Genomic DNA, 92,278 nt, shown 5'->3' on the forward strand with positions numbered 1-92,278 from the left:
GACGGGTACGAGTACCTGTTCTGGGTCGGTTGCGCCGGTGCGTATGAAGACCGCGCCAAGAAGACCACCAAGGCCGTCGCGGAACTGCTCGCGACCGCGGGGGTGAAGTTCATGGTGCTGGGTCAGGAAGAGACCTGCACCGGTGACTCGGCGCGGCGTGCGGGTAACGAGTTCTTGTTCCAGCAGTTGGCGATGCAGAACATCGCGGTCCTCGATGGGGTGTTCGAGGGTGTGGAGGCGTCGAAGAAGAAGATCGTCGTCACCTGTGCGCATTGCTTCAACGCTTTGAACAACGAGTACCCGCAGGTGGGTGGCTCCTACGAGGTGGTGCACCACACGCAGCTGCTGAACCGCCTGGTGCGCAGCAAGAATCTGGTGCCGGTGTCGCCGGTCGCGAAGAACGTCACCTATCACGACCCGTGCTATCTGGGTCGGCACAACAAGATCTACGACGCTCCGCGTGAGTTGATGGAAGCTTCCGGCTCGACGCTGGTCGAGATGCCGCGCCATGGTGAGCGTTCGATGTGCTGTGGTGCCGGTGGTGCGCGGATGTGGATGGAAGAGAATCTGGGCAAGCGCATCAACGTCGACCGGGTCGATGAGGCCCTGGATACGTTGCAGGGTGGGAACGAGCCGTCGTTGATCGCGACCGGTTGCCCGTTCTGCCGGGTCATGCTGACCGATGGTGTGACCGCTCGTAAGGACGGTGGCGAGGTCGGTCAGGGTGTCGAGGTCGTGGATGTCGCGCAGTTGATGCTGGACTCGATCACTCGGGTCGAGGGTTCTGTGCTGACGGAGAACCTGAAGGTGGTGCAGCAACCGAAGGTGCAGGAGCCGGAACCGGTTTCCGAGCCCGAGCCGGTCGCCGAGGCTGTGGTCGAAGAGGCTGCGGCCGAGCCCAAGGCTGCTCCGGCCGCGGGCAAGGGCCTGGGGATGAAGGGCGGGCTGAAAGCCCCCGGTGCGAAACCAGCTGTGGCGGCCCCTGCCAAGGGTCTCGCCATGAAGGGCATTGCGAAGAAGCCTGGTGCCAGGCCCGCTCCGGCTGATGCCTAGTCCACGTCGGCGGTGATTGCTCGCAGCCAATCATGTTCCAGCACGCCGAGTTCGGTGCGGGGCGGTTCGCCGTAGAACCATTCGCGGGCGATGCGGTGCCAGTTGCCGCCGGCGCGGAGCTTGCCGAGCAGGGCGAGGGTGCCGTATTCCACGCGGCGGGCGAAAGCGTGTTCGGCGGGGGCGTATTCGCGGCGCCAGTTCTCGAAGTAGCCGCGGCGCGGATCGACGAAGGCGAGGATGGAGGTGGCTGCCGCATCCTCGGCAATGCGGATATCGGCATCGGTGAGCAGCCAGCCGGAGACCTCGTGCACCAGCCGCAGGCACTGGTCCGCGGTGGCCGGTGAGTTCGGTTCCAGCACACCGTAATCGACGAACAGTTCTCGGAGCGCGGCGCCGCGATATTCGGCAGCTGCTCGGACGCAGTCGAGTTCGAAATCCACGGCGGTCTCGTCCATATGCTTGAAGAGGCCGAAATCCAGGAAGGCGACCTTGCCGTCGGGTGCGAGCAGGATATTGCCGGGGTGCGGATCGCCGGTGAAGCGGCGCTCCCGGATCATCGATCCCACATAGAAGCGCAGCAGGATCTCGCCCACCCGGTCACGCTCGGCGTCGGGCAGTGCCGCGATCTCCTCGAAGCGCAGCCCCTCCACGAGTTCGGTGACCAGCACGCGCGCGGTGCACAATTCGGTCTCGATCGCGGGGATACGAATGAACGGGTGGTCGCGGAACATTTCGGCCACGGTCCGATGATGTTCGGCCTCGGTGCGGTAGTTCGCCTCGTCCGCGAAATGGGTGGCCAGTTCCCGCACGAGCGCATGGCCCGCGACGGCCGGGGCGACGGTGCGCAGCATGCGCATGACCAGCGCGAGATTCTTGATATCGGCCCGGATCGCCACATCGATGCCCGGGTACTGCACCTTGACCGCGACCGCGCGCCCATCGGCGAGCCGGGCGCGGTAGACCTGCCCGATGGAGGCCGCGCCGATCGGCTGCCTGTCGAATTCGCTGAACACCGCATCGATCGGACGCCCGTAATCGGCCTCGATCACCTTGCGCATCTGCTCGAACGGGACCTGCGCGCTCTGGTCGTAGAGGGCGGCGAGTTTTCGCTGAAAGCGTTCGCGCTGCCGAGGCGGGAGGGACTCGATCCCGAAGGCCGCCAGCAGATCGAACATCGACAGCAGCTGCCCGGCCTTCATGGCCAGGCCCTTCATACTGCCCAGCACGGTGACTATGTCTTCGGCGGCATCGGCGAGTGCGCGTTCGGTCCGGGCGATATGTTCCGCATCGGAATCGCGGACCATCGACAGCGTCACGCCCGCGCCCCGGACAGCCTGTCCGGCAATGAGTTTGCCCAGCTGCGCGCCGCGCCGCGCCCTCGAGGTGGGGATTTCCTTCGCCATCAACGACCTCTTCTCAGCGACCCGCCGAGATTAGCAGACGAGGTCGTCGGCTAATCAGGAGTTCGCTTCCAGGCTCCGCAGACCGGGGGTGAGTACCGCCACCGCGGTATCGATATAGCGTCGCCGATCGGTTTCGCCGCCCCCCTGCAGCGTGCGCATGACCGGCGGAATCGTCAGCGCCAGCAGCATCCAGCCGACATCGCCGGTATTCACATCGTCGCGGATGACACCGGAATCGACTGCGCGGGAAAGGAATCGGTCGACGGTGGCGGCGAGTATGCCGCCCAGGCCCAGAATTCTGGTATTGAGTTCGTCGTCGATGCCGGGCAGTTCGAACAGCATGGCCTGCATGAGCGCCGGATCGGATTCGGCGATATGGCACATCCGCTCGACGGCCCCGGACCAGGTCCGGATCAGTTCGTCGACGGTGATCTCATGATCGAGCGCCGCGGGTTCGAAGACGTCCCCGGCGATTTCGGTGAGCAGCCGGTCGAGTCCGTAGTCGACGACATCGTCGAGAATCGCGCGCTTGCTGTCGAAGTAGCGGTAGAAGGTGCCGTAACCGATGCCCACCTCGGCGGCGATATCCGCGGTCGAGGCAGCTGCATAACCCTTGGTGGTGAATACCCGGTAGGCGGCCTCGATGAGCTCACGGCGTCGCCGCTCGGTGTTCTGTTCATCGCGCGGCCGGCCGGGCCCGCGGCCGCGCTTGGCTGGTTCGGTCATCCAGCACATCGTATGCGCCCGTCGGCGGGGGATGGCCGACCGCGTGCGCGCCGGATCAACTCTTGCGCTTCTGTCTGAGACGGTTTAGTTTGATGACGTATTCGTCCGCTAATTGAGTGCTGATCAACGAGGCATTCGTGGAAGCGGATGTTCATGACAAAGGAGTCGCTCATGACGCAACCGAAGCCGCCCGCGATGACGCGATGGGGATGCCGGTCATGACCGTGGCAGTGGTGACCGGCGCCGGCAGCGGGATCGGGCGGGCGACGACCCTGCGTTTCGCTGGTCGCGGTATGACGGTGATCGTCGCCGATATCGACGAACGCACCGGAAACGAGACCGTCGCGCTGGTGCGCAAGGCCGGTGGCCGGGCGGAGTTCCGCCGCCTCGACGTCGCCGACGCCGTCGCCTGGGAGGAGTTCGCCGCCTCGGTGCGCCGCGATCACGGTGTGCCGGATGTGGTGGTGAACAATGCCGGAATCCTGATCTCGGGCGGATTCCTGGAGCAGAGCGGCGACGACTGGCGGCGCATGATCGCGGTCAACATGATGGGCCCGCTGTGGGGTTCCCGAGTGTTCGTCCAGCAGATGGCCGAGGCGAATACCCGTGGCGCCATTGTGAATATCTGTTCCGTCGGAGCCTTTCTCCCCACCGCGCTGGCCCCCTCGTATGTGACCGCCAAGGCCGGAGCCTGGATGGGCACCCAGGCGCTGCGCGCCGAGTTCGCGGGCCGGGGTATCCGGGTGAGCGCGGTGTGCCCCGGTCTGATCGCCACCGAACTCTCGGCCAATGGCACCCGCGCCGGAGCGGATGCCCTGGCCGAGGCCGACTGGGGCTCGAAACTCGATCGGGCACAACAGCTCTTCGGCCGATCCCCGGACAAGGTCGCGAGTGCGATCGAGCGCGCGATCCGCTGGAATCTCGCGACCGTGCCGGTGGGAATCGAGGCCTGGGCCGGGTGGTATCTGTCCCGGCTCGCCCCCGGACTGCTGCGCGGGGTCACGGGTCTGGCGCGAATGCCTGTGGCGGAGAGAGCTGTTCAACTGTCGGGTCGAGTGCTGGGTGGTCAGCGATGAGAACGGCGATCGTGACCGGTGGCGGCGCGGGCATCGGACGTGAGACGGCCCGCCTGCTCGCGCGGACCGGTTACCGGGTGGTGGTGGCCGATATCGACGAGAGCGCCGCGCAGGCGGTGGCCGACGAGATCGCAGCCGCTGCGGGCAGTGCGCATTCCTATCGGCTGGATGTCGCGAACGAAGCGCAATGGGACACATGCGCCGAATGGGTGCGCAGCGAATTCGGCCCGGCGCATGTGCTGATCAACAATGCCGGAATCATGAATACCGGCGGATTCGTCGAAACGACCGTGGCACAGTGGCAGCGCACCGTCGACGTCGATCTGATGAGCGTCATCTACGGCTCCCGTGTCTTCGCCCGCCAGATGATCGACGCCGGAATCGAAGGCCATATCGTCAACCTCTCGTCCGCGGCGGCGTTCTTCCCCGCCAAGTACATTCCCGCGTATGCGGCGGCCAAGGCCGCGGTGCTGCTGGCCAGTCAGGCGCTGCGAGTGGAGTTGCGGCCCAAGGGAATCGGGGTCACGGCCATCTGCCCCGGCGCCATCCGGACCGACCTGATCGCCCATGGTGAGCGCGCGGGACTCGATGCCGACCGGCAGGCCGCCTGGCGTGCCGACGCCGGTCGGGTCCAGGGGCTGGCCTTCGCGGGCCCGGACAAGGTCGCGCGGGTCATCGAACGCGCGATCCACCGGAATCCGGCCGTGGTTCCGGTGAATCCGGAGGCGTGGATCGGATACGGAGCCTTCCGTCTCTCGCCCGGCCTGGTGCGCGCGGTCGGCAGCCTCGGATCCTTCGATCTCGCCGATCGGCTGCTGCCGGGCCTTCAGCCGCTGCTGAATCGAATCATGAAGTGAGACAACCATGAATGACACGGACAATCCGCAGTACGAGGTCGCCGTGGTGGGCGCGGGGCCGGGCGGCATCGCGGCCGGGGTGAAACTGCGCCGGGCCGGAATCGACGACTTCATCGTGCTCGAGCGCGCCGGCGAGGTCGGCGGCAGTTGGCACGAGAATCACTATCCCGGTCTGGGCGTGGACGTTCCGGCACTGGCCTACCAGTACTCGTTCGCCCGCAAGGCGACCTGGAGCCGGGTGTTCCCGCTCGGCCCGGAGGTCAAGGAGTACCACGTCGAGGTCGCGCACCGGTTCGGTGTGCACGAGCGGGTGCGCTTCGGCGCCGAGGTCGAGCGCGAGGAGTGGGACGACGAAACAGGCTGGTGGAGATTACATCTGGCCGACGGCACCACGGTGACGGCGCGCTTCGTCATCAGCGCGGTCGGCGCGTTCGTTCGCCCGAAGGCCGATGTCGGCATCGCCGGTGCGGCCTCGTTCAAGGGCAAGGTACTGCGGCCCAGCGATTGGGACCACGGGTACGACCTGTCCGGCAAGCGGGTCGGCATTATCGGCACCGGCGCCAGTGCGGTACAGATCATTCCGTCCATTGCGCCGGACGTGGGGGAGTTGACCGTCTTCCAGCGCACACCGGTGTGGTCGCTGCCCAAGCCCGACTTCCGGATTCCCGCTGCGCTGCAACGGGTTCTGGCCGTCCCCGGCCTTCAGCGGGTGGTGCACGGCGGCGCGCTGGTCGTGGTCGATCTGGTACTGCGCGCCATCGTCGGCATGCCCGGCACCGTGGTGCATCCGGTCATGAATCGTTTCGACGCGAGTTGCCAGGCGCTGTATCGCCGCTACCTGGCGCGGGTGATCGACGATTCGGCGACCCGGGACGCGCTCACGCCGCACTTCGGCGTGCTCGCCAAGCGCCCGACGCTCTCGAACGGCTATCTGCGCGCCTACAACCGGGACAATGTCACGCTGGTGACCACGCCCATCGAGAAGATCACCCCCACCGGCGTCCGCACCGGCGACCGGACGCTGCACCGTTTCGACGCGCTCATCCTGGCGACGGGTTACGAGGTGTTCTCCGATCCGGAGACCTACCGTCCGGGAACGGTGCTGGGCCGCGCGGGATTCGATCTGGCGAAGTTCTACAACGAACAGGGCCTGCAGGCGTATCAGAGCGTGTCGGTGCCCGGTCTGCCGAACCGCTGGACCCTGGTCGGCCCGTACTCGTGGACCGGATCGGGATGGCATGCCTTCGTGGAGATGACCGCCGATCACGCGGTGCGCGCCATTACCGAGACCCGCCGGCGCGGTGCGCCGTGGTGCGAGGTCCGGGCGGAGGCCGCCGCGGCCTACCACCGCCAGGTGCATCGTCGTGGCGCGGCACTGCGCTACTACCTGGCCGACCTCAACGGTCATGTCCCGACGTACTACCGCAATTCCCAGGGCGACAGCACCTATGTCCGCCCGTCCGGCTTCTTCGAGGCGAGCCGGGGCAATCGCCGCTTCCCGCTCGACGACTACCGATACGGGAACAGAACAAAGGCCAGGGTCCTATGAGCTCCACCCTCACACCGTCCTATGACGTGCTGGTCATCGGCGCGGGATTCGGCGGTCTCGGCACCGGGACCGCGCTGCGCCGTGCGGGTATCGAGAACTTCCTGATCATCGACAAGTGGGATCGGGTCGGCGGCACCTGGAATGCGAATACCTATCCGGGAGTCGCCGTCGATGTTCCCTCGCCGATCTACAACTTCTCCTTCCAGCAGCGCTCGAACTGGTCGCGATTCTTCGCCCCCGGCACCGAGATTCAGCGTTATGCCGAGGAGGTGGCCGATCGTCAGGGCCTGCGCGGCAAACTGCGACTCGGGTGCGGCGCGACCGAGGCGCGCTTCGACGAGGCCGCCGATCTGTGGCGGGTGCGCACCACCGACGGCGCCGAGCTCACCGCTCGATTCCTGGTGAGCGCCGTCGGAGCGCTCGAACAGCCGAAGCCGCCCGCCATTGCCGATATCGACGCCTACACCGGCACGCTGATGCATACCGCGCGCTGGGATCATTCCCAGGACTACCGGGGCAAACGAGTTGCCGTCATCGGCACCGGAGCCACTGCCCTGCAGGTGATTCCGAAGCTGGCCGAACTGGCGGCGCAGCTGACCGTATTCCAGCGCACCGCCATCTGGGTCGCGCCCAAACCGGACTTCCCGATGGGCACGGCGGGCAATCGGATGCTCGACTTCCCACCGGCTCAGCAGGCAGTCCGGCTGATCGGCAATGTCGCGGTCAATGCGTTTCTGGGCCTGGGTTTGGCGCTGTCGGACTATCCGCGTCTGACCTCGGCGGTACTGGGCACCGGCGAGGCATTCCTGAAGGCGTACCTGTTCACCCAGATTCGTGATCGCACCCTGCGGCGAGCGCTCACCCCCACCTATCGCCTCGGGTGCAAACGGCCGTCGATATCCAACGCCTACTTCCGGACCTACACCCGCCCCAACGTGGACTTGGTCACCACACCGATCGAGCGGTTCACCCCCGGCGGCATCGTCACCGAGGACGGCGAACACCGCGAGTTCGACATGGTGGTGACCGCCACCGGCTTCCAGGTCATGGACAAGGGCGCGACACCGCCGTATCCCGTATACGGCTGCGGCGGAATCGAATTGGGCGAGTTCTGGGATACGAACAAGTACCAGGCGTACGAGGGCGTATCGGTGCCGGCCTTCCCCAATATGTTCCACATCTTCGGCCCCTACGGTTATGCGCCGGGTTCGGTGATCCCGCTCATCGAGGCGACCGCGGCGCACAGCGCCCGGGCGATCGGCGAGGCACGGCGGCGGGGAGCCACCCGCGTGCAGATCCGCCAGGAACCGCACGACGAGTACTTCGCCCGCATGTACGCCCGCAACCGGAACACTTACCTGTTCAAGCAGGGCTGTGCCGACTCTCGCACGTATTACATCAACTATCAGGGCGACGGTCCGGCCTTCCGCGCCACCACCCAGGCCGGAATGTACTGGAGCAACCGGCATTTCCCGCTCGATCACTACCGGTACACCACCTCGCGAACCGCTGTGTCCGAACCCGGCGGCGAAGCACAGCCCGTGGGCGCTTCGCGGGCGCCGATCACCCACACCTGACCCGGAGACCATCATGACCATCACCTCATTCCTGCATACGCAGCACACCGCATCGACACCGGTGGACGACTCCGTGTTCAACAGCGCCGCTTTGGTTTTCACCATCGAGGGCACCTTCGACGCACCGGTACAAGCCGTCTGGACCGCCATTGACGACGACCGCGCCTGGAGCTGGCTGCCGTTCCCCGGTGTCGGGGTGCAGTACGACTCGCCTGCGCGTGGTGTCGGCGTGGTGCGTGAAATGGGCTCGGTGTTCGCGCCGTGGCGTTTCCTCTGGGTCGAACGCGAACACTTCTGGCGGTACGAACCCAACCAGCGCATCACCTTCGGTGTGGTGAGCGGCAATTGGATGCAGTACCTGCTGGTGCGCCAGTACGCCGAGGACAAGACCTTCGCCGACCTCGGTGACGGCCGGACGAAGGTGGTGTGGACCGTCGCGGTCACGCCGCGCCTGCCCCTGCGTTTCTCCACCTGGTTCCCGTCGGTATGGCGGACCGCCTACCGGTTCGGCGGCGTGGGGCCCTTTTTCCGCCGTCGGGTCGCCGCCGTCGCACGCCGGCATCAGACCGAGGAAGGTGTCAAATGACCCGAAGCAATGGACACACCGCCGAATTCACCGGCACCACCGAATCGCCGCAGTACGAGGTCGTGGTGATCGGCGCCGGAATCGGCGGCATCTGCGCGGGAGTGAAACTCCAGGAGATCGGGATCGGCGACTTCCTCATTCTCGACCGCGTGGGCGGGCTCGGCGGCACCTGGTACAGCCACAGCTATCCCGATGCCGGCTGCGATATCCCCAGCACCACCTACCAGTTCTCCTTCGCCCGCAAACCCGACTGGGATCGGCTCTTCGCCAAACGCGATCAGATCCTGGAGTATTTGGAGCAGGTCGCCGCCGAGTACGACCTGCCGCGCCGAATGCGCTTCCACACCAGCATCATTCGCGAGGAATGGGATGAGGATCAAGCTCTGTGGCGGCTGCACGTGGACTCCGGTGAGGTGATCACCGCCCGCTTCGTGATCAGCGCCGTCGGCGCGTACATCAATCCGAAGACGCGGCCAAACATTCCCGGACTCGACTCCTATACCGGGGTTTCCATGCATCCGGCCCACTGGAATCACGAGTACGACTTCACCGGTAAGCGGGTCGGCATCATCGGCGTGGGCGCCAGCACGATGCAGATCGCGCCGAAACTCGCCGCTCAGGTCGCGCGTTTGGATATCTATCAGCGGACCCCGCAGGTGTACCTGCCGAAGCCGGATTTCGTCTTGCGCCCGTGGATGCAGCGGCTGCTCGCCCTGCCCGGTGGCTCCGCCATTGCCAACGGACTGGCGCAGGCGGTGGTCGATTCGCTGCTGCGCTTCGCGATCTACACGCCGGCGCCGGTATGGAAAGCCGGTGCTCGCGCAGTGGACTTCCTGGGCCGTCACGCGTACTCGGGCTGGGTGCGATACAAGGTGAAGGACAAGAAGACCCGAGAGGTGCTGCGCCCGGGCTTCGGAATCGTGTGCATCCGAGGTGGTGCCGGCGGTGATTATCTGCCCACGCTCAATCGTGAGAACGTCGATCTGATCACCACGGGGATCGCGGAGATCACGCCGAACGGAATCCGCGCCGCAGACGGTACCGAGCGGGACATCGATGCGTTGATCGTGGCGACCGGGTACGAGGTGTTCTCTGATCCGGAGAGCTACAAGCCCGGAACCGTCATCGGCCGTGACGGTTTCGACCTCGGCGTCTTCTACAACACCGAGGAGCTCAAGGCGTACTACAGCACCTCGGTCGCCGGTATTCCGAACCGCTTCCTCATGATCGGCCCGTACTCCTGGACGGGCACCGCGTTCCACTATTTCGTCGAGAATTCCATGCGCCACATCGCCGCGGTCATCGACGAGACCCGCCGCCGTGGCGCGGTCACCGTGGAGGTGCGGCCGGAGGCGCAGGAGCGGTTCCATCAGGGGGTGATCCGCAGCGGACGAAATCTGTCCTACTACTTGGAAACTCGATGCGAGGGCTCCAATACCTACTTCGTGAATTCGCAGGGCAAATCGCCCTATATCCGCCCCTGGTCGCTGGTGAAGACCTATCGCAAGGCCACCCGCTTCGATCGCGAGGATTACCGGTACGGCCGGCGGGTCGAGGTCGATGTCCCCACTGCTGCCTCCTCCGCCGAACTGGCGCGAGGCTGAGCCCGTACAGGCCAGGCCGAGGCGCCGAAGATGATTCATAGCATTGGTGCGAATCGGCGCTCGCATCGAATGTGTAGAGCGAATCATCCGGATGTATAGAAGTATGTTCATCCTTATTGTGAGAGTTCCGCAGTTTCTTCACACTCACTCCTGAGGCGGCAGTGGCCGCGCCGAGAGCTCGAGACGACGTCAGGAGTGCGTGTGAAGATCGGAATCCCGCGTGAAGTGAAGAACCACGAATACCGGGTCGCGTGTACACCGGCGGGTGTGCACGAGCTGGTCGCCCGGGGTCATGAGGTCTATATCGAGGCCGGTGCCGGTGCCGGATCCAGCTTCGAGGACGGCGCCTACGGCTACGCGGGCGGGCGGGTGCTCGATTCCGCCGACGAGATCTGGGGGACTGCGGATCTGGTGCTCAAGGTGAAAGAGCCGGTGGCCGAGGACTATTCGCGGATGCGGGCGGGCCAGACGCTGTTCACCTATCTGCACCTGGCCGCGTCCAAGGAATGCACCGATGCGCTGCTGACCTCCGGCATCACCTCCCTCGCGTACGAAACCGTCACTGCCGGTGACGGTTCGCTGCCGCTGCTCGCTCCGATGAGTGAGGTCGCCGGCCGATTGGCTCCGCAGGCGGGTGCGTACCACCTCATGCGCAGCGGTGGCGGCCGCGGTGTGCTCATGGGCGGTGTGCCCGGCGTGCGTCCCGCGAAGGTCGTGGTGCTCGGCGCGGGTGTGTCCGGCCGCAATGCCATTGCCGTCGCTCACGGTATGCACGCCGACGTCACCGTGCTCGATCTGAATATCGCCCGCATCCGGGAAATCGACGACCTGTACCGCGGGGCGGTGCGCACCGTCATGTCCAATCGCCTGGAGGTGGAGAACCTGGTGCGCGAGGCGGACCTGGTGATCGGCGCGGTGCTGGTGCCGGGCGCCAAGGCCCCGACATTGGTCTCCAATGCGCTTGTGGCGCAGATGAAACCGGGCTCCGTGCTGGTCGATATCGCTATCGACCAGGGTGGCTGCTTCGAGGATTCACATCCCACCACCCATGCCGACCCGACCTACCGGGTGCACGATTCGCTGTTCTACTGCGTGGCGAATATGCCCGGAGCCGTGCCCCACACTTCGACCGTCGCGCTCACCAATGCCACACTGCCCTACGCGATTGCGCTGGCCGACAAGGGCTGGCGCGGTGCGGTGGCCGCCAATGCGGGCCTGGCAGCTGGGTTGAGCACGCATGCCGGGGCATTGCTGTCGGAATCGGTCGCGGCAGCGCACGGCTACCTGGTCGACACCCTTGCGGCCTAGTCTCGAAAAGGGCAGTGCCGCAGAGGGTTAGCGAACCGCCCGGTCAGGAAGCGACTCCGCCCGGCTGGACGTGCTCGAAGATCAGAATGGTCTGGGTGGACGCGACCGCCGGGTGCGCACTGAGGTGCTCCAGCACGAATCGGCGCAGCTCACCGGAATCCGCGGTGGCAACGTGGATCAGATAGTCGTCCACCCCGGCCACGAAGTAGACGTTCTCCACCTCCGGCAGCGCCGCCATCTGCTCACCGAATTCGGCCAGGTGGCCGCGCGCCCCGGAATGCACCCGCACCGCGATGATGGCCTGCAGATCGCGGCCCAGGGCGGCCGGATCGATATCGGCGTGGAACCCGCGAATCACACCCGACTCGACGAGTGCGCGCACCCGCCCGAGGCAGGTCGAGGGCGCGATCCCCGCGCGGGCGGCGAGCGCGTTATTGGTGATCCGGCCGTCCTTGGCCAGTTCACTGAGCAGCAGCCGGTCGATGGCGTCGAGCGAGACGCGAGGGCGAGGCGCGGCCGGAACCACGGGCGACGAAACCTTCCTCATGACCCGAAGAGTACCGAAGATCCTTCGCTACCAAGGGGTAGAAGCAGAGGAATCTTCGAGGCTCCAAAACATTACGTAGTAGGCTGTTATATATTTGACGTGGTGATGCGCGAAGAGAACGTCAGGCCCGATCTCCCCGAGGGATTCGATGTCACCGATCCGGAGATGTGGGCGCGGCGGGTGCCGGCCGAGGAGCTGGCCGAGCTGCGCCGCGTCGCGCCGATCTGGTGGAACCCGCAGGCGCGGGATATCGGCGGTTTCGACGATGCGGGATTCTGGGTGGTCACGAAACATGCTGACATCAAAGAGGTCTCGCTGCGCGATGCGGAGTTCTCCAGTTTCGAGAACACCGCGATCCCGCGTTTCAACGACGATATCCAGCGCGAGCAGATCGAGCAGCAGCGCGCCTCACTGCTGAATATGGATGCCCCCGAACATACGAAGCAGCGCAAACTCATCTCGAAGGGCTTCACCCCGCGGGTGATCGGCGCGCTGCGTGCGCAATTGGCGGCGCGCGCCCACTCGATCGTGCAGCGCGCCGCGGAGGCCGGATCGGGCGATTTTGTCACGCAGGTGGCCTCCGAACTCCCGCTGCAGGCGATTGCCGAGCTGATCGGCATACCCCAGCGTGATCGTTCGAAGATCTTCCAGTGGTCCAATGCGATGACCGGCTACGACGATCCGGAGTTCGACGGCGATCCGCTCACCGCCGCCATGGAGATCCTCGCCTACGCCTATGCGATGGCCGAGGAGCGCAAGGGCCATCCCGCGGACGATATCGTGACCGAGCTGGTCAATACCGATATCGACGGCGAATCGCTCAGCTCGATCGAGTTCGGCTACTTCGTCATCCTGCTGGCAGTCGCGGGCAATGAGACCACGCGCAATGCCATCAGCCACGGCATCATCGCCTTCCTCGACAACCCGGACCAGTGGGAGCTTTTCAAGAAGGAGCGCCCGAGCACCGCTGTCGACGAGATCATCCGCTGGGCGACGCCGGTCAGCCTGTTCCAGCGCACCGCGCTGGTGGATACCGAACTCGGTGGTGTGCGCATCGCCGCGGGGGAGCGGGTGGTGCTGGTGTACCGGTCGGCGAATTTCGACGAGGAGGTCTTCGACGAGCCGAACCGGTTCGACATCCTGCGCGATCCCAATCCGCATCTGTCCTTCGGCGGCACCGGTGCGCACTTCTGTGTCGGCGCGAATCTGGCGCGGCTGGAGGTCGCGCTGATCTTCGACGCCATCGCCACGCACGTCCCCGAGCTGACCAAGCTCGCCGATCCGAAGCGATTGCGATCGGGATGGCTCAACGGCATCAAGGAATTCCACGTCGACTACGGGACCACAGCTGTGAAATGAATTCGGCCCACACGGCAGGCCCCCGGACGGTAGCTTTGCGTTCGATATGGGGATGCGGCTCCGGTGTTGTTCGGAGTCAAGGGAAAACAGGGTGAACATGGCTGGGAAATCGGCGCTGCGGCGCGGTCGGCGCGCATCGGGTCTGTTCGCGATCGTCGCGGTCACCGTCGCTGTCGCGGCGCCGCTGGCCGGGGCGGACGAGCCGGATCCAGGTGCGCCGGTTGCTGATTCGGTGGCCGATGCCTCGGCCGACGTGTTCTACGATCCGCCGGCCGGTTACGAGTCCGAGGCGCCGGGCACGATCCTGAAGAGCAGGCCGATCGTCGCCAAGGCGCTGGAGCTGTTCCCGGTGAATGCGCAGGCGTGGCAATTGCTGTATCGCACCACCGATTCCGACGGCAATCCCTATGCCGCGGTCACCACGGTCCTGATTCCGGACGGACCCGCGAAACCGCGCCCGCTGCTGTCCTATCAGATGGCCTATGACTCCATAGCGCGCGACTGTATGCCGTCCTACTCGCTGCAATACTCGAGCCCGCTCGACCTCCTCGACCCGGCCAAGCAGTCCGGGTACGCCTTGCCGCCGTGGGAAATGGCTTTCGCCGCTTCCGGATTGGCGCAGGGCTGGGCGGTCGCCATACCCGATCCGGGTGGTATCGACGATCGATTCCTGACCCCGCGTGTCATGGGATACACCACGCTGGACGGGATTCGGGCCGCGCAGAATTTCGCGCCGCTCGGCCTGCCCGGCGCCGATACCAAGACGGCACTGTGGGGTTATTCGGGCGGTGGCATCGCCACCAGTTGGGCGGCGGAACTGCAACCGGACTACGCACCCGAGCTCAATATCGCGGGAGCCGCGATCGGCGCTCCCGTGGCGGATCTGGGCGCGGCGCTGCATTCGGCGAACGGCCGACTGCTCGGCGGGCTGATCCCGATCGGAGTCGCTGCCCTGGAGAAGGATTCGCCCGCGGTGGCGGCCCGGCTGGACAGTTATCTCACGCCCACCGGTCAGGGGATCGTCGCCGCGGCGGGGTATCAGTGTGTGGCCCGCAATGTCGCCGCGAATCTCATGTTGACGGTGCCGACCCTGCTCAATGCGCCACTGGACACCGTGCTCGCCGATCCGGTCATCCATCAGGCGATTGCCGAACGGGCCCACGGCGCAACCACTCCGGCCGCGCCGGTGTACCTCTACAACGGCGTCAATGACGAGGTGAGTCCGATCGGCCCGGTGGACGCACTGGTCCAGAACTATTGTGCGCACGGCGCATCGGTGACCTATACGCGCGACGCCTTCCCCGACGTCATCAGTGACCACACCATTGTCGATGTGACCGGCGCCGGCGGCGCCTTCGCATGGGTGCGGCGGGCTCTGTCGAACCCGCAGCCGGTGCAGCCCGCCGGATGTACGACCACGACGGTCGCGTCCACACTACTCGATCCGGCCGGATTGGCCGCGCTGCCGGACTTCGCGGCGGGCACCGTGGAGACGATGCTCGGACAGGCGCTCGGCGCCGGTCGCTGACCGTGGCAGATTCCCGCCCCGAGTTCGCCTACCGTGATTCCGCTTATGCCCCAGCGGTTTCGACGGCGGCGAACATCTCGACGAGGGACTGGGGTGCGCGATCGCTGAAGATGCTCGCGAGTGATTCGGCGGAGTCGCGCGCGGCTGCTTCGGCCCGCGGGAAGAGCGTCTGCTCATAGGCCCCGAGGGCGGCTTCGATATCTCCGGGGTGGGCGGCGATCGCCAGGGCCAGATCGGCGCCGTCGATCATGGCGAGGTTCGCTCCCTCACCCGCGAACGGCGACATGACGTGCGCGGCATCACCGAGCAGCGTGACACCCGGAATACGTGACCAGCGGTGATCCACCGGCAGTGCGTGGATCAGGCGCGGCACCAGTGGGCCGTCGGCTTCGGCGATGAGATCGCGCAGCGCGGGAGCCCAGCCGGTGAAGTCCTGCAGCAGAGCAGCTTTCGCGGCCGCCGTATCGCTGAAGTCCAGCGTGGCGAGCCAGCCTTCGGGTGCGCGGCGGGCGAGGTAGATATGCAGGCTGCCGTCGGATTCGCGGTGGGCGAGAAAGCCTTCGGCCGCGTCGATGGCGAAACACATACCGCCGCCGATGAGTTGAGCGGCCCCGGGGTGGCGGCTGTCGGCCTCCGCCAAATCCAGTTCCACGAAAGAGATTCCGGAGTATGCGGGTTGGGCGCTCGAGAGCAGCGGCCGGATTCGGGACCACGCGCCGTCCGCGCCGATCAGCAGATCGGTGGTCAGCACGGTGCCGTCCGCGAGGGTGACCTCGTGGCGGCCCGCGTCGAGCGGGCGGGCGCTGATCACCTTGCTGTTCCAGCGCACGGCGGAGTCCGGCAGAGCCTCGAGCAGTAGTTCGCGCAACTCGCCCCGATCGATCTCGGGCCGGCTGCCGTTGCCGTCATCGAACTCCTCGAGCAGCACCCGGCCGTCGCGGTCGAGCACACGCAGATCCTCGCCGCCGGGATGGACCTTGGCGCGAAATGCCTCGTACAGCCCGGCCGCGCGGAGCGCGATCTGCCCGGTGTCCTGGTGGATGTCGAGCATGCCGCCCTGGGTGCGGGCCTGCGCCGAGGCGTCCAGGTCGAGGATGAGCGCCTCGATCCCGTGGACGTGCAGTACGCGCGCCAGGGTCAGGCCGCCGAGGCCCGCGCCGATGATCAGGACGGGGTGATGGGTGGTGGTGTTCATGATGGGCCTGCCTTCCTGGAGACGCACTCTCGCTGACTTGATCAGCGTAACGAACATGTTCGTTACGAACAAGTTCGTTGTGAGCCATGGCACGTCCACATGCTGAGATCGGTGTCGGAGGTGGGGTGTGCAGCGCCCTCAGTGGGTGCGGGCCGTGTCCTGAATGCCGGTGATGAGCATCCGGAAGGTCCAGTTCAGCCGGTCCTCCGGCGAGCCGGACACCAGGTCGTCGCGCAGCGCGGCGATGCGGGGATGCGACCGGTCCGCCGCGGTATCGAGGGCCTGCCGCAAGGCCGCGTCCTCATCGCCGGTGGCAGCGATATCGCGATCACGCACGGACTGCTCGACCGCGGTGGCCGTCGCGACCTGCAGCAGAATGTCGACGCCCCACGCCGCCTGACCGTCCGGCACGCCACCCGCGCGCAGCAGTGCGAGCAGGTTCTCCAGGACGGCCAGGTAGTGCGGTCCGGACGGCCGGGTGGTGAGTGCGGACTGCGCCAGCGCGGCGTGCCGGATCAGCACCTCGGTATAGGAGATCAGCACCGCGACCAGCCGGTCACGCCAATCCTGCACTGTGGCAACCGGACTCAGCTCCACCTCGCCGAGAAATACGTCGAGGATCGCCGCATGCAGCTCGGCGGTGTTCGCGACGTAGACGTACAGCGAGGCGGGCCCGGTATCCAGTTCGGCAGCGAGGCGGCGCATGGTCAGCCGCTCCAGACCCTCGCTGCCGACCAGTGCCACCGCGGTACTGACAATCCCGTCGTAGGTCAGCGCGGGTTTGGCGGGCCGTTCGCGCCGGCTCTTGCGCGGTCGCGCGGTCGGTGCATCCATGCACCGACCCTAGCGAACATGTTCGTCAGCGCTCGCGATACGCCGTGAGAATGCGGCGGATCGAGGGTGTCACGGGCAGGTCGCCGTCGAGCGGCAGCCAGCGGTAGCTGCCGTAGTTGGTCAGGCGGATGGGTCCGACTCCGGCCACCTCGGCCGCGAAATGCTCCCGGCGCACCGGCGTTCCGGCATTGGAGAGGTAATCGAACCCGCCGAGGTGGGCCACGATATCGACCACGGTCAGGCCGGTTTCCTCATGCACCGCGCGGGCCACGGCCGCGGCGAGCGCCTCACCGGGACGAACGGTGGTGCCGGGCAGATTGAGGGGGCTCAGGCCCTGCGCATACTCTTCGCGCTCCAATAGCAGTACCGAGCCTTCATGCTCGAGGATGACGCCGATTCGCAGCGCGACTCCGTCGGCAACCGCTTTCTCCTGTAACTCGATCAATACCGGCTCGCCTATCGACTGCCGGGGAGAAACTTCGAAATCCCACACTTCACACCCACATCCCGTACGGCCGGACCGCTTCGACCGGCACACATTCCACGCTACCGCTGCAGAAACGCTGGACGGCAAGGCTATCCGCAATTTCGGCGCATCTTCGCCGAATTGTTGGGCGGGTCGGAAAGTTTTGCGAGTCGGGCATCGGTCGCCTGAGGAGCGATCGAGTCTCCCGTCTCGGAAGACTGTCCTGGGTAATCTACGCCCGGCTTCATGAGCATGCCTGCCCCGGGCCGCATCAGAACACCGTTCCGGCATCCTGCGCGACCAGGTGGTCGAGCGCCCGCTCCGCCACGGCGGCAATGGTCATCGAGGGATTGCAGGCGGCGGTATTGCCCGGCATGAGTGCGCCGTCGAGGACATACAGGCCGCGCTGGCCGTGGACGCGGCCGTCCAGATCGCACACCGGCCCCATGTTCGCGCCGCCGATGGGATGCCACGTCGAGGAGAAGAGGGCATTGGTGTCGGTCAAAAGGCTTGTGGGACCGGCGATCCGGTGTGCGGCGGGCCCGATGTGATTGTTCTGGATGTACGCATCGCCGTCCGGTGGCCAGTACAGGGTCGCGTCATCCCTGGCCGAATCGTAGGTGAACCGGCCGCGCCCGTCGCTGACGCCGTAGCCGACCATCATCGTGCTGTGCGGGTCGATGGGCAGCGGTGGAATGGACGCCTGGATGAGGGTGTGCGCGGCGTGCGGATCATCCCAGTTCAAGCTGCCGTAGACGACCGGACCGCCCTGTGCGGCACCGAAATCCGCCGTCGGGTTCGTCCAGACGTAGATCCGGTCGGCATTGGTGCCCCAGCCGCGGCCGAGATCGTCGGGCAGGTCGGGGATCTGGTCCTTGGCTCCGGCGCGGACCAGCAGTTTGGTGGTATTGAGGCTGCCCGCCGCCATGACCAGCGCCTGGGCGGTGAGGATCTTGTTCTCCAGCACCGCGCCCGAGGTATCGAGTCGATCGACATGAACGACCCAGCGACCGTCCGGCGCGCTTCGATATCGGTGACGCGGTGCAGTGTCTGGACCGTCACCCGTCCGGTCGCCTCGGCCGCAGCAAGATATGTGACATCCACCGAGTGTTTGCCGCCATTGTTCACACCCAGCGCGCCGTCGCCATTGGTGTACGACGGCTTCATTTCCCCGCGCAGTTCGGCGAGCGCATAGTTCCAGTCGATGGGCATGGGGATCTTCGACAGCGGAAGTCCGGCCTGCTGAACATGTTCGGCGAAGACCCGTGCCGCCGAGTAGTTCGAGCTGGCGATCAATTCGTCGGGCGCGACCGCGAGTCCGAGCATGCGGGCGACCCTCGGGTAATGCACGCGATCCATTGCGGCCCAGTCGAGTTCCGGCGGGAAATGGGTATTGAACACTTCCTCGGTGGGCTGCAGGGACATGCCCTGATAGATCAGCGATCCACCGCCGACGCCCGCCGCGCACAGTGCGGTCATATTCTCACCCGGAACCGCCTCGATGAGTCCGGTGTACGGCTCGAAGGCGAGCGGCTGCCCGAATAGATTCGGGCTGGACTCGAACCACAGTGCTCGTTTGTCCAATGCCGAAGCGCGCGGGAAGGTTTCGGCATTCGGACCGGTCGGCCACCGCATACCCCGCTCGAGCACCAGGACCGGAACCCCGGCCTCGGCCAGGCGCAGTGCGGTGACACCGCCACCGAATCCGGACCCGATGACGACCACCCGATGATCCTCGCGGGTGAGTGGAACATTGTTGACCCGCGCCGCGATTGCCGTTGCGCGACCGGCGGTCCGGGCGCCGATCAACAGGGCGCCCGCTGCGGCGGCGCCGGTCAGCACTGACCGTCGCGTAATTGCTGACATATCGCACTTTCATGGTGAGGGAAGAGGTGGCTGCAGCGCCCTGTGCCGGGCTGCGGTCAGTCGAAAGTGCAAGCGGCGACAGGTTTGCCGTCGAGCCGATCGACGAGATAGGACACGGCGCTATCGCCGGTGAATCCGTCGATCAACTCCGGACCGAAGTGATTGGCGAAGGTGGTGCCCGGCAGGATCGGTGGCAGCTGATCGGTCCGGAAGGTGACGGTCGCGCCCTGTGCGCACCAGTCGTCGGCCAGCTGCCGAGCCTGTCCGTAGGGGATGGTGTCATCGTTGCGGCCGCTGGTGATCAGCACCGGACTGGTCGGTACCAGCTTGCCGATGCGCTGATCCTCCAGCACCTGATCCGCCTCCGGAATGGACTGCAGATGATCGAGCAGCGGCCGCCCGTCGATCGTGAGATCGCTGGTGCGCAGGAACGGCTGCTTGAAGATGACGTCTCCGACGCACTCGGTACCGAGGGTGTTCAGCAACGCCTGTCCCGCCGGAGTCGTCAGCTCGTGCACCGACTTCTCCAGCGAGGGATAGCGCGCTACGAACCCGTTGATGGCGAATCCGATGGCGCCACCGATGAGATTGCCGTCGATCTGGGCGAGAACACGCTTCAGATCAGCGACCGGAGCACCTGCCCAGGTGCCCTTCAGGTTCAATTCCGGTGCGTAGGCCGGCTGTAGTTCAGCTGCCGCCGCCGTCGCACCGCCGCCTTGTGAGTAGCCCCAGAGCACCAGCGGTGTATCCGGACCGGTGCCGGCGAGAGTATTGGCGGCACGGGCGGCATCGAGGATGGCGTGCGCCTCCTCGACCCGATTCACGAAGGTGTGCACACCGGGTGTGCCCAGCCCGATGTAGTCGGTGACAAAGACACGCGCGCCCAGGTTGTTCCAGGTCGCGGCGGAAATCGCCTCCTGATTCGCCGATACCGACAGCGGATCGGCCGACAGCGTGACGCCGGTGCCGAAGGCGACCGAGGCCGCGCATTGATCGCCCTGCCCGGCCGTCCCCGGCCCGATGACGATGGTCGGTCGTGCCCCGGATCCGTGCCACGGCTGCGTCGGCTCGATGTAGGTGCCGCTCACCGCGACCGGAGTCCCGTCCTGCGTCCGCGAGGTGTACATAACCAGTTGGGCGGCCTCGGGCCACCGGCCTCCACTCGGTGGCGCCGCGAACACCGTCATGGGTTGCGTCTTGACGATCGATCCCGGTTCTGTCGCGAATTGTGCTGGGGGAGTGTAGAAATCGCTGACCGGCGCGGCTGTGACCGCTGGCGTCGTCGTCCCGATTCCGGTGAGCGCGCCGAGGCACAGGGCGGTTGCCAGTGCGGCTGTGCACCGGCGCGGTGGCAGTGTCCTCGGGCGAGGCCGTTGCCAGTGGTGTGGCTGCATATAGAGGTCTCCGTGTGCATTCACTCGATGTCGATGCGCGACAGGCGTAATCGCAGCGTCCGCGTGAGTAACCTGGTTACTGCGGTAACGCGGTTACCGTAGCGGAGTGAGCCGGAAACCGGAAGAGGATGCCTCGAAGCAGATCATCAGCGTCGTACTGGCCCTGCTGGAGTCCGAGGGGTACGACGCTGTCCAGCTCAGAGAAGTCGCACGCCTCGCGCGCGTCTCCCTCGCCACGGTCTACAAGCGCTTTCCCACCAGGGATGATCTGATCGTCGCGGCCATCGAGCAGTGGATGGCCGATAACAGCTACGCCGGCGTGCTGCCCCCGGCGGCGGACGAAACGCTCTACAGCGGGCTGATGCGCGTGCTGCGCTACATCTTCGAGCCGTGGGAGCGCAATCCCCGCATGCTCGAGGCCTACCACCGTGCGCGCACGGGTGCCGGGGGGCAGCGGCTCGACGCGCAGGGAATGAGCGCGATGCTGCCGATCGCCGCACAGCTCGTCGCCGGCGCGGAACCGGCCTATGTCGAGGACATCGGCCTGATCCTGGCCAATATGACCTATGCCCTGACCGGAAGGTTCGTCGACAAGACCCTCGAGATCACCGAGATCCTGCCCATTCTCGAACGCGCTGTCTTCCGTCTGACCAGCAATAACGAATCCGCCGCTGCCGCAGCGCGTCTCGGCGGAACAGCGAATGCCGAGCCCTTCACGGTGGATCCGTCGCTGGCGAGCCCTTATAACCCGAATCCCGGCAACCCGAGTGCCTGAGGCACGGCGTCAGGACGGTGCCAGTGGGTTGTTGCGAGTGACGATCAGGGGATCGGACGGGGTGAAGGGCAGCGGCGGCAGGTCGGCGAGGGCGACGCCGAAGGTGGCGGCGAGGACCTGACGTGAATAGGCGCTGGCGGAGGCCCGGTAGCCGATATCGCCCGGGGTCGGCTGGTCGAAGAAGATCAGCAACTGGATATCGGGAGTGTTCATGACTTCGATGTGGTGCGGGTAGGCGCGCGGGATGAAGTAGACCTCGCCCTCGTTCACGACGTAGGTGTCCAGCGTGCCGTCGGGATCCATGATCGTCATGCGCGCCGAGCCGCGGTGCACGTACCCCATCTCGGCGGTGACGGGATGCCAGTGTGGTTCGCGCATACCGTCTTCGCGGATGCGCAGCGAGTACATCGAGATGTCGTGCAGCGCGGGCCAGTACTGTTCGCGGGCGGTGCGGGCCGAGCCGACGGGTGAGTCCACCGGTGCGGCCATCGCCTCGATGGCGAAATGATGGGGATCGCCGAAGTGCGCGCTCGCGGGGATCTGCGGGTCGCCGTGGCGTTTCACGACGAGTTTGGCGGTGGTACTGCGCCGGATCTTCGCGAAATCCGCGGCGGGCAGGTCATAGGTATTGCCGAGCACCGAATCGGTCATCGCGCCGAGCGCGGCGCTGAATCCGAAGTCCTCGGGCCGTTCGTGCCGGAATGCCAGGATGAATTCCGCCTCGGTATCGCCGATGTTCTCCACGTGGTGCAACGCGCCGGAGTCGATGTGGAACATCTCCCCGGCGCCGACCACGAACGAGGCGAAGCCGCTCCCGTTGTCCAGTACCGAAACGAGCGCCCGGCCCGCGGTGCAGTAGGCGAGTTCGGTGGCATTGGCATGCCAATGCGGTTCCCGGATCGCACCGGGCGCGAGCGTGAGCCGTTTGATGGACAGGCCGGTCAAGATCGGGAAATTGTCGGCCGTGAGCCTGGTCAGCGAGCCGAGCTCACTGCGGTAGATCTCCTCGCCCCGCAGTAGCGAGGCGACATGAATCGACGGATTACGCACGGGTCCTCCCTCTGTTCGGATCAAGATCGGAGGTGGCGATCTTCAATATAGCGGCGTGCTTGCCACCGCTTCCGGCTGTCCGATTTCGACATCCGATGTGGCCGGGTGCGGCGAATGCGGCGGATACCTGGAATAGTTGGGGCGGAACGCACAGGACCAAAGCGAAAGCGGGGATGTTGGTGACTTCGACTGATGGTGTGAGCGGGGTAAGTACGGTGAAGGACGCGCCGCCGCCGAACACCCTCGAGCGCGATGTCCAGACCCTGGAAAAGGCGATCTACGAAGTCAAACGAGTGATCGTCGGTCAGGATCGGCTGGTCGAACGACTGCTGGTGGGTGTGCTCGCACGTGGCCATGTGCTGCTCGAGGGCGTTCCCGGTATCGCCAAGACCCTTGCGGTGGAAACCTTCGCGAAGGTGGTGGGCGGCAGCTTCTCTCGCGTGCAGTTCACCCCGGACCTGGTGCCCACCGACCTCGTGGGTACCCGCATCTACCGGCAGGGCCGCGAGGAATTCGATACCGAGCTGGGCCCGGTCGTCGCGAACTTCGTGCTCGCGGACGAGATCAACCGCGCGCCCGCCAAGGTGCAGTCGGCACTGCTCGAGGTGATGGCCGAGCGGCATGTCACCATCGGCGGCAAGACCTACCCGATGCCGAATCCGTTCCTGGTCATGGCGACTCAGAACCCCATCGAGAGCGAGGGCGTGTACGCCCTGCCCGAGGCGCAGCGCGACCGCTTCCTGTTCAAGGTGGTCGTGGATTACCCCTCCGTGGAGGAGGAGCGCGAGATCATCTACCGGATGGGTGTCACTCCGCCGGAGGCCAAGCCGGTGCTCGACCCCGCCGAGGTGGTGCGGCTGCAGCAGGTCGCCGCCAATACTTTCGTGCACCACGCGCTGGTCGACTACGTCGTGCGCGTGATCGCCGCGACCCGTAAGCCCGCCGATTTCGGCATGCAGGATGTGGCCGGGTGGATCGCCTACGGCGCCTCCCCGCGTGCCAGCCTCGGCATCATTGCCGCGGCGCGCGCGGTGGCTCTCATTCGCGGCCGCGATTACGTGGTGCCGCAGGATGTGGTCGAGGTGATTCCGGACGTGCTGCGTCACCGTCTGGTGCTGTCCTACGACGCGCTCGCCGACGAGGTTTCGCCCGACGATGTGATCAACCGGGTGCTGCAGACCGTCGGTCTGCCGCAGGTGGCCCCGCAGGCCGTCGCCCCGGGTGGCGCGCCCGCGCCGATGCCCGCCGCACCGCCGTTCCAGGCCCCCCAGGGCGCGCCCCAGGGAATTCAGCAGGCGCCCAACGGGATTCCGCAGCCGCCGCAGCAGGCGGTGCCGCAGCCGCCCAACGGTGTGGCTTCCGGAGTGCCCGGCCAGCCTCAGCCCAAGTGAGGCCGGGTTCGGATTCGGTTGCGCCCGTGACGATGTCGACTCCCAGCGGCTCCTCGCACGCCCCGCCCTCGTTCCGGCAGGGTGATCTGAGCGATCCGCGTCTGGCCGCTGCGCTGAGAACTCTGGAACTCACCGTGCGCCGCCGTCTCGACGGTGTGCTGCACGGTGATCACATGGGCCTGATCCCGGGCCCGGGATCCGAACCCGGCGATGCGCGCATGTATCAGCCGGGCGACGATGTGCGCCAGATGGATTGGTCGGTCACCGCCCGCACCACCCATCCGCATGTGCGGCAGATGGTCGCCGACCGTGAGCTGGAGACCTGGCTGGTGGTGGATCTGTCCGCCAGCCTCGATTTCGGCACCACCGGATGCGAGAAGCGCGATCTGGCCATTGCCGCCGCGGCCGCGGTCACCCATCTCACCAGTGGCGGCGGTAACCGGATCGGCGCGGTGGTCGCCAATGGCGAGAAGCTGATTCGCATTCCGGCGCGCAGCGGGCGTGTGCACGCGCAGTCCATGCTGCGCACCATCGCCACCACCCCGCACGCCCGCGACGGTGTGCGCGGTGATCTGCAGGGCGCCATCGAATCCCTGCGCCGTCCGCAGCGCAAACGCGGTCTGGCCGTGGTGATCTCCGATTTCCTCGGGGATATCGACTGGCAGCGCAGCCTGCGCGCCATCTCCGGCCGCCACGATCTGCTCGCGGTGGAGGTACTCGATCCGCTGGATATGGCACTGCCGGACGTCGGCGATGTGGTGCTGCACGATCCGGAGACCGGGCGCACCCGCGAATTCAGCGTGACCCCCGCACTGCGCGCTGATTTCGCGAAAGCGGCGCAGCGGCACCGGGAGCAGGTGGAGCTGGCGCTGCGCAGTTGCGGCGCGCCGGTGATGGACCTGCGTACCGATCGGGACTGGATCGCCGATGTGGTCCGGTTCGTGTCCACCCGGCGCCATACTTTCGGCGCCTCGAATGCCGGGCGGGTGCCACGACAGTGAGCATTTCCAATTTCACCTCGCAGTACTGGCTGGCTTTCCTGGTCGTAGTCGCGCTGATCGCGCTGCTCTACGTGGTGGTGCAGCGGCGGCGCCAGAAGCATGTGCTGCGCTTCTCCAATATGGAGATGCTGGAGCGGGTCGCGCCCAGCCAGCCCAGTCGATTCCGGCATGTGCCGGTGGCGCTCATGCTGGTCGGCCTGATTCTGCTGACCATCGCCGCCGCCGGTCCGACCGCGACGAAGAAGGTGCCGCGTAATCGCGCCACCGTCATTCTGGTGATCGACGTGTCGCTGTCCATGGAGGCGACCGATGTGCCGCCGAGCCGAATTCAGGTGGCCAAGAAGGCCGCCAAGGAATTCGCGGACGGTCTGACCCCCGGCATCAACCTGGGTCTGGTCACCTTCGCCGGCACCGCGTCGGTGCAGATGTCGCCGACCACCAATCGCCAGGCGGTCAAGGCGGCCATCGACAGCATGAAGCTGGCCGAGCGCACCGCCACCGGTGAGGGCATTCTGACCGCGCTGCAATCGATCGACACGCTGGCCTCGGTGCTCGGCGGTGCGGAGACTCCGCCGCCCGCGCGCATCGTGCTCATGTCCGACGGTAAGCAGACCGTGCCCGATGACAAGGATGTCGACAATCCGCGCCACGGCTTCACCGCCGCGCGTCTGGCGAAGGAGAAAGGCATTCCGGTGTCGACGATTTCGTTCGGCACGACGTGGGGCACCGTCGAGATTCCGGATCAGGACGGCAAGGGTTCGCAGCGCGTGCGGGTTCCGGTCGACGATGACGCCCTGCATCAGATCGCCCAGCTCTCCGGTGGCGACTTCTATACCGCCTCCACGCTGGAAGAGCTTCGTAAGGTGTACGACACACTCGATCAGCAGATCGGGTACGAGCTGACAATGGGCGATGCGAGCCGGCCGTGGCTGCTGCTGGGTCTGCTGGTGACCGCCTCCGGGGTGGTGACAGCGCTGCTCTATCGTCAGCGTCTGCCGTAATTCGGTACCGCGCGCCGAGCCCCGCCAACGAACAGATAGGTTTCCCTCTATGTCGAACATCACATCCCGGTCGGTACTGGTGACCGGCGGCAATCGCGGCATCGGGCTCGCGGTAGCCCTGCGCCTGCTTGCCGATGGACACAAGGTCGCTGTCACGCATCGCGGTTCGGGTGTGCCCGAGGGCCTCTTCGGCGTGAAATGCGATGTGACCGACTCGGAGTCGGTGGATCGCGCGTTCACCGAGGTCGAGGCGCACCAGGGTCCGGTCGAGGTCGTCGTGGCCAATGCGGGCATCGTGGACAACGTGCTGTTCATGCGCATGAGCGAGGAGTCGTTCTCGAAGGTCATCGACGCCAACCTCACCGGCGCGTGGCGAGTTGCCCAGCGCGCCAACCGCAATATGCTCAAGGGCCGCTTCGGCCGCGTCATCTTCCTCGGCTCGGTGGTCGGCCAGATCGGCGCTCCCGCTCAGGTCAGCTATGCGGCGGCCAAGGCCGGTCTCGTCGGCATGGCACGCGCCATCACCCGCGAGGTCGGTAAGCGCAATATCACCGCGAATGTGGTGGCGCCGGGCCTGATCGACACCGATATGACCCGCGACGAGATGACTCCCGAGATGCGCAAGACCGCACTCGATTTCATCCCGGCGGGCCGGATCGGCCAGGCCGAGGATGTCGCCGGTGTGATCAGCTTCCTCGCTTCCGAGGACGCCTCCTACATCTCCGGTGCGATCATCCCGGTCGACGGCGGTATGGGCATGGGTCACTGAGCGTCTCGCCCGATTAGGCCCTGCGCTCCGAACCCCTTGGCAACCAGTACTTTTCAACGAGGAGAACCAACCAACCCATGAGTGGATTGCTCGAAGGCAAGACCGTACTCATCACCGGCATCATCACCGATTCGTCCATTGCTTTCCATGCCGCCGCCGTGGCGCAGGAGCAGGGCGCCAAGGTGATCATCACCGGTATTCCGGACCGGCTGCGGCTGATCGACCGGATCGCCAAGCGGCTGCCGAAGGAGGTTCCCCCGGCCATCCCGCTCGATGTCACCAATGAGGAGAACCTCGGCGAGCTGGCGGCGAAGCTGAACGAGCTGGCCCCCGAGGGCATCGACGGCGTGCTGCACTCCATCGCCTTCGCGCCGCGCACCCTGATGGGTCCGGGGTCCAAGCCGTTCCTCGAGGGCCCCGGCCCGGATGCGGCCAAGGCGTTCGAGATCTCGGCGTGGAGCTATGCCTCGCTGGCTCGCGCGGTACTGCCGGCCATGAACGAGGGCGGCTCCATCGTGGGCATGGATTTCGATCCGCGCACCGCCATGCCGTATTACAACTGGATGGGTGTGGCCAAGGCCGCGCTCGAGTCGGTGAACCGCTATGTGGCGCGAGAAGTGGGCGAGGCCAAGCGCATTCGCTCCAACCTGATCGCAGCCGGGCCGATCAAGACCCTCGCGGCCAAGGCCATCGCCGGCACCGCTACCGATGATGCGAACCAGCTCACCATGCTGAACACCTACTGGGACGGCGCCTCTCCGATCGGCTGGGACGTCGACGACCCGACGGTGGTCGCCAAGTCGGTGGTCACCCTGCTGTCGGACTGGCTGCCCGGTACCACCGGTTCGATCATCTACGTGGACGGCGGCGCCAGCCACAACACCTGGTTCCCGGCGAACGGGTTTCCCACCAACTGAGCTGAAGGAGTAGGTCGTGGCAGTGCATGACCTCGGCGCTCGCGCCGCGGAGCCCGCTACTGAAAAAGTGGATGCGCTGCTACTGCTGTCCTTCGGCGGTCCCGAGCGCCCCGAAGACGTGATGCCGTTCCTGGAGAACGTCACTCGGGGCCGGGGCGTGCCTCCGGAACGCCTCGCCGAAGTCGCGGAGCACTATCTGCACTTCGGCGGGGTATCGCCGATCAATGCGCTCAATCTCGACATCATCAAATCGGTCGAGGCCGAATTCGCTTCGCGCGGAATCGATCTGCCGGTGTATTTCGGCAATCGCAATTGGCATCCCATGGTCGAGGACACCGTCGAGGGTATGCGCGTGGACGGAATCCGTTCCGCGCTGGTGTTTCCCACCTCCGCCTGGGGTGGTTACTCGGGCTGTCTGCAGTACCACGAGGACATCGCCCGCGCCCGCGCCGACGTCGCGAATGCCCCCGAATTGGTCAAGCTGCGCCAGTATTTCGATCATCCGCTCTTCATCGACGCCGTCACCGACGGCATCCGCGCGGCGGTCTCGTCGCTGCCCGAGGATCGTCGGGAGCGCGCCCGGCTGGTCTTCACCGCGCACTCGATCCCGGTATCGGCCGATATGGCCGCCGGCCCGCCGGGGGAGCAGCGGCTCTACAGCCGCCAGGTCGCCGAGGCGGCCCGACTATGTGCAGCCGCAACGGGTTTCGACGACTACGACGTGGTGTGGCAGTCCCGCTCCGGTCCGCCGCAGGTGCCGTGGCTGGAACCCGATATCGTCGATCACCTCGACGCGCTCGCCGCACGCGATGTGGACGCGGTGGTCATCTGCCCCGTGGGTTTCGTCTCCGATCACCTCGAGGTGATCTGGGACCTCGACAACGAGGCGAAGCAGCGGGCGGCCGAACTGGGCATGGCCTTCGCCCGCGCCGCCACGCCGGGCGGCGATTCCCGATTCGCCCATATGGTGGTCGATCTGGTCGAAGAGCAGCTCACCGGCGCCCAGCCCCGGAAGCTCAGCGAGATGCCGAGCCTGGGGTGCACTCCCAACGGCGCGCCCTGCGTTCCCGGCTGCTGCGCCTTGCCGCCGCGACCGCCCCGTCCCGATACCGTCCGGTCGGCCTGAGCTGCGGGAAGTAGCCGCTGTGAACGGCGATCCGATATTCGACGGACCACCCGCCCCCGAGGGGGACGCCTTCTATGATCCCCCGCAGGATCTGTCCGGTGGCGCGGTCGGTGACACCATCTATCTGCGGCCGCTCGATAATCCGGAAGCCGAACTGACACACGGCCGGAACTGGCTGGTGCTCTACCGTTCGCAGAGCGTCACCGGGGAAGTGATCGCGGTATCGGGCATCATCGCCCTGCCGAACGATCCGCCGCGCACCGATGCCGGATATCCGGTGATCACCTGGGCGCACGGCACCGTGGGGGTGTGCCCGCTGTGCGCGCCCTCCCGCGATACCACCGAATCCGGTGCGCACCATATGAACAAATACCCGCAGCCGCTGCTGAACAATTTCCTCGATCAGGGCTGGGCCGTGGCCATGACCGATTACGAGGGCCTGGGTGTGACGGGGCGGCGTCATCCCTATCTGCTCGGGGAATCCGAGGCCTACGGGGTGCTCGATATCGTGCAGGCGACGCGCCGGCTGTTTCCCGGTGTCGTCTCCGACGAGTACGCGATCGTCGGCCACTCGCAGGGAGGGCAGGCGGCGCTGTTCTCCGCGTACTACGCGCCCGGCCGGGTCGACGGGCTGGTCGGGGTCGCGGCGATCGCCCCGGCCAACCATCCGAAGGCCATTGTCCGTGCGGGCGCACTGGTTCCGACCACTGCCGGCGGCGGATTCGCCTTCACCGCACTGTTCCTGTCGGGCGCGATTATCGGTGACGAGAGCATCGACGTCGAGAATGTGCTGTCGGTCAAGGCGAAGGCGGTGTGGCCGGATGTGCTCACCAGGTGCCGGGCGGGCTTGAGCGAACCGGATTCCTGGGGCGGCCTGCTGGGCACAGAGCAATTCCGCTCGACGATTCTCAATCCGTATCCCGGCAAGCCCAATCCCGATCAGCTGAACTTCGAGGCGCAATTGGCCCGGATGAATCCGAATCTCGAAATCGATGTGCCCATCCGCATTTCGCAATCCGCCGACGATCAGCGGGTGAAGGCCGAGGCCACGGAATTCACCATCGGGGGAGTGCAGATCGTCATCCCCGGTGTGGATGTGCTCGTCGAGGAACTGGAAGTCACCAATCCGGCGAACCTACCGCGCTACGACCGCTACAAGGCGGGTGAGGTGGTCATCCCCGACCCCGATCCGAGCAGTCTGGGGGCGCACTTCGCCACCCTGAACCACGACCGGGACGAACTGACCGGATGGCTCGCCGAGCGATTCACCGCATGAACGCGTAACCACCGGCCCGGCCACCGATATCGGTGCGGCGGGCGGGAATACGCCCGCCCGCCGTGTGCTTGTATGTCGGCATGACGAGTGCTGATTTGCTGGTTGATGCCTTCGGCCGGATCAAGGAGAACGTGCACGGGGCGGTCGAGGGGCTGACCGAGGCGGAATTGTCGCAGCAGTTGGATGAGGGCGGTAATTCGATCGCCTGGCTGATCTGGCATCTGACCCGCGTCCAGGATGATCACATTGCCGACGTGGCGGGCCTGGAGCAGGTCTGGTTGACCCAGGACTGGGCGAAACGGTTCAACCTCGCATTCGATGACACCGCAACCGGATACGGGCATGCTGCCGCCGAGGTGGCGCAGGTGACCGGTATCTCCGCCGATCTGCTGACCGGCTACTACGACGCCGTGCACGCGCAGACCATCGACTACGTCTCCGGTCTGGTGGACGCCGACCTTCCGCGCATTGTCGACACCCGCTGGAATCCGCCGGTAACCCTGGCCGTTCGCCTGGTCAGCGTGATCGACGACGATATCCAGCACTCCGGCCAGGCGGCCTACGTCCGCGGCGTACTCCTGCGCCGCCGCTGATTCCTTGACCAGGAACCGGTGGCGGCCCGCACTCGCGGTTCACCGCCACCGCTTCCTGGTGATCGCATGTCCAGGACCTGGGAACCCTCGGTGCCCGCCAACTGCGGATGAAATGTATTGTGTCGCAGGTGGACAGGGTCAATGGTGGTCGGTCGGAACGTGACCGAGGCGTAAGTGGCGGGAATCCGCGCGGTGGCGCGGTCGCGAAGAAGCGGGCGCTGGGTGCGCCCGATTACTTCGTCTGGGCTCCGGTTCTGAGTCTTTTCCTAGCCGCCGGTATCTGCATGACCATCGGTCAGTCGATGACGATCGCGGTGGTGCTGGTGCTGATCGCCGTGGTGATGGTGGTCCTGGACATGTGGATCAACCGGTAGCCGGGCCGAATTCGCTTCTCACTTCAGCACATTCACGGCGCGGGCGATCACGAGGCTGACGGTGATCAGCGAGATCGCCGACTGCACCATCATGGTCGTCTTGGCCCAGCGCGACATCGGCATCACATCGGTGGGGCTGAATGCGGTCGCATTGGTGAACGACAGATACAGGTAATCCAGGAAATTCGGCTCCCAGTCCGGATCCGCCAGGTTCGGATTCTGCATCTGCACGAACAGGAAATCGGGATACGGCTTGCGCGCGTGTGCCCGTGCCGCGGGCCCGCCGCGATCGAGTTCCCAGTACCAGAGCCCGAATACCAGCACATTCGACAGCCAGACCGCGCCGCCGGAGGTCAGCAGTCCGGCGGCATTGTCGCTGACCGCGCCGTCTATCAGGCCCTTCACGAGGTGGTAGACCGACCACACCATCGAGAACGCCAGCAGCGCCATCAGGCTCAGTCCGAGTCTGCGGAGCCACATTTCCTCCCGGTCGATACGGAACGACCGGGCCGCGATGAGCACGATGACAAGCACCAGCCCGATTCCCGGCACCAGCCAGCGCGGTCCGGGCGTGAACTCCTGGGGCAGGAAGTACTGCAGCACCAGCATGCCCACCAGGGCGCTGGTGGCCCACCACCGTGATTCGCCCGCGGTCCGCCGGGCCCACGCGGGCACCTGGTCGTCGTTCACGTCATTCTCGGAGCCGGTCACGTCAGCAGTATCGCCCGATGTGCGACTTCGATCCGGGAACGACTCAGTTGCTGCTGGTCACCGAATCCGCGGACTTCGCATCGCCGGCCGCGTGCGCGGCCAGGCACCGGTCGGCGGCCCGGAACATCGCGTCCACATAATCCGCGTACTGGCCCGCGAAACTCCGGACACCGTCCGCGTACGAGCGCACCGTAGTGGGCGTCACCGCGGCCGGAGCGGCGGCAGCGGCGGCCTTCAGCAGGTCCAGGCTGCGGAAGCCGACGGCGAGTCCCGCGGGCGTGCCCGGCCAGACGATCGGGCCCAGATAGGTGCGCTCCGGATAGACCTCGATCACGCGCTGGATCAGCCTTTCGGCCCACACCGCCAGCTGCAGCGCGGGCTGGTTCGTCGTGATCTCGTCGCGGACATCCATGCTCGACAGCACCCGCAATTCGTGCACACCCTTCTCGATTTCGGTGCGGCGGCGCTGATCCGGGCCCTCGGTCAGGGTCAGCGCGACGAACAGGCCGGGATGGTTGCGCATATTGCCCGCGTAGCCGGCGAAGTACCGCGCGGGGAACGCCTCCGTCTCGCTGCCGAGGCGCGCGGTCAGCGTTGCGGTTGGCAGCGACTGGGTGCCCGCGGCCGATGCGGGTACGACGACGGGGGTATCGGCCACCGCGCCGATCGCTCCGGCGGTGCGGGCGGCGCGGGCCTCGAGTTCGGCGGACACCCCGCCGGCCTGCACCCTGGCGGATTGAACGCGCCCGATCAGGTCGACGATCGATCCGCGCAGCAGGAAGGTGACCGTCAGGCCGACCACCGGCCACTTGGTCGCATTGATGTACTGCAGGACCATATCGGGTGCACTCACACGCGTGATCGTATTGCCGGTCAGCGACTCCCGCTATGCCACTGCGACTTTCGTCTGCTCTTCCATCTCCGCGTCGAGTAGACGGCGGGCGCGGGGGATGAGGAGGGTGCGATTGGGAAAGAACCACAGTGCGATCAGTGCGATGAGAGGCAGCCCGGACAGCAGTGATGACTTGCCGGCCTGGTCGGGCGGGTAGCTGTAGATCACGAGGACCCGCAGCGCCGCGTCCGTGAGCAGGGCCAGGCCCAGGGTCGCGGTGATGAACCGGTAGATCCGGCGGAAACCGGCGTCCTTGGACCAGACTCGATCGAAGCCCTCGGCGCGCAGCGGATCACCCTTGGCCGCAACCGGTTTGAGCGCGTCGCGCATATACGGGTGATCCGTCCAGGCGCTGGCCAGCACCACGATTCCGGCGATGGCGATATACAGCGAGGTGCGGGCCAGGACAAAACGTGCGTCGCCGCTGATCGACGTCAGCACGACACCGACGACGACTTCTGCCAGTACCAGTACCGCGAAACTGTCGATCCGATGTGTCGTATTGCGCCGCAACCGTGTTCGCGCCATATCGCCGACGACGATCAGTGCGGCGACCACCGCGCCGGCCACCATACTGGCTGTACTTCCCGCGCCGGCCAGATAACAGCCGAGGAGCGCCACATTCGATGCGACCGCGGTGAAAACCGCCAAACGCCAGCGGAATTCACCGGTTTCGATCCGGCCGCCGATTGCTTTCGCGCCCAGGAGTGTGCCGCCGATGGACAGCCGGATCTGCGGCGGGAGACCGGTCGGCGCGAGCAGCGCGAAGATCACTGTCGGGAGCAGGAGATCGACGGCGGTATTCGCCAGCATCAGGGCGAACCACAGGGCCTTCTTGCGCTTATCGGTGTCAGGCGTGGGATGACTCCCGGTTGGTTCATGCATCGTTTCCCCCTGTGCTGGAAAAATATCTCAGATAGAAAGTATCTTAGGGTCTAAGATAGTTAGAATCTAAGGTATGTTGTGGACATGACGCAAGAGGTGACCTCGGACCAGCCCGCGGACTCGACCCTGCTCGGCCGCGAATTCGCCTCCGCCATGGTCAATTTCCATGCCGCCACCGGAAAGTTGCTCGGGCTCAGTGCCATCGAGCGCAAGTGCATGGACACCCTGCAGCGCCTCGGGCCGGTTACCGCGGGCACGATCGCCGAGCACACCGGCCTGACCACCGGCGCGGTGACCGGGTTGGTGGACCGTCTGGAGAAGGCCGGTTACGCCCGGCGCACCCGGGACCCGCACGACCGCCGCAAGGTTCTGGTCGAACTGATCCCCAACGCGCGGGCAGACGCCGTACTCGCGTCCGTCTTCATTCCCTTCGGCGCGGATATGACCGAATTGGCCACCCGGTACACACTGGCCGAGCTACAGGCCATCACCGACTGGCTTCATCGAACGACCGACATTCTCGTAGCCAACACCCGCAGAATCTCCGCCCCCGACTTCACACCTGAGGTGTAGCACGGGGGTGCACGATCGGAATCGATCGACTCGGTACCAGCGGTCCCCGGACTGGCCGAGCTGCCCGCACTCAGGGAGCGGGATGACGGTTGCGTCGCAACGCTATTGGGCGAACTGATGACAGGTCTGTCAGACTGATCCGCCGAATGTCGGCCGGTGATTCGTGGGGAGTAGGTATGCCGGAGATTCCTGAGTGGGCGAAGCAGAATTCGTGGGGAGTGCGATTCGACTGGGGTTTGCCGGGCGCGCAGGCGCTCGGGCCGGGCAGTGCGGCGGTGGTGGTGATCGATGTGCTGTCGTTCACCACCGCGGTATCGGTGGCGGTCGAGGCTGGGACAAAGGTGCTGCCGTATCCGTGGCGGGACGGGACGGCCGCGGAATTCGCCGCTCGGCAGGCCGCGGAGCTCGCGGTCGGGCGTACAGCGGTGTCCGTGCAGCAGCCGTGGTCCTTGTCGCCGGCCGCCCTGCGGCGGGCGCCTGCCCCGGCCCTCCTGGTGTTGCCGTCGCCGAACGGGTCGGCGATTTCGGCGGCGGTGAGCGGGGCGCCGGTTATCGCGGCCTCGCTACGGAATGTGCATGCGGTCGCGCGCTGGATTGTCCAGCAGGGCTGGGGGACTGAGGAGCAGCCCATCGCGGTGATCGCGGCCGGTGAGCACTGGCCGGGTCAGGATGCGCTGCGGCCCGCGCTCGAGGACTGGCTCGGCGCCGCGGCTCTGCTCGCGGCGCTTGTCGAGAACGGCGCCGGTCCCTTGTCGCCGGAGGCCTGGGTGGCGAAAGTTTGCTACGACAGCGTCGAGGATGTCCCCGCACTCATCGCCGACTGCGCCTCCGGTCGTGAGCTGGCGGGAATCGGATTCGCCGACGATGTGGCGGTCGCGACCGAAATCGACGCCAGCAAGGTCGTGCCGGTGCTCATCGACGGCGCTTTCACCGACGCGTCCTGAGTCACGGCCGACCGAGAGGTGCGGCGTCGAATTCGGCGCGCACGATCCTCACCCCTGGCTGCTCCACATCCCGCTCTGAACAACCCAGATTCCTTGGCCGCCTTGGGTTGCCGGTTGATAGAGGTTCAGGCCGACCTTGCTGCCGTCGCTGTTGGTCACGAAGACGATATTGGGCGCGTTGCCGCTTGTCTGTACGTCGGACCAGCCGAATCGGCCCAGCACGAAGGTCTTTGCGACCTGGATGCGATCCAGCCGCCAGGGCTGATGTCCGCCGTCGACCGCCTTCTGCAGATCGGTGACCTGCTGGGCGCTGAGCTCTTCGCCGCCGAACGGCGTCCCGGACGGCGGATGCGAACTCGAGCCCGGCTGTGCCGGATCCGAGGTAGTCGGTTGCGGTGCAGAAGATTCCGGCGCGCCGGGCACCACCGGGGGAGGATTCCCGCCGTCACTTCCCGGTTGCGAGGGGCCGGAGCCGACGCCCGAGGGCGAAGGGGCGCCGGAACTCGGCGCGGCGGATGCGCTGACCACGGTGGATGTCGTCGACGGCTGGCCCGTCGTCGACGACGTAGTCGAGCAGCCGCTCAGCGCTGCCGCAGAGGTGAGAATGCCCAGAACTGCCACCGTGATTCGCTGAGTGCGCCGGGCGCGAGTGCGCAGACCGCGCGCGAGATCGCTGTTGTCCATAGTGGTACTCCGTTGTCGAGGTACTGGGACCGCCGACTGGTGTCGACCACATCCCCGCCGTGTCTATCGCCGCGAACGATTGTGGCGTTTCGAGACAACTCAGCTGCGAACAACGTTGGTTCGTGAGTGGTTTCACCACGTGGAGCCGCCCAGCCTTGCTGGTTGGTCGCTGCCGGGATAACTTACTTCCAAGTAGGTTGTCTCGGCGAGGAGCGCCACTGTGGTTATGCCCGACAGGTCGAAGGATCGGCACCAGGCCGCCGCGTTGAGCGGATTGCGGGTGGTCGAATTCGGGCATTACCTCGCGGGGCCGCTGGCCGGTGTTTTCCTGGCTGATCAAGGTGCCGACGTGATCGTCGTGCAGCCGCCGGGCGGTAGTGGTTGCGATCCTGCCACATCGGCAATCCTGCAGCGCGGCAAGAGCGTTCAGGTCGTCGATCTCCGTGATGCCGGCGCGGCCGCGCGGGTGCGGGCGCTTGTCGAGGCCGCCGATGTGGTGATCGAGAACTTCAGGCCCGGCGTGATGGACCGCCTCGGGTTCGGATATGCGCGGGTGGCCGCGGCGAATCCCGGCGTGATCTATCTGTCCCTGCCGGGGTTCTCGCGCCATGACGAGCGCAGTGCGATGCCGGGCTGGGAGGGTGCCATCTCGGCGGCCTGCGGCTTCTACAGTGATCTGTCGCTGCCGGGTGCGATTTTCGACGCGCCGCCGACGTATACGCCGCTGCCGCTGCCGTCGGTCTATGCCGGAGTGCACGGCGCGATCGCGGTCACGGCGGCGCTGTTCGCGCGCATCGCGCACGGCCACGGCGATCGGATCGAGGTATCGCTGCTGGATGCGGCCATGTCGGCAGCGGCGGGTCTGGTGTACCGGGTCGAGGATCAGCCCGATCGCTACAACATGCCGCCCGCGCCGAAGAAGCTGCTGGACGCGGCGGCCGCACTACGTATGCCCACGGCTCTCACGCGCGGCAGGCTCGGGCACGGATTGTCCGGCAGCACAGCGTGGCTCGGTGAGCTGACGAACCGATTCTCGCCGCCATTGTTCGCCAACTATCGGTGCGCGGACGGCCGCAGCCTGTTCGTGTGCGCTATGGACAATGAGAAGCACGTCGCCGGCCTGCTCGCCGTGACCGGTCTGGCGGGCAAAGCCGCAGACCTCGGATTCGTGCCGGGCGATTGCCTGGACGTGCCGCCCTCATCGACCAATATCAATGCCTACCGCGGGGCTTCTCCGCGATGGTTGTCGCTGCGTTCGGCCTTGGCGCGCGCCTTTCGCCGGCGGCCGGCACTGGAATGGGAGCAGCGGCTCACCGAAGCGGGTGTGCCCGCCGCGGTGCAGCGCACCACCGCCGAATGGATCGAGCATGCGCTCGCCCTCGGGAACGGCATCGTGCGGCGGGCAGGCGATCACGTCGAACCGGGGCGGCAGGTGGACGTGACGGCCGCCGGGCTCACCGACCCCGAAATCGCCACGGGCACTTGGCCGCATGTGCGCACCTTCGGTCCCGTCGTCACCGACTCCAGGCCCGCCACCGGCTGGCTGGACGGCATCACGGTGCTGGATCTGTCGAACGTGATCGCCGGGCCGTCCTGCGCCAGGACGCTCGCCGAACTCGGCGCCGACGTCATCCAGATCGTGCCGCCGGTGCCGAAGATGGGGCCGCGCCAGACGCTGCACTTCGGCCTCGAGGTCAATCCGGGCAAGCGCAGCATCGCCGTCGACCTCGCCACCGACGCCGGTCAGGGCGTACTGCGCGAGATGATCGCGCGCGCGGATGTGCTGACCCACAACTGTCTGCCCCATCAGGCGATCCGGCTCGGATTCGATCCGGACAGCGCCCATCGAGTCGACCGCCGCGTGATCACGGTGGCCATGACCGCCCACGGCGGACCGGATCCGGCGGTCTCCGATGTGCTGCCCGGCTACGACCCGACGCTGCAGGCTGCGGCCGGCATCATGACCCGCTACGGCGGGCAGCGCACTCCGGCACTGCATGGATTGGCTTCCTGCATAGACTATTTCACCGGATACTCCGGTGCGTTCGCGGCAATCCTCGGGCTCATCGCCCGCAGCCGCGGCGGGTACGACATCAGCGCGCGAACCTCGCTGGCCCGCATGGCGACCTGGATTCAGCTGCCTTTCCTGAACGGCGACGGAAGCGAACCCGGCGGGCTCGATGCGCGCGGCACCGGCCCGGGCGATCAGATCCACCGGGCGCGAGACGGGTGGCTGTTCGTGAGCGCGGGTGCTGACCGCACGCGAACACCGGGCGCGGGAGCTCCGGCCGATCTGCCCGCGCGCATCGCTCGATACACCGTGGCCGAGGCCGTTCGCTATGCGCTGGAACAGGAGTGGGCCGCGCATCCGATCGTCACCGGCCGCATGATGCGGCGAGCAGCGGTGGCCGCCGCACGGAACCCCGCGGATTCGGACGCTGAATCCAAGGAAAGCCCGTCGGGGCGAGTGGAATTCGTGGAACATCCGAGCGGATTGCGCTACTGGGTACCCGTCGCCGACTGGGTCCGCAGCGACTACACACCCCGTCGATCGCTGAGCCCCGCGCCGTTCCCGGGCCAGCACACCTCCGAGATCCTCGCGGAACTCGGACATTCACTGCAAGACATCGACGAATTGCTCGACGACGCCATTGTCGCCGACCACTGGGCAACGGGCGGGGACTACCTGCCGATATGAGCCGGTATCGTCGCACAAAAAGGAGAGAGACATGATCGCAGTCATCGCCGAGATCACCGTCAAGCCCGGTTCGGGTCCCGAGTTCGAGTCCGTCGTCGCCGATCTGATCGAGCAGATCAGGGCGAATGAGCCGGGAAATCTGACCTACCAGCTCGTGCGCTCCAACGCCGATGCCGATAACTACCGGTTCTTCGAACTGTATTCCGATCAGGCGGCCGTCGAAGCTCACGGCCGGTCCGACCATTTCCGCGCCGCTGGCAAACTGATGGCCCCGCTGCTGGCGGGCGCACCGAAGATCGAGTACTTCACCGCGGTCTGACCCCCGCGACGCCGGATTTCACCGGCGGCCACGCCAGGAATCGCCTGCGAACGTTCCGCTCGGAGCGTTCGCAGGGCCAATTCCCGGGCCGCTCCAAGAGTCGATGCGCACGATGGCACGCCACTCCCGGCGCAGGCCTCGTTCGCGCGCTTGCGGTGACCGAGTGCGGTCTCCGCGCGAGCGCCGACATCACCACCTACTTGGCCGAGCAGAGTGCGGGCCAGTGTGGACGTGTCGCAATGGACTTCCTCGACTGGCCCTCGCCCTGATTCCACTGCACCAGCGCTGAGCCGCCCGACAAGATTGATGAATGCGACTTTCCGACACGTGCGGCGCACTGAACTAGGCTCGATGGATGCGTGCGTGGCGTGTCGAGCGACCCGAGCCGATCGATCAGGGGCCGATGCGGTTCGGGGAGGTGGAGGTTCCGGAACCGCAGGCGGGTGAATTGCTAGTACGGGTGCTGGCCTGCGGGGTGTGCCGGACGGATTTGCATGTCACCGAGGGGGATTTGCCGGTGCACCGAGCCGGGGTGGTACCGGGGCATGAGGTCGTGGGCGAGGTCGTCGCCCTCGGGCCGGGGAACTCCGGGGAATTCGGTGTGGGGGACCGGGTGGGGATCGCGTGGCTACGACACACCTGTGGGCAGTGCCGTTACTGTTTGCGCGGTGCGGAGAACCTGTGCCCGCACTCGCGCTACACCGGTTGGGACGCTGACGGCGGTTATGCCGAGTACGCCACGGCACCAGCTGATTTCGCATACCGGCTGCCGGACGGATACAGCGATGCCGAACTCGCACCGCTGCTGTGCGCCGGGATCATCGGCTACCGGGCACTCGAACGCGCAGCACTTCCGGTCGGCGGGCGACTGGGCATCTACGGCTTCGGCGGCAGCGCACATCTCGCCGCCCAGGTAGCTCTCGCCCGCGGCGCGGAAATCCATGTGATGACACGAGATTCGGCCGCGCAGGAACTCGCACTGAAGCTCGGTGCGAGCTCTGCGCAGGGCGCTGCCGACCCGCCGCCGGTAGCGCTGGACGCCGCGATTCTCTTTGCACCGGTGGGTGACCTCGTGCTGCCCGCACTGGAAGCCCTCGACCGCGGCGGAATCCTGTCCATCGCCGGAATCCATCTCAGCGATATCCCGGCCCTGAACTATCAGCGACACCTCTTCCAGGAGAAGGAGATCCGCTCGGTCACCGCCAACACCCGCGACGATGCCCGTGAATTCCTGGCATTTGCGGGAGAACACCACCTGGAAGTGACCGTCCACCCGTACCCGCTGGATGCGGCCGACCGAGCGCTCCAGGATCTCGCCCACGGGCGCTTTGCCGGTGCGGCAGTGCTGGTGCCGTAGCGCCTGAATCGGGCGGTGGCCCGATTCCTCCTGTGCCGCATGGTGTTCACTGTGCCGCCGCTGGGCATCGCGCAGCGCCCCGCGCGGGTTGCGCCATCGCCCGAGCTGGACACAGGCCGACACACCGGGCTTTCTGTTCTGCGAACTGAGTGGACGAACACCTGGGGCAATAGCCGCCCCGACTCGGCTGGTCTCAGGCGTCCCGCGAACGTAGTCTGTGCAGTCGCGGATTCTTCTTGCGCTGGTGTTCGACCGTCGAACGCGCTGGCAGCGCCGGCCGGATCGGCCGACGCTGCCAACGGTTGCGCATGCGGATTCCTGGAAAGCTTCAGGGCTTCGAGATCGGTTGCCGCGGAATCGATATCATGAGCGCATGGTCAACTCTTGCTGATCGGATCGGCATGCTTGCCGCCCTCGGAGGTGTGTTCCGCGTGCTGGGCCTTGATATCGGCCTGCCACTTGTCGAAGTCGGTCCGCATAATGCCGATCTGGTGTTCGAGGGCGCCCCTGGTGTCCGACCACCAGCTCTGCGCCGCCTCCCGCAAATCCGTTGTGGTCTTGTCGAACTCGTTCCCTTCTCGTTCGAAGGTCTCGCCCAGCTCTTCGCGCTTGGCCTGCAGTGTGACGCGGTTCTTCTCGCGCGCCCCAGCGGCGGACTCTTCGAACTGCTTCACCCGGTCTGCGAGATCCATCAGCGATTCTGACAACGGCTTCATGTACTTGCCTCTCGAAATATTGTGATCCCCAATGGATCCGACGCCCATCACCATCAAGCGTCGTGTCTGTACTCGGCTCCGCCAAGGGCCGAACGTCCTCCGAATTCACCACCGTGCCTTCGTGGCACTCGGGGAAGGCGCGGTCGGTTCACGTTCTCGAGATCACGACCTTGAGTGCGCCGGTTTCACCGGCCCGTGCGAATACGTCGTAGGCGGCGGGGAATTCGTCGAAGCCGAAGCGGTGGGTGACCAGGGCCGTGGGGTCGAGTTGCCAGCCCTCCAGAAGCCGGATGAGGGTGGGCGTGGTGGAGGTGTCGACCAGTCCTGTGGTGATGGTCAGGTCCCGGATCCATACCTTCTCCAGGTGGAGGGTGGCCGGGGCGCCGTGTACGCCGATATTCGCGACGTGCCCGCCCGCTCGCACGAGCTCTACCGCGAGTTCGAAGGTCTCCGGCGTTCCCACGGCTTCCATGACCACATCGGCACCGAGGCCGTCGGTGAGCGCTGCGATCGTGGCGCCCACATTCGTTGTGCGGCTGTTGATCACGGTATCGGCGCCGAGCTTGTGTGCGGCGTCCAGGCGGCTGTCGACGATATCGATCACGACGATGTGGCTCGGGCTGTAGAGCTTGGCCGTCATGACGGCGGCCAAGCCGATCGGGCCGGCGCCGATGATGGCGACGACGTCGCCGGGGCCGACGCGGCCGTTGCGCACGCCGACCTCGTAGCTGGTGGGGAGGATATCGGCCAGCATCAGCATGCGTTCATCGCTGAGGCCTTCCGGAATTCGGTAGGTGGAGGTGTCGGCGAAGGGGACTCGCACCAGTTCGGCCTGGGTGCCGTCGATCAGATGCCCGAGGATCCAGCCGCCGCCCTGCAGACACTGGCCGTACCGGCCCTCACGGCAGAATCGGCAGGTGCCGCACGCCGAGATGCAGGAGATCAGGACTCGATCCCCGACCTGCAGGGTTCGTACCCCGCTGCCGATTTCGGTCACCGTGCCCACTGCTTCGTGGCCGAGTATCCGGCCCTCGGTCACCTCGGGAACATCGCCCTTGAGAATGTGCAGATCGGTTCCGCAGATCGTGACGGTGTCCACGCGGACGATGACATCGGTCGCCTCGCGGATCGCGGGGTCGGGCACCTCTTGCCAGTCGCTTTTCCCGGGGCCGTGATAGACCATCGCATGCATGACGTCTCCTTGTCGGATCGTGTTCGCAATTCAGCCTCGTCGCTGCTGAACGGCCCCGACAGTGCCGAAAGGCCCGGACGGGAGACATCGTTGGTCAGCTGCTCCATAAGTGATCCGGCAGGCAGCCGTAAGCGCCAGTATGGGGGATGGCTGTTCTGAAGGTTCTCATCGTCGGCGCCGGTGTCATCGGGCGAGTTCACGCCTGCCTGCTCGCCGAAGCCGGGCATGCGGTCACGGTGCTCGCGCGCGGGTGGACAGCGGAACAGCTTGCGCGCGAGGGCATCACGATCACCGACGGAGTGCGCACGGTCACACGTCCGGTGCGGATAATCGCTGAGATCGATGCGCAGGCCTACGATCTGGCGTTGATCGCGGTGCGCCGGGATCAGCGTGACGGCGTGCTGGGACTGCTCGATCGAATCGACAGCCCGGTCCTGGTGCCGATGTTCAACAGCCCCCTGGGCCTCGGAGTGCTGCGGGAGCGGTTCGGCGCGAGCCGGATTGTGGGTGCGTTCCCGGGGATCGGCGGATATCTGGCGGCGGACGGTGCTGTCAGGTATGCGCGCATCCGGCAGCAGCCGACCACCATCGAGCGCAGGAACGGCAGGGAAAGCACTGTGGTGCAGGCATTCTCGGACGCCGAATGCGCGATCTCGGTCGTCGATGACATGGACGGCTGGCTCGCCACGCACGCGGTATTCGTCGTGGCGATCTGCGCGGCGCTCGAGCGAGCCGGGTACTCGATCGAGCGTCTGACCGACAGCCGCGAGGCCCTGCGGACAATGGTGCGAGCCGTGCGTGACGGCTTCGCGGCGCTGGAGAATTCCGGTGTCACCGTGGCGCCTGCGGGCCTGCGGTTCATCTTCACAGCAGCCCCCGTTCCCGCGGCGGCCTGGTATTGGCGCCGTGCGCTGCGCGGCCCGCTGGGCACGGTGGCGATCGCACCGCATGCCCGCGCGACCCGGGACACCGAAACCGCAGCGCTGCGTGTGGATCTCGATTCGCTGCTGCCACCCGGTAGCGCGGGTGCCTTCGACCGGCTCGTGCGCACGGATCGACCGGGGTTGCCGCCGGGAGTCCGCTGAATCCGGGCCGGATGTCCCGGCCGGACAATGACCTAGTTCTCTGGGTCTGCCGGACGTTGAGCGGGATGCTCGGGGTAACACCTGTTCAGGAGGCACCATGGCCGAGCACGTCAGTCCTGCCCAGGATCCGGGCAACCTACCGATCGTCGCGGCCGTAGATGGCTCGGAGATCTCCCACCAGGCGGTCGCGTGGGCCGCGACGGAGGCCGAGCTGCGGCACTGTCCGCTGCACCTCATCACCTCCTACGCGCTACCGGTAGGACGGGGGACACGGACTTCCCTGAGTGCTGCCGAGCAGGCTGAGCTGCGTGAGGGCGCGGAGCGGATGTTGACCGAGGCGACTCGGATCGCCCGGAAGTTCATTGCCGACGACATCGTGATCACCACGGAACTCTGCCTCGATCCGATCACCCCTGCTCTAATCGACCGTTCGCAGCACCTGCGCATGGTGGTCGTCGGCAATCGAGGGCGGAGGGGCATTTCGAAGGCCGTAGCCGGATCGGTCAGCGCCGCGCTGTCGCGGCACGCGCACTGCCCCGTCGCGATAGTGCACGGCGACGCGCAGGGTGGCCCGTCCGCGGCGCAGAAACAGGTGGTGGTCGGGGTCGACGGAACCTCGAACAGCCTGCCCGCGATCGAGCTGGCCTTCGAGGAAGCCGCGCAGCGCCGGGTCGGAGTGCGTGCGGTGCGGGCGTGGAGCGACAGCAGCGGATTCGACCTGCCCGTGGTCGGCTGGGATCGCATCCGCCAGACCGAGGAACTGTTGCTCGACAGCGAGCTGGACGAGTTCAGCGAGCGTTTTCCGGAGGTACCGGTCGAGTTGGTCGTGGTCCGGGATACGCCCGAGCGCGCCCTCCTCGAACACACCGCGGACGCCCAATTGCTCGTCGTGGGCAGTCACGGCCGCGGTGGCTTCGCCGGCCTGGTGGTCGGCTCGGTGAGCATCGCACTACTGCACCTCGCGGAGTGCCCCGTAATCGTTGTGCGACAGAGCTGATTCAGGAGAACCCATCATGCCGAAACATCCGGACTACGACACCATCCACGCGGCGATCGCGCTGGCTGTGCGTGCGCCCTCGGTGCACAACACCCAGCCCTGGGAGTGGCGCATCGGCACGGACAGTGTCCATCTGTTCGCCGATGACAGCCGGCGACTGCCGCACACCGATCCCGATCGCCGGGATCTGCTCGTGAGTTGTGGTGCGGCGCTGCATCATCTGCGAGTGGCGCTGCGGGCTCTCGGATGGGAGACGGTAGTGCACCGGCTGCCCAATCCGGCGGAGCCCGCGCATCTGGCTTCGGTCGAGTTCCGTCGGTGCACACCGGCTCCGGACGCGGTCGCGCTGGCGCGCGCCATCAGCAACCGGCACAGCGACCGGCGGCGATTCACGTCCTGGGAGGTGCCCGCCGGTCAGGTCGCGAGAGTGATCGCCGCAGGCGCCGAAACCGGTGTGCTGGTGCGGGATATCGACTCTCCGGAGGACCGGGGACGCCTGGCGCGGGCTTTCGAACAGGCTGCCGCGGAACACGCGCACGACGACGCCTACACCGCCGAGCTCGCACTCTGGAGCGGCCGTCACGCCGCGCCGTACGGCGTACCGGCTCGCGCGGCTGTGGTCGCGACCGACCCGACGGTACGGCCTTTCGCCGATCCGCAGCTGGCCGAGGCGGTGGTTCGCGACACCGATGAATCGGCCCGAATGCTGTTGGTATGCACGGCTTCCGACGATACCGAGGCCATACTGCGAGCGGGTGAGGCCGCGAGCGCGGTGCTGTTGACCGCCACCGTGCGCGGTCTGGCGACCTGCCCGCTCAGCGAACCCCTCGAAGTGCCCGAGATCCGCGAGCGAATCCGCACGGAGCTGCTCGACGGCTTCGGCTATCCGCAGCTGATCATTCGAATGGGCTGGGCGGCAACCAGTGCCGACCCGGTCCCCGCCACGCCCCGATTGCCGCTGAGCGAGGTCGTACGGCCATTGGTGCCGCTGGACCCGCACGCTCGGTGACCTTGTTCCCTGCCCGCTGCGGTTCGTGCACGCAATGCTGATGACAAGTTCGAATTACCAGACGAGAGAGTGGTGACATGCGATGTCGCGGAATCCGGTACTGCCCGTGCGCATGTGGCGGTTGCAGCCGTGGAATACGAATCCGCTGATGCGGGGTTCGGATCGGTTCGAGGGAACGATCCGCCTGCTGGTGGTCGGGCTCATGCTGGCCATGGTGCCGGTGGCCGGAGCCGCCGGGACCGCGCGCTATTCCACTTCGGTGGACCAGATTCGGGTGGAGAACACCCTGAAGGCGCAGGTGTCCGCCACCGTGGTCGCGAAGCCCGCGCGAGTGCCGAGCGGGAATCCCTACGCGGCGGACCGATTCGAAGCGCCGGTGCAGTGGACCCGGGACAACGTGTCCGGCGCGGCGACCGTCACGGTGCCGGAATCCACTGCCCCCGGCGCCGCGGTGCAGGTGTGGCTCCGCCCGGACGGGAAGACCACCACCGCGCCGAAGCAGCGCTCGGCGGCCGTGAGCGACGGCGTCACCACGGGTCTGGGGATCCTGCTCCTCAGCTGGCTCGGTGGGCTGGCACTGGCCTGGTCCATCGGGTGGGCGCTGGATATCCGGCGCAACTCTCGGTGGGAGGCCGGATGGCGGCAGATCAGCCGGCCAGTCGGCACCTGAATCGCTTCGCAATATCCGCAGCGACTGATCGAAAACGAGGAGAACACAATGACTGAGCACACCGATGCACAAGCCGCGCAACTGAATCCGCCGATTGTGGTCGCGGTCGACGGTTCGGCGGTCGCCTATCAGGCGGCGGCCTGGGCGGCGGTCGACGCCGGCCTGCACGGCGCACCGCTGCGGATCGTCACCTCGGTCGCGGTGACCACCGGATTCGCTCCGGGCGTGGTGCTTTCCGACGACGATGTGCGCGTTCTGCGCACCGACGGCGAGGGTGTCGTCGTCGAGGCGACCAGGGTGGCGCGGGCCGCGGCCCCGGGCGAGGCACTCGATATCTCCACCGAGGTGACCTTCGATTCGATCATTCCGTACCTGATCGACCTCTCGCCGCGGGCGCGTGTGCTCGTGGTCGGCAGTAGAGGGCTCGGAGCGTTTCGGCGTGGACTGCTGGGCTCGGTGAGCACGGCGGTGACCCGGCACGCGCACTGCCCGGTTGCGCTGGTGCACAACACCGCCGCGACGGACGCGCTGACGGCCGAGAAACCGGTGCTGGTCGGTGTGGACGGCTCCGACAACAGCATGCCCGCCCTGGCGCTGGCCTTCGAGGAAGCCTCGCGCCGCAAGGTCGGGCTCACCGCTCTGCACGCCTGGAGCGATGTCAGCGCCCTGGACGTGCCGCTGCCCGGCTGGGACATGATCCAGGAGCAGGAGTCGGAGGTGCTCGCCGAGCGGCTGGCCGGCTTCGGTGAGCAGTTCCCCGATGTGCGGGTGCGCCGGATTCTGATGCGCGACAGGCCGGTTCGCGCGTTGCTCGACGAATCGGAGAACGCGCAACTACTGGTGGTGGGCAGTCACGGCCGCGGCGGATTCACCGGCATGCTGCTCGGCTCCACCAGCGCGGCGCTGCTGCACAGTGTGGATTGCCCCGCCATCGTGGTGCGGACCGACTGAGCGAAAACTGTTCTACCGCAGCCGATAACGCTGGTCAGTGCAGTGGCACCGACCAGCGCAGCCGGGTGCCCTTCTGCTCGGCGTTGCGCTCCATCGTGAAATGCCCGTCCGATTGTTCGGCGCGGGCGGTCAGATTGCGCAGGCCGCTCGGGGTGATGTCATCGGGGATGCCGCAGCCGTCGTCGGTAATGGTGATGCTGAGATCATCGGCAACATCGATCTCGACCGTGAGGGTTTCGGCGCCGGAGTGCCGGACGGCATTGCTGACCGCCTCCCGCACCACCGCTTCGGCATGGTCCGCCAGTTCGGCGTCGACCACCGACAGCGGGCCGGTGATACGCAGGGACGTGCGCATTTCCAGATCGCCGGTGTGCTGTTTGATCACCTGTTCGATGCGCTGGCGCAGGCGGGTGCTCGAACTGTTGCCGCCGTGCAGATCGAAGATGGAGGTCCGGATCTCCTGCACGACGTCCTGCAGATCGTTGATGACGTCCGAGAGTCGTTCTCGCACTTCGGATGAGCGAGCCCGCGACACCGTGCTCTGCAGGCTCAGACCGGCCGCGAACAGCCGCTGGATCACATGATCGTGCAGGTCGCGCGCGATCCGATCGCGGTCGGTGAGGATGTCGAGTTCGCGCACCCGCTGCTGGGCCTCGGCCAGTTTGATGGCAAGCGCCGCCTGATCGGTGAAAGCCGCTGCCAGTTCCACGACCTCGTCGGAGTACGGGGCCGACTTGGCGGACCGCAGCAGCACCAGAACGCCGAAGGCGGAACCCTGTGCGTGCAGGGGCAAGATCAGGGTGGGGCCGGCCTCGGGAATCTGGACGCCGAGATCGACGCTGTCGGTCTCCGTGAACCGCAATGGGGTGCCGACCCGGAACACCTTGCCGATGGCGGTGTCGGTGGTGTGCACCACCGGACTGCTGAGTTCGGCTCCGGGCGAAGACAATTCGGTAATGGTCAGCTCGGTGGTCTCCTCCACCGGGAGTTCCGGATCGTCGGTGACCGCGAGGAAGGACCACTCCGATCGCGTCAGGGTACGGGCGTCTCGGACCACGCGCGAGATCACCTGGTCCGCATCGGTTCCGGCGAGGAAGTCCGTCGCCACATCACGGGTGGCCGCGATCCACTCCTGCCGGGTGCGGGCGGATTCGTACAGCCGGGCATTGTCGATGGCTGTACCGGCCGCGGCCGCCAGCGCCTGCACGATCACCTCGTCGTCCTCGGTGAACAACTGCCCGCCGGACTTCTCGGTGAGATACAGGTTGCCGTAGACCTCATCGCGAATGCGGATCGGCACGCCGAGGAAGGTGCGCATGGGCGGATGGTTCGCCGGGAAGCCCACCGAGGCCGGATGATCGGCGAGATTCTGCAGCCGAATGGTCTTGGGCTGGCTGACCAGCAGCCCGAGTACACCCCGGCCTTCCGGCAGATCGCCGATTTGCGCGCGAGTGGCCTCATCGATGCCCTCGTAGATGAACTGATCGAGCAGCAGATCATGACCGCGCACGCCGAGAGCCCCGTAGCCCGCATCGCTCAATGTGATGGCGGTGTGCACGATCGTGCGCAGTGTCTCGTCGAGATCCAGGCCCGAGGTGACGGTGAGCATGGCCTCGACGAGCCCGTCCATCCGATCGCGCGCGTCGATCATCTGCTCGACGCGATCCTTGACCTCGACGAGCAATTCCCGCAGTCGCAGCTGGGAAAGAGTCTCGCGGACCGAATAGGAGCCGCTCGATGGGTCGCTGGTCACGTCGACTGTCCTAGGAAGTTGGGCAGGCACACGGCGTGTGAACCTGCTGCATGCCTCATCCTATGCGGATTCCTGTGCGGTGCCCTTGAACAGTCGATGTCGAGGTACCTCAGCCGTGGGTCACCGCCTGACGCAGGGCATTGCGCAGCAGCACCCGGCGTTCTGCCGCGGCCACCACTCGCCGGGTCCGGGCCACCGCGTCGGGAGTCACCGAAACCGAGGTGATTCCCATGCGTACCAGGTGTTCGGCGAACTCCGGCCGGGTGGACGGGGCCTGTCCGCAGAGCGAGGAGGTGATCCCGAGCCGGTTGGCGGTGGTGATGATGCGCCCGATGGCGTCCAGCACCGCCGCATCGGCCTCGTCGAACAGTTCCGCGCAATCTTCCGAATCCCGGTCCACGCCCAGCATCAGCTGGGTCAGATCATTGCTGCCGATGGAGACGCCGTCGATGCCCAGACCCACGTATTCGGGCAGGCGGAACACCACCGACGGCACCTCGGCCATCACCCAGCGGTGCAGTCCGCGCTGCCGGCCGAGCGGGCTGGCGTCGACGAGATCCAGGCAGGCCTCGAGTTCCCATCGGGTGCGGACGAACGGAATCATCAAGTGCAGGTTGGGGGTTCGTTCCCGCACCCGGGCAAGTGCCGCCAGCTCCAGCCGGAACATCTCCGGCTCCCGGACGTAGCGGTAGCAGCCGCGGTAGCCGATCATCGGATTGTGCTCTTCCGGCTCGTACCGGCTTCCGCCCTCGAGGGAGCGAAACTCGTTGGTGCGCATATCGGTTGCCCGGTAGACGACGGGCCTGGTGCCGAATGCGGTGGTGATGCGCGACAGCGATTCCGCGAGCCGGTCCACGAACAGCCCACCTTCCCCGCGGGCGATGAGGTCGCGCGGATGGCGTCCGCCCAGCGCCTGCACGAGCAGCGTCTCGGCGCGCAGCAGGCCCACGCCATCGGCGTCCACGGTGGTGGCCACCCTTTCGGCCACCTCGGGCAGAGCCAGGTTGACGTAGACGCGGGTAGCGGTGGTTTCGGTGGCGATGATCGGAGCGTCCGGCCGCGCGGTGACCTCGGTCCGCGCCGGAGCGGTGCGCCCGGCCCGGATCTGACCGGCGGACCCGTCGACCGTGATCATCGCGCCGGGGGTGAGAACCGTTGTCGCCGTCCGGGTTCCGACCACGCACGGCACGCCGAGCTCCCGGGCCACGATGGCGGCGTGACAGGTCATCCCGCCACTGTCGGTCACCAGCGCGGCAGCCCGCGAGATGGTGGGCAGCCAGTCCGGATTGGTCATCTGGGCGACGAGTACATCGCCGTCGCGGAGCGTGCCGCCGTCGGCCGGCGACCGCAATACGCGCACCGGGCCGCTCGCGAGCCCGGGTGCGGCGGCCAGTCCACGCAGCAGTACGGGACCTGGGACCGACTGGGCCGCAGTGGATGTCGTATCAGCGTCCTCGTGCAGCGTGGTGATAGGGCGCGCTTGCACCAGCAGCAGCTGATCGTCGTCGAAGGCCCATTCGACATCCTGCGGTATGCCGCCGTGGTGCTGCTGGACCCGCAGTGCCAACTGAGCGACCTGTAGGGCCTGTTCGCCGCTGAGGGCGGGCGTGTCGGCATCGTCGCCGCTCAGTTCCACGCGCTTGTCACCGTCGGGGCCGGGCACGATCTCGAAGGCCTGATGCCCGGTGTGAGTGTCGAGCAGAGTGGGCCCGGCGGCGTCGAAGATGTAGGTGTCGGGTTCGACGGCGCCGGAGACGACGACCTCGCCCTGGCCGCGGGCGGCATCGATGACCAGACGATCGCGTCGTCCGGTGGTCGGGTCGGCGGTGAACGCCACACCGGCGATCCGGGCGGCCACCATGGTCTGCACGACTATGGCGATATCGGGACGGTCGTGCATTCCGCGGCGTGCGCGGTAGGTCTCCACCCGCGGCGTGAACAGCGAGGCCCAGCACTCCACGAGGGCCTGCATGAGCTGCTCCTCGCCGTGAATATTGGTGCGCGAGAGGTTCATTCCCGCAAACGAGGCCGTCGCACTGTCCTCGCCCACCGCGGACGAGCGCACCGCGACCACGACATCGTCGCCGAGACCGTGGTAGGAGCCGAGAACGGCGTCGCGGACGGCAGGCGGCATCGGGGAGGCGTGCACGAGTTCGCGCATGCGGCTGCACAGTTCGTCCAGGCGCTGCTCTTCGGCGGGTGTCGCGTCGAGTGCGCTGGCGAGGGCCTGGGCATGCAGCTTGTCCAGCTCGACCCCGTGCGGTCCGGCGGTGATCGCCTCCTCGAAACAGGATTTCAGTGCGACGAATCCCGCTGGCACCGGAAGTTTCGCCGCGACCAACTCGCCCAGGTTCGCGCCCTTGCCGCCCGCGCGGTCGGCATCCGCCAACCGCAGTTCACTCAGGTCGGCCACATAGTCGCCCATTACGGCTCCGATCGCTCATGTGTCGTCTTGTCCTCAGCGTCGCGCGCGGGAGCGGGCGCCGGGCAGAGGCGAAGGTCCCGGTTCGGCGGGCGTTGGGCCCGTGGGCGGTTCGCCGCGCACCAACCGGCGCCGGCATGACGACGGTCACTCGCATCGGTGACTTTCGCTCCTCGTGGACGGGGGTCCGGCGCGGAAGTATGGATGTGTCTCAACCTTCCTATGTCAGGTATCGGTCATGACCGAATTACATCCGCTGGACGCCGGCTTCATCGAACTCGAGGATTCCGATCGGCACATCAGTCTCGGAATAGGCGCTGCCGCCATCATTTCCGGCCCGCCGCCGACTCGCTCGGAATTCATCGCGGGTGTGGCCGAGCGACTCCGAGACAATGTGCGCCTGCGCCAGAAGCTGCGGCGGACGCCGCTGGACCTGACCACCCCGATATGGGAGGAGGACTCGAATTTCGATCTGGCGCACCATATTCGCTGGATCGCGCTGCCGGACCCGGCGGACGATGCTGCCCTGTTCGAGATGGTGGCGGCCGAACTCGCGCAGCGGTTGGACCGCGATCATCCCCTGTGGCAATGCATTGTTGTCGACCATCTCACCGATGACCGGTGGGCCGTTTTTGTCAAAGCGCACCACAGCCTGGTCGACGGGGTCTCCGGTGTCACCATGTTCGAGAGCTTTTGCGATCCCGTCGAGGGCCGATCGGAGTCGAACAGGCCCGAGGGCGTTGACGGTGATCACCCCTCGGTCGATTGGCTCGCCATGGCGATGAAGGGCATCCGGATGCCCTTCGAGCTGCCCGGCCATGCGCTGGGTGTGGTGCGGGGTCTGATTCCCGTTGCCGCCGCGGCTGTTTCGCCGACCGCCGGCTCGTCGCTGAACGGGTCCATCGGGCAGCAGCGGCGCTATCTCGCGGCGCGTGCGTCTCTCACCGACGTCCGTGAGATCGGCAAGTCGTTCGATGTGACGGTCAACGATGTGGTGCTGGCCGCGGTGGCCGCGGCCTATCGCGGACTGCTGCTGCAACGCGGTGAGCACCCGGCCGCGGATATGCTGCGCATCCTGGTTCCGGTGTCCATGCGGGCGGCGCATGCGAAATTCGTTCTGGACAATCGGGTCTCGGCCGTATTGCCGATGCTGCCCATCCACCTCGGTGACCCGGCCGAGCGCTTGGCTCTCATTCATGAGCGGATGACGAAACACAAGTCGAAAGGCGAAGCGCAGGCCGAGAAGTCCATGATCGCCATGGCCGAATGGTTGCCGTTCGCGACCGTGGCGTGGTCGCTGCGCCTGCTGTCCCGGCTGCCCCAGCGCGGCGTCACCGCCCTCGCCACCAATATTCCGGGCCCACGCGACATCCTCATGGTGCAGGGCCGCCGAGTCCTCGAACTCCTTCCGGCCGTTCCGATCGCCATGCGCCTGCGCACCGGAATCGCCATTCTCAGCTACGGCGATCAACTGAATTTCGGAATCACCGGCGATTACGACACCACACCTGATCTGCAACTGCTCGCGGACGGAATCCACAGCGGCATAGCCGAATTGCTGGCCGCGGCCCGCAAGCTCCCGGACTCCGGGATTGCCGAAACGATTCCACTGCTGCCGCGCGTCCCGTCGCGATAGCTGCCCAGCTAGGACGCGTGGGTCGCGGTCGGGCTCAGGCGGCCATCGCAACACTCATCCAGTGCTTCTGATGGTGTTCTGACCACAGCAACCGCGCTTGGCTCATGCGTCTTCGCAGCTCGATTCTCGCTTGCGGACGATTCGTACTATCTGCTCCGTGCAACCCGACAGAGGGACCTGCTGATCGCCAGCCGCAGTGGGCTCGGGGGAGATCAGCGTTCCGGTGAAAGCTGTTCCGCCCGTGCGCTCTTTGTCCCACAGGGCATCGACGATGATCGTGGCCAAGCCATCTACCGTGCTGATTTCGACTACGGAACCGACACGAACAGCAGAGACTGTCTCGCATCCTTTGATCGAGTCGACCAGTCGCCCGAATGAGGGGTCGGAACCTGCATTCACTCCATATATGGCCCAGTAGATTTCAGTGACTGCCTGGAGGAATGCTGCACGCTCGATCGTCGGAGGCCGGTAGACCCGCCCGAAGGGTTTGTACAAAAGATGTAAACGCAGCGGTGGTGTCGGCGCCCCACTACCTTCGGTGAGCGGCTGTTCGTAGGTGAGGTCAAGTTCGAAGAAGCCTACGCTGCTGAAGATTCGGCAGTTGACCTCTTCGCTGCACTCAATGTACCAACCGCGGACATCCGGATTATCGCGAATCATCCGCTCTTCGGTGCAGGCGATTATCTGACGGAGCCTGCCGGTGCCCCGTAATGACGGACCGAGAGCTGTATACCCACCAAAGCCCGCAGATGGCATCGTGACGAACGAGGCCATTCCGTCGCACAGCCCGGCTGCCGTCTCATGTATGCCCCAGAGGTGATAGACGTAGCCTGCGTCCATGAACACGGGCTTCTGTTCGACGGCAGAACGGAATATCTCTCCGGGCCAGGAGGTTTCTGGATCGGTGTAGACGGAGTCGTAGACCGAAATGGCCGCAGCGAGTTCAGGATCCTGGACGTCAGCTACTTCAGCGATGTGCAATGGCCGCTCGGTGTCCCAACCGAGATATTCGCCGAACTCGATGAGCCTGATCGAGGATCGCCAACCGAGTACACGAGCCATATTTCGATACTCACTATTGCCGGCGGGATCATCGATCCGCATCGCCCAGCGCATGTACTCCGCCACGATACTCAAGGCGACATCGGTTCGGATCAGTTCGGACACGCCGTCCGTCGGGCGCGCGATCAACAGGAGGTTATCTGCCGGGGCCTGCTCCTTGGACAGTGCAGGCTGAGCATAGTCGAAATCCAGGATTCGAAACCCGAGTCCGTTCATGACATGGGCGCGCGCGAAGGTATCAAAACCTTTCGTCGGCACCGGAGTTCGATATGGATCCTCGGTCTCGGCGATTATCCAATCGAGTCCACGGGCACTCGTCTCGAGTGCGTCTTCGCGGCAGAGTTGCTCGATTGTTCTCAGTAACTGCGATCCCAGACCTGATCTCCGGAACCCGGGCTGGACGAGTAGATATTCGACCACCCCCGCGTTCGGTGTGGCAAGATAGTCGCACACCGATGCTCCGACAATTTCGCCACCAGTGGACGCGATTACTATGTGGTAGTTATTTGTCCCGTACCATCCTTGCTCCTTCAGTGCGAGATAGGATTCCATATTCGCCAGCGATTCCCGTTCATCAGGATCAGGAAACGCCGGTTCGTAGCATTCTGTGTAAAAACGTCGAAGAAGTGCGATGTCATCAGGCAGCGCGCCACTCAGCTCGCGCATCTCAATGTCTGCACATTCTCGTGCAATTTCAACCATGGTTACGCTTCTGTTTCTTGTCAAGGTGGTCATAGTAGGACTTGACTATTGCCGGTAAGGCGCAGGAAGCGAGGGCTCCTCTCTCGAACGGATCGGCTCGATCGAAGGGGGCCAATTTTATGCTGCCCGGTGGTGCATCAACAATAAACTCCTCCATCTTGCTGCGGATTGTTGCGCCCGGCGGGCTGACTATCATCGACCCGCCACATGCGGTCTCATCTATTGCGCACGCGAAGCGGAATTTGAGCCCCTTATCCTTGTTCTCGTTAACCAATCGCACCATGGCGGCGGCCGAGCTTCGTGCGAGCTCGCTCGTCTGCATGTCGTAGGTGTCGAGATCGGCAATATTTCCGTGAATGAAAAACGGAATAAGATCCCTCCACCTGAATTCTGACTCTTTGCTGTGAAACGGCACGCCATTGTCGTCGCACATTGCGAAGATGATCCATATGTACGCAGAGTAATATTTTGCGCTGACATTATCGCCAGCAGGTTCGATCATTACGTCTCTGCCGATGCCGGCTGCTTTGATCAGGAGATCTTCTTCATCGTCACTCTGAAGGGATATCTGTGCCGGACAGAAGGTGTTGCCAGAGTAGGCAGGACCCCATTGCAGGCGGCCCGTCACGGTCACCTTCCTGGCAATTCTATGCGGCTCGGTCATATGCAATTTTTCCATAACATCGCCCGGGCTCGCTCCATACACCGCTATGGAATTGTTTTCATCTCCGTAGCCGAACTGCAGCGCCACGACCCCCTCCCACTGCTCGCAATTGCATATCGGTATGCTGGGACCCCAGAGTAGCCAGCAATCAAAAGTAAAAGCCTGAAATTTCCGGAGGGAGCTACGCCTGAGATCATCATTAGGGCGGGTGATATCCTCCCCATATGCTTCGACGATCTGAGCCCAATTCTCCTCATATTTAGCTATGAGTCCAGTCATGAGCCGCAATGGCGCAACGAATCCCGATTCGAAATTCAATAGAGTGTAGAACTCTTGCTTCAGATTGGAGCGCTGCCTTTTCAAGGCTTCAAAATATCGCTTCACATCGTCGGTGTTCTTGATGAGGAGCGTCGTATTCTTGATCTGAATGGGTTTGGGACCTTCATCTGACAGCTGACCCAATTGATCCGAAACAAATTCGCGCCATTCACGCACCTTTGCTCTATGGGCCTTCCTATCGGATCGCGAAGCTGGTCCTACCAAAATCGGGCGCGGACGCACAACCTCTACCTCGATGCGCTGCCTGGCTGTATTGAACAGAGACTCCCTATGTATACCTTGGCGTTGCATTCCTACCAGCGTCCATACGGCCCGCACGTAACGAAGCGCGACACTGTGGTTGACGCCGTACGCCGGCAGGCCATCTGCCAGCAATTTTATTGTGGACCGATAATATATCGACAGCAGTGATAATATGATCACCACTAAGCTGAGAGCAAAGCTACCAATTTCGCTTGCATGGATCAAATTGTCAAGATTCATTGCGGTTCGCCACTATCACCATCTAGTAAGATCAGGCATTTGCGATCGTAACTGCAATGACACTAGCACCGAATTGCTGCGTCTGCTAGATGGCGATAGCTACATCCACATACCTAGTGGTCGTTAACTGAAGACCGCCATCACTGCGTGAGTGCGAAGAACTCCACTGCGCGCCAATAATTCTTCTACTCAACCGTCCAGTATTGGATTACGTGGCGCACGTTATAGTGATTCTATCGCTCGATCTGCCGCACTCCGGCATGCCGCGGCATTGTTGACGATCAGCTGCGGCGCGAATATCAAAACTCTAAGCCCGCCCGGTACCGAGTATGTACCGGCGGACTGCGGGCATTCGGATCGAGATGCCGGATCTATCGAGCTTGTGCCGGGATGACTCGAAACGGGAGTTCGAGGGCGGAGCGGTCGCAGGCCAGGGCCAGGTCGGTGGCGGTCAGCAGGCCGGTGAGCCGTCCGGCGCCGTCGACGACGACGGCGATCGCATCGAGGTTGGGGCGCAGCACAACTCGCGACGCCACGGTGGCGAGGAGGTCATCGGGCATGAGCAGCGGCGGGCCGGATTGTCATAGACGCGCTTGCTGTGCCTCGGAAACCCTTGCGGTATCGGACGGTTCACCGTTCGGCTGTACTGCGAGGCCGCGGGCGAGTGCAGCGACCGCATCGGAGAGCACCTGGATCCGTTGCGCGATATCGGCCGCCGCCACGACGGCCTCGGAGGGAGCCTGGATATCCCAGACTGTCTCGCCGAATTCGGCGCCGAGCAGCACGCTGCGCAGATGCGCGGGAATCTGCGCGAGCACATGGTCGAGCTGGCCGGGGGAGAAGAGTTCGGCGAATGCGTCGGTCACCAGTGCGCACTGCACCGACGCAGCAGCGATGGAGACCCCTGCCTCCCTGGCGAATTGCGTGAGGAAGGAGGGTACGTCGTGCGGAACGGGGACATGGCCGGGCATCCAACCCTCGTAGAAGGTGCCACGAAACAGCTCCGGCAGCTGGGCGCTCAGGTGTGCGGCGGCGTGGACGCCGAGCCGGTCGCGCAGCGTGTGCAGCCAGGCGCGCACCGCGCGGTGCGCGAACATCCGGTCCTCGGTCTCGAGTCGGCCGGCGATGACGGCCAGCCAGGTGTGTGCGGTGTGTACCGCCGGGGCGAAGGGATCGGTGTGCTGGCTCATGTCGGCGTGCCCTTCCGGGTGGGTCGGTATGGAATGGTGCTGGGGGCAGCCGCAGTGCCTCGGCAATGGATTCCGCCCACTCGGCGATGGCGGTCCAGTCACGCAGCTCGCCGTAGCGCGGGCCGCCCATGAGGCGGAACATCGTGCGGGCCCGAGGCCGACCTGGCCGGGACCATGGTCATCGAGTGCATGGCCGATAGCCTCAGGAGGCGACCGCAGCCGGATGGCGGAGACTGTGGAGCGCGGTGGCGAGCAGGCGATGTGTCTCGGCGGCAATGGGTTCGAGCTCGGATCGGGCAAGGGTGCGGACCATGACGGTCGGGTCTGCCGCCTCCACCAGAACCCCGATGTCGTCGGTGCGCAGCACCACGGTGCACGGCAGCAGCAAGCCGGCTTCCCGATTCGCGGCAAGTGCCCGCGCCGCCAGCTGCGGGTGGCAGACGCCCAGGACGAGATAGTCCTCGATGTGCTCGCCGGCCTGCTCGCGCAGCACCGCCTGCATATCCGTCTCGGTGAGAACACGGAATCCGGCCTGCCGCAATACATTCAGCGTCAGTGCGATGGCCTCGCCGAACGGTGCGTCGATGTGGACGGCGATCGCGGGGGACGGCGCGACGGGAATGGTGATCTCGGTGATGAGCTGGCGGGGATTGCTCACCTCGTCCGGCCCGACCAGATACGCCTCGGTCGGCGGTCCGATCGCTCGGCATCCCGCCGCGGACAACCATTCCCGCAGCGCACGATAGGCAGCGTCGAGGTCCTGATAGCTGCCGCGATGGCAGGTGCGCGCCACCAGCATCGGAGGCTGAATGACCAGTCGCGCACCGGAACTCGGGCCGAGAGCGGGGGCAGGCTCGATAGGGAGCCCGAAATCCACCGTGACGCCGTCGGCGGCGGCCAATTCGTGATGGAATGTGATGGAAGGCGCACCGCTGGCGGTGAGGCCGGCAACCCGCGCGATATCGGACAGGGTGAGCATTCCGTTGACGATGCCTTCGCTCAGAAGGTCCGGGCGGATCTCGAGCGGTAGGCGCACAACGGTCTGCGGCGCTGTTTCGCACAGTGCCACCTGGTATTCCATGAAATTCCTCCCTTCAGAGGTTGTGACTCCAGGATGTCCGTGGATGGTTGCCCGGCCCCAGAGGCAAAAGTCCCGCTCCGGAAGGTAGAAGCGCAGTGACCTCCGCCGGTCGCGACGGAGGAGAGTCCGACAGGGGACCTTCGGCCCTGTCGGGCGCGTCGGGCGGATGATGACATGGAAATCAACGTCTGCCGTCAGGCATCGAACGGAAAGGGGTTCTCATGTGCGGAGAATCAGGTGCCGTGGCGTGAGCAGATTCCCGACGGACGGCTTCGCGGCGCGCACCGCGATCGACCTGCAACGTGCTGAAGCGCTACGCCTGCTGGCGAGTGTCTCCTTCGGGCGGGTCGTCTTCACCCGCGATGCCCTGCCGGCTATTCGACCCGTGAATCACCTGGTTGACGACAACGAGATAATCATCGTGCGCACGCAGTTGACCTCACGGCTCACCTCGGTCGTGCGCGCTGATTCGAACGTGGTGGTGGCCTATGAGGCCGACGATATCGATCCGATCCGGCATGTGGGCTGGTCGGTGGTGGTCACAGGCATTGCCCGCACCGTCACCGATCCCATCCGCGTCGCGCGCTACGAGAGGCTGCTGCGACCGTGGGTGGACGGAGCCATGGACACCGTTGTCGCCATCGAACCCACTCTGGTCACCGGGGTGCGGTTGATGGAGGCGAACAGCAAGTCGGCGTGAGGATTACGGCTCCATGCGCAAAGGTGGATCGTCCGCCCCGGGCATTGGCCGGTGCGGGATCGGCATCGCCCGATGCGGAACAGGCGGTTCAGGCAAATGAGGTCTTTCGACCCTGCTGCCGAGAGCGCGTGCACAGCAGGCTTTGCCGGGTGACGAACATGCTGGCCATGGAAGGCCCGGTCCGGATGACGCGCTGCGAGAGCTCGTCCAGCCGGACGGTGGATCGGTTGTGCACAGAGTTCGGTAGTCAGGTCACACGAGCGCAGGTAGCCCACGTTATCGAGGGGTGCCTGCGTGATCTGGCCGGAACTCCGCCCGGTGCGATGCCGGAATTGAGCGAGCGACTGGCTCGGCAGCGACTATCGGTAGCCGCAGCGACGATGACTCATGATTGACGCCCGCTATCTGAAAGCCCTGTCTGCGCGGCCGGTGCACGGCCCCGATCGCCCTCCGCTCCGAACTTGATGTATCGTGCTGCGCGCCTCTGTATCCGATGACCGGGGCTGCGGGGCCGAATGACATCGACAGCGGGCTGCGTCCGGAAGAACCAGTGCTTCGCGGTCTCGGCCAGGGCGAGATAGCACACGATCATGAGCAGCAGTGCGAGGAAGAACGCGCCCGGCAGCGGCTGGAATCCGAGCGCGTGCGCGAGCGGGGTGGACGGCAGCACCGCGCCGATCAGCACCGCGGCCAGACCGGCGAGCAGTAGGGGCACGCTCGGGCGGCTCCGGAAGAACGGGGTGCGCCGGGTGCGGATGACGAACAGCACCAGCGTCTGCGTGGCCAGCGATTCGACGAACCAGCCGGAGTGGAACAGGGATTCGCCGGAATGGAACACCCACAGCATCACGCCGAAGGTCGCGAAATCGAACAGCGAACTGATCGGCCCGAAGACGAGCATGAACCGCTGGATCAGATGAATATCCCAGCGGGACGGGCGCAGCAGCTGTTCCGGATCGACATTGTCGGTCGGAATGGCGAGCTGGCTGGAGTCGTAGAGCAGATTGTTGAGCAGGATCTGCGAGGGCAGCATGGGCAGGAAGGGCAGGAATGCCGAGGCGGCCGCGGCGCTGAACATATTGCCGAAATTGCTGGAGGTGCCCATCAATACGTACTTCATCGTATTGGCGAATACGCGCCGCCCCTGCATGACGCCGTCGGCGAGCACCATCAGGTCCTTCTCCAGCAGCACCACATCCGCGGCGTCCTTGGCCACATCGGTCGCCGAGTCCACCGAAATGCCGACATCGGCGGCGTGCAGGGCAAGCGCATCGTTGACGCCGTCGCCGAGGAAGGCGACATCGACGCCGAGCGCGCGCTGCGCGCGCACGATTCTCGCCTTCTGCTCCGGATCGATGCGCGCGAAAATCGTTGTGGCGGGCAGGCAGTCGGACAGCTGGGCATCGCTGAGGTGCTCGAGCTCGGTGCCGGTCAACGCGTCCCCGGCCGGTAGTCCGAGCTCCGCGCAGACGCGTGCCGCCACTGCCGGGTTGTCACCGGTGATCACCTTGACCGCGATCCCGAGTGAGGCGAGGCGGGTAAGGGCTTCGCGCGCAGAGTCTTTGGGCGGATCGAGGAACATCAGAAATCCGCGCAATCGCAGCCGCTGCTCATCGGCGAACTCGAGCGAGCGCTGACCCGCAGCGGGGCGGGTCGCGACCGCGACAACGCGGTGGCCCGCGGCGAATTCGGCCTCGAGCGCTGTCCGGGCGGCCTCGGGCACGTCGTCGCAGCATGCCAATACGGCTTCGGGCGCACCCTTGGTGATGAGCGTGCGCACGCCGTCGTGATCGTCGACGAGCACCGACACCAGGCGGCGGCGATGATCGAACGGCAACGTGGCGACGCGCGAATACCGGCCGGCCACGGTCTGCAGCGTGCCCGGGGACTGCCACAGCGCCGTATCCAGGGAGTCGCCGCCCGCGATCCGGCCGTCGTGGATGTCCGCGTCCGTGCACACCAGCCCCAGCAGGGCGGGCTCATCGCCGGCCGCGCCGTTCTGATCGATCGCCCGCATGAATTCGATGCGGCCTTCGGTGAGGGTGCCGGTCTTATCGGTGAACAGCACCTCGATATCGCCCAGGTCCTCGATGCACACCAGGCGTTTCACGAGCACCTTCTGCTGCGCCAGTAGCCGCGAACCGGCCGCCAGGCTGGTCGAGACCACCGCGGGCAGCAGCTGCGGGGATATACCCACCGCGATCGCCAGCGAGAACATGAGCGCGTCCAGGATCGGGCGGTGCAGCGCGAGGTTCACCGCGAAGATCCCGACGGTCAGCACCGCCGCGACCCGCACCAGCAGCATGGAGAACTGCCGCAACCCGACCTGGAATTCGGTTTCAGGCGGGCGTTTGCCCAATCCCAGTGCGATCCGGCCGAATTGGGTGCTGCCGCCGGTCGACACCACCACCGCGCGGGCGCGCCCGGCACTGACCACCGTCCCCATCAGGGCACAGCAGGTCAGGTCTGCGGTGGGACTGGCGGCCGCGACCGGCTCGGTGGATTTCTCCACCGCGTTGGCCTCACCGGTCAGCACCGATTCATCACACTGCAGACCGGTGACCGCGAGCAGCCGCAGATCTGCCGGTACCAGTTCACCGGCTCCCAGTTCGACGATATCGCCGGGCACCAGCTCGACCAGGTCGACCGACTGCGCCTTGCCGTCCCGGATCACCACCACCCGGTGCACCAGCCGCTCGTGCAGCGCTTCCGCCGCCCGTTCGGCCCGGTACTCGTTGAACACCCCTAGCCCCACCGATACCGCGACGATGACCCCGATGACGATCGCATCGGTGCGCTCGCCGAGGAAGAAGGACACCGTCGCGGTCACCGCCAGCAGCAGTAGCAGCGGAGAACGCAACTGCCGCAACACCACCGGACCGAGCCGGGCACGATGCGATCGGACCGCATTCGGCCCGATCCGGCGCAGTCGCTGCGCACTCTCCGCTGTGCTCAAACCGGTTTCGCCGACGTGCAATTCGGCAAGCACCTCCGCCACAGGCATCGAACTCGCCGCCGCGACGCTGAGTGGGCTCGGCGCTTGCTGCTGCGCCGCGCGGGACACGGGCTTGCCGAGGTGAATCATGCGACGTCTGATTCCGCTGGTACCACGGTGAGGCCATCGCGAAATATGCCCTCGGCCAGCACGCGCCGATAATGGCGCATGTGGTCGCGGGCCATCCGGTGTATATCGCATCGCTCCAGCGCAGCGGCGCGCCGCCGGGCCAGGTTGTCCACGACGGCCTCGCCATAGGCGGGCGGCGGAAGAGGAACCCATGGAGGGGCGATCAGACCGATTCGCATCATTGCTTCCTTCATGACGATCGGACGGTTCGAGGCACGCTTCAAGCAGACCGCATGACGACGTTTCCCCTATAGGGGCGTTCGTAACCGGCCATCGCCGCTGTGTGGACGTATTCCCTACCGAATCCTCTTGCGGAGAGCGTAATTTTCACTTTCGGGCCGATGATTGCGCCTGTCCCAGCCGAGATGTCCGGAATCGGGCCGATCTGAGGCCGATGGTCGTGCGAAACAGTTGATTTCGACCCTGGCGGTGCGCGGCGGCGGGCGGCGAGGGTGAAGTATGACAAGGATCTCGAAAGACGCAGTCCCCGAAGCCGGGTCGGTCACCGAATTGCGTGTGTCGGCAGGGCGGCACGTATCGGCGGCCGGCGCCGAATATGCCCGGGAAAAAGTCGGCCACGCCTTGGATTACGCGTCCGAACCGGTGCTGTCGGCGCGGGTGCGACTCACTGGACACCGGGACCCGGCTGCAGTGAATCCCTTTGTCGCGCAGGTGAATGTCAATATGTCCGGGCGCGCGGTGCGAGTGCAGGCCGCAGGCGTTTCGACGCGCGAGGCGATCGATCTGGTCGCGGCTCGAGTAAAGGCGCGGCTGGAACGGCTGGCGCGGCATTGGGAGGCGGTACGGGGCGGCCGGGGCGAGGTGACCGCGCATGAATGGCGGCACGGCGGCGCGGCGCGGCAGCGGTTGCCGTTCTTCCCTCGCGGCGCAGAGGACCGTCAGGTGGTGCGCCGCAAGGCGTATGCGCTGGCAACGGAGACGTGCGACGAGGCGGCCTTCGACCTCGAACTGATGGATTACGAATTCCAGCTGTTCACCGAATCCGGCAGCGGCATCGACAGCGTGCTGTATCGACGTGATGGCGGGGGTTACCGCCTCGCACAGATCGATCCGCGCCCGGACGAGGTGGCCCGGGGTGCGACCGCGTTCACGATCAGTCCGACGCCGGCGCCGACACTGGAGCTCGACGGGGTGATCGCACGACTCGAGCTGACCGGATGGCCGTTCGTATTCTTCCGGGACCGCGCGCTCGATCGCGGCAGCGTGCTGTACCACCGCTATGACGGACACTACGGAATGATCACTCCGGCCGCGTAACACGAAGCGCAGACCGGATGCCGACCCATAGGCATCCGGTCTGCGCTGTGCGCAACGATCAGACTTGGCCGAGTTCGGCCGCAATGCCTTTCGCCCACGCGTGAATGCGATCGCGATCGCGGAAGTCCCCGGACCGATTCTTCGCCATCGACGCGGCGGGGAAGCCCCGCGCGGTGGGCTCCAGGCGGCCGCCGAAAATCGTGAGGCTTCGGGCCCGGACACGGTCCGCGATCTTGTGGACGGCCTTGGCGCCGAAGACGTTTCCGCCTTCCGGTCGATCGGCCGTATTGTCGAGCGGGCCGCTGGCGAACAACCAGGTGGGCCGGTCGGCGAGCTGTCGCGCCGAACGCCGCGCCAAGCGCCGGGCATCGCGGTGCCAGCGACCGGAGTACAGCGCGCCACCCAGGACAACCGCGCGGTACCCCTCCAGCGAACGCACTTCGTTCGCGGGCTTCACCTCGACCGCAATATTCGACTCCCGCAGAGATTCGCCTATCCACTCGGCGATTTCGGCGGTTCCGCCGCGTGTGGATCCAAATGCCACCAGAACCGGTTCCTGGGTCATCACAGCCTCCTTGATTGTTGATTCATCGGACCGCACTCCGAATGCTGTTGGCGCTCACGTCCGTTTCACGGCGCGATGAAGCGATGCAGGATGCCGACGTTGTCCGGCTCGGGCGGGGGGAGGTGGGTGTCGTCGAAATCCGCGGTGAGTTCGTGGTGGACGTAGACCACGCCGGGCACGTCCGCAGTCAGCCGCGTGATGATGTCGATCATGCTCTGCCGCTCTACTTTTCCCTGTAGTGAGACGATTCCCTCGGTCACCTCGACCGAGACGTCCGCCGGAGGCACGCACATGGCTCGGGTGAGGATGTCGGCGCGAATTTCCGTGGCCAGATCGGCGTCCGAGCGCCGGTGGATCGAAAGCACGTCCTTGCGGCTCACAATGCCGACGAGCTTGCCGTCCGCATCGACGACCGGGAGTTGTTTGACGCCGTGCCGGGCCAGCAGCGCGGCGGCGGTACTCAGGCGGTCGGTGGCCTGCACCGTGACCACCGGGGTGGTCATCAGTTCGGAGGCAGTCCGGGCCAGGAGACGGCGGGTAATCGCCTTGCGGTGCAGCCGCCGCCGGACCGGACCCGGTCCGGTCCCGCCGGCCTGCGCGTGCCGGAGCATCAGATCGGCCTCGGTGACCATGCCGGTGACCCGGCCCGCCACGTCCAGAACGGGTACGCCGCTGATGTGGTTCGCGGCGAGGAGGCGGACGATCTCGTGGAACTGTGCGTGTCTGCGCACGGTCACCACCTCAGGTGTCATGACATCGGCGACATGCGGTTGCCTCATGACGAAACTCCGGTTTCTACAAGCGGTTCCAGCGGTACAGCGCCGATTCGGATGATTCGGCGATCGGGCGCTCGGTGTCGAGCACGGTGGCTTCCGGCCAGGGCGACGCGGCAGCCGCCATGGCGTCGGCGATTGTCGGAGTCGCATCCGAATCGCCGGGCGCGCGATTGCGCAGGCGGGTGGCGGCCAGTTGCGGGGGACAGCCGCAGTGCAGCTCGATGAGTTCGGTGTGCGTCTGCCGGGCCAGCAGCCGGGCCTGTTCGCGGTAGCCGGAATCGAGCCAGCTGGCATCGAGTATCACCGATACGCCGTACTCGAGGCGATCTCGGGCATGACCCAGGAGCTGCTCGTAGACAAGGGCTTTGGCGTCGGGGTGATACGCGCCCTCGCCGTAGGTGCCGCTTCCGCCGACGACCGCACCGGACCGGCGCATGACGGCGCGCAGGGTATCGCTCGAAATGACCTCGGCCCCGGTGCGAGTGGCCAATTGCGCTGCCACCGTCGACTTTCCGGTGCCGGGCAGGCCGCCGATCAGCACCAGGCGGATTGCCGCGCTGCTGAGGTGCGCGTCCGCGATCTCGAGATGTCGGCGTGCGTGTGCGGCCGCATCCGGGTCGCCCTCGGCGCAGCGAATGCGGTCGGTCTTGGCGCGCACCATGGCCCGGTAGGCGATGTAGTGGTGCCGCAGGGCGGCGGGCGGTGCGTCGGCCATGGCGAGCAGGTAAGTGTCGAGGAATTCCTCCGCAAGCGCTGGTACGCCGAGGAATTCGAGGTCCATCGCCAGGAACGCGGCATCGTCGAGGCAGTCGACATGGCGCAGTTCGTCGTCGAAATCCAGGCAGTCCAGAATTCGGAAGCCCTCCGGTAGCGCGAAGATGTCTTCGGCGATCAGATCTCCGTGACCGTCGACAATGCGCCCCTCGGCGATTCGGGCGGCCAGCAGTGGTGTGCGCCCGTCGATGAACCGCAGCGCCAGTTGCCGCACGCGGGCGAGCTGCTGCTGGTCGATCGCACCGGGAGGCTGTGCGGCCAGACTGCGCAGCAGTGCGTGCCAGCGGCGCCGGAGCATTGCGGGCCGGCCGGCCCGGTCGATATCCGCGCCCCGCAGTGCCGTGTGATGGAATCGGGCCAGTTCGGCTGCCAGCTCCGGCAATTCGACCGAGGTGACGGTCCCCGCCGCGATCTGCGCGGACAGCCGGGCCGAGTCCGGCATGCGCCGCATGACCACGATCGGTTCGCTCGGACCGCCCATGGGGTCGGTGAGATGGCTCAGACCCAGGTAGACGTCCGGGGCGAGGCGGCGGTTCAATTCGAGCTCCCGGCGGCAGGCGTGCTCCCTGGCCTCGAACGTCCCGAAATCGAGGAAGTCGGTGACGACCGGCTTCTTGGCCTTGTAGGCCCGATCCCCGCACAGCAGGACGACGCCGGTATGCGTTTCGCGCACCTGGGCATAGGTCTCGTTCGTCATTGCGGTACAGCCGACGTCGCGGTGCGCAACAGTGCGGTGGCGGCCTCGGCCCGGTCCGGAATGACCAGCACCGGACAGGGCGCATGACAGACCAGTTCGTGGGTGATTCGGCCCAGCCGCTCCGGCCGGTCCCTATCGGCCTCGTGACCGACGACGACGAGTTGCGCTGCGGCACTGCATTGCTCGATGGCTGCCACCGCATTGCCCACCATGGTCACCAGGCTTACCGGTACGTCCGGGAACCGGCGCTGACAGTTCAGGATCTGCGCGTCGGGGACCACCGGCGCTGCGGTGTACCAGTCCTCCGGCGACGACGACCACGGCCGCCCCTGCCACACCCGCGCCACGATCACATCGACACCCCGGTCCTGCGCGGCCCGGAAGGCCGCCAGCAGTGCGGGTCCCGCGGTATGCCGGTCGGACACCACTGCCAGGACCGCCCCGTCGTCCACGGTGCAGGGGCGCACCAGCGCGACCGGACAGTGCGCATCACGGGTCACGGCCAGTGCGGTCGAGCCGAGAACCATATGTTGGAAGAAGCCGATATCGGAGGACCCGAGCACCAGCAGGCCGGCGGATTCGGACATCTCGACCAGTACCTGCTCCGGTTGCCCACGCACGACCGAGGTTTCGATGCTCAGTAGGTTGGCGGCCGCATCGACCGGCTGCCGGGCCTGTATCACCCAGCGCGCGTTCTCCAGCGTCCCGGCTGCGTTGCGATACCGGGCGCCGCCGAGCCGGAAAGCCGGCCTATCGATCGCGGGAACCACCTGAACCAGCCGGAGCGGCAGCTGCCGTGCCGTGGCCTCGGCGGCAGCCCATTCCGCGGCCCGCAGGGCTGCCCGGGAATCGTCGATACCCACCACGACGGCGGGTGTCCGGTCGGTCCTGCCACCCCGGTTTCCGTCGGCGGTGTTCGGTGCTTTCGAGTCCATGACACCAGGTTCCGTCGCAGCGCGGGACCGGACTAGGGGCAGCCTGCACGAGGTGAAGGGACCAAAGCCCTTCCCGCAAATGGCTTGCCGCCTCTCGCGGCTGCTCCAGGCTCCGGGGGAGAGTTAGCGGTATGTCGATCGTGACGTTGACCATGAACCCGGCGATCGATATCGCCACCGCGACCGCGCAGGTCCGACCGACCGATAAACTGCGCTGTGCCGCACCGCGATTCGATCCGGGTGGGGGTGGAATCAATGTGGCGCGCACCATCGCGATGCTCGGTGAACCGGTGACGGCCGTTTTTCCCGTCGGCGGGCCCGAAGGCGTGCTGCTCGAGCAGTTGGTCCGTGACGCCGGGGTGCCGATGCATACGGTGCCGGTGGAGGCCTCGACCAGGCAGAGCTTTGCCGTGACCGACGAATCCGCCGATGCGCAATACCGATTCGTATTTCCGGGACCGCGACTCACCGCGCCGGAAGCGCATCGCTGTCTGGCCGCGGTGGAGCGTGCGGTGAGCGACGCTCGCCTGGTGGTGGCCAGCGGCAGTCTGCCACCGGGTGTTTCGGTGGATTTCTATCAGCGCCTGGCCGATCTACTCGCCGATCTGGACGTGCCCTTGGTGCTGGACACCTCGGGCGAGCCGCTGCGGTCGGTACGCAAGGGTGTGTATCTGCTCAAACCGAGTGTGCGTGAGCTCGCCGACTATACCGGGCATCCACTGCGCGATCGGGCCGCCCAGCTCACCGCCGCCCGCGGGTTGGTCACCGCCGGCGTGACGCAGGTGGTCGTGCTGTCGCTGGGTGAGGAGGGCGCACTGCTGGTGACGAGGGACGGCGAACAGTGGTTCGAGCCGATGGACGTCACCGTCCGCAGCGGTATCGGCGCCGGCGATGCGATGGTGGCCGGAATCGGAGTCGGTGTGCTGCGCGAGTATTCCCTCGCCGATGCCGTTCACCTGGGCATTACCGCCGCAACGGCGGCGCTGGGCACTCCCGGAACCCGGCCGGGCCATCCGGCTCGGGTTGCCGAATTGCTCCACACTGTCATGCCGGAGCGGTCCGCCATCACGCTGTGAAGCGTTCGGCGGACCGCTGTGCTCCCGCGAAGCAGCAGTGACGTGAGCCGTGGCTACTGCGAATCAGGCTGCGCAGTATGCAGTTTCGAGGCGAAGACGGCAGCCTGGGTGCGGCGTTCCATGCCGAGCTTGGCCAGCAGTCTGGAGACGTAGTTCTTGACCGTCTTCTCAGCCAGGAACATTCGTTCGGCGATCTGCCGGTTGGTCAGGCCTTCGCCCAGCAGATCCAGGAGTTTGCGCTCCTGTTCGGTGAGTCCGGCCAGTGGGCCGTCGGGCTGGGTGCTGGCCCGCAGTCGCTGCATGAGCGCGGCGGCTGCGCGGTTGTCCAGCAGTGAGCGGCCGGCGCCGATCTCCTTGATGGCCTTGGCCAGTTCCATACCCTTGATGTCCTTGACCACGTATCCGCTGGCGCCGGCCAGAATGGCGTCCATCATGGCCTGCTCATCGGTGAACGAGGTGAGGATGAGGCAGCGCAGATCGTCCAGGCGTGAGAGCAGTTCCCGGCACAGTTCGATGCCATTGCCGTCGGGCAGGCGCACATCGAGTACCGCGACATCGGGACGAAGAGCGGGAATCCGGGCCAGTGCCTGGGCCACATCCCCCGCCTCGCCCACGACGGTGAGTTCGGGATCGCCCTCCAGCAGGTCGACCAGACCCCGCCGGACGATCTCGTGGTCGTCGACGAGAAATACCTTGATCATGGCCGCGTCCGTTCTGACAGAGGATGTGGTACTCAACATATCCCCTTCAGCACGGCCGCAGGCACGGCCGAAAGTCCCTAATCGCCGCCGAAAGTGATCTTGTGTCAGCGCAGCTGCTCCGGCTCGATGATTTCGAGAATGTCCGGCAGCGGGCGGCGCGGGGTGGCCGCGGGCGGTGGTGCGGTGTCGGGACGGGTGCCCGCCCGGACCAGGACCTGCGGCACCACGCGCCCGCCGACGAGGTCGCGGACGATGGCCCGGCCGTGCGGCAGTTCGGTCATATTGGTGAGCGGACAGGTCGCATAGCCGGCCGCGGTGCATTCGAGCAGCACCGTGGAGAGCGCTTCGCCGCAGCGCACCAGCTCTTCGGGGGTATCAGCGGTAGTGGACAGCACCAGGATCGATGATCGGTCGTCAGCCACCTCGGTGCGCCGGGAATCTCCGGAGACGGTCGGCAGGGTGCGGCCGACCGACACTCGCTCCCGTTCCTCCCGGGAGATCAATGCGCTTGCCGGAATGCCCTCCGCGGCATGGGAATGCCCTGCCCACCACTGCAATTCGGCCTGATATGCCGCATCGTAGCGGCGCAGCGAGGCGGTGATCAGGGAGGCGTGCGCCAGCGCCGCGCGGGCGGTATCGGGCAGTACGGTCAGCACCGCGTCGTCCGGATCCACGACCGTCCGCAGCACGGTCTCGAAATCCTGCCAGCCGACCGGCGTTTCGAAGGGCAGTCGGTCGGTGCGGCGGCGCTCGATCGCGGCGGCTCGATCGCGGTCCGCGTCGGTCACAATGTGGGCCGGAAGGAAGCGCACGGTGGCCAGATGGTCGCGCTGCGTCGGATTGGGGAAGTAGGCCACCTGTGCGCGCCAGCCCGCCGCGGCCAGTGCGGCGCGCAAATGCCCGAGCGCGACTCCGCAGCTGATCAACAATTGGCGGCCGGAGGTGTCGGTGGACGGCAGCAGCCGGGTTCGATCCGAGTGCAGGCGCAGCACGGTGCCGTCGAACACCCAGTGCCACGGCTGGCTGTTGTGCAGCGAGGGGGCGCGCCCGGCCAGCCGGACCGCCCGCTCGATCGTTTCGCCCGTGGGTACTTGGCTCATACGCTCACGCTAGGTCGCGGCTCCCGGCCGAACAGGGGTCCTTGGTCCTCGAATGCCTTGCCCTCCGGCCCGAGTTGAGCATCGTGAACGGGAGGACCTGTGACTCTTTCGCGATCCGGCCGTTCGGTACACGCTGGAGACGTGAGCGACGGGAAAACCATGGGGCCGCTGATCGATTCGCGGCACCACGATGCGGTGATCTTCGATATGGACGGGGTGGTGACCAAGAGCGCGTCCATCCATGCGGCCGCCTGGACCGAGCTGTTCGACGCTTTCCTGTCACAGCGATCCGCGGCACCGGGGGAGGATCGCTCACCCTTCACCCCCGGCGACTACCTGCGGTACGTCGACGGCAAACCCCGATACCGCGGCGTAACGGATTTCCTTGCCGCACGGGGTATCTCGCTAACCGAGGGTGACCCTTCCGACGCGGATGACGCCGTCACCGTGTGCGGTCTGGGCAATCGGAAGGACCATCTGTTCCTGGCGCGCATCGCCCGCGACGGTGTGCCGGCTTTCGATTCGACGGTCGCCCTGATCCGCGAGCTGCAGGCCGCGGGACTGGGCGCCGCCGTGTTCTCGGCCAGCAGGAACTGCGCCGAGGTGCTTCGTGCCGCCGGGATCGGCGACCTGTTCCGGGTTCGAGTGGACGGTCTGGTCGCGGAGGAGCTCGGTCTGGCGGGTAAGCCCGATCCGGCCATGCTGCTGGAGGCTGCCCGGAGATTGGGCGCGGAACCATCGCGGACCGTCGTGGTCGAGGACGCCGAGGCCGGGGTCGCGGCGGGTCGAGCCGGCGGATTCGGGCTGGTGATCGGTGTGAATCGCGCCGATCACGCCGCCCGGCTGAGCGAAGGCGGAGCCGATATCGTGGTCGGCGATCTCGCCGAGGTGTCGCTGCGCACCGGATTCCGGCGGATGTCCGAGGTGCCCGACGCGATGGCGTCCTGGTCCGCCCTCGGTGATCTGCTCGACACCGAAAAGACCGCGGTGCTTCTGGATTTCGACGGCACCCTCTCGGAAATCGTCCCCGATCCGGCCGCCGCGACTCTGGTGGACGGCGCGGCGGAGGTGCTGACGCGGCTCGCGACGCGGTGCCCGGTGGCGATCATCAGCGGTCGCGAATTGGCTGATCTGCGTGAGCATGTGGGCATTACGGGGATCTGGTACGCGGGCTGCCACGGCTTCGAATTGCTGGCCCCCGACGGAACCTCCTACCTGCACGATGCGGCGCCCCGAGCGGAGCGAGCGCTCGCCGAATCCGCCGAAGAGCTGCACCGGACCCTGTCCGGCATCACCGGAATCAGGGTGGAACACAAGCGATTCGCCGTCGCCATCCACTACCGGCAGGTCGCGGCGAATCAGGTCGCGACGGTGTTCTCCGCCGTGCACGCCCTGGCCCGGCGAGCCGGTCTGCGGGTGACCGGCGGCCGCAGCGTGCTCGAACTGCGCCCGGATATGGACTGGGACAAGGGAACTGCGCTGCGCTGGATCCTGGATCACCTCACCGTGCCGGTGCTGCCGATCTATATCGGCGACGATTTCACCGATGAGGACGCCTTCGACGCGGTCGAAACGGACGGCCTGGGAATCGTCGTATGCCATGACGAAGACGGCGATCGACGCACCGCCGCCCGCTACGCCCTGTCCGCACCCACCCGGGTCCGGGAGTTCCTCGAGGGCCTGGACGGCCTGTTGCGCACCGAAACCGATACGGCCGCTTCAGATTCCTGGCTGCTCACCTTCGACGGTTACGACCCGGCCCGCGAACGACTGCGTGAGGCGCTGTGCACCGTCGGCAACGGCTACCTCGCCACCCGCGGCGCCGCCCCGGAATCGCGTGCGGGTGAGCGCCACTATCCGGGCACCTATGTCGCCGGCATCTACAACCGGCTCTACGACGAGGTCGCCGGGCATACGGTGGACAACGAGAGTCTGGTGAATCTGCCCAATTGGCTGCCGGTGACCTTCCGCATCGCCGACGGCGACTGGTTCGATATCGATGCCGTCGAACTGCTCGAATATCAGCAGCAATTGGACCTGAGCCGGGCAGTGCTGCTGCGGCGCTTCCGATTCCGCGACGCGGCCGGGAACATTACCGCGGTGCGCCAGCGGCGCTTCGCGGCCATGCACGCCCCGCACCTGTGTGCGCTGGAGACCACCATCACGGCCGAGAACTGGTCCGGCACAGTGACGGTCCGTTCGGCAATCGACGGCGACGTCCGCAATTCGCTGGTCGCTCGATACCGCGCACTGTCCGATCGGCATCTGGCACAGCCGTCCGGTCGTCTGCTGTCGCCGGATTCGGTGCTACTGACCGCGCGAACCAATCAGTCGCAGATTCCGCTGGCCGTCGCGGCGCGCAGCACGCTGAACCGCGGCGGGTTGCCGGTCACCGCTGCCACGGAGCCCGTCGACGGGGACGGACTGATCGGCCGGGACCACACCGTCGTGATGAGGGCCGGCGGCAGTCTCACCCTGGAGAAGATCGTCGCCGTCGTCACCGGTCGCGATCATGCCGTGGCAGCCCCAGACGAGGCGGCGATCCGATATCTGGATACCGCACCGGGATTCACGGAGCTGCTCGCGGGCCACACCGCCGCGTGGGAGCACCTGTGGGATCGGCTGCGCATCGATATCGACGGCGGCGGCCACTCGGTACGGATCCTGCGACTGCACCTGCTGCATCTGGTGCAGACCCTCTCACCGCATACCGCCGACCTGGACGTCGGCGTCCCGGCCCGCGGTCTGCACGGTGAGGCCTATCGCGGGCATGTCTTCTGGGACGAGCTGTTCGTCTTCCCGGTCCTCACTCCGCGCTTCCCGGCTGTCACCCGTGGTCTGCTGCACTATCGGTATCGGCGGCTGCCCGAGGCGCGCCGCCTGGCCGCGCTGGCCGGGCACGAAGGGGCGCTGTTCCCGTGGCAATCCGGGAGCGACGGTCGCGAGGAGAGCCAGCGGATGCACCTGAATCCGCTGTCGGGGCACTGGCATCCCGATGCCAGTGGGCGTGCCCTGCACGTCGGCAGTGCCATCGGCTACAACGTCTGGCAGTACTACCAGGTCACCGGCGATATCGAATTCCTCACCGACTACGGCGCGGAACTGCTGGTGGAGATCGCTCGCTGCTGGGCAAGCACCGCCGAATACGACGCCCGTGACGATCGCTTCCATCTGCGCGGGGTCATCGGACCGGACGAATTCCATTCCGGTAACCCCGATGCGCCGGAGGGGGGCGTCGACGACAACGCGTACATGAATGTGACCGCGGTGTGGGTCATTCTGCGCGCCCTCGACGCTCTCGACCGGCTCACCCCGCGCGCTCGGGCGGGGCTCCTGGAATCGCTGGGCGTATCGGCATCGGAACCGGCGCACTGGGAGGCGGTCAGCCGCCGCATGTACGTGCCGTTCCACGACGGTGTGATCAGCCAATTCGACGGTTACGATCAACTGGCCGAACTGAATTGGGCGGACTATCGGGAGCGCTACGGAGACATCCAGCGCCTGGACCGCATCCTCGAGTCCGAGGGCGATGACATCAACAGGTACCGGGCGGCCAAACAGGCCGATGTGCTGATGCTGTTCTACCTGTTCTCGGCCGACGAATTGCGGGAGGTGCTGGGCCGGCTCGGCTATGAGCTGCCCGGCGAGATGATCCCGCGCACCATCGAGTACTACCTGGTCCGCACCTCGCACGGCTCCACGCTCAGCGCGCTCGTGCACGCGTGGGTATTGGCCCGCGCGAACTGTGGCCAGGCGCTGGAGTTCTTCCATCGGGTACTGGAATCCGATATCGCCGATATCCAGGGTGGCACCACGGAGGAGGGAATTCACCTGGGCGCCATGGCGGGAAGCGTCGATCTGGTGCAACGCTGCTTCTCCGGCCTGGAAATGCGTTCGGACCGTTTGATTCTCAATCCGCTGTGCCCGGATGCGCTGGGCCCGCTGTCCTTCCCGATCAGCTATCGCGGGCACCGGCTGACCGTGCTGATCCGCGCGGACGAGGTCGAGGTGCGTGCGGACCCGGGCTCCGCCGCGCCGATCGAAATCGATTGCGGCAGTGTGACGGAGCTGCTGTCGGCTGGATCGACAGTCCGCATATCGTTGCCCCCGAGATAGACCTGCGGGGACCGTTGGGAACGCAGGCGACCGACGCCCCAGCGCAGCAGGCCGACGGCGACAGCCAGATATTCGACGAAGGCCAGGTACACCAGGATCTCGCCGTACAACGCCGCCCAGTTCGACAGCCAGACCAGCCCGCCGGGGACGGCCACGATCATGAGCGCGCCGAGCAGCACCGCAAGGGCCGCGACGGGATCTGTCGTCACAGAAGTTCTCATGGTTGACAGCGTCGTTCGGACACCGGCGGGGCAGCAGAGTCGATATTCCCGATCGGCTCGGGACGAACGGCCATTTTCGGCCCGAAACACGCCTTCGGGACGAGCCGGAGTTCTTTCGGCCCCTGGACCCGGTGACCATTGCCAGCAGCCGCAGACCCGATGTGATTCATACCGTTGATATGGCTGCCCGATCAGGCGCCGAAGACAGACGATCCAGGGAGGTCGCGATGACACAGCAGGAATACGGCGATCCGCATCGACTGGCCGCTGCGGCAGTCGTCGTCGGTGTGGACGGATCGCCGGGCTCGAATCTCGCCCTGCGCTGGGCTGCCGGGTACGCCGCCGAGCATCGGCGTGCACTGCACATCGTGCACGGGCTCAACCTGGTGGCCGCCAGTTCTGTGGTCGGTCCCTACCAGGTCATCTCACCTCGGGTCATCGACGGCGTTCGCGCGCAAGGCCGGGCGATCGTCACGCGCGCCGAGCACACCGCCCACCTGCTCGAGCCCGAACTGCGGATCTCGGTGCACATGTCGGCCGACACTGCGACCAGCCTGTTGCTCGAACGCAGCAAGACCGCTTTCGCCGTGGTGCTGGGTGCCACCGGTCAGACCGGAACCGTCGGACATCTGGGATCGACACTGCTCGCGGTGACTTCGCATGCCGAGGGCGCCGTCATCGTGGTGCGCCCGGATTCCGATGCGGACGAGACCGTTCATATCTCCGGTCCCGTGGTGGTCGGCGTGGACGGCAGCGCGGTCAGTGACGCCGCGATCGGCGCGGCCTTCGCCGAGGCCGCCGAGCGCGGCGTCGAACTGATCGCCGCGCACACGTGGAGCGACTGGACTTTCGGCACCTTCGCCGGTGAGGCGTCCGAGCTGTCGCTGGACGAAATGCAGAACGTCGAGGAGATCGTCCTGTCCGAACGCTTGGCCGGATGGCAGGAGAAGTACCCGGAGGTTCATATCGGCCGGCGGGTGTATTTCTCCGAACCGGCTCGGCACCTGCAGGAGTGGTCGAAGACCGCGCAGCTGCTGGTGGTCGGCAATCGTGGCCGCGGCGGCTTTCTGGGTCTGCTGCTCGGCTCGACCGCGCACACGCTCGTTCAGCATGCCCACTGCCCCGTCATGGTCGTCCACCCCACCCGATAGTCGAGGAACCGAACATGACACGAACAATGCCGATCGCCCACACCGAAATCACCGGTAGCCTCGGCGATTTGGACGCTTGGTGGCGGGCGGCGAACTACCTTGCCGTCGGGCAGCTGTACCTGATGGACAATCCGCTGCTGACCGAACCGCTGCGACCCGAACACATCAAACGCCGCTTGATCGGGCACTGGGGGACCGTGCCCGGGGTGACGCTGACCTACGCGCATCTCAATCGCGTGATCGCGCGGACCGGCCAGCAGATGCTCTTCGTTCTCGGGCCCGGCCACGGCGCCGCCGCCCTCAATGCTGCCACCTGGCTCGAAGGCGCCTACCCGATACGGCACCCGGAGGCCGGGCATGATCTTGCCGGAATGCGAGAACTGTTCCGGCAGTTCTCCTTTCCCGGTGGGGTGCCCAGTCATGCCGGGCCGCATCTGCCCGGCTCCATCCACGAGGGCGGCGAGCTCGGCTACTCACTCGCGCACGCCACCGGCGCGGCACTCGACAACCCGGATCTCGTGGTGGCCTGCATGATCGGTGACGGTGAGGCCGAGACCGGGCCGCTGGCGACCAGCTGGCATGCGCCGCTGTTCCTGGATCGCGTCACCGACGGCACTGTGCTGCCCATCCTGCACCTCAATGGCTACAAGATCGCCAATCCGACACTGCTGTCGCGCATGTCGCGCATCGACCTGGATCGGCTGCTCACCGCGCACGGCTGGGAACCGATGTACGTCGAGGGCAACGAACCGAAACAGGTCCACCAGCGCTATGCGGAGGTACTCGACGAAGCGATGGCGCGGATTGCCGAGATTCGCGACCACGCCCGGCGGGGGCTCGGACCGCGCGACCCCAGCCGCCCCATGATCGTGCTCGTCACGCCGAAGGGCTGGACCGGTCCCGCCGAGGTCGACGGGGTCCGGATCGAGGGCACCTTCCGGGCGCACCAGGTGCCGCTGAGCGCGGTGCGGGAGAATCCGGAGCATCTCGCGCAACTGGAACAGTGGATGCTCTCCTACCGGCCGCAGGAGCTTTTCCAGGCGGATGGCGCGCCGGTGGACCGGATCGCCACACTTCATCCCGAGCATTTGCGCATGAGCATGAATCCCGTTGCGCACGGCCAGAATACGGTGAACCTGCGCCTGCCGCGGCCCGGCGACTACACCGTCGGATTCGCCGATCCCGGTGCCGAACTCGCGGAGGCGACCCGGGTGCTCGGCGGCTATCTGCGGGATGCGCTCACCGCGAATCCGCGCAATCTCCTGTTCTTCTCGCCCGACGAGCATGCCTCCAACCGCCTCGATGCGGTGCTGGAGGTGACCGGGCGGCGCTGGCGCTTGCCGATCCGGGCCGACGATGACCGGCTGGCGCCCGACGGGCGGGTCTTCGAGGTGCTGTCGGAGCATCTGTGCCAGGGCTGGCTGGAGGGCTATCTGCTGACCGGGCGCCACGGCGTGTTCTCCACCTACGAGGCCTTCGCCCACATTATCGACTCGATGGTGGTGCAGCACGCGAAATGGCTGCACATGGCCGCCGAATTCCCCTGGCGGGAGCCGATTCCCAGCCTCAACTACCTCATCACCTCGCATGTGTGGCGGCAGGACCACAATGGGGCCTCGCATCAGGACCCGGGCTTCATCGATCATGTGCTCAGCAAGCGGCCCGAAGTGAGCCGCGTGTACTTGCCGCCGGACGCCAACTGCTTGTTGCACGTCTTCGACCACTGCCTGCGCAGCCGCGGGTACGTGAATGTTGTTGTCTCCGGAAAACAACCGGGCTTGCAGTACCTCGACAACGAACAAGCCCGAATTCACTGTGAACGCGGACTCGGCGTATGGGAATGGGCTTCGTCCGATCACGACCGCCCGGCCGAAGTCGTCCTGGCCTGTGCCGGCGATGTTCCCACGCAGGAAACGCTCGCGACCGCGGCACTATTGCGAGAGCTCGCCCCGGATGTGGCCGTTCGCGTCGTGAATGTGGTCGACCTGGCTCGGCTCTTCCCGCCGGACCGCCATCCCCACGGCATCGCCGACGATGAGTACGGTGAGATATTCACCAGCGCCCCGGTGATTTTCGCTTTCCACGGCTACCCGTGGCTCATCCACCGCATCGCCTACCACCGCCCCGGTCATGACGTCATGCATGTACACGGCTTCACCGACAACGGCACCACCACAACACCTTTCGATATGTGTGCGATGAACGGCATAGACCGCTATCAGCTCGCCATCGCCGCCCTGGCCGAAGTTCCGCGGCTGGCCGACCGGCTCGAATCGTTGACCGCGCAGCTGCGAGCGAGGCTCGAATACGCCCGCGACTACGGTCGCGAGTTCGGCGAGGATCCGCCGGAGATCACCGACTGGCGCTGGTCCCGAAACGAATGACTCGAGATCGGTCCGCAGCTTTCCACGACTTCCGGCGCAGTGCCGCGGCCTGCTCGGAGGCGGTGGTCAAGCGGGCCGGATGTTCTCGTCGAGGCTGATCAGCTCCAGGTAGTGCGGTGAGACCAGCATGCGCAACCGCGGCAGCAGGGAATCCCACTCCTTCGGCTCCTCGAAGGGCAGGCGATCGGTACGGCGCTGGTCGATGACCGCGGCGCGCGTTATCAGTCCGGCCGGCGGATTCGGCCACGCCCGGAACCGGATCTCGGCCAGCAGCCCGGGATTCAGCGGATCGGGTTCGCGGACCGTATCGGTGTGCCAGCCCTGCGCGCCGAAGGCGGTGCGCACGTGATGCAGCATGGCGCCGCAGCTGATGATCAGCTGCCGGCCGTGCGGATCCGCGGCGGTCAGCAGTCGATCGGGATCGGTGAACAGCTGCAGCTTCTCGCCGTCGAACTCCCAGCGCCATGGCTGGGTGTTGTGCACCGACGGCGCCCGGGATGCCAGCCGCATCGCCGCCAGCATCGTACGGTGATCAGGGATCGGGAGAGGAGGAACATTCATAGCGGTCATACATCGAGTGTTCGCCCGTCGGCCGCTGTCGAATACTGGCTTTCCGACTGCTCGTCAGGGTCCTTGGTCACCATGGCGGGATGCGGATCGAGGCTGGTGCGAGCGGCGCGCTCGGCGATGCCCAGCAGCATCTTCCGCTCCATCAGCAGACTGCCCGGCTCCATGATGAGCATGTACAACAGCCGCGTCGGCAGCGAGGCGGACGGCAGCGAGATCCGGTTGCGGCTGATCAGCCGGGCGCCTCCGGCGGTGGGGTACAGCCCGAATGCCCACACCCAGGCGCCGTCCTCGGAAGCGAGTACCAGAGCGCGCTCCGGCTCGAGGATCGCCACTCGCATGCGCGGTCCGGACTTCCCCATGGGCAGGACATCGTCGGCCGCGAGATTCTGGAATTGCGGGAGAATGGCATCGGCACTGTGCATATCCAGGCCGAGCAGATTCTCGATCCAGTCGTAGGTATAGGCCCCGCCGCGTCCGGGCCCCATCTGTACCAGCCACGGCCAGATCTGCTCCGGCGATGCGGCCACGGTGACGGCCCGGGTGCTGATCGTGTCGGGGGCTGCCCGCAGATCGTCACCGGGCATGACGCGCAACACTTCCGCGGCGGTGGCACCCCAGTTCAGGCACTTTTCGCGGGCCAGGATCGGATATCCCACCGCCAGCCCCGTCAGCGCCGAAGCGATACCGACCGCGCACGCCGTCGTTTTCCTCATGACAACTCTCCTCCGATTGGGTGCTGCCACCGATCATTTGGCGCGCAGGGGGTTTCGCGACAGGGCCGGACGTCACCGATCGAATGGCGGAGGTTGTCACCAGGGGCCCGGCCCTCCCATGACCGCCGGTTCGGACAGTTCGGCCACCGCCGGGCAATCCCTCCTCTGGGCCCAGTGACGAAGGAGGTTTGCCGGTGCGTTCCTATCTGGCCGGGAGGTGGATGAAGGCGGCCGCCACGCCGAGGGCACCGGCGCCGAGCAAGGTGGTGATCACACCACGTCGCAGGGCGAGCAGCCAGAGCGCGGCGGCGGTGAGGACGCCGAGCTGCCACAGGTGCGAAAGTGCCATGGCGAGAGCGAGAGTGGAGCCCGCGATCGCGCCGATGACCGCGGGACCGGCGCCGTCGAGGAAGGACTGGGACGGTCGGGCTGGAGCGCAGGCGCTGGAAATACGGTGCGCCCGCGACGACGAACAGAAACAATGGAGTGAATGCCAGCAGTGCGGCCAGCAGCCCGCCCGCCAGGCCGCCCGCGGCGTAGCCGACGACGGCGACGGTCTGTACCACCGGTCCGGGGGTGATCTGGCCCAGCGCAACGGCATTGAGGAATTGCAGGTCGGTCATCCAGTGATGGTGGCTGCACGTGGGGGAGCGACGCCGGTCGAGGTCGAGCGGGCCGAGCGCGCGATAACCTGTGTGCTGCGCCGCCATGGCGGCGAAGGCGGTGCGCGGGTTCGTTTGACCGGTCGGCGCTTTGCCGACGGTGAGACGGCGCAGGTGAATGTGCGCTTTCGCGGACAACCCGTGCGCACCCAGATCGCCGGCCCGGGTGGGTTCGCCCTCATCTTCGCCGCCGCCCGCCTCGATCATGATCGTCCGCACCCGCTCGTCCGGCGCACCACGCGCTGGAGCTACCCGCGCGGCTCGATAGCAATTGTCAGCGCCTCTTCCGGCGGGCCGAGGGGCAGCAGGTCCTCGCCCTCGATGAGTGCGCGGATGCCCAGGCAGATCAGGCGCACACCACGCAGGAACTTCTCCTCCTGCGGATAGGCGGCCGCGCCGGAGGTCGTGAGTGGGAATCGGGTGTGCAGGTCGGCGTAGGCCGCCGCGTCCACGGGCGGGGCCGGGGGTTCGGTCTGCTCCTGGAGTGCGAAACCGGTGGTGTGGCTCAGGACCGTATCGGCGGCGATGATGGCATGCGGTGTCGGGACGCCGCCCTCGACGAGGGTGCGCAGCAGCCGCTCCATCAGTGAAAGTGCGCCGCTGCTCAGGGATTTGGGGCTTTCGGCCAGGAGTATCGGGCCGCCGGGATGACGCAGGATGCTGCGCCGCAGCGCCGCGGCCTGCGCCTCGACCCGCGCGGGCCACGGTGCGCCGGGCGGCAGCTGCGCCAGGGCGGCGGTGCCCGAGTCGTACCCGTGCCGGGCCACGCGGTCTGCCATCAGCCGCAGCAGGGCGTCCTTGTTCTTGACGTGGTAGTAGAGGCTTCCGGCATGCGCATCGAGCCGGTCGGCGACCTGGCGCATGGACAGTCCCTGATAGCCGACCTCGGCGAACGCGGCCATCCCGGCATCGACGATCCGGTCGGTGGTCAGTTTCATCGGTTCCACTCCAGCGCAGTTTCGAACACCGTTTGAATTATGCACCTTACTGGAGTTACAGTGCCTATCGACGGATTCGAACACTGTTTGAAAATGGGGGTGGACATCTCATGAGCGCGATTCTGTACAACCCGGCCACGGCCGCCCTGTTCGTGCTGATGTTCGTCTCGGCCCGGACGCTGGTGGATGCCGAAGCCAAGCGGTGGAGTCGGATCCCCTGGGCCGCAATCGCTTTGACCGTCGCGGCGATCACGGGCGTGCTCGTCCAGCTGCTGTGGTCCGGGGCGATGGACCACTTCGACTCCGACCCCAGCAAATCCGGCTGGTGGCGGCCTGTCACCTCGGTGTTCATGCAGAACGGCGGCGTCACCGGAACACTGTGGAATCTCGCCACCCTCGCGATCATGGCCGCCCTCGCCGAATGGATCTGGGGCGCACCGCTCATGCTCGCCCTGTTCGCCGCCGGGGCGCTCCTGCCCAGCCATGTCGACGCACTGGTCGGAATAACCAGCGTCAGCTCCGCGCCCCGCAATTTCGCCGGAAGTTCCGCGGCGACATACTTTCTCGGCGCGACGGTGACCGCTGTCCTGCTGCTACGCACCCACGCGGCTCGCGAGCGCCTGCTCGCCCTCGCCGCACCCACCCTGGGCCTGATCCTGTGGTTCGCGCAGGACAACGCACACGGCCTGGTGGTCGTCTACGGATTTGTGCTCGGCCTGGCCGTGGCGCTCTGCGGTCGCGCGGCGCTGTCGATGAGACGAGTGCCGGTAGATCGCCGCGAGGCTGGGTAAGCCGACAGCGGGAGCGAGCGCCGCGGCGTCAGGGTGTGAGCCCCGGCGCCGCGGCGTCTCAGCGAGGGAGGTCGGGCACAGTGGGAAGCGACGTGGACTCGTCGGAACGATCGGAGACCGAGGCCCCGGATGTGCATCCGGCGGCGCGGTCGAGTCTGGTGCTCGGCGCACTCGGTGTCGTCTTCGGCGACATCGGGACCAGTCCGATCTACACCCTGCGGACGGTCTTCGATCCGGCGGACCCGCATGCCGTGCCCGTCCGTGCCGAGAATGTGTTCGGCGTGGTGTCGCTGGTGTTCTGGTCCGTGATGATCATCGTGACGGTGACCTACGTGCTGATCGCGATGCGCGCCGACAATGACGGCGAGGGCGGCATCATGGCGCTCATCACGCTGGTGCGGCGCTGGGCCCCGCCGGGGGAGCGGCGAGCGGCGGTAGTCCTTGCGGGACTGGGCATCTTCGGCGCCTCGCTGTTCTTCGGCGACAGCATGATCACCCCGGCCATCTCGGTGCTGTCCGCGGTGGAGGGCGTGCAGATCGTCGAACCGTCACTGGCGCGCTTGATCGTGCCGATCACCGCCCTGATCATCATGGCCTTGTTCATGGTGCAGCGGCGCGGCACCGCGACCGTCGGGCGTCTGTTCGGACCGGTGATGGTGGTGTGGTTCCTCACCATCGCGGCGTGCGGAATCGGCGGCATCCGTACGGATCCGGCGATTTTGCGGGCGTTGTCACCTACCTACGCGCTGGGATTCCTGGCCGGGCATTTCGGTGTGGCGTTCTTCGCGCTGGCCGCGATCGTGCTGGCGGTGACCGGCGCCGAGGCCCTGTACGCCGATATGGGGCACTTCGGCCGCCGATCCATCACTCGCGCTTGGCTTTTCCTGGTGTTTCCGGCCTGCGTGCTCAGCTATCTGGGCCAGGGCGCGCTGGTGCTCGCCGATCCGGCGCATGCCGCGAGCCCGTTCTTTCTGCTGGTGCCGGGCTGGGGGCGGCTTCCGGTGGTCGTACTGGCCACCGCGGCGACGGTGATCGCATCGCAGGCCGTGATCACCGGCGCGTATTCCGTTGCGTCCCAGGCTGCGCAGCTCGGATATCTGCCTCGACTGCGGATCGTCCACACCTCCGAATCGACCATCGGCCAGATCTACGTGCCGGGCATCAACTGGTTGCTGATGGTCTCCGTGCTCACCCTCGTCTTCGCCTTCCGCACTTCGACCGCGCTCGCGTTCGCCTTCGGCATGGCGGTGACGTGCACCATTACCATCACCACACTGCTGCTGAGTTATCTCGCCCGCGCGAAATGGCAACTGCCGCTGTGGGTGACAGTGCTCGGCGCCGTCCCGCTGTTGACGGTGGACCTGCTGTTCGTCGGGGCGAACCTCACCAAACTGGTGCACGGCGCCTGGTTGCCCCTGCTGATCGGCATCACCGCCTTCACGATCATGACCACCTGGCGTCGGGGCCGTGAAGTGGTTGTCGCCGAACGTGAGCGGCAGGAAGGCTCGCTGCAAGAATTCATCGACGAACTGCGGCAGCACCGGGCGAGGCCCGCAACCGTCGAGGGCACCGCGGTGTTCTTGAACCGCGGCAAGCAGACTGCGCCGCTGGCCCTGCGCGCGAATGTCGAACGCAACCATGTCCGCCATCGGCAGATCGTGATCATGTCGATCGAAACCGAACCGGTGCCGCGCATTTCGCCCGATGAGCACGTGCGCGTCGATCATCTGGGCTACACCGATGACGGCATCGTCCATATCGCCACCAAGGTCGGCTATATGCAGACCCCCGACGTACAGGCCGCCCTGGCCCGGCTCGATCCCGCCGATACCGAGGGCGTGCTCGACCTCGGCAACGCGTCCTATTTTCTCTCCAAGGTCGAGTTGCATGCGGGGACGGCCCGGACGATGCCGCGCTGGCGCAAGAAGCTTTTCATCGCCATCAGCTATACCGCCTCCGATGCTGTCGATCACTTCCGGCTGCCGCGCGAGCGCACGGTGACCATGGGGTCGCGGATCGAGATCTGATCCGGAGGCTAACCGCGGCTGGGCAAGCGGGCGAGCTGGGTGAAGAACTCGTCGATCTGCCTTACCGCAGAGGTGAATTCGTCGAGGTCCGTCGGTTTGGTGACGTAGGCGTTGGCGAACAGGCGGTAGCTGCTCACCACATCCTCCTGGGCGGAGGAGGTGCTCAGAATGACCACGGGCAGATCGGACAGTTCGGCGTCGGCGCGGATCTTCGCCAGGATCTGGTGACCGTTGTATCTGGGCAGGTTCAGATCCAGCAGCACCAGATCCGGGCGCGGTGCATGCAGGTGCGCACCCCGGCGGAACAGGAAATCCAGGGCCTCCTGGCCGTCGCGCGCGACGTGCAGAGTGTTCGCGATATCGTGCTCTTCGAACGCTTCCCGGGTCATGAGCTCATCACCCGGATCGTCCTCCACGAGCAGGATATCGACGGGTCGGGCGGTATGGATCACAGCGAAGCTCCTTCAACAGCCGGTGCGGCCGAATCGCTCGCGGGCGAGCCGACGGGCAGGGTGAACCGGAACCGGGTTCCCTCAGTATGGCTGGTATCGACCCAGATTTTGCCCCCGTGATACTCGACGATCTTCCGGCACACGGCCAAACCTATGCCGGTGCCCCCGTAGGCCTCCCGGTTGTGCAGCCGCTGGAAGATGACGAACACCTTCTCGGCGAACTCGGCCTCGATGCCGATTCCATTGTCGGTCACCGAGAAATCCCACATCAGCGACTCGGAATCGAGTTCACACTGCACCTCGATGCTCGGAATGCGTTCGGGGCTGCGGAATTTGAGGGCATTGGAGATCAGGTTCTGCCACAGCATCGTCAGCAGCGTGGGATCACCCACGATTTCGGGCAGCTGCTGCGGCAAGCGCACTCGAGCATCGGTGTCCTCGATGACCGAGGCCAGATTGCTCACCGCGGTATCGAGCGATTCGCGCAGCTCGACCGGGGCGGTGGTCTCCGACACCCGTCCGACTCGGGAGAAGGTGAGCAGGTCGTTGATCAGCACCTGCATGCGTTTGGCGCCATCGACCGCGTAGTGGATGTATTGCTTTCCGCGCTCGTCGAATTGGTCGCCGTAACGTTTGTCCAGCAGCTGGCAGAAGGACGCGACCTTCCGCAGTGGTTCTTGCAGATCATGCGAGGCCACATACGCGAACTGCTCGAGTTCGGTATTGGAGCGGCGCAGCTCCTGAGCCTGAATATCGAGCTCGGCCTTCTGCTTCGACAGCAGCTCTTCCTGCGCCCGCGAGGAGGACAGCTCCGACACCACGCGCCCGCGCATCCGCTCCACCGCATCGGCGACGGTGGCCACATCGGCCGGGCCGGAGACATCGATCCGGTGATCGAAATCCCCGTCGGCCACTCGCAGGGATGCCGCCGCCAGCGCCGACAGCGGCCGTGCGACGAGTCGGCGGGCCAGCACGGTGAGTATCGCCCCGGTCAGCAGTGCGACCGCGACCATGAGCGCCAGTACCCAATTGCGCAGGGTGCTGGCATGTTCGAGCGCGCGACGGTCCGCGGCGATCGCGGCGGACAGGTCGGTGTTCTGCGTATCGAAACGGGTGCGCAACTCGTCGAAGAGCGCTTTGCCCTGCGGCGTGGTGGCCACCAGTGTCGCCGGGGCCGCATCGGTGTTGTGGGCGTACGTCGTTCGCCAGGTGTCGGCGGCGTGCTGCACCGCGTCCAAATCCGCTATCAGATCAGGAGATTCAGCGACCAGAGCGCGGATCCGTCCGGCGGCAGCGGTCTGCTCCCGCAACCCGTCGGTATAGGGCTCGAGAAACTGCCGATCACCACTGAGCGCATATCCCCGCACGCCGGTTTCCTGATTGATCAGCGCGTTCTGCAGACGGGTGGCCTGTAGCAACGCCGGCTGGGTGTGATCGAGCACCCGCTCGGTCGCGGTATTGGTCGTCGCGATCACCCGCGCGCCCGCGACGGCGCCGAGGAAGACCACGACGCCCATCACACCTAGCACCAATTGAATCCAGGTCTGCACGGTCAAGCGTCCGGCACTGCGCTCGCGGTCTCGCAAGGCCGTCACCGCCGCATCTCTCGGCACAACGTGAATACAGCGAAGGCGGGGCTCTCCACAGAGAAACTCCATTTCCGGGCACAGCGCACGCCGGCGCGCGTCGAAGGCTCCAGCAGCCGTTTTCTCGACCGCGAAGCTGCCGGAATCCTAGCCGGTCCGGACCGGCCGGCTCGCCGTCACGCAGCGACATCGCTCCCCGATGGTGAGGGACACGTCCGGGCGGTGATGACGAATAGCCCCAGGTTGGGCGGGTCTTCGTCTGGTAACATCCGCGCAGCGGAACGGTGTGTGGGCCGCACCGGAACGATGGAACCGAGGGCAGGGGCACGGCTGTGGTAGCGGCGGCGGAGTCGTTCGGTATCGATGATCAGATTGGTCCGGATCTCGCGGTTGTGGACTGGGCGTCGACCCCGCTCGGACCGCCGGCCGAGTGGCCTCAGAGTTTGCGCACCGCGGTCGATATTCTGCTGTCGTCACGGTTTTCGATGTGGATGGCATGGGGTCCGCAGCTGACGTTCTTCTGCAACGCCGCCTACCGGGATGACACACTCGGGCAGAAGTATCCGTGGGCCCTGGGCCGGCCGGCACGGCAGGTGTGGGCGGAGATCTGGGACGATATCGGCCCCCGCATCGAAGGCGTGCTGGCGACAGGACGGGCGACCTGGGACAAAGGGCTGCTGCTGATCCTGGAACGCTCCGGATATCCCGAGGAGACCTACCACACCTTCTCCTACAGTCCCCTGCGCGATGACCACGGTGTCGTGGTCGGCATGCTGTGCGTGGTCACCGAGGACACCGAGCGCGTCATCGGCGAGCGACGCATGGCGACACTGCGTGATCTGGGCTCCGACCCGAGCGTCATGCGCACCGAGCAGGAGATTCTCGAATTCACCGGCGACCAACTGCGCCGGAACCGGTGGGACCTGCCCTTCACGGCGACCTATCTGTTCGAGGCCGATACGACCGCGAAGCTGGTGGCCACCACCGGGATCGACGGCGGGCACCCGGCGGCGCCGAAACGGCTGCGCGGCGAGGACCTCGATCCGGTGTGGCCGATCATGGCGGCGACCCGGGGAGAGTCGGTGATCGTCGATCTGGTCGCCGGCGCGTTCCCGTCGCTGCCGACCGGAGCGTGGACGCAGCCTCCCCTGCAAGCGCTGGTGATGCCGCTGGCGCAACAGGGCGCCGCGCCAGTCGGTTTCGTCGTCGCCGCCCTGAATCCCTATCGGCCGCTGGATGAGGTGTACCGCGGGTTCGTCGAGTTGGTCGCGGGACATATCGCGACGGGAATCCTCGTCGCCCGCAGTTATCAGGCCCAGCAACGGCGGGCCGAGGAGCTGGCCGCGCTGGACCGTGCCAAGACCACCTTCTTCTCCAATATCAGCCATGAGTTCCGCACCCCGCTGACCCTGATCGCCGGTCCGGTGCAGGAGCTGCGGACCCGTCTGGCCGACGCCGAGCCGGAAGTGCGGGAAGAGGTGGAAGTGATCCACCGCAACGGTTTACGACTCGGCAAACTTGTCAACGCGCTGCTGGATTTCTCCCGGATCGAGGCCGGCCGGATGCAGGCGCGCTACGAGCCGGTCGAGTTGGGTGCGGTGACCGGTGAGCTCGCCAGTGTCTTCCGCTCGGCGCTGGAGCGGGCGGGATTGCGGTTCGTCGTGGACACCCCCGCACTGCCCGAGCCGGTCTATATCGATCGCGGCATGTGGGAGAAGGTGGTTCTCAACCTCCTGTCGAATGCGGTGAAGTTCACCTTCGACGGCACCGTCACCGTCCGGCTGCGCTGCGAGGACGAGCACGCGGTGCTCACCGTGACCGATACCGGCATCGGGATCGCCGACGCGGACATGCCGCGACTGTTCGACCGGTTCCATCGGGTCGAGCACGCGCGGTCACGCTCGACCGAGGGCAGTGGCATCGGGCTGGCGCTGGTGAAGGAACTCATCGGCCTGCACGGCGGCACCATCGCCGCTCACTCCACCGAGAACCAAGGCACGACGTTCATCATTCGGCTGCGATTCGGCCACGCCCACCTGCCGGACGATGCGGTGGCGGACCCACAGCCGGTCGCCGTGGGCTTGCCGACCGCCGAGCCGTTCGTCCAAGAAGCGTTGCGATGGCTTCCCGCAACGGAATTGGATGCGGCGGAACCCGGCGCCGACACGATCCCCGGCTCGGACACACACCACATCGGCGGCGCTGCCGGTCTGCGTTCGCCCGCGCGCCTGCTGATCGCCGACGACAACTCCGATATGCGTGACTACCTCACCCGTCTGCTGCGCGGCGCCGGACACCACGTCGACACCGTCGCGGACGGGCAGGCCGCGCTGGAGGCTATCCGTGCCCGACTGCCGGAGCTGGTCGTCAGCGACGTCATGATGCCGCGCCTGGACGGTCTGGGGCTCGTCGCCGCATTGCGCGCGGACCGGCGCACCGCCAATGTGCCGGTGCTGCTGCTGTCGGCACGCGCCGGGCAGGACGCCTCCATCCAGGGACTCGACGTGGGCGCGGACGACTATCTGGTCAAACCGTTCTCGGCCGCCGAATTGCTGGCCAGGGTCCGAGCCGGTGTGCAACTGGCCCGGCTGCGCGCCCAGCACGCGCGCTGGAGCACCGCGCTGATCGATTCCCTGCAAGAGGGGTTTTTCGTCTGCGATGCGGACGGCAGCGTGATCGAGATCAACCCCACGTTCACCGAGATTCTCGGCTACGGCGCAGAGGGGCTGCCCTATCGGCCGCCGCTTGCCTGGCTGCCCGACCCTGATACGGATCCGCACGGCCACCGGCAGGCACTGCGCGAGTTCACCCGGCTGATCGAGAACGACAGCGGGGAATCCGAGCTTCCACTGGTACACCTTGCCGGACACCGTGTTTGGGTGCGCGCCACCTACAACCGGGTCGAGGATCCGACGGCGGGCCGCCATGTGATCGTGGGTACCGTCCGCGATATCACCGCTGAGCACTACACCGTTCAACGCGATACGGCCCTGGCCGCCTTGGCCGAGCGACTGGCGGAAGCCGAGACCGTGCCGGAGGCTGTCCGGGCGGCGGTGAGCGAACTCCGCGGCATCTGGTCGGCCCGCCGCGTCGTGCTGGCCACGTTCCCGGAGACTCCCACCGGGCTCGACATCGAGCCGGAATTGGTCTGCGGCAGTGACGATATCGAGTGGGACCAGCTCGACTCGGGTCTGCGCGAGAGTCTGCGCGTCCTGGCGCGGTCGCCGCTGTTGACCCCGCAGCTCGATCAGCAGGGATGTGTCGGTGTCACCGCGAGCTATCCCAATAGGCTGCTGGTCGTATGGATCGACCTGGGTGTGCGACCGCCGATCGCGCGGGAGGATCTGGCACTGCTGCCGGTGCTCGCCGGTCGGCTGGGCCAAGGCCTGCACCGGCTGCAGGAGATCGACCAGCAACGCGAAGCGGCTGTTGCGCTGCAGCACGCCATTCTCGGTCCGGCGAGCCTGCCCGCCGGATTCGCCGTGCGCTACCAACCGGCCACGCGGCCGCTTCAGGTCGGAGGCGACTGGTACGACACGATTCCGTTGCCGGACAAGCGGATCGGCATCGTTGTCGGTGACTGCGTCGGCCACGGGTTGGATGCCGCGACCGTGATGGGTCAGCTACGCAGCGCCTGCCGCGCCCTGCTGCTGGAGTACGCCGACCCCGCCCAGGTGCTGGCCGGGCTCGACAGGTTCGCCGCATTGCTGCCCGGTGCGAGGTGTACCACCGTGTTCTGCGCGGTGCTCGATCCGATCGGCGGTGAACTGGTGTACAGCAGCGCCGGACATCCGCCCCCGATCATGGTGTCCGCGGATGGCGGGATCACGACACTCGAGGGCGTGGTCAACGGTCTTCCCCTGGGAGTGCGGGTCGATCGTCCCCGGAGTCAGGATCACCGGGTTCTTCCTGCTCGCGCAACGCTTTTGCTCTATACCGACGGTCTCGTGGAACGCCGCCGCCGGTCCCTGGACGAAGGCATCGCCCGGGCCGGCGCGGCTGTCCACGACGGGCGGAGCCGGTCGGTAGAGGACCTCGCCGGCCACCTGATGACCACCTTGACCCCGGTCGGCGGCTACGAGGACGATGTCGCGCTGCTGCTGTATCGGCAACCGGGACCGCTGGAAATCGACTTCACCGCCGAGCCCGGCGAACTGGCCCCGGTCCGGCATGCTGTGCGCGACTGGCTCAAGCGCTGTGACCTGCATCCACAGCAGATCAGCGACGTGGTCATCGCCATCGGAGAGGCCTGCGTGAACGCCGTCGAGCACGGCCACCGGGACCGTCCCACCGGTGTGATCCGGCTTCGCGCCGCCGCATCGGCCGACCGACTGTGGCTGCGGGTGTCCGACAGCGGCAGCTGGAAGAATCCCGACCCCGACGCCACCGCGCGCGGGCACCGCGGGCGCGGCATCACCTTGATGCGCGGCCTGATGCAGCGGGTCACCATTGTCCCCGGTCGGTCCGGGACCACCGTCGAGATGTACACGAGGATCGCCACATGAGCACTCCGCTGACCCTGCACACCGGCGTCCACTCGGATGGCCGTCCGATGCTGGCCGCGCAGGGTGAAATCGACATGACCAACCTCGCCGCGTTCGCCGACGCACTGGCCGCTGTCCTCGCCGAGGCCACCTCCGTCGTGGTCGACCTCGGCGACGTGGACTATCTGGACAGCGGCGCCATCAACGCGTTGTTCACCCACGCGGACCATCTGCACATCATCTGCAACCCACTGCTGGTGCCCGCCTTGCGAATCAGCGGCCTGACAGAACTGGTCACCATCGAGAACGCCGCCACTCGTCCATGACCGCCGACCTTCCGGCGGGCGGCCGTTGGGTCTGCCGCCGGGATCGCTCGATCACGTTGCCCTACAAGGAACTCATCGCGATCGGCGACGCCGGAATTCCCTACGTCATCCCCGAGGTGGCGTTGCTTTTCAAGGCGAAAGCACGACGCCCGAAAGACGACCGCGACTTCGCGCGGGTTATCGGGCTTCTTCCCGAATATCGGAGCGCGCGCCTTGCGCAATGGCTCGCCTGTGTGCACCCGCATCACGAATGGCTTGCGGCACTGCCTGATTCGCGCCGAGCGGTAACCCCGGACTGATACCGTCACCCACCCGATCCAGGCCGGATGGCCCTTCTCCCGATTCAGGCCCCCGTGAGATGTCCCCTTGCCTCGGTGGCACCGTTTTCGGGGGCTGCCCCGCCTGGGCATATCTGGATATGTTCGGCCCGCGGCGTGATCCCGCCCCGCACCCCGAAAGGATTCCTGCATGCGAACTCGTCTTGGTGTCGTAATGTTCACCGGCGCAATGCTTCTCGCTCCCGCGCTGACCATCGTACCGGCGTCGGCCACACCGGCGAACCCGACCACCGGCAGCAGTGAGGTCGCAGGCAGCGGCAGCTCGGGCCTACCATTGCAGATCTACTGCTTTCTGAAAGATCTGCGCGCGACGTTGTCCGCCGAGTCCGGCAGCAACTGCATCTCTCTGACACCGAATTAGCCACCCACCCAACTATTCGTCGGGCCGGGATAGCCTCCGGAGCAAGGGCATTCCGAACGGCCCGGTTCAACCACCCACGGGCGCATAACCGATGGAATCGACGGAGAGCCTGGCGATCGACTTCTCGATGCGCCGTTGACGGGTCACCGTGGTCTTGGCACCCTCGATCGCCAGGACATGCGCACGGCGGTTGCTGTACGACAGCCGATCGAAGGAATCTCTGGCGCACGGTTCACGGTCCAGAGCCGCAGCGAAGTCGGCCGGGACTTCGACCACGCGGGGCTCGGTATCGAGCTGGAGTTCGATCTCGATGACATCACCGCCGGCGATGCCGGTCTGCTGCCGGACATCGGCGTTCAAGCCGAGCATGTACACCCCGTTCATCGGCGCCACCGAGTTACGGAAGACGTTGTCCCCGAGGGTGACCCGAACCTTCGGCCGTTTTCCGCCGCCCAGCGCTTCGACGACCTCATGCGGGACCACGACACCAGTCGCTGTCTTGCCGGCAATTAGAACGGTGGCTGTGAACTTCACGGCGAGCTCCTTCTCCGTGTGCGTACCCCTTCGAGTGGGTAGACGGCGCGGTGGTGTGGAACTCATCGGCGGGTATCAGCACCGTCCGAACATCTGGCCCGTCCGGCACCCAGAAGGGGCAGTCGGACGCAGCGAACTTCAGGGTGATCCCATCGATCGATCACCCGAGCGCACTATTTTGCCGAATATCGTGAATCATCCGACTATCGGCGGCGACTGATGCGCCCGCCCGGTCGGCAAGGTCGAGCGGGCTGCTCGCTCAGTCGGAAATGATGATGATGTTGTTGTCGTCGGACAGCAGTTCTGCGGGGATCGCGGGCGGCTCAGCGGACTCGGAGTCCTTCTGTGCGTCCACGTTCAGCAGAACTTGCTGTTGGCCATTCGCATAGACAGGAGAGGTCGACCGTTCGATCGTGAACTGGGGAGGGTCGTTCTGTCCACCCAGGTCATTGTGTGTCTCATCGGTGCTCATCTCGAACCCTCTTCCCAGGTTGGTGTATCAGCGGCTTCGCGCTGAAAGTCATTGTCGCAAGGGTTGAATGATCAGCGCTGCCTAACCGCTACGGTCTGGCGCTCAGTGCAGCAATGTCCGCTACTGCCTGCGGTCTCAATGGGTCAGCGCAACACTGGTATTAGGCCTGGTGAACGGGGATGTGATGCGCGATGGCCTCAACAAGACCCT

80 protein-coding genes and 2 pseudogenes are annotated in these 92,278 nt (G+C 66.2%); 43 read left to right on the top strand and 39 right to left on the bottom strand.

What is annotated here, in order from left to right; translation table 11 throughout:
• Positions 1 to 1,053, top strand: a 1,053-nt coding sequence (locus tag ABZX86_RS38845; protein WP_355131240.1) for a (Fe-S)-binding protein, incomplete at its 5' end; no start/stop codon positions are given.
• Here the strand turns inward: ABZX86_RS38845 and ABZX86_RS38850 are convergent.
• Positions 1,050 to 2,456: an AarF/ABC1/UbiB kinase family protein gene (locus ABZX86_RS38850; protein WP_355131242.1), complete on the bottom strand. Its 1,407-nt coding sequence runs from the start codon at positions 2,454 to 2,456 to the stop codon at positions 1,050 to 1,052. The genes ABZX86_RS38845 and ABZX86_RS38850 overlap by 4 nt on opposite strands.
• Positions 2,457 to 2,510: 54 nt before the next feature.
• Positions 2,511 to 3,182: a TetR/AcrR family transcriptional regulator gene (locus ABZX86_RS38855; RefSeq protein ID WP_355131244.1), complete on the bottom strand. Its 672-nt coding sequence runs from the start codon at positions 3,180 to 3,182 to the stop codon at positions 2,511 to 2,513.
• Between the two features lie 218 nt (positions 3,183 to 3,400).
• Between ABZX86_RS38855 and ABZX86_RS38860 the strand changes: the two genes are divergently transcribed.
• The 7 genes from ABZX86_RS38860 (at position 3,401) to ald (ending at position 11,739) form a co-directional block, all read left to right on the top strand.
• Complete coding sequence (locus ABZX86_RS38860) at positions 3,401 to 4,258, top strand: SDR family NAD(P)-dependent oxidoreductase (protein WP_355131246.1); 858 nt, start codon at positions 3,401 to 3,403, stop codon at positions 4,256 to 4,258.
• Positions 4,255 to 5,115, top strand: a complete 861-nt coding sequence (locus tag ABZX86_RS38865; protein WP_355131248.1) for an SDR family NAD(P)-dependent oxidoreductase — start codon at positions 4,255 to 4,257, stop codon at positions 5,113 to 5,115. Before ABZX86_RS38860 ends, ABZX86_RS38865 begins: the two co-directional genes overlap by 4 nt.
• Before the next feature lie 7 nt (positions 5,116 to 5,122).
• A complete protein-coding gene (locus ABZX86_RS38870; RefSeq protein ID WP_355131250.1) occupies positions 5,123 to 6,664 on the top strand; it encodes an NAD(P)/FAD-dependent oxidoreductase in 1,542 nt (513 codons plus the stop codon).
• On the top strand, positions 6,661 to 8,241 hold the full coding sequence (locus ABZX86_RS38875; protein ID WP_355131252.1) for an NAD(P)/FAD-dependent oxidoreductase: 1,581 nt from the start codon (positions 6,661 to 6,663) through the stop codon (positions 8,239 to 8,241). Before ABZX86_RS38870 ends, ABZX86_RS38875 begins: the two co-directional genes overlap by 4 nt.
• A gap of 13 nt (positions 8,242 to 8,254) precedes the next feature.
• On the top strand, positions 8,255 to 8,827 hold the full coding sequence (locus tag ABZX86_RS38880; RefSeq protein ID WP_355131254.1) for an SRPBCC family protein: 573 nt from the start codon (positions 8,255 to 8,257) through the stop codon (positions 8,825 to 8,827).
• Positions 8,824 to 10,431, top strand: a complete 1,608-nt coding sequence (locus ABZX86_RS38885) for an NAD(P)/FAD-dependent oxidoreductase (protein WP_355131256.1) — start codon at positions 8,824 to 8,826, stop codon at positions 10,429 to 10,431. Before ABZX86_RS38880 ends, ABZX86_RS38885 begins: the two co-directional genes overlap by 4 nt.
• Before the next feature lie 201 nt (positions 10,432 to 10,632).
• Positions 10,633 to 11,739: an alanine dehydrogenase gene (gene ald, locus ABZX86_RS38890; RefSeq protein WP_355131257.1), complete on the top strand. Its 1,107-nt coding sequence runs from the start codon at positions 10,633 to 10,635 to the stop codon at positions 11,737 to 11,739.
• A 43-nt stretch (positions 11,740 to 11,782) separates the two neighbouring features.
• On the opposite strand, the gene ABZX86_RS38895 is transcribed toward ald, so the two are convergent.
• On the bottom strand, positions 11,783 to 12,286 hold the full coding sequence (locus tag ABZX86_RS38895) for an Lrp/AsnC family transcriptional regulator (RefSeq protein WP_355131259.1): 504 nt from the start codon (positions 12,284 to 12,286) through the stop codon (positions 11,783 to 11,785).
• A gap of 105 nt (positions 12,287 to 12,391) precedes the next feature.
• Here ABZX86_RS38895 and ABZX86_RS38900 point away from each other — a divergent pair, with 105 nt between their 5' ends.
• Positions 12,392 to 13,645 carry a cytochrome P450 gene (locus ABZX86_RS38900; protein WP_355131376.1) on the top strand — a complete coding sequence of 418 codons (1,254 nt, stop codon included), beginning with the start codon at positions 12,392 to 12,394 and terminating at the stop codon, positions 13,643 to 13,645.
• 97 nt (positions 13,646 to 13,742) lie between these two features.
• On the top strand, positions 13,743 to 15,173 hold the full coding sequence (locus ABZX86_RS38905) for a lipase family protein (protein WP_355131261.1): 1,431 nt from the start codon (positions 13,743 to 13,745) through the stop codon (positions 15,171 to 15,173).
• A 43-nt stretch (positions 15,174 to 15,216) separates the two neighbouring features.
• Here the strand turns inward: ABZX86_RS38905 and ABZX86_RS38910 are convergent, their stop codons facing one another.
• From ABZX86_RS38910 to ABZX86_RS38930, 5 genes and pseudogenes are all read right to left on the bottom strand, one after another.
• The gene (locus ABZX86_RS38910) at positions 15,217 to 16,368 is read right to left on the bottom strand and encodes an NAD(P)/FAD-dependent oxidoreductase (protein WP_355131263.1); all 1,152 of its coding nucleotides are present in this window, start codon (positions 16,366 to 16,368) and stop codon (positions 15,217 to 15,219) included.
• 138 nt (positions 16,369 to 16,506) lie between these two features.
• The gene (locus tag ABZX86_RS38915) at positions 16,507 to 17,202 is read right to left on the bottom strand and encodes a TetR/AcrR family transcriptional regulator (protein WP_355131265.1); all 696 of its coding nucleotides are present in this window, start codon (positions 17,200 to 17,202) and stop codon (positions 16,507 to 16,509) included.
• A gap of 25 nt (positions 17,203 to 17,227) precedes the next feature.
• Positions 17,228 to 17,647: an NUDIX domain-containing protein gene (locus ABZX86_RS38920; protein ID WP_355131267.1), complete on the bottom strand. Its 420-nt coding sequence runs from the start codon at positions 17,645 to 17,647 to the stop codon at positions 17,228 to 17,230.
• A 292-nt stretch (positions 17,648 to 17,939) separates the two neighbouring features.
• Positions 17,940 to 19,534: pseudogene (locus ABZX86_RS38925) on the bottom strand (GMC oxidoreductase).
• A gap of 56 nt (positions 19,535 to 19,590) precedes the next feature.
• Positions 19,591 to 20,721, bottom strand: a complete 1,131-nt coding sequence (locus ABZX86_RS38930; protein WP_355131269.1) for an alpha/beta fold hydrolase — start codon at positions 20,719 to 20,721, stop codon at positions 19,591 to 19,593.
• A 313-nt stretch (positions 20,722 to 21,034) separates the two neighbouring features.
• Here ABZX86_RS38930 and ABZX86_RS38935 point away from each other — a divergent pair, with 313 nt between their 5' ends.
• Entirely contained in the window at positions 21,035 to 21,703 is a 669-nt protein-coding gene (locus ABZX86_RS38935) for a TetR family transcriptional regulator (RefSeq protein ID WP_355131271.1), read from the top strand.
• Between the two features lie 9 nt (positions 21,704 to 21,712).
• On the opposite strand, the gene ABZX86_RS38940 is transcribed toward ABZX86_RS38935, so the two are convergent.
• Positions 21,713 to 22,753, bottom strand: coding sequence for a cupin domain-containing protein (locus ABZX86_RS38940; protein WP_355131273.1), 1,041 nt, complete (start codon positions 22,751 to 22,753; stop codon positions 21,713 to 21,715).
• 173 nt (positions 22,754 to 22,926) lie between these two features.
• Between ABZX86_RS38940 and ABZX86_RS38945 the strand changes: the two genes are divergently transcribed.
• The 9 genes from ABZX86_RS38945 (at position 22,927) to ABZX86_RS38985 (ending at position 31,201) form a co-directional block, all read left to right on the top strand.
• Positions 22,927 to 24,144, top strand: coding sequence for a MoxR family ATPase (locus ABZX86_RS38945; protein ID WP_355131275.1), 1,218 nt, complete (start codon positions 22,927 to 22,929; stop codon positions 24,142 to 24,144).
• 32 nt (positions 24,145 to 24,176) lie between these two features.
• Positions 24,177 to 25,145 (top strand): DUF58 domain-containing protein, encoded by a 969-nt coding sequence (locus ABZX86_RS38950; protein ID WP_355131378.1) that lies wholly within the window; start codon positions 24,177 to 24,179, stop codon positions 25,143 to 25,145.
• The gene (locus tag ABZX86_RS38955) at positions 25,142 to 26,146 is read left to right on the top strand and encodes a VWA domain-containing protein (RefSeq protein WP_355131277.1); all 1,005 of its coding nucleotides are present in this window, start codon (positions 25,142 to 25,144) and stop codon (positions 26,144 to 26,146) included. Before ABZX86_RS38950 ends, ABZX86_RS38955 begins: the two co-directional genes overlap by 4 nt.
• Positions 26,147 to 26,195: 49 nt before the next feature.
• A complete protein-coding gene (fabG1, locus tag ABZX86_RS38960; RefSeq protein WP_327138748.1) occupies positions 26,196 to 26,915 on the top strand; it encodes a 3-oxoacyl-ACP reductase FabG1 in 720 nt (239 codons plus the stop codon).
• A 77-nt stretch (positions 26,916 to 26,992) separates the two neighbouring features.
• Positions 26,993 to 27,832: an NADH-dependent enoyl-ACP reductase InhA gene (gene inhA / locus ABZX86_RS38965; protein ID WP_297625964.1), complete on the top strand. Its 840-nt coding sequence runs from the start codon at positions 26,993 to 26,995 to the stop codon at positions 27,830 to 27,832.
• Between the two features lie 22 nt (positions 27,833 to 27,854).
• On the top strand, positions 27,855 to 28,958 hold the full coding sequence (locus ABZX86_RS38970; RefSeq protein WP_355131380.1) for a ferrochelatase: 1,104 nt from the start codon (positions 27,855 to 27,857) through the stop codon (positions 28,956 to 28,958).
• A 19-nt stretch (positions 28,959 to 28,977) separates the two neighbouring features.
• On the top strand, positions 28,978 to 30,234 hold the full coding sequence (locus ABZX86_RS38975) for an alpha/beta fold hydrolase (protein WP_355131280.1): 1,257 nt from the start codon (positions 28,978 to 28,980) through the stop codon (positions 30,232 to 30,234).
• Between the two features lie 80 nt (positions 30,235 to 30,314).
• Positions 30,315 to 30,827: a DUF664 domain-containing protein gene (locus ABZX86_RS38980; protein WP_355131282.1), complete on the top strand. Its 513-nt coding sequence runs from the start codon at positions 30,315 to 30,317 to the stop codon at positions 30,825 to 30,827.
• A 128-nt stretch (positions 30,828 to 30,955) separates the two neighbouring features.
• Entirely contained in the window at positions 30,956 to 31,201 is a 246-nt protein-coding gene (locus ABZX86_RS38985) for a hypothetical protein (RefSeq protein ID WP_327138751.1), read from the top strand.
• 18 nt (positions 31,202 to 31,219) lie between these two features.
• Here ABZX86_RS38985 and ABZX86_RS38990 read toward each other — a convergent pair whose 3' ends face one another.
• The 3 genes from ABZX86_RS38990 to ABZX86_RS39000 are packed head-to-tail and all read right to left on the bottom strand — an operon-like array spanning position 31,220 to position 33,689.
• Positions 31,220 to 31,912, bottom strand: coding sequence for a hypothetical protein (locus ABZX86_RS38990; protein ID WP_355131284.1), 693 nt, complete (start codon positions 31,910 to 31,912; stop codon positions 31,220 to 31,222).
• Between the two features lie 43 nt (positions 31,913 to 31,955).
• On the bottom strand, positions 31,956 to 32,765 hold the full coding sequence (locus ABZX86_RS38995; protein ID WP_355131286.1) for a hypothetical protein: 810 nt from the start codon (positions 32,763 to 32,765) through the stop codon (positions 31,956 to 31,958).
• Between the two features lie 33 nt (positions 32,766 to 32,798).
• Positions 32,799 to 33,689: a VC0807 family protein gene (locus tag ABZX86_RS39000; RefSeq protein WP_355131288.1), complete on the bottom strand. Its 891-nt coding sequence runs from the start codon at positions 33,687 to 33,689 to the stop codon at positions 32,799 to 32,801.
• 84 nt (positions 33,690 to 33,773) lie between these two features.
• On the opposite strand from ABZX86_RS39000, the gene ABZX86_RS39005 reads away from it, so the two are divergent.
• Positions 33,774 to 34,262, top strand: a complete 489-nt coding sequence (locus ABZX86_RS39005; protein ID WP_355131290.1) for a MarR family transcriptional regulator — start codon at positions 33,774 to 33,776, stop codon at positions 34,260 to 34,262.
• A 176-nt stretch (positions 34,263 to 34,438) separates the two neighbouring features.
• Positions 34,439 to 35,206, top strand: coding sequence for a 2-phosphosulfolactate phosphatase (locus tag ABZX86_RS39010; protein WP_355131292.1), 768 nt, complete (start codon positions 34,439 to 34,441; stop codon positions 35,204 to 35,206).
• A 48-nt stretch (positions 35,207 to 35,254) separates the two neighbouring features.
• Here the strand turns inward: ABZX86_RS39010 and ABZX86_RS39015 are convergent, their stop codons facing one another.
• Positions 35,255 to 35,890 carry a hypothetical protein gene (locus ABZX86_RS39015; RefSeq protein ID WP_355131294.1) on the bottom strand — a complete coding sequence of 212 codons (636 nt, stop codon included), beginning with the start codon at positions 35,888 to 35,890 and terminating at the stop codon, positions 35,255 to 35,257.
• 226 nt (positions 35,891 to 36,116) lie between these two features.
• Between ABZX86_RS39015 and ABZX86_RS39020 the strand changes: the two genes are divergently transcribed.
• The 3 genes from ABZX86_RS39020 (at position 36,117) to ABZX86_RS39030 (ending at position 40,264) form a co-directional block, all read left to right on the top strand.
• Positions 36,117 to 38,588, top strand: coding sequence for a CoA transferase (locus ABZX86_RS39020; protein WP_355131296.1), 2,472 nt, complete (start codon positions 36,117 to 36,119; stop codon positions 38,586 to 38,588).
• Positions 38,589 to 38,619: 31 nt separating this feature from the next.
• Positions 38,620 to 38,907, top strand: a complete 288-nt coding sequence (locus ABZX86_RS39025; protein ID WP_355131298.1) for a putative quinol monooxygenase — start codon at positions 38,620 to 38,622, stop codon at positions 38,905 to 38,907.
• Between the two features lie 355 nt (positions 38,908 to 39,262).
• Positions 39,263 to 40,264 (top strand): zinc-binding alcohol dehydrogenase family protein, encoded by a 1,002-nt coding sequence (locus ABZX86_RS39030; RefSeq protein WP_355131300.1) that lies wholly within the window; start codon positions 39,263 to 39,265, stop codon positions 40,262 to 40,264.
• Between the two features lie 377 nt (positions 40,265 to 40,641).
• On the opposite strand, the gene ABZX86_RS39035 is transcribed toward ABZX86_RS39030, so the two are convergent.
• Together ABZX86_RS39035 and ABZX86_RS39040 are read right to left on the bottom strand one after the other, a co-directional pair.
• A complete protein-coding gene (locus tag ABZX86_RS39035; RefSeq protein WP_355131302.1) occupies positions 40,642 to 40,980 on the bottom strand; it encodes a hypothetical protein in 339 nt (112 codons plus the stop codon).
• Between the two features lie 148 nt (positions 40,981 to 41,128).
• Complete coding sequence (locus ABZX86_RS39040) at positions 41,129 to 42,172, bottom strand: zinc-dependent alcohol dehydrogenase family protein (RefSeq protein ID WP_355131304.1); 1,044 nt, start codon at positions 42,170 to 42,172, stop codon at positions 41,129 to 41,131.
• Positions 42,173 to 42,318: 146 nt separating this feature from the next.
• Between ABZX86_RS39040 and ABZX86_RS39045 the strand changes: the two genes are divergently transcribed.
• The 5 genes from ABZX86_RS39045 (at position 42,319) to ABZX86_RS39065 (ending at position 46,884) form a co-directional block, all read left to right on the top strand.
• Positions 42,319 to 43,257, top strand: coding sequence for a 2-dehydropantoate 2-reductase N-terminal domain-containing protein (locus ABZX86_RS39045; protein ID WP_355131306.1), 939 nt, complete (start codon positions 42,319 to 42,321; stop codon positions 43,255 to 43,257).
• Positions 43,258 to 43,354: 97 nt separating this feature from the next.
• On the top strand, positions 43,355 to 44,254 hold the full coding sequence (locus ABZX86_RS39050) for a universal stress protein (protein ID WP_355131308.1): 900 nt from the start codon (positions 43,355 to 43,357) through the stop codon (positions 44,252 to 44,254).
• Between the two features lie 16 nt (positions 44,255 to 44,270).
• Positions 44,271 to 45,263, top strand: a complete 993-nt coding sequence (locus tag ABZX86_RS39055) for an NAD(P)H nitroreductase (protein ID WP_355131310.1) — start codon at positions 44,271 to 44,273, stop codon at positions 45,261 to 45,263.
• An 82-nt stretch (positions 45,264 to 45,345) separates the two neighbouring features.
• Positions 45,346 to 45,933 (top strand): hypothetical protein, encoded by a 588-nt coding sequence (locus ABZX86_RS39060; RefSeq protein ID WP_355131312.1) that lies wholly within the window; start codon positions 45,346 to 45,348, stop codon positions 45,931 to 45,933.
• Positions 45,934 to 45,981: 48 nt separating this feature from the next.
• The gene (locus ABZX86_RS39065; protein ID WP_355131314.1) at positions 45,982 to 46,884 is read left to right on the top strand and encodes a universal stress protein; all 903 of its coding nucleotides are present in this window, start codon (positions 45,982 to 45,984) and stop codon (positions 46,882 to 46,884) included.
• A 34-nt stretch (positions 46,885 to 46,918) separates the two neighbouring features.
• Here the strand turns inward: ABZX86_RS39065 and ABZX86_RS39070 are convergent, their stop codons facing one another.
• On the bottom strand, positions 46,919 to 48,535 hold the full coding sequence (locus ABZX86_RS39070; protein ID WP_355131382.1) for a GAF domain-containing sensor histidine kinase: 1,617 nt from the start codon (positions 48,533 to 48,535) through the stop codon (positions 46,919 to 46,921).
• 211 nt (positions 48,536 to 48,746) lie between these two features.
• Entirely contained in the window at positions 48,747 to 51,062 is a 2,316-nt protein-coding gene (gene ppsA / locus ABZX86_RS39075) for a phosphoenolpyruvate synthase (protein ID WP_355131316.1), read from the bottom strand.
• Between the two features lie 235 nt (positions 51,063 to 51,297).
• Between ppsA and ABZX86_RS39080 the strand changes: the two genes are divergently transcribed.
• Positions 51,298 to 52,695 (top strand): wax ester/triacylglycerol synthase family O-acyltransferase, encoded by a 1,398-nt coding sequence (locus ABZX86_RS39080; protein WP_355131318.1) that lies wholly within the window; start codon positions 51,298 to 51,300, stop codon positions 52,693 to 52,695.
• 102 nt (positions 52,696 to 52,797) lie between these two features.
• On the opposite strand, the gene ABZX86_RS39085 is transcribed toward ABZX86_RS39080, so the two are convergent.
• The 5 genes from ABZX86_RS39085 to ABZX86_RS39105 all read right to left on the bottom strand — a co-directional run bounded on the left by ABZX86_RS39085 (position 52,798) and on the right by ABZX86_RS39105 (position 58,216).
• Positions 52,798 to 54,492: a GNAT family N-acetyltransferase gene (locus ABZX86_RS39085; protein ID WP_355131320.1), complete on the bottom strand. Its 1,695-nt coding sequence runs from the start codon at positions 54,490 to 54,492 to the stop codon at positions 52,798 to 52,800.
• On the bottom strand, positions 54,452 to 55,945 hold the full coding sequence (locus ABZX86_RS39090; RefSeq protein ID WP_355131322.1) for a hypothetical protein: 1,494 nt from the start codon (positions 55,943 to 55,945) through the stop codon (positions 54,452 to 54,454). Before ABZX86_RS39090 ends, ABZX86_RS39085 begins: the two co-directional genes overlap by 41 nt.
• Before the next feature lie 371 nt (positions 55,946 to 56,316).
• On the bottom strand, positions 56,317 to 56,505 hold the full coding sequence (locus ABZX86_RS39095; protein ID WP_355131324.1) for a hypothetical protein: 189 nt from the start codon (positions 56,503 to 56,505) through the stop codon (positions 56,317 to 56,319).
• A 21-nt stretch (positions 56,506 to 56,526) separates the two neighbouring features.
• Positions 56,527 to 57,135, bottom strand: a complete 609-nt coding sequence (locus ABZX86_RS39100; protein ID WP_355131326.1) for a DUF2267 domain-containing protein — start codon at positions 57,133 to 57,135, stop codon at positions 56,527 to 56,529.
• A 202-nt stretch (positions 57,136 to 57,337) separates the two neighbouring features.
• Positions 57,338 to 58,216: a DUF302 domain-containing protein gene (locus tag ABZX86_RS39105; protein WP_355131328.1), complete on the bottom strand. Its 879-nt coding sequence runs from the start codon at positions 58,214 to 58,216 to the stop codon at positions 57,338 to 57,340.
• 247 nt (positions 58,217 to 58,463) lie between these two features.
• Here ABZX86_RS39105 and ABZX86_RS39110 point away from each other — a divergent pair, with 247 nt between their 5' ends.
• The gene (locus tag ABZX86_RS39110; protein WP_355131330.1) at positions 58,464 to 58,916 is read left to right on the top strand and encodes a pyridoxamine 5'-phosphate oxidase family protein; all 453 of its coding nucleotides are present in this window, start codon (positions 58,464 to 58,466) and stop codon (positions 58,914 to 58,916) included.
• Positions 58,917 to 59,301: 385 nt separating this feature from the next.
• Here the strand turns inward: ABZX86_RS39110 and mgtA are convergent, their stop codons facing one another.
• Together mgtA and ABZX86_RS39120 are read right to left on the bottom strand one after the other, a co-directional pair.
• Positions 59,302 to 62,001 (bottom strand): magnesium-translocating P-type ATPase, encoded by a 2,700-nt coding sequence (gene mgtA / locus ABZX86_RS39115; protein WP_355131332.1) that lies wholly within the window; start codon positions 61,999 to 62,001, stop codon positions 59,302 to 59,304.
• The gene (locus tag ABZX86_RS39120; protein WP_355131334.1) at positions 61,998 to 62,234 is read right to left on the bottom strand and encodes a hypothetical protein; all 237 of its coding nucleotides are present in this window, start codon (positions 62,232 to 62,234) and stop codon (positions 61,998 to 62,000) included. Before ABZX86_RS39120 ends, mgtA begins: the two co-directional genes overlap by 4 nt.
• 265 nt (positions 62,235 to 62,499) lie before the next feature.
• Here ABZX86_RS39120 and ABZX86_RS39125 point away from each other — a divergent pair, with 265 nt between their 5' ends.
• Positions 62,500 to 63,318 (top strand): sigma 54 modulation/S30EA ribosomal C-terminal domain-containing protein, encoded by an 819-nt coding sequence (locus ABZX86_RS39125; RefSeq protein ID WP_355131336.1) that lies wholly within the window; start codon positions 62,500 to 62,502, stop codon positions 63,316 to 63,318.
• Between the two features lie 58 nt (positions 63,319 to 63,376).
• On the opposite strand, the gene ABZX86_RS39130 is transcribed toward ABZX86_RS39125, so the two are convergent.
• From ABZX86_RS39130 to ABZX86_RS39145, 4 genes are all read right to left on the bottom strand, one after another.
• Positions 63,377 to 63,883 carry a flavodoxin domain-containing protein gene (locus ABZX86_RS39130; protein WP_355131338.1) on the bottom strand — a complete coding sequence of 169 codons (507 nt, stop codon included), beginning with the start codon at positions 63,881 to 63,883 and terminating at the stop codon, positions 63,377 to 63,379.
• 65 nt (positions 63,884 to 63,948) lie between these two features.
• A complete protein-coding gene (locus ABZX86_RS39135; protein ID WP_355131340.1) occupies positions 63,949 to 64,662 on the bottom strand; it encodes a CBS domain-containing protein in 714 nt (237 codons plus the stop codon).
• Positions 64,663 to 64,678: 16 nt separating this feature from the next.
• Positions 64,679 to 66,130 (bottom strand): AAA family ATPase, encoded by a 1,452-nt coding sequence (locus ABZX86_RS39140; RefSeq protein WP_355131342.1) that lies wholly within the window; start codon positions 66,128 to 66,130, stop codon positions 64,679 to 64,681.
• Entirely contained in the window at positions 66,127 to 67,065 is a 939-nt protein-coding gene (locus ABZX86_RS39145; RefSeq protein WP_355131344.1) for a universal stress protein, read from the bottom strand. The genes ABZX86_RS39140 and ABZX86_RS39145 overlap by 4 nt, the downstream gene beginning before the upstream one ends.
• Before the next feature lie 131 nt (positions 67,066 to 67,196).
• Between ABZX86_RS39145 and ABZX86_RS39150 the strand changes: the two genes are divergently transcribed.
• A complete protein-coding gene (locus ABZX86_RS39150; protein WP_355131346.1) occupies positions 67,197 to 68,141 on the top strand; it encodes a 1-phosphofructokinase family hexose kinase in 945 nt (314 codons plus the stop codon).
• A 53-nt stretch (positions 68,142 to 68,194) separates the two neighbouring features.
• Here the strand turns inward: ABZX86_RS39150 and ABZX86_RS39155 are convergent, their stop codons facing one another.
• Both ABZX86_RS39155 and ABZX86_RS39160 read right to left on the bottom strand, forming a co-directional pair.
• Entirely contained in the window at positions 68,195 to 68,842 is a 648-nt protein-coding gene (locus ABZX86_RS39155; RefSeq protein ID WP_355131348.1) for a response regulator transcription factor, read from the bottom strand.
• 104 nt (positions 68,843 to 68,946) lie between these two features.
• Entirely contained in the window at positions 68,947 to 69,942 is a 996-nt protein-coding gene (locus ABZX86_RS39160) for an NAD(P)H nitroreductase (protein ID WP_355131350.1), read from the bottom strand.
• A 159-nt stretch (positions 69,943 to 70,101) separates the two neighbouring features.
• On the opposite strand from ABZX86_RS39160, the gene otsB reads away from it, so the two are divergent.
• The 3 genes from otsB (at position 70,102) to ABZX86_RS39175 (ending at position 77,814) form a co-directional block, all read left to right on the top strand.
• Complete coding sequence (otsB, locus tag ABZX86_RS39165) at positions 70,102 to 74,058, top strand: trehalose-phosphatase (RefSeq protein WP_355131384.1); 3,957 nt, start codon at positions 70,102 to 70,104, stop codon at positions 74,056 to 74,058.
• Positions 74,059 to 74,506: 448 nt separating this feature from the next.
• Positions 74,507 to 75,430 carry a universal stress protein gene (locus tag ABZX86_RS39170; protein ID WP_355131352.1) on the top strand — a complete coding sequence of 308 codons (924 nt, stop codon included), beginning with the start codon at positions 74,507 to 74,509 and terminating at the stop codon, positions 75,428 to 75,430.
• 14 nt (positions 75,431 to 75,444) lie between these two features.
• Positions 75,445 to 77,814 carry a phosphoketolase family protein gene (locus ABZX86_RS39175; protein WP_355131354.1) on the top strand — a complete coding sequence of 790 codons (2,370 nt, stop codon included), beginning with the start codon at positions 75,445 to 75,447 and terminating at the stop codon, positions 77,812 to 77,814.
• A 66-nt stretch (positions 77,815 to 77,880) separates the two neighbouring features.
• Here the strand turns inward: ABZX86_RS39175 and ABZX86_RS39180 are convergent, their stop codons facing one another.
• The 5 genes and pseudogenes from ABZX86_RS39180 to ABZX86_RS39200 all read right to left on the bottom strand — a co-directional run bounded on the left by ABZX86_RS39180 (position 77,881) and on the right by ABZX86_RS39200 (position 80,697).
• On the bottom strand, positions 77,881 to 78,324 hold the full coding sequence (locus tag ABZX86_RS39180) for a hypothetical protein (RefSeq protein WP_355131356.1): 444 nt from the start codon (positions 78,322 to 78,324) through the stop codon (positions 77,881 to 77,883).
• A gap of 56 nt (positions 78,325 to 78,380) precedes the next feature.
• Positions 78,381 to 79,097 carry an SRPBCC family protein gene (locus ABZX86_RS39185; RefSeq protein ID WP_355131358.1) on the bottom strand — a complete coding sequence of 239 codons (717 nt, stop codon included), beginning with the start codon at positions 79,095 to 79,097 and terminating at the stop codon, positions 78,381 to 78,383.
• A gap of 202 nt (positions 79,098 to 79,299) precedes the next feature.
• Positions 79,300 to 79,446: a hypothetical protein gene (locus tag ABZX86_RS39190; protein ID WP_355131388.1), complete on the bottom strand. Its 147-nt coding sequence runs from the start codon at positions 79,444 to 79,446 to the stop codon at positions 79,300 to 79,302.
• Positions 79,447 to 79,528: 82 nt separating this feature from the next.
• Positions 79,529 to 79,966: pseudogene (locus ABZX86_RS39195) on the bottom strand (chromate transporter); the annotation flags it as partial.
• 41 nt (positions 79,967 to 80,007) lie between these two features.
• Positions 80,008 to 80,697: a TetR/AcrR family transcriptional regulator C-terminal domain-containing protein gene (locus ABZX86_RS39200; protein ID WP_355131360.1), complete on the bottom strand. Its 690-nt coding sequence runs from the start codon at positions 80,695 to 80,697 to the stop codon at positions 80,008 to 80,010.
• Between the two features lie 110 nt (positions 80,698 to 80,807).
• Here ABZX86_RS39200 and ABZX86_RS39205 point away from each other — a divergent pair, with 110 nt between their 5' ends.
• On the top strand, positions 80,808 to 81,488 hold the full coding sequence (locus ABZX86_RS39205) for a hypothetical protein (RefSeq protein ID WP_355131361.1): 681 nt from the start codon (positions 80,808 to 80,810) through the stop codon (positions 81,486 to 81,488).
• Positions 81,489 to 81,619: 131 nt separating this feature from the next.
• The gene (locus ABZX86_RS39210) at positions 81,620 to 83,515 is read left to right on the top strand and encodes a KUP/HAK/KT family potassium transporter (RefSeq protein WP_355131386.1); all 1,896 of its coding nucleotides are present in this window, start codon (positions 81,620 to 81,622) and stop codon (positions 83,513 to 83,515) included.
• Positions 83,516 to 83,523: 8 nt separating this feature from the next.
• On the opposite strand, the gene ABZX86_RS39215 is transcribed toward ABZX86_RS39210, so the two are convergent.
• Positions 83,524 to 83,967, bottom strand: a complete 444-nt coding sequence (locus tag ABZX86_RS39215; RefSeq protein WP_355131362.1) for a response regulator — start codon at positions 83,965 to 83,967, stop codon at positions 83,524 to 83,526.
• Positions 83,964 to 85,562 carry an ATP-binding protein gene (locus ABZX86_RS39220; RefSeq protein WP_355131363.1) on the bottom strand — a complete coding sequence of 533 codons (1,599 nt, stop codon included), beginning with the start codon at positions 85,560 to 85,562 and terminating at the stop codon, positions 83,964 to 83,966. Before ABZX86_RS39220 ends, ABZX86_RS39215 begins: the two co-directional genes overlap by 4 nt.
• Positions 85,563 to 86,044: 482 nt before the next feature.
• Here ABZX86_RS39220 and ABZX86_RS39225 point away from each other — a divergent pair, with 482 nt between their 5' ends.
• From ABZX86_RS39225 to ABZX86_RS39240, 4 genes are all read left to right on the top strand, one after another.
• Complete coding sequence (locus ABZX86_RS39225) at positions 86,045 to 90,058, top strand: SpoIIE family protein phosphatase (protein ID WP_355131364.1); 4,014 nt, start codon at positions 86,045 to 86,047, stop codon at positions 90,056 to 90,058.
• On the top strand, positions 90,055 to 90,363 hold the full coding sequence (locus tag ABZX86_RS39230) for an STAS domain-containing protein (RefSeq protein ID WP_355131366.1): 309 nt from the start codon (positions 90,055 to 90,057) through the stop codon (positions 90,361 to 90,363). The genes ABZX86_RS39225 and ABZX86_RS39230 overlap by 4 nt, the downstream gene beginning before the upstream one ends.
• Positions 90,360 to 90,662: a hypothetical protein gene (locus ABZX86_RS39235; protein WP_355131368.1), complete on the top strand. Its 303-nt coding sequence runs from the start codon at positions 90,360 to 90,362 to the stop codon at positions 90,660 to 90,662. The genes ABZX86_RS39230 and ABZX86_RS39235 overlap by 4 nt, the downstream gene beginning before the upstream one ends.
• 169 nt (positions 90,663 to 90,831) lie before the next feature.
• Positions 90,832 to 91,062, top strand: coding sequence for a hypothetical protein (locus ABZX86_RS39240; protein WP_355131370.1), 231 nt, complete (start codon positions 90,832 to 90,834; stop codon positions 91,060 to 91,062).
• Positions 91,063 to 91,128: 66 nt separating this feature from the next.
• On the opposite strand, the gene ABZX86_RS39245 is transcribed toward ABZX86_RS39240, so the two are convergent.
• Complete coding sequence (locus tag ABZX86_RS39245; RefSeq protein WP_355131372.1) at positions 91,129 to 91,596, bottom strand: YdeI/OmpD-associated family protein; 468 nt, start codon at positions 91,594 to 91,596, stop codon at positions 91,129 to 91,131.
• Positions 91,597 to 91,855: 259 nt separating this feature from the next.
• On the bottom strand, positions 91,856 to 92,068 hold the full coding sequence (locus tag ABZX86_RS39250) for a hypothetical protein (protein ID WP_355131374.1): 213 nt from the start codon (positions 92,066 to 92,068) through the stop codon (positions 91,856 to 91,858).
• Positions 92,069 to 92,278: the final 210 nt, after the last annotated feature.

The sequence above is a fragment of the Nocardia sp. NPDC006630 genome (assembly GCF_040611495.1).
GTDB lineage: Bacteria > Actinomycetota > Actinomycetes > Mycobacteriales > Mycobacteriaceae > Nocardia.

What these genes read in the sequence shown, in the direction of transcription:
- ABZX86_RS39045 (WP_355131306.1), top strand. Translation starts at nt 42,319, where the DNA reads ATGGCTGTTCTGAAGGTTCTCATCGTCGGCGCCGGTGTCATCGGGCGA.
- ABZX86_RS39100 (WP_355131326.1), bottom strand. Translation starts at nt 57,135, where the DNA reads ATGAGCCAGCACACCGATCCCTTCGCCCCGGCGGTACACACCGCACAC.
- ppsA (WP_355131316.1), bottom strand. Translation starts at nt 51,062, where the DNA reads ATGGGCGACTATGTGGCCGACCTGAGTGAACTGCGGTTGGCGGATGCC.
- ABZX86_RS39180 (WP_355131356.1), bottom strand. Translation starts at nt 78,324, where the DNA reads ATGCGGCTGGCATCCCGGGCGCCGTCGGTGCACAACACCCAGCCATGG.
- ABZX86_RS38900 (WP_355131376.1), top strand. Translation starts at nt 12,392, where the DNA reads ATGCGCGAAGAGAACGTCAGGCCCGATCTCCCCGAGGGATTCGATGTC.
- ABZX86_RS39190 (WP_355131388.1), bottom strand. Translation starts at nt 79,446, where the DNA reads ATGGCACTTTCGCACCTGTGGCAGCTCGGCGTCCTCACCGCCGCCGCG.
- ABZX86_RS39020 (WP_355131296.1), top strand. Translation starts at nt 36,117, where the DNA reads ATGCCCGACAGGTCGAAGGATCGGCACCAGGCCGCCGCGTTGAGCGGA.
- ABZX86_RS39130 (WP_355131338.1), bottom strand. Translation starts at nt 63,883, where the DNA reads ATGACCCAGGAACCGGTTCTGGTGGCATTTGGATCCACACGCGGCGGA.
- ABZX86_RS38865 (WP_355131248.1), top strand. Translation starts at nt 4,255, where the DNA reads ATGAGAACGGCGATCGTGACCGGTGGCGGCGCGGGCATCGGACGTGAG.
- ABZX86_RS39060 (WP_355131312.1), top strand. Translation starts at nt 45,346, where the DNA reads ATGTCGCGGAATCCGGTACTGCCCGTGCGCATGTGGCGGTTGCAGCCG.
- ABZX86_RS39005 (WP_355131290.1), top strand. Translation starts at nt 33,774, where the DNA reads ATGACGCAAGAGGTGACCTCGGACCAGCCCGCGGACTCGACCCTGCTC.
- ABZX86_RS39015 (WP_355131294.1), bottom strand. Translation starts at nt 35,890, where the DNA reads ATGGACAACAGCGATCTCGCGCGCGGTCTGCGCACTCGCGCCCGGCGC.
- ABZX86_RS39030 (WP_355131300.1), top strand. Translation starts at nt 39,263, where the DNA reads ATGCGTGCGTGGCGTGTCGAGCGACCCGAGCCGATCGATCAGGGGCCG.
- ABZX86_RS39250 (WP_355131374.1), bottom strand. Translation starts at nt 92,068, where the DNA reads ATGAGCACCGATGAGACACACAATGACCTGGGTGGACAGAACGACCCT.
- ABZX86_RS38930 (WP_355131269.1), bottom strand. Translation starts at nt 20,721, where the DNA reads ATGACGGTGTTCGCGGCGCCACCGAGTGGAGGCCGGTGGCCCGAGGCC.
- ABZX86_RS39080 (WP_355131318.1), top strand. Translation starts at nt 51,298, where the DNA reads ATGACCGAATTACATCCGCTGGACGCCGGCTTCATCGAACTCGAGGAT.
- ABZX86_RS38875 (WP_355131252.1), top strand. Translation starts at nt 6,661, where the DNA reads ATGAGCTCCACCCTCACACCGTCCTATGACGTGCTGGTCATCGGCGCG.
- ABZX86_RS38860 (WP_355131246.1), top strand. Translation starts at nt 3,401, where the DNA reads ATGACCGTGGCAGTGGTGACCGGCGCCGGCAGCGGGATCGGGCGGGCG.
- ABZX86_RS39055 (WP_355131310.1), top strand. Translation starts at nt 44,271, where the DNA reads ATGCCGAAACATCCGGACTACGACACCATCCACGCGGCGATCGCGCTG.
- inhA (WP_297625964.1), top strand. Translation starts at nt 26,993, where the DNA reads ATGAGTGGATTGCTCGAAGGCAAGACCGTACTCATCACCGGCATCATC.
- ABZX86_RS39185 (WP_355131358.1), bottom strand. Translation starts at nt 79,097, where the DNA reads ATGAGGAAAACGACGGCGTGCGCGGTCGGTATCGCTTCGGCGCTGACG.
- ABZX86_RS38915 (WP_355131265.1), bottom strand. Translation starts at nt 17,202, where the DNA reads ATGGATGCACCGACCGCGCGACCGCGCAAGAGCCGGCGCGAACGGCCC.
- ABZX86_RS39235 (WP_355131368.1), top strand. Translation starts at nt 90,360, where the DNA reads ATGACCGCCGACCTTCCGGCGGGCGGCCGTTGGGTCTGCCGCCGGGAT.
- ABZX86_RS39240 (WP_355131370.1), top strand. Translation starts at nt 90,832, where the DNA reads ATGCGAACTCGTCTTGGTGTCGTAATGTTCACCGGCGCAATGCTTCTC.
- fabG1 (WP_327138748.1), top strand. Translation starts at nt 26,196, where the DNA reads ATGTCGAACATCACATCCCGGTCGGTACTGGTGACCGGCGGCAATCGC.
- ABZX86_RS39035 (WP_355131302.1), bottom strand. Translation starts at nt 40,980, where the DNA reads ATGAAGCCGTTGTCAGAATCGCTGATGGATCTCGCAGACCGGGTGAAG.
- ABZX86_RS39070 (WP_355131382.1), bottom strand. Translation starts at nt 48,535, where the DNA reads ATGATCGACGCGCGCGATCGGATGGACGGGCTCGTCGAGGCCATGCTC.
- ABZX86_RS39000 (WP_355131288.1), bottom strand. Translation starts at nt 33,689, where the DNA reads ATGCATGAACCAACCGGGAGTCATCCCACGCCTGACACCGATAAGCGC.
- ABZX86_RS38950 (WP_355131378.1), top strand. Translation starts at nt 24,177, where the DNA reads ATGTCGACTCCCAGCGGCTCCTCGCACGCCCCGCCCTCGTTCCGGCAG.
- ABZX86_RS39150 (WP_355131346.1), top strand. Translation starts at nt 67,197, where the DNA reads ATGTCGATCGTGACGTTGACCATGAACCCGGCGATCGATATCGCCACC.
- ABZX86_RS39010 (WP_355131292.1), top strand. Translation starts at nt 34,439, where the DNA reads ATGCCGGAGATTCCTGAGTGGGCGAAGCAGAATTCGTGGGGAGTGCGA.
- mgtA (WP_355131332.1), bottom strand. Translation starts at nt 62,001, where the DNA reads ATGATTCACCTCGGCAAGCCCGTGTCCCGCGCGGCGCAGCAGCAAGCG.
- ABZX86_RS39205 (WP_355131361.1), top strand. Translation starts at nt 80,808, where the DNA reads ATGAGCGCGATTCTGTACAACCCGGCCACGGCCGCCCTGTTCGTGCTG.
- ABZX86_RS39125 (WP_355131336.1), top strand. Translation starts at nt 62,500, where the DNA reads ATGACAAGGATCTCGAAAGACGCAGTCCCCGAAGCCGGGTCGGTCACC.
- ABZX86_RS39175 (WP_355131354.1), top strand. Translation starts at nt 75,445, where the DNA reads ATGACACGAACAATGCCGATCGCCCACACCGAAATCACCGGTAGCCTC.
- ABZX86_RS38980 (WP_355131282.1), top strand. Translation starts at nt 30,315, where the DNA reads ATGACGAGTGCTGATTTGCTGGTTGATGCCTTCGGCCGGATCAAGGAG.
- ABZX86_RS39155 (WP_355131348.1), bottom strand. Translation starts at nt 68,842, where the DNA reads ATGATCAAGGTATTTCTCGTCGACGACCACGAGATCGTCCGGCGGGGT.
- ABZX86_RS39095 (WP_355131324.1), bottom strand. Translation starts at nt 56,505, where the DNA reads ATGCCCGATGACCTCCTCGCCACCGTGGCGTCGCGAGTTGTGCTGCGC.
- ABZX86_RS39025 (WP_355131298.1), top strand. Translation starts at nt 38,620, where the DNA reads ATGATCGCAGTCATCGCCGAGATCACCGTCAAGCCCGGTTCGGGTCCC.
- otsB (WP_355131384.1), top strand. Translation starts at nt 70,102, where the DNA reads ATGGGGCCGCTGATCGATTCGCGGCACCACGATGCGGTGATCTTCGAT.
- ABZX86_RS38880 (WP_355131254.1), top strand. Translation starts at nt 8,255, where the DNA reads ATGACCATCACCTCATTCCTGCATACGCAGCACACCGCATCGACACCG.
- ABZX86_RS39105 (WP_355131328.1), bottom strand. Translation starts at nt 58,216, where the DNA reads ATGGAATACCAGGTGGCACTGTGCGAAACAGCGCCGCAGACCGTTGTG.
- ABZX86_RS39140 (WP_355131342.1), bottom strand. Translation starts at nt 66,130, where the DNA reads ATGACGAACGAGACCTATGCCCAGGTGCGCGAAACGCATACCGGCGTC.
- ABZX86_RS38945 (WP_355131275.1), top strand. Translation starts at nt 22,927, where the DNA reads ATGTTGGTGACTTCGACTGATGGTGTGAGCGGGGTAAGTACGGTGAAG.
- ABZX86_RS38895 (WP_355131259.1), bottom strand. Translation starts at nt 12,286, where the DNA reads ATGAGGAAGGTTTCGTCGCCCGTGGTTCCGGCCGCGCCTCGCCCTCGC.
- ABZX86_RS38910 (WP_355131263.1), bottom strand. Translation starts at nt 16,368, where the DNA reads ATGAACACCACCACCCATCACCCCGTCCTGATCATCGGCGCGGGCCTC.
- ABZX86_RS39230 (WP_355131366.1), top strand. Translation starts at nt 90,055, where the DNA reads ATGAGCACTCCGCTGACCCTGCACACCGGCGTCCACTCGGATGGCCGT.
- ABZX86_RS38905 (WP_355131261.1), top strand. Translation starts at nt 13,743, where the DNA reads ATGGCTGGGAAATCGGCGCTGCGGCGCGGTCGGCGCGCATCGGGTCTG.
- ABZX86_RS38855 (WP_355131244.1), bottom strand. Translation starts at nt 3,182, where the DNA reads ATGACCGAACCAGCCAAGCGCGGCCGCGGGCCCGGCCGGCCGCGCGAT.
- ABZX86_RS39090 (WP_355131322.1), bottom strand. Translation starts at nt 55,945, where the DNA reads ATGAATCTTGACAATTTGATCCATGCAAGCGAAATTGGTAGCTTTGCT.
- ABZX86_RS39040 (WP_355131304.1), bottom strand. Translation starts at nt 42,172, where the DNA reads ATGCATGCGATGGTCTATCACGGCCCCGGGAAAAGCGACTGGCAAGAG.
- ABZX86_RS39085 (WP_355131320.1), bottom strand. Translation starts at nt 54,492, where the DNA reads ATGACCACCTTGACAAGAAACAGAAGCGTAACCATGGTTGAAATTGCA.
- ABZX86_RS39170 (WP_355131352.1), top strand. Translation starts at nt 74,507, where the DNA reads ATGACACAGCAGGAATACGGCGATCCGCATCGACTGGCCGCTGCGGCA.
- ABZX86_RS39200 (WP_355131360.1), bottom strand. Translation starts at nt 80,697, where the DNA reads ATGAAACTGACCACCGACCGGATCGTCGATGCCGGGATGGCCGCGTTC.
- ABZX86_RS39145 (WP_355131344.1), bottom strand. Translation starts at nt 67,065, where the DNA reads ATGGACTCGAAAGCACCGAACACCGCCGACGGAAACCGGGGTGGCAGG.
- ABZX86_RS39065 (WP_355131314.1), top strand. Translation starts at nt 45,982, where the DNA reads ATGACTGAGCACACCGATGCACAAGCCGCGCAACTGAATCCGCCGATT.
- ABZX86_RS39050 (WP_355131308.1), top strand. Translation starts at nt 43,355, where the DNA reads ATGGCCGAGCACGTCAGTCCTGCCCAGGATCCGGGCAACCTACCGATC.
- ABZX86_RS39135 (WP_355131340.1), bottom strand. Translation starts at nt 64,662, where the DNA reads ATGAGGCAACCGCATGTCGCCGATGTCATGACACCTGAGGTGGTGACC.
- ABZX86_RS39120 (WP_355131334.1), bottom strand. Translation starts at nt 62,234, where the DNA reads ATGAAGGAAGCAATGATGCGAATCGGTCTGATCGCCCCTCCATGGGTT.
- ABZX86_RS39160 (WP_355131350.1), bottom strand. Translation starts at nt 69,942, where the DNA reads ATGAGCCAAGTACCCACGGGCGAAACGATCGAGCGGGCGGTCCGGCTG.
- ABZX86_RS38850 (WP_355131242.1), bottom strand. Translation starts at nt 2,456, where the DNA reads ATGGCGAAGGAAATCCCCACCTCGAGGGCGCGGCGCGGCGCGCAGCTG.
- ABZX86_RS39225 (WP_355131364.1), top strand. Translation starts at nt 86,045, where the DNA reads ATGGCATGGGGTCCGCAGCTGACGTTCTTCTGCAACGCCGCCTACCGG.
- ABZX86_RS38885 (WP_355131256.1), top strand. Translation starts at nt 8,824, where the DNA reads ATGACCCGAAGCAATGGACACACCGCCGAATTCACCGGCACCACCGAA.
- ABZX86_RS38870 (WP_355131250.1), top strand. Translation starts at nt 5,123, where the DNA reads ATGAATGACACGGACAATCCGCAGTACGAGGTCGCCGTGGTGGGCGCG.